Below are 115,343 nucleotides of genomic sequence, written 5' to 3' on the forward strand. Positions count from 1 at the left end.
CAACATTGTGTGCAGGCGCTGGTGTAAAAGCAATTTCTGTGGGCTGTTCTGATAAACTTTCCGGTACTGATTGAACAGAAGGCGTAAACAGCGGCTCTGCCGGCTCTTTTGCAACTAAATCTTCAACCGGTGAGAAATCATTTAAGATCGATAAACTTTCCAGAGTAGAGAATTCTTTTTCCAGCTGCTGGTAACCCTGCTCTTGATAACGCTCACGTTGCCATGACGCAACCGCCTGTTTAACAACCTCGGTCTGAAGCGGTTCTTCCACTGGAAGCTGATTTTCCGGTTCTAGTTGATTCTGTACTATCTGAGGCTGAGTTAGAGCCTGTTCTTCGATATCCGCAGTGACACGGTAACGCTCACGCTGCTGTTCAAGAAACTGCTGACGCAACAACTCTTCCTGCTGTTTATCAGACTCAGTATCATTACAGCCATCTATCTGTTGTCTGGCCTCTTCTTCACGCTGTTGCTGTTCTGCAAGACGCTGTGAAGGAACTTTGATGCCATACAGTTCACGACGGGTTGGCAGACGGACTGGGTTAGGACGAGGCAGTTCTGGCCCGATCCCCCGTTTAATCTGAGAATTGCCTGTTATAGCCGTTGCAGAAGCTACTGTCGCAATATCTTTTGGCTCTGTTTCAGGCGTGAAAGTGGAGGTGTCACTGCTGTTCTGCCCATTGCCAGCCAGCTCAAATGTCGGAGCCGCTTCAACCGCAATCTCGGATTCAGGTTTAAAATTATATTCAGAAGGAATTTCAAACAGGTAACGAACAGGTTCGTCACTGTTTTTTTCATGTTCTTCTGCTAATGGCTGAGACCATATAGCATCATCAGATATACTGATCTGAATTTCAGGTTCAGCATAAATATCAGCCATACCAATGGTTGGGATATCAGATTGCTGTTTTTCTTCAACTTCTACTTTCACTGATTCTGGTTCATCCAGTTCAGCTTTTGCCAATTCCGCAGCCGAAGGTGCTGTAAACAACACATCATCATGATCAATATCAACCGCTGTAAATTCGGGTTCTGTTTTACCATTGGTGGAATTCTCCTGCGCAATAACCGTTTCACCAGATGGAGTATATTCTTGTTCATGACGGCTGCGATTGGTAATAAATCCTATCGCGCCAAGAATTATTGCCCCGGTTTTTTCAGCAATCGTCAACCATGACCAGCCAGTAAATAGCGTAAACCCAATTGCCCAAACACACAGTAAGGCCAGCGTCGCGCCCAATTCATTAAACCAGGGCAACATCGCACTGCTAAACAAACTGCCAATAATACCGCCAGAAGCAAAGTAATGGAGATCGTCAACATTCAGCGCAGCTAATCCACATGAAGTCAAGATGATGGCCAATGCACCAATAACGCGCAAAGCAAGCACGAAAAAATCGACATATTCTCTGTCATCATGTTGTCTGAAAGCAGTCCAGCAACCCAATATCATTAGTGGCGGGATGGCATAAGCCAGTATACCAAATGCAGAAAACAGCGTATCGGCCAACCATGCACCAACACCACCACCCAAATTATAGACCGGCTCATGCCACGCAGTCTGAGACCAACTGGGATCAGAAGGGTTAAAACTGATAAATGCGACCATCAGATAAGCCGCTAAGATAACAATGACAAGCAACACAGCTTCCAACAGCCTGCGCCCACTACTAAGTCTCTTCAACCTAATATTTTTATCTTCTGTATATTCCTGGCTCAAGAAAGGCTCTCCAGGTTTCCTGTTGATTTAACGGAACAACGCCGAGATAGCTCAGCGTTGAAACTGTATGCATAAACAGGAGTGTACCTAAGTTCTTCCAGTTTTGCACCTGTACATTTTTTTTGGCAGGATTTCAGCGAGTCTTAATGACCAAACGGTTACTCTGCTTCACTTCTTCCATCACAACATATGTGCGGGTGTCATTAACACCTGGCAGACGCAGCAAAGTTTCGCCCAGTAACTTACGATACGCTGACATATCTGGTACGCGGGTTTTCAATAAGTAATCGAAATCACCGGAAACCAAATGACATTCCTGAATCTCTTCCAATTTCTGCACAGCAGCATTGAATTGTTCAAAAACATCGGGTGCACCACGATTTAAGGTAATTTCAACAAACACCAGCAACGACGCATCCAGATAATGAGGATTCAACAATGCGGTGTAGCCAATAATAAACCCTTGACGCTCCAGGCGACGCACACGCTCCAAGCAAGGAGTCGGCGACAATCCTACCCGTTTAGACAGTTCTACGTTAGAAATTCGACCATCTTTCTGCAACTCATTGAGGATATTACGATCTATACGATCAAGATCTTTTCCCGGACGTTTTTTATTATCTATCATCTTTTGATCTCTCTTTATTTTCCTACACCCATAACATTTTCCCCTATCTCTCTTGAGTCTGAGCTGGAAAAGATGTCTTTTAAAGTTAAAGCCTCGCTCTATCAGAGTAAAGCAGCTCACAGGCCATTTTCTTCGTGCTGCACAGAGAGGATTATCCGCATATCGATTTGTCGATTTTTATGGAAACGAATTTAGCGAGGTGGATAATTATCTCTTACAGTGATGTTTTCGCAAATGCACAGCCGATTGTCAAAGTAAATGAACAAAAATCAGAACAACCTGTGGAACAAATTTTCAGTTAATCGTTTCGATAGCTTACCATTGATTAAAAATGAGCAAATAAAAGCCAAACAGTACTAAAAGAACACTTTTCTCAGGTTAAAGTCATTGCCAGTTAATATCTATCGGTAAAATCGTTAGTAACATGAGTCTTTTAGCTTTTTTTACCCTCCTATTTCTCCTACAATCGCTCGATATACGATATGCGATAAATGGAAATGAGGTATTCATGAGCACCGCCAAACACCATAAACTCATTATTCTTGGCTCCGGTCCGGCAGGCTATACGGCCGCGGTTTATGCTGCCCGGGCAAATTTAAATCCGGTTCTTATTACCGGGGTTGAAAAAGGCGGTCAGTTGACTACAACCACTGAAGTCGAAAACTGGCCCGGTGATCCTGAAGGTCTGACTGGCCCAGGGCTAATGGAACGTATGCACCAACATGCTGAAAAATTCCAGACCGAAATCATTTTTGACCATATTCAAAAAGTTGATCTGCAAAACCGTCCTTTCCGTCTTTATGGTGATGAACAAGAATATACCTGTGACGCACTGATTATCGCAACAGGCGCTTCTGCACGTTATTTGGGTCTGCCTTCCGAAGAGGCGTTCAAAGGCCGTGGTATTTCGGCCTGTGCAACCTGTGATGGCTTCTTTTATCGTAACCAGAAAGTTGCCGTTGTCGGCGGCGGTAATACCGCAGTAGAAGAGGCTTTATATCTGGCAAATATTGCAGCAGAAGTTCACCTGATTCATCGCCGTGATACATTCCGTTCAGAGAAAATCCTGATTGGCCGTCTGATGGATAAAGTTAAAAACGGCAATATCATTCTGCACACTAATCGTACTCTGGATGAAGTGCTCGGTGATGAGATGGGCGTTACGGGTGTCCGTCTGCGCGATACCAACAGCGGCACAACCGAAGAATTAGCTGTTACCGGCACATTCATTGCTATCGGCCATACTCCTAACACCGCTATCTTTGCAGGACAATTGGAGCTGGAAAATGGTTACATTAAAGTTCAGTCCGGTTTACAGGGTAACGCAACTCAAACCTCCATTCCCGGTGTATTCGCTGCCGGTGATGTAATGGACCACACCTACCGCCAGGCAATTACGTCCGCGGGTACAGGTTGCATGGCAGCCCTTGATGCAGAACGTTTTCTGGATGGACTGGCAGCGAAATAAACTCTTTTTCTTTCAAGGCGCTATTTCGGTAGCGCCTTTTCGCATGTAACATATCGGCAGGATGCTGACACGAGTCCAGCCTTTTTGATAATCAGAATTTTTCCTATGGACAAAACAAGACAGTATGAATTGGTTCGTTGGTTGAAGCAGCAAAGTGCTCCGGCCCGGCGCTGGCTCCGCCTGTCCATGCTATTTGGCTTAATCAGTGGTTTGCTGATTATCACTCAAGCCTGGTTACTGGCCTCAATCCTGCAAGCTTTAATCATGGATAATATTCCCCGCGGGCACATCATGGATAAATTCTGGATGCTGGCGGCAACCTTTGCTCTGCGGGCAATAATCAGTGCTATCCGGGAACGGATCGGTTTTATTTGTGGCAAAATCGTGCGCCAGAAAATCCGCGCTATGGTATTGGATAAACTTGAACAACTTGGCCCGGTATGGGTTAAAGGCAAACCAGCAGGTAGCTGGGCAACAATGATTCTTGAGCAAATAGACGATATGCAGGATTACTACTCTCGCTATCTGCCACAGATGTATCTCGCAGTGATGATCCCTGTTCTTATCCTGATCACCCTATTTCCTGTTAACTGGGCTGCCGGGCTGATTTTGTTTACAACGGCTCCGCTTATTCCCCTGTTTATGGCACTGGTTGGTTTAGGCGCCGCAGATGCCAACCGGCGAAACTTTGTCGCGTTGGGGCGGTTAAGCGGTAATTTCCTTGATCGTCTGCGCGGGCTGGAAACGTTGCGCCTGTTTTATCGTGGCAAAGCGGAAGTGCAACAAATCAGCGAATCCACTGAGGATTTCCGCCACAAGACAATGGAAGTTCTGAGAATGGCGTTCCTCTCTTCAGCGGTGCTGGAGTTCTTTGCTGCTGTTTCTATTGCCGTCGTTGCCGTCTATTTCGGTTTTTCCTATCTGGGTGAACTTAATTTTGGCAGTTACGGTATGGGCGTAACCCTGTTTGCCGGTTTTCTGGTCTTAATCCTCGCCCCGGAATTTTTCCAGCCACTGCGTGATCTTGGTACTTATTATCACGCCAAAGCACAGGCGATTGGCGCAGCCGAATCATTGGTGACGTTGCTAAACAGTGATGGTGAACATGCGCCTGCGAGTGGCGATAAAACGCTAAGTAGCCAAAGTTCGCTGACGATAATCGCTAATAATCTGGAAATTCTGGCTCACGATGGCAACCCGCTTGCCGGCCCTCTGAATTTTGCTATAGAGAAAAATCAACGAGTGGCATTAGTTGGACAAAGTGGAGCAGGTAAAAGCTCACTCTTGAATTTACTGTTAGGGTTCCTGCCCTACCGTGGCTCAATACAAATCAATGGCACTGAGCTGCGTGAGTTAGATCCACAAAAATGGCGCGATCAACTGAGCTGGGTTGGGCAAAATCCACACCTGCCTGAGCAAACTTTGCTTGATAATCTTCGCCTGAATCAACCGGATGCAAATCAACAACAAATCCATCAGGTGATGGAGCAGGCATACGTCACCGAATTTGTTAATGATTTACCTGATGGGCTGAATACCCTCATTGGTGATAATGCAGCACGGCTATCCGTTGGTCAGGCCCAGCGTATCGCTGTTGCCCGTGCCTTATTGAAACCTTGTCAATTATTATTACTGGATGAGCCTGCCGCCAGCCTGGATGCTCATAGTGAACAACGGGTTATGCAAACACTGAATCAGGCATCTCATCATCAGACGACCCTGTTAGTTACCCACCAATTGGAAGAAACGCTGGAATATGATCAGATCTGGGTTATGGAAAAAGGGTTAATCATTGAACAGGGAGATTACCAGACACTGAGCCAATCTCAGGGAGCATTCGCCCGTCTGTTATCCCATCGGAGTGAGGAGCTTTAGTTATGCGGGTATTGCTTCCTTTTCTGGCGCTCTATCGCCGCCACTGGTTTCTTATCAGTTTAGGTATGGTTCTGGCAATTGTTACGCTACTCGCCAGCATAGGCTTACTGACGCTGTCTGGTTGGTTCCTTGCCGGCACCGCGCTGGCAGGTTTTGCCGGACTTAATACATTCAACTATATGCTACCGGCCGCAGGTGTCCGTGGCGCCGCTATTCTTCGTACTGCCGGGCGCTATGCTGAACGGCTGGTCAGCCATGATGCAACTTTTCGTGTACTGGCGCATTTGCGGGTATTTGCCTTTCAGAAAATTTTGCCACTTTCGCCGGGAGGAATCGCCCGTTTTCGCCAGGGTGAATTACTCAACCGGCTAGTTGCTGATGTTGAAACGTTGGACCACCTCTATTTACGGGTAATTTCACCGATATTCGCAGCCGTTGTCGTTATCATCGTCCTCACTTTCGGCCTCGGTTTTCTGGATCTCACATTGGCCTATACCCTTGGCAGTATTATGCTGACTCTGCTGATCCTGCTGCCATTTGTATTTTATCACGCAGGTAAACCCATTGGCCGCGATCTGACCATGCTGCGTAGTCAATACCGCACCCAACTCACGGCGACATTGCAGGGACAAGCCGAATTGATGGTATTCGGTGCTCTTGGCCGCTTCCGAAAGTCGATGGCGGATGTTGAATCACGTTGGCTAAAGCGTCAGCAACAGCAAGCTAATCTGACCGGTTTGTCACAAGCAATCATGATTTTTGCCACCGGTATGACCGTCACATTAATCCTGTGGATAGCCGCTAATGGTGTGGGAGGGAACAGTCAACCAGGTGCCTTGATTGCACTGTTTGTCTTCTGCTCGCTTGCCGCTTTTGAAACCCTGGGTCCGGTCGCTGTTGCATTCCAACATCTGGGACAAGTCATTACCTCTGCAACCCACGTTTCCCAATTGATGCAACAAGAACCAGAAGTGACTTTCCCGGCGTCAGGGCCGGAAAGTTCAGAGCAAGCCTGTATTAATATCGAGAATCTCAGTTTCACTTACCCTGGTCAGCCATTACCTGTCCTGAAAAATATTTCTCTCTGTTTAAAAGCAGGAGAACATATCGCTCTGTTAGGAAAAACAGGTTGTGGTAAATCTACGTTGCTACAGTTACTAACCCGTGCCTGGAATGCTGATGCAGGCTCTATCTGTCTAAACCAGCATCCCATTACTGCTTATGACGAACCCGCTCTGCGCAGTATGATATCGGTTGTTCCACAACGTGTTCATGTATTCAGCCATACGTTGCGTGAAAATTTATTACTGGCAAAACCAAACGCCATCGATAATGAGCTGGAAACTGTGTTGAAACAGGTAGGTTTAAGCAATCTGCTAGAAACAGATGAGGGGCTGAACGGCTGGATGGGCGAAGGTGGTCGTCAGTTATCAGGCGGTGAACAGCGCCGTCTGGGCATTGCCAGAGCGTTACTGCGCTCTGCGCCACTCATGTTACTGGATGAACCAACGGAAGGGCTTGATGCGGATACTGAACAGCAAATTCTGTCCCTGCTGCGCCAGCATTGCCAGCATAAGACATTGATTATTGTTACCCACCGTCTGTACAGTCTTGACCATATGGACCGTATTTATGTCATGGATGGCGGCGCCATTATTGAACAAGGGCAGCATAATGAGTTACTGGCTCGACAAGGCTTCTATTATCAGTTTTATCAGCGGCAATATCAGATTCGCCTGAATCGGAGCTGTAATACACCATGCCAATAATTCAACTGGATAATGATTCATATGACTTCCCTCACCCAGCAGAGGCATTAATGGAGCCGAACGGCCTGCTGGCAGTGGGCGGAGATTTATCCCCTGAACGGTTGAGCGCAGCTTATCATCACGGAATCTTCCCCTGGTTTTTACCAAGTGAAATACCGCTTTGGTGGTCGCCTGATCCACGTGCGATAATCATGCCGGGTGAATTGCATACTGGCCGGACATTACGCCGGTTTCTGCGCAATCATCCATACCGCATTACGGTGAATCACGCTTTTGAACAAGTGATTCATTACTGCGCTCAACGGCAGGAAGGAACCTGGATAAGCAGGGATATCCAACAAGGTTATCAGGAGTTACACCAGACAGGAAAGGCGCATTCGGTAGAAGTCTGGTATGGTGAACATATTGTCGGCGGCCTGTATGGCGTCAGCGTTGGCACTTTATTTTGCGGTGAATCTATGTTCAGCCGAATGGAGAATGCATCCAAATGCGCTTTCGTTGTTTTCTATCACCATTTTCTGCGATACGGTGGGGAACTGCTTGATTGCCAGGTGCTAAATCATCACACTGCTTCACTGGGAGCAAAGGAAATCTCCAGGGAAGAATTTATTCAGTATCTTTATCAATTCAGAAACCAGTCATTAAAACCTGGCTGCTGGTTGCAACAAGTACTGGAATTATAATCAACATTTTACCAACCAATGTTGATTATGGCGGGAATGCAACCATGAATTATTTGCAAATATAGTGGTTTAAAAGACAACATTCCTTTACATAATGAGGGTTTTTCGGCATTATCTTGCCGGTTAAAAACGATGGTTATTAAACTTAGAGGATTAGATGGCCAAAGAAGACAATATTGAAATGCAAGGTACCGTGCTGGACACGCTGCCAAATACTATGTTCCGCGTTGAATTAGAAAACGGGCACGTAGTCACTGCTCACATCTCCGGTAAAATGCGTAAAAATTACATCCGCATCCTGACAGGCGACAAGGTTACAGTTGAGCTGACCCCATATGACCTGAGCAAAGGCCGTATCGTCTTCCGTAGCCGCTGATTCATTACCGTTTCAGGTATTACACCACAGGTAATAGCAACTTTGTATTCACCTGTGGTGTGACCCTATATCAGTGCACTACGTCTTCCGGTTTCTGCTTATAAGCGTTGCTGAAATCGTAAGTCAGTGCCCGTTTTGCCTTATCCAGATCAATACGAACCGAGCCACCGTGAACTAATGAACCGAACAATAGTTCATTGGCCAACGGTTTCTTCAGACTATCCTGAATAACCCGGGCCATTGGGCGAGCGCCCATCGCTTTATCATAGCCTTTATCACATAACCATTGACGGGCATCCGCACTGACCTCCAGTGAAACGCCTTTTTCATCCAATTGTGCTTGCAATGCGACAATGAACTTATCGACTACCTGTTGAATCACTTCAACAGAAAGCGCATTAAACCAGATGATACCATCAAGGCGGTTACGGAATTCCGGTGTAAATATCTTCTTGATCTCTTCCATCGCATCAGAGCTGTTATCCTGCTGCTTAAATCCAATGGATGTACGCTGAGTTTCACGTACGCCAGCATTCGTGGTCATAACAACAATAACGTTACGGAAATCCGCTTTACGACCGTTGTTATCGGTCAGAGTACCGTTATCCATGACTTGCAATAACAGGTTAAATACATCCGGATGTGCTTTTTCAATCTCATCAAGCAGCAACACTGAATGAGGATGTTTAATCACCGCATCCGTGAGCAATCCTCCCTGATCAAAACCGACATATCCCGGCGGCGCGCCAATCAAGCGACTGACTGTGTGGCGCTCCATATATTCCGACATATCAAAGCGCAATAACTTGATATTCAGTGCCCTGGCAAGCTGTACAGTGACTTCTGTTTTACCCACCCCTGTCGGGCCGGCAAGCAAGAAAGAACCCACCGGTTTATTATCCTGCCCTAATCCCGCACGACTCATCTTGATTGCTTCGGTTAATGCTGCAATCGCTGTATCCTGACCAAATACCAGCATCTTCAGCCGGTCATCCAGCGTCTTCAATACATCCTTATCACTGGCCGAAACTGTTTTTTCAGGAATACGGGCAATACGAGCAACGATAAATTCAATATCCGACACATTGATCGTTTTCTTACGCCGGCTGACCGGCACCAGACGAGTACGCGCTCCCGCTTCGTCAATAACATCAATGGCCTTATCTGGTAAGTGACGATCAGTAATATATTTCACTGATAAATCAACCGCAGCGCGGATAGCTTTCGTGGTATAGCGTACATCATGGTGCGCCTCATATTTTGGCCGCAACCCTTTAATAATCTGTACTGTCTCTTCCGGTGAAGGCTCAACAATATCAATCTTCTGAAAACGACGCGCCAGCGCCCGGTCTTTTTCAAAAATATTACTGAATTCATGATATGTCGTAGAGCCAATCACTCTGATACGCCCACTGGATAACAGAGGTTTGATCAGATTAGCCGCATCGACCTGCCCCCCAGACGCCGCACCCGCACCGATAATGGTATGGATTTCATCGATGAATAGAATACTTTTTCTATCCTGCTCAAGGCTTTTTAACAAAGCCTTGAAGCGTTTCTCAAAATCACCACGATATTTAGTTCCTGCCAGCAATGAACCAATATCCAGTGAATAAATCGTACAATTAGCCATCACTTCCGGTACATCTTTTTGTACAATCCGCCATGCCAATCCTTCTGCAATAGCTGTTTTACCTACCCCCGATTCCCCCACCAATAGTGGGTTATTTTTCCGGCGACGGCACAGTACCTGAATCGTTCTTTCCAGCTCATCCTGGCGGCCAATCAATGGATCAATCTGCCCTCTTTGAGCAAGTTGGTTAAGATTAGTGGTAAAATTCTCCAACCGATCTTCACCAGCAGGCTGTTCTTCCGCAGATTGAGCGCCTATCCCCTGATGATCCGATTCACTGTCTTCTTTCTGCGTTCCATGAGAAATGAAATTAACCACATCCAAACGACTGACATCATGTTTACGCAGCAAATAAGCAGCCTGAGACTCCTGTTCGCTGAAGATAGCCACCAGCACATTAGCACCGGAAACTTCTGAGCGCCCAGAAGACTGAACATGAAATACCGCGCGCTGAAGAACACGTTGGAAGCTCAAGGTTGGCTGAGTCTCCCGCTCATCATTCTCAGGCAGCAACGGTGTTGTTTGTGAAATAAAATTCTCCAGCTCTTTACGCAATTGAGCCAGATCAACCTTACACGCTTCCAATGCTTCACGCGCTGATGAATTGCTTAACAACGCCAGCAATAGGTGCTCCACGGTCATAAACTCGTGTCTGTTATCCCGCGCTTTAGCAAAGGCAATATTAAGACTAAGTTCAAGCTCTTGATTGAGCATAGGCACCTCCCCCTAAAATCAGTATACCTGGTCAGATTTTTTCCAGCGTACAAAGTAATGGATGCCCGTGCTCCCTGGCATACATATTTACCTGAGCCGCTTTAGTTTCTGCCACCTCTGCGGTATAAACCCCACAAATAGCTTTACCCTGATAATGGACATCCAACATTAATTGCGTTGCCCGTTCAACATCATAAGAAAAGAACTTTCGTAATACGTCAACTACAAACTCCATCGGAGTGTAATCATCATTGTTAAGAATGACCTGATACATTGATGGCGGTTGCAATTTTTGCTGTTGCTCATCCTTAACCAATTCCTTACTTTTCAAACTGTTATGATAATCGCTCATTGTTTTTCCAACAGGATTAATCGCTAATACCAGCCACTGCCAGCAAATAAATTACGTTCCCATTTATCTTATCATTATCTGGGCAACTCCGTTTACCACAGGTTATTCCCCTATAAAAACCCGGTATAAAAGTGAATGAACGAAACTCATATCGTTATCTATATCAAACTTTAGTCATTCAAAACAACCAGACATTTGTTCTGTGCTTGACGAGAATTTGATTTTTACTACAGTATGTTTTGTGAACAAACATAGATAATGTAACTGGTTACATGTGATTGTTTACGAATGTTATATTAACGATTCATCTCAACCGAAATGATTAAACGAGGGATGTAAAAGTATGGAGACAGGTACTGTTAAGTGGTTCAATAATGCTAAGGGCTTTGGGTTTATTTGTCCGGCAAGCGGCGGAGAAGATATATTCGCTCATTACTCAACCATTCAGATGGACGGTTACCGGACACTGAAAGCAGGCCAGAAGGTGCATTTCAGTATTCACCAAGGCCCAAAGGGAAATCATGCCAGCATTATTGTTCCCCTTGAAAACGAATCCAAAGGCCAGATAACCTGACCTATGGGTAATATGACCAGGTGTTACTTTTACACCCCGCCGGCAATTTTGCCTGCGGGGTGACATAACTTCCACTTATTCTCTTGCCAGAGCGTCTATCGGATCAAGGCGGGCAGCATTACGGGCCGGCAAAAACCCAAATATCACTCCAATTGCGGTAGAACAGGCGAAAGCACTCAGTAAAGCCACTGGCTGGAAAACAAAACTCCAGCCTGGCAGTGCCAGTTGCGCAATAAATGCAATCGTATAAGACAGTGCTATTCCCAAAATACCGCCAACCAAACAAACCAAAATAGCTTCTATCAGAAACTGCTGCATAACATCACTGGTTCTGGCCCCTACGGCCATACGGATGCCAATCTCTCTCGTGCGTTCGGTGACCGAAACCAACATAATATTCATGACCCCGATACCACCAACGATCAGTGAGATTACTGCTACCATTGTCAAAAACAGCTGTAGAGTACGGGTCGTTTTTTCCACCGTTTTTATCAGCATATCCGTGTTATAGGTGAAAATATCCTTTTTCCCATGGAGTAAAGTCAGCAATCGAACAATCTTCTGTTCTGCTTCCTTAGAGTTATGACCATCTTTGATTCTGACAGTAATTGAATCCAGATAATTCCGGTTTAGCAGGCGACTGGTCATCGTGCTATAAGGTAACCAGACATGCAATGAACTATCACTGCCTAATGCCGATTTTCTTTCAGCTATCACCCCGACAATAGTGGCAGGCATATTACCCATCAGAATCACTTCCCCAATCACATTTTTTTGGTGAGGAAATAATTTACGCTGGGTATTTTTATCAATGACCACAACTTGCCCCTGACGGCGTACCATATCCGATGTAAAACCCATTCCCTGAGCAAAACGCAGAGCATAAACCTGAAAATATTCATCACCAATACCGGAGACTCTCGCAGCAACATCAATGTTCCCTTTACGAAGGCGCGCCCCTCCCTCAATATCTGGTGAAACTGCCAGAATATAAGGTTGTGCTCTGATAGCGTTTACATCCGCGATTTTCAGCGCTTGCTTACTGGCCGGATCGTCGCTGCCAAAATCTTCTCCCGGATAAACACTAATGGTATTGGTTGCAATCTCTTTAATATCGGATAACACCAATGCCTTGGCGGCATCGCCAATAACCAAAATAGTCACTACAGACGCGATACCAATAATAATCCCTAACATCGTCAACAAGGTCCGCATCTTATTGACGACCATTGCCCGCCATGCCATCAATAAAGCTTCATTAAACCGGCCAAAAATCTGACGTATTGATGATATTTTTGCTGTTATCGGTGGGGCTTCCGTCACGGTTTTACTCAGTTGCGAGCCAGAATCATTCATAATGTGACCGTCTTTGATCTCAATAATCCGCTGTGCCTGCACCGCGATTTTCGGATCATGCGTGACAATAATAACGGTATGCCCCTGTTCACACAGCTGTTTGAGGATAGCCATCACCTCTTCACCAGAATGGCTATCCAGCGCCCCCGTTGGCTCATCAGCCAAAATAACCTGACCACCATTCATCAACGCCCTGGCGATACTGACCCTCTGCTGTTGTCCACCAGAGAGCTGCCCCGGCCGATAGTTGACTCTCTTGTCAAGCCCCAGACGACCAAGCAACTCTATTGCTCTCTGTCTGCGTACAGTTTTAGCCGCCCCGGCGTAAATAGCAGGAATTTCTACATTCTGTTCAGCAGTCAAATGGGTCAGCAAATGATAACGCTGAAAAATAAACCCAAAATGCTCCCGTCTCAGTGCCGCCAGTTCATCATTATTCAGTTCAGCAACATTCTGCCCCGCGACCCGGTATTCACCACGACTGGGTTTATCAAGACAGCCAAGGATATTCATCAGTGTCGATTTGCCAGACCCGGAAGCACCGATAATCGCAACCATCTCACCGGAGTGAATAGACAAGGTGACATCATCAAGTACTTTTATCTGTTGCTCGCCAGCGGAATAGCTGCGTTCTATGCCTCTCAGCTCAAGTAATGCATTCATTACTCATCCCCTGTTTCACCACGACCGGTAATCACCTGCTCATGTTCTTTCAGACCGGACAAAATCTGTACATTCACATCATTGCGTACACCAATAGCCACTTCCTGTTTCTCTTCTTTCCCCCCCTTCAGAATATCCACCTCATAGCGGGTTGGGGTAATCTGTTTACCCAGAGCAGAAAGCGGGATCATTAACACGCCACGATGGGAATCGAGCTGGACTTTTACTTGAGCCGTCATTTGTAAACGCAAAAGTTGCTTAGGGTTAGGCACCTCAAAACGGGCATAAAAGAAAATTGCATCATTAATCTTTTCTGGCGTTGGCAAGATATCTTTCAACACACCAGTGAAATTTTTATCAGGTGCGCCTAATACGGTAAAAGAGGCTTTCTGACCGGGTTTCAGGCCAATAACATCCGCCTCTGAAACTTCTGCTTTTACCAGCATCGTGCCAAGATCAGCCAATGTCAGAATAGTCGGTGCTTCCTGTGCGGCGATGACCGTTTGCCCCTGAAGTGTTTTAATATTGACAACAATGCCATCCATTGGCGCGGTAATACGAGTGTATTGCAAATTAGCCCGGGCTGTATCAAGGCTGGCCTGATTTTTACTGATTTGCGCCAGTAAAATTTCTACCCTCGCTTTTTTCACTTCAACATCCGTTTTAACCTGATCCAATTCCTGGTGAGAAACTGCCTGCACTTTTGCCAGATTATTCTGACGTTGTAATGTAAGCTGCGCCAGTTTCAATTGTGCCCTAGCCTCCATCAGATTAGCGCTCAATTCTTTAATCGTCGCTTCAACTTCTTTTACCTGATTTTGAGCAGGCTTAGGATCGATCAATGCCAATAATTGGCCTTTTGTCACCTTATCACCCACTTCAACATACAAGTTCTGCAACTGACCACTGACCTGAGCTCCTACATCTACTTTTCTGACAGCATCCAGCTTCCCTGTAGCCAAGACATTTTTATCCAAATCGCCTTTAATAACGGGTACAGTCTGATATTTAACCTTTTCTGGCCCATGCAGAAAATACCCCAGAAGCAATGCGATAACTGCCACAATGGCTAACAACACCACCCATCGACGTTTCGAACGAATAAAATTCATTTAAATATCACCATCTTAAGAATTAGATAAAAGGAATGGTAAAAAAACAATGTTTCCTGTAATGCCACAAATAGCCAGAAATTTCCACTCAATTCAGAGAGATGCAGTCCTCATTTGATTTTTACACCTATTGAAAGTTCACCCACCTTAAGAATAAAAAATTCTTTGAGCAACAACCTATATAACCCTATCCTGGCTATTCTCTTAATGTAAAAAAATTGTTATCTTTATTTTTATGGTTTTATAACCAATTTTCATGCTGAACTGAGATAAAAAAACGTTAACTGTTTTAAAGGATATTAATTATGTACTCTGGACTGCTGATCATTCTTTTGCCGTTAACGCTAGGCTATCTTATCCATTTGAATAATAAAACAGTGCTAAACGCTGTTCATCGCCTCCTTAATGCAATGGTCTATGTCATTCTGTTTTTAATGGGAATAAGTTTAGCTTTACTGGAAGATTTAAGCAGTAACCTCTTCTCTATTTTCCAGTATGCCACTGTATTTTTCTTATGTATTTTCGCCGCCAATATGCTGGCATTATTCCTGCTGGAAAAACACGATCCCTGGATGAGCAACTCTCATAAACAGGAAAAACCCCCTTCCCGTTTACATATGATTTTTGAATCACTGAAATTATGTGGTGTTCTGATTTTAGGTTTTCTACTTGGGTTAACCGACTGGTCATGGCTGCATTTCGCCAATCGTGCCAGTGAAATTGCGCTGGTCGTTTTACTGTTGCTGGTAGGTATTCAATTACGTAACAGTGGCATAAACCTCAAACAGATATTGCTAAACCGCCGAGGTACAGTTATTGCGATTGTCGTTGCTGTCAGCGCACTTGCTGGTGGTGCGATTGCCGCGCTTATTCTTGGACTGCCGATCAAAACAGGTTTAGCGTTTGCTTCCGGTTATGGCTGGTATTCTCTTTCTGGCATCTTACTTTCTGACGCTTACGGACCCGTCATCGGCAGTGCCGCATTCTTTAATGACCTGGTGCGTGAACTTGCAGCAATTATGCTCATTCCCGTTCTGGTCAATCGGTATCGTTCAAGCGCAATCGGGTTAAGCGGTGCGACTTCTATGGATTTCACTCTGCCGATATTACAAAGGTGTGGTGGAGTCAGTATTGTTCCAGCAGCTATTGTTCACGGTTTCTTGTTGAGCTTACTGGCACCTTTACTGATCGCATTCTTTACTTAATCAGAATCTCAGCCACAATGGTATTTGATATTGTCGATGATAATCTGAGCACTTGATTGCTAAGAAGTCAGCAATAATTATTCATTATACAGTTGTGTTTTATTCATCTTCCGCCCTATGGAAACAGAATAAGTAAGCTTTTGTTAACGAATTGTACAAAGCGCGGATAGAATAGGTTAATCAGACATGTAATTGAAATATCAATTAATAATATTCTATGCGTAAGATATTGCATAATTATGCCAACGGGTTTAGCATCGGGATAAATCACTGACTATTCAGAATTAAAGCATGAGTATTCAATTAAAAAGCATTGATTGCTATTACGGTGCACATCAGGCACTGTTTGATATTAATCTTAAGTGTTCTTCAGGGGAAACGATGGTTTTGCTGGGGCCAAGCGGCGCAGGTAAAAGCACGTTGTTGCGGGTATTAAACCTGCTGGAAATACCGCGATCCGGCCAGTTGACTGTTGCTAATCATCAATTCGATTTTACACAAACACCAGGAATAAAGGAGATTCGTTCTCTGCGCCAGAATGTCGGTATGGTTTTTCAGCAATATAACTTATGGCCACACCTCACTGTTATGGATAACCTGATCGAGGCACCTTGTCGTGTACTCGGTTTATCCAAACCGCAAGCTCAGGAAAAGGCGGATAAGCTACTTTCCCGTTTGCGGCTGGAGGATTTTGCCGGTCGCTTTCCACAACATTTATCCGGTGGACAACAGCAGCGGGTCGCTATTGCACGGGCATTGATGATGGAACCACAAGTTTTATTATTTGATGAACCAACGGCAGCACTGGACCCGGAAATCACCGCCCAAGTGGTGAATATTATTCATGAATTGTCCGCAACAGGCATTACACAGATTATCGTTACCCATGAAGTAGAAATCGCCCGTAAAGCCGCGAGTCGTGTCGTCTATATGGAAAACGGCCGCATTATAGAACAAGGTGATATCAGCCATTTTAATCAACCACAAACCAAAGCCTTTGCTAATTATCTGTCACACTAACTATCATAGGATATAGCGATGAAAAAATTATTCCTTGCCGCCCTCCTGGGTACCGTTACTTTATCTGCAACCGCCACGGGAAAAGAGACCCTTCGTTTTGCCACCGAAGCCACTTATCCTCCGTTTGAATTCATTGATGCAAATAATAAAATTCAGGGTTTTGATATCGATCTGGCTAATGCTATCTGTGAGCAAATTAATGCGACATGTACTTTCACTAACCAATCATTTGACAGCCTGATCCCAAGTCTGAAATTCCGTCGCTTCGACGCTTTAGCAGCAGGTATTGATATCACCCCTGAACGCCAGGAACAGGTTGATTTTACTAACACTTATTACGATAACTCAGCGACATTTATCGCAGTTAAAGGCAAGGTTTCCAGCATCGCTGAACTAAAAGGTAAACAAGTGGGCATCCAGAATGGTACAACGCACCAAAAGTACCTGATGGAACAACGAAAAGAGATTAAAACCGTTCCTTATGACAGCTATCAAAATGCCATTCTGGATCTGAAAAATGGCCGTCTGGACGCCGTTTTCGGTGATACTGCCGTTGTCAACGAATGGCTGAAAAAAAATGAAAACTTAAGTACCGTAGGTAACAAAGTCACTGACAAGAATTACTTTGGTATCGGTTTAGGGATTGCGGTGCGTAAAGGCAACAAAGAGCTACAGGATAAACTGAACAAAGCACTGGCTAATATCAAACGAGATGGCACTTATGACATCATCTATAAAAAATGGTTTGATTAATAACTGAATCTCAATGAATGAATTTCAATCTCTAGCAAGCGCCGCCAACATCACCGTCGGCCTTGCCGTTTCTGCGTTAGTGCTTGGTCTGATTTTAGCAATGCTATTTGCTGCCTGGGAATCAGCGCGCTGGAAACCTTTCGCCATGCTTGGCACCTGCTGGGTTACCCTGTTCCGGGGATTGCCGGAAATTTTAGTCGTACTTTTCGTCTACTTCGGCGCATCACAACTGCTGATGACACTGGCGGATGGCTTTGATGTTTATCTTATTTTCTGGCATCCCAGAATTCAGATAGATATTCAGGATTTTTATGTCAGCCCATTCCTTTGTGGTGTCATTGCGCTTTCCCTGCTCTACTCTGCCTATGCATCCCAAACACTTCGTGGCGCGATAAAAGCCATTCCTGCCGGCCAATGGGAAGCTGGTCAGGCATTAGGTCTCGGCCGCACTGAAATATTTTTCCGCCTGATCATGCCTCAGATGTGGCGACATGCTCTGCCAGGGCTCGGTAACCAATGGCTGGTTTTACTGAAAGACACCGCATTGGTATCGCTTATCAGTGTTAATGATCTGATGCTGCAAACCAAAAGTATTGCGACACGGACTCAGGAACCCTTTACCTGGTATATGATTGTGGCGCTTATCTATCTAGCTATCACCCTGATCAGTCAGTTTATTCTGAAGAAAATTGAGATGCATACCACACGCTTTGATCGGAGTGCTTCCTGATGCTTGAGTATATTCAACAAATTCTATCAGGGCTGCAAACCAGTCTGAGTCTGACCGTTGCGGCTCTTTTTACCGCTTTCATGATGTCCGTGCTGTTCACTATGGTTCTGACCGTCAAATTGCCGGTACTGACACAGCTGGTAAAAACCTACATTACTCTGTTCACCGGTACCCCTTTGCTGGTGCAGTTCTTTCTGGTTTATTACGGGCCTGGGCAGTTTCCATCTTTAAAAGAGTATCCGTGGCTTTGGCATTTACTGTCTCAACCCTGGCTGTGTGCAATGGTAACATTGGCGCTTAACAGCGCGGCATATTCTACCCTGCTGTTCCATGGCGCAGTAAAGGCCATTCCCGTGGGTCAATGGCAATCCTGCCAGGCGTTGGGAATGTCTAAAGCACAATCCATGCGGATCCTGCTGCCATATGCCTTCAAACGGGCGTTATCTTCCTATTCCAACGAAGTTGTATTGATTTTCAAGAGTACTTCTCTTGCAAGTACGATAACTTTGCTGGAAGTAATGGGATACAGTCAGCTTCTGTTTGGCCGTAATTATGATGTGATGGTTTTTGTTGCCGCAGGTGTGATTTATCTGTGTGTTAACGGCATCCTGACTTTGCTGATGCGGATGATTGAACGCCGTGCGCTGGCTTTTGAGCATCGTAATTAAACGGGCGTAATGAAAAGGGATAGGGCGTTCCTGCCGGAACCCCATCCCAGTCACACCTATCATTCAGTTTTGATTTAACACCAATAACGTCAAAACTTCGTAATGCTCAGTATGAGGGAACATATCGAACAACTGTGTTTTTTCCACACGGTAATTGACCAACGCAGTGATATCCTTCGCCATCGTCTGAGCATTGCAGCTTGAATAAAGAATATAATCCGGTGCCATTCTACCAAGATAATCACACAACTCTTTACCAATTCCCCGACGAGGTGGATTGACCAGAACCAATTGAGGAATGTGATCCTTTGCTACGGCAAAGTGCGTTGAATCCAAAGCCTTGAACTCGATGTTTTCCAAACCCAATGTTTTGGCCGAATCAGCAGCACAATCAATCGCTTCAGGGCTGATTTCAATTCCAGTTAAACGGGTATTTTTATCCGCACAATGAAGGCCAAAACCACCAACGCCACAGAACAGATCCCACATACTGCTGATTTTCAGTTCACGAACCCAGCGCCCTGCCGTCGCATACAACTCAGAAGCAATTTCCGGGTTAGTCTGGAAAAAACTGCGTGGCCGAATATAAAGAGGAACGCCATTAAATTCTTCTTTTAGTGCTTTTTGCTCAGTAAACAGGATCTCCTTTTCGCCTTCCAAGATCGCCATATGGATTGGCTGAATATTGGCAGAGATAACCGTAAGCTGTGGCAATTGCTCCCGCAACCGGGGCAAAGCACGTTCCAGTTGAGTAATTTTCATTTCAGAGCGCAGTACAAAACGTAGCATCATTTCACCGCTATGACGACTTTCTGTCAGTAACAGGTATTTCAGCTCACCCCGTTTACGGGCAACGTTATATGGCGTCAAGCCAGCACAAGCAATGAAAGATTTAACGACATCAAATACAGGCTGAAAATGCGCCGGATAGAGAGGACAATTACACAGATCAACGGCAACCCCATCGCGATGCAACATGCCCAACAATGGACGCTCTACACTGCCACTGACGACCATTTTAGCTTTATTACGAAAGGCGTTTTGTTGACTGGCAATCGGAAGCAACCATTGATTCACGATGGTTTGGCACAATAACTGCTTTAAATTCTGCTGCTTATCTTCTAACTGCTGAAAATAGGGTTTTTCGAGCCACTGACAGGAGTGACAATGCCCCGCGGAATACTGCGTACATTGCATTGTTGAATGACCGTGTTGGAAATATTAGTGCAAAGTAAAAGTCGGTGCTTTAACGGAAGCCTGTGACTCTTCTTCCTCTTCAATATCACCTTCGATTTCGATATCACGGTTAATATACAACAAGTTATTACTGTGAATTTCAAAAACCACGCTCGCAATCTGCTCTTCGCTCTGCTGCAAAAAATGAGAAAATTGGGAAAAAGTCAGCCCGGCTGAAACAAGGAAAGATTGACATACCACTAACTTCGGTAAGTTTTCATCCTGAATATCAAGAAAAGCCTTAATCGTCAGCGAACTGGAGTTAATCTGGCTTAAATTAGCCATCAGAGGAATAATTGCTGTTGGCTTCACCTCAGCCAAAGCAGAGAACAAAATTACATTGTCCAACAGATCAATTTTAGCATCGAATAAACCATCAATATTCTGCATATGAGGTAGATGCAATGCCTGGCACGAATCGCACTCAAAGTAGGAAATTTTGAGCTGATCCAACCACTCACGCAATACTGATAAGTCAGGAATGACAAGTGAACCCATCTAACAACCCCATACAACGGAAAATGAAAAAGCGCTATAGCTTACGAAATAATTCTTTATCGCGCTATCACCAATAGCTGATAAATTATTTTTCTTTACCGTTATCGCTCGCTTTTGCCTTATTTTTACTCTCTTTTTTATCATCGATTCCCAGAAAAGAGAGGCCGTATACTGCACGCCAGACAATGTTGACCGCGGCAGGAACCAAACAACCAATACCAGCGAAAATCATAACAATATGCGCTTCCGACGTCATTAGTAGATCCGTTAAGATGACAATATCATTAATAGTCAAATATGCCAGTATCAACCACCCGATGCCGATAATTTCCAGCAGGATAACCTGCTTCGGCATATCTGCCAATGAACTCATACCGTCTTTATGACCCTGCATTTGCACCCTCGCTGATAATATGGTTTGCATTATACTACCGAAAGCCCGCTGCCAAAATCGGTATGATTAATTAAAACAAAAGGCAATTCCTGCTTTTTTTTGCCGATCTATACAGGCATAGTAGCGGCAAATGAACATGAGCAATACAGCAAATCGTACTATTTTAAGATAACCAAGAGGAGTTTATATGTTTACTGTGATTTTCGGCCGTCCTGGCTGCCCGTACTGTGTCCGCGCGAAAGAGTTGGCTGAACGACTGAAAGAACAGCGTGATGACTTTGACTTCCGTTATGTTGATATTCACGCAGAAGGCATCACTAAAGCTGATCTGGAAAAAACAGTTGGCAAGCCCGTAGAAACTGTTCCACAGATTTTCGTTGATGAAAAACATATCGGTGGCTGCACAGATTTCGAAGCGTATGTAAAAGAACACCAACTGTTGCAATAAACAAACCGCACGCTCTACTTTGTTACTGTAAAAATAGCGGGTGGTTATTTATAATTGTTGACTAGGTTGATTTGTGCAAAAAATGTTATTTTCATCAAATCGAAAAAAAATCTGCATTTTTTTCTTAATCACGAAGAACTTTCTTGCTAAATCGTAGTCTGACTTAATGCCACTGCTTTTCTTTGATATCCCAATATTGAGGAACCCGATAGTTCATCCATTTTGGTTCAAGACTATCGGGTTTTTTTATTGCCTGAAGAGTATGACGTTCATCAACACATCACCGATTCTACTGACGCTCAAGCTATCAGATATGAGTACTACCACAGGGCTAAACCAGAGAATACTATTATATACATCAATGAGTTGTTCATTTTTCACCCTCATTACCCCCAGATATTTTCTTGATGGAAATATAAACCAAAAATAAATAACATACATAATCAAAACAATTATTCTTTACTCACAAGCCAAGCAATTTTACCCTCTTACGTCCAGCTGTCGTGATGTACAAAATAAATGACCATTAATGTGAGGTCTGATTTGTTAGAGCAAATAAACCACAATCTGTTTACTTTTTTCAATGCTACGCCTGAATCGTCACCTGTCATGATTGCGATGGCTATTTTCATTGCGAAATACCTGGTTCTTATTTTCCCTCTGATATTGGCTGGTTTCTGGTTTTGGGGTTCAGAACGCGCTCTTCCCCGTCATCGGATTATCGTCAGTAAAACCGCCATGGCTTTCTGTTTTGCTATACTAGCCTCATTCTGTATCGGTTTACTCTGCCCTCACGACCGCCCTTTCGTCGAAGGTTTTGGTTACAATTTTCTTCCCCACGCGCCAACAACCTCATTCCCAAGTAATCATGGAACCACTGTCTTCACTTTCGCTTTATCCTTCCTGTTCTGGCACAGAATCTTACCCGGTTTGTGTTTGATGGCAACCGCACTGGTTATCGCATGGACCAGAGTCTATTTAGGCGTTCATTGGCCGATGGATATGGTCGGGGCATTTCTCGTCAGCCTAATGGGCTGTGCTTTTACACAAATGGTATGGACTCTGTTCGGCGAAAATTTGCAAAAAAGATTACACAACCTGTATCAGCGCTGCTGCTCTTTTCCTATCCGGAAAGGTTGGATAAAAAGCTAGCAACATACTGCCAATAATCCGGACTCACAAAAGTGCGGGTATTTATGCCAGCACGCTGTTTTTAACAGACAATATACATGCAACTTAATCATCTCAGATAAGCAAACTCCGTCTTAATCAAGATCTTTTTATTAGAAATTGCTGGGTAATTTCACACGCAAAAGATGAACATTAGTTAAACAACAGGATAATATCCCACATCCTATTTAACATTTATTTGCCTTTCAATTCAGCTCAACTCTTTTCATAAATCAAGAAAACCTGTACAAATCACTATGCAAATAAATATATAACGAAAGAGATTATTAAAACCTAATCAAAGAATAAATAGTACATATTTCATGCATATTATTGATGCTATCAATTTGATATTCTTATTTTATATATATTTTTCACAAAGATACAAACATCGCACAAAGATATACATATTTTCATATCTGGTAACAAATTGATATTTATCAATTTATTAACTCTTACTTCTATTTATCGCTTGCATTCATTAATATGTAAACACAAGATAGGAAATAGCAAAAACATAAGAGAATAATGAGAGTTGAGTAATAGATAAATTGAGGTTATAATTTAACCTTATTAAAATTGACAATATTCAGGTAACAATTACACTAAATTTCGTAACATGATGACTTTTCGGGATATATTACGCATTTGAGACGATGATCACGGTACTATTCACTAAAAATCGCTATCTTGCCGAAATCAAAATTTTAGCTTTAAAATTCCCAAGCTTTCTTTCAAAAGAGAAAGTAAAGCGAAAATTTTGGCTGACTAATTTAAAGTCTAATTTTCGACCAAGATGTTAATGTGGTAATAAAAACCAGAGATATTTAAAGAATTTATACTTATAAAGAAAGAGTTAGACCACACGCATTTACATGCATGCGGCATTGTAGTTTTGTTTTTTAATTTACCGCGTTATTCTCGGAGATAACTATGGATATGACTCAAACAGGTACGATCGCTTCCCCGGCTACCAGCCCAAGCGATTATAAAACCTGGCGTAAATCAGATACAGTATGGATGCTTGGCTTATATGGTACCGCGATTGGTGCTGGTGTGCTGTTTCTACCCATCAACGCAGGTATTGGTGGTCTGCTGCCCCTGCTGGTGATGGCACTGCTGGCTTTCCCAATGACATTCTTTGCTCACCGCGGAATGTGCCGTTTCGTTCTGTCCGGCAAGAATCCAGGTGAAGATATTACCGAAGTGGTAGAAGAGCACTTTGGCAACCTGGCAGGTAAACTGATCACCCTGCTCTACTTCTTCGCTATCTATCCGATTCTGCTGGTTTACAGCGTTGCTATTACCAACACCGTAGACAGCTTTATTGTTCATCAATTACACCTGCCCTCTCCACCTCGTGCCCTGCTGGCTCTGATCTTGATTGTCGGTATAATGAGCATCGTTCGTTTCGGTGAACAAGCTATCGTTAAGGCGATGAGCGTACTGGTATTCCCATTTGTTGCAGTTTTGATGTTACTGGCGTTTTACTTAATTCCTAACTGGAACACCGCTATCTTCGAAAACATCACCGTTTCTGCTGCGGGTGCAAGCCATGGACTACTGATTACTCTGTGGCTGGCGATTCCAGTCATGGTGTTCTCCTTTAACCACTCACCAATCATCTCTGCGTTCGCGGTAGCAAAACGTGAAGAGTATGGTGAGAACGCTGAGAAAAAATGTTCCCGCATTCTGGCATACGCTCACATCATGATGGTTATAACCGTCATGTTCTTCGTATTCAGTTGCGTATTGAGTCTGTCTTCAGAGAACCTGGCAGAAGCCAAAGCACAAAATATTTCTATTCTGTCTTATCTGGCTAACCACTTTAATACACCAGTGATTGCCTACATTGCCCCGTTTATTGCATTTATCGCAATTACTAAATCTTTCCTTGGCCATTATTTGGGGGCTCGTGAAGGTTTTAACGGTATGGTTGTTAAGACACTTCGCGACCAGGGCAAAACCATTGAGCCTAAAAAGCTGAATCGTATCACATCCATTTTCATGTTAGTGACCACATGGATAGTCGCTACCCTGAACCCAAGTATCCTGGAAATGATCGAAAGATTGGGTGGTCCGATTATCGCAATGCTGCTGTTCATTATGCCAATGTATGCAATCCGTAAAGTACCTGCTATGCGCAAATATAGCGGCAAACTGAGTAACGTATTTGTCGTCTTCCTGGGGCTGGTTGCTATCTCCGCCGTCCTTTACTCGCTATTTGCATAACCAACGCCAGGTTGCTGCCCTCTTCTACGGGCAGCAACCTGCTGATTCTCAGTATCAAAACACCTGAGTCAGTAAGCAGAAAAATTTAAACTACACTGCCCACTTCACCCAATCCCCTTGCTGCTCGTCATATTGCCACAGGTCGTCTTCGTCGAAATGTCCGCGCTCCTCTATCGGTACCCCTTGCTGTTCCTCCTCTTCCCATTGTTGCCGCAACTTATCTGTTAAGATATAAGGCGTTCTAGTGACAATTTCTCCAGTAAAAGGAAATCTATTTCCGGTTTCCTCCAAACGGATAAACTTGGCGCCAGTGGGAATATTCGAGATGACCACGGCCTCAGTCGCTGAAGGGAAGAGAATATAACCATTAATCAAAGGGAAATATCGCGGTAAACCAGGTTTATGCGGTGGTGGAATGATATCAACCGCATTCCATGAAAGAAGATAATCCAACCCCTCATCTTTATTGGGCCCCATTGGATAACCTTGGTAAAAATAACGATTTTGAACTGAATAACTCCCCGTCAATACATATGCTATATAAAAATAGTAACTAACCAGATCTATTTCTTCTGTTCTGAACGTACCAAATATTGAATGCAAAGGAAACGTTCCCATGCCACCAAGGAGACCAATAATCTCATACTGTTCATCGTGACCATACTGATCAATATATTTTCCCGTCTTGATTTTCGACACCTGCATATCCGTCAAAATATTGTCGTGTCCATTACTTGAATTGAATCTATATCGACCGTAAAGAAAGTGCAGACTATCCTCATAAATGTAAGTAAATTGCTCTTGATTAAGAGTACGAAGAGGATCGGGTTTGTCTGTCCATCGCTTATCAGCGCCTAAATTATTACGATTTCCGAAGCGGATAGAAAGCTCCATCGGATCAAGATATGACATATAACCACCTTTTCATCACAAAATAGTGGGCACATACACCCATTAAAAAAACGATAATTATTTTACTAACAAAGGGTTAACTATATTATCATTTCAATTTACAACCTCCTGCTCTGTATTGAAATAGTTAACCATATCTCTATTTTCTGCGTTAATTAGTTTTTTAAAGAATAGATGAACAATTCACAAAGAAAAAGATTTTTTGTGAGAAACATATACAGCATCTCATTCGCATTAATATTTATATAAATTTCAAACAAATAAAGCAACCCTATTTATTATCATTAGAAATATAATCTATATTTTTAATTGTCAAACTAATAATTCAAAAACAAATACATTGCCAATAATATTTTAATTTCATCTAATTATACACAATATATAAAATTATAATTATCTTATATTTCTCACATTGACAATTTATTTTCTATTTTTTAATAAAATAATTCCATATATCAGGTGATTACATTATTTTTTAAAATTTATTTGACAACATCTAAATGGCACCTATAGTTATATGTGTTAGACAAAATGTTATATGCCAATTAAAACCATTAACTGTCCTATATTTTTAGTGCTAAAAAAATTTCTTATGTAGATTGCTTTTATAGTAGAAGTACCAACCACCTTATATTTCTCAAGAGAATATTTTTCTATTCTTTACCTTGGGACAATATAAGTTAATTTATCAATTAGATTATATTTTGGAGTTTATATTATGATTAACGACATGCATCCTTCTTTAATTAAAGAGAAAGATATGGTAGACGATATGCTCTTACGTAGCTGTAAAATCATTTGCATGAGAGTTATGCCAGACAAAGCTATGCAAGTTATGGTAACAGTATTACTCCATGATGGCGTATCTGAAGAAATGCTGTTGAAATGGAATCTTATGGATAATAGAGGCATGGCTATTTATAAAGTTCTTATGGAAGCTCTTTGCGCTAAGAAAGATGTGAAGATAGGAACTGTAGGAAAAATCGGACCTCTCGGCTGCGATTATATTAATTGCGTAGAAATCTCTATGTAAAATAATCACTTGTTGTTAAATGTTTGGGCTAAATAATAATTCCTAATAGAAAATCGATCTGATTAAAGCGATTTAATGAATTGCAAAATACAATACTGTTGCAATAGGATATTTGGCACAACATTTTTCAGGTAGAATAATGCCGATTTTACAAAGGCGCATTCTATCAAACTTAAGGCAGAACGTAATATCAACGTTCTGCCTGCCATTATTACATTTATACCCTTCATCTTTCAAGTTGCTGCTTTGTTGGCTGCGTTCACTTACCCCAGTCACATAGTTTTCTATGCTCCTGGGGATGCGTTCACTTGCCGCCGCGCTGCAACTTGAAATCTATTGGGTATAGTGCCATTTAATAGAGAAATAGAAATTTATAAAAACAACTTATCAAAAAATTAAGATTAATTCACCTGACTATATATTTACCGAATAGAATATTAGAAATAACAATCACTCAAACTTTAATTTCCCAACAAGACAATATCCGTTAAAAATCACCTATAAAATAATACATATCATCAACTCAAGCTTCGAAAACAACATAGAATAATATTTTCATTTTTATGCACGTTAATATTTCATTGCAAAATATAACTATAAAACAATATTTTTATATTGTGATTATTAACAAAAACAATATGTATTAATACTATTAAAACAAAAACATATCCCCATGAATTAATTTCAAATTTTACAATTATATATTCATCAGATTATTTCCCACACACATAATTTATTAACAATAATATCCTATACCAATAGCATCATATCTAAATGAATTGTTAATTTTATCCTTTCGAAGAGAAAGAAAGAAATAAATAAATATCAATATTATTTTTTGATTATCGTTATGCCTTTGATTATTATAACTCTAACCCTTTAGAGGAAATATATTAATGGTGACATTTTAACAGCATCAATAATTATATAACACGGATAAACTTTTAATATAGATTACAATTACCAATTACCTTATATTTCTTCGGCGGCCAAATTATTGGTCTGTACATTTGAGTAATAAGAATTTATTTTTCAACTACATTAAATATAGGATTAATACAATGAACTTTGCACATCCTTCTGCAACTGGTGAAATGGCAACAGAAAATAAAGCTGAACAAGCTCCTAATTACTATTTCGCTGTTGGTACCGTAACTTCAGTTCAAGCAGCACCAGATCAAAACCAATTGCAGATTACTGTAACTATGCAATTCCCTAACGGTAAATTTAACTACATCTTATGGTGGAATGCTCAAGACTACAAAGGCGCAGCACTGTACCATCTTCTTCTGAACGCTTGCAGCAATAACAAACGTGTAAATATAACCTCTTCATCAGTTGTTTCTCCTGGTGGCTACAATTATATCTACAATGCAACATTACTGGCTTAATATCTTAATATAAAGTTATAAACTGCCAGGTGGCTGCGCCAAATACTACATTGTTACAACAAGATTTGGCGCAGTATTTCTTTGGTAGAATAAGATTTATATTTATTCAAAGCCAAAATAAGCTTGTTACCAGATACTCCTTTCTCCAGGCAGAACCTGAATTTCAAGGTTCCGCCTGTTTTATTTCTTAAAATTAATCGCAATAAATAATTATTTATTTTCAACAATACTAATTTTAATTCTTAGCTCAACATTCATTTAATCTAAATATTATATAAGATAAAAACGATAACAGATCAAAAACTAATTCCAATATATTTATTCACCATATATTTAATAACGTTAACAACAGTACATTAAAGTAATTTTATTAGCTATATTTTACAACTCAGATGTTTTAATTTATTAATAATTAATTTCACATCTAACACTATCTATAAAATAATAAAAAAATAATTTAAAGCTGTTCTCTTGACAAACATCAATAACGCTTACTACTATTTTTAGTGCATGAATATCTATTTTCCTTTTATTTATTACCCTTTATAATAATAGGTGATTACATGTCAAAAGAAAATCAACGCATCAAAAAACCATCTTCAGGTTATGCAACAGATCATTTCTATGATGGAGTATGGCACAGAGCCGTCAAATTCGTTGAGGGCAGTGTTGAATTTTTTGATGTTTACGACGTCATTTTTGAAGGAATTACTCACCAATCCCCACCGATATTAGTTTCTGAGAATATTATTATTGTTCCCTTAGAAAAAGATGAAGTCGCATGGAACAGTAAAATAGAAATATATGGTGCTATTGGCACCGGAGAAAGTGAGAAAATTTTTTCTGATGGTGACGCCGTTCGACCTTTTGCTGGTGAACTTGATACTTCAAATCCTCATGAACCACTGGTCATTTTCGAAGGAGGCAATGTTAGTCGTTTTTCCAATTACACAGCCAGTGTCAATGGAGTTGAATATGGCGGCTTGATTATAGATCCACAGAGAAATTCAATATCACTATTGCGCCCTCTTGAAGCTGGGAAACTGCGTGTATTTGGTAAAACTGAAACTGGCAAAAATGTCACGGTCTTTGAAAAAGATACTGAAGGTGAAAATAAACCGCTTAATGGATGGGTAGAGCTCCATGATGTAGCGACATGTATTCTATTTAGAAGTGGCGATTTGACTGAATTTGCTGATAGTTATGAACTCAGATATGAAGGAACATCAACCCACGATTATCGCGGTTTATCACCGACGCATATTCGATATCAGAATATTGGTCATCATGTTAAAACTGAAGTCGAATTATGGGCTTACTGGAAAGATAAACCTAGCGGCGTTTTATTATTCAAAGGCCGGTATAACGGTTCTGCCGTAAAAAGCAGCGGGTATTGTTCTCTGGAAAAAGACAAATAAATGTAAAACGTGCGCGGCAAAAATGCCGCGCCCTGAGCCAGGAAGAATATATCTGCTGCATGTTGACAATCGAACTCATCTTCCCGTACAAATCACATATTTAAGTTAAATCAACCAAAAATAGCATTAAACCAACCGCTAACTTTCATGACAATCAAATCCCAAATACGGCTGAAAAACCCCCCTTTATTAACAGCGTCTTTAACAACTAAAGGTCGCTGCTCAATGACTTTATCGCCTAATTGGAAATTAATAACACCGACAACCTGGTTTTTTGTCAAAGGTGCTTCCAATGGTGTTTGGTTCAACGTATAACTGGCTTTCAGATTTTTCAACTGACCGCGGGGAATCGTGATTGCTGCGTCTTTTTCCACACCAAGAGCAACATCTGAGCGATCACCATACCAAACCTTTTCTGAAACAAACGGTTCACTGGCTTTAATTGGTGTCACCGTTTCATAAAAACGAAATCCCCATAAGAGTAATTTTTCGCTTTCAGCGAAACGAACCCGATCACTTGGTGCGCCCAGCACAACGGAAATAAGCCGCATTGGCCCCTCTGTCGCTGAAGCAACCAAATTATGACCGGCACCGCCGGTATAGCCTGTTTTCACACCATCCACATTCATATTTTTATTCCACAACAATCGGTTACGATTAGGCTGTCGAATGTTATTAAAGGTGAACTCTTTCTCTTTATGAAGGGCGTATTCATCAGGAACATCATGGATCATGGCTTGACTCAATATCGCCATATCACGAGCGGTACTGAATTGACCTTCAGCATCCAATCCATGAACAGTACGAAAATGGGTATTAGTCAATCCAAGTGCTTTTGCATAATTATTCATCAGACTAACAAATGCGTCCTGACTACCTGCCACATGATCAGCTAAAGCAATGCTGGCATCATTACCAGACTGAATAACAACACCGCGATTCAGGTCGATCACTTTTACCCTATCACCGGGTTTAAGAAACATCAGAGAAGAACCTTTCAGTATCGGGTTACCCGTTGCCCAGGCATCCTTTCCGACCGTAACCAAATCTTCCTGTGTGATTTTTCCGGCTTTTATCGCCTGACCGACCACATAGCTGGTCATAATTTTTGTCAAACTGGCTGGATCAAGCCGCTCATCAGGATTACCAGAAGCCAGAATTTTACCGCTAGCATAATCCATCAACACATAAGCTTTAGCCTCCACCGGAGGAACGACAGGTTCATCCGACGCATAAGCACTGGTATTTACGACTAATATAGCTGACAGCACCGCAGTAACACACTTCATCGTCATAGCCAAACTGTTCTTCATCACCCTTCTCCCTTTTACTTACAAGAAAAATGTCAGATTTCTATTAATATAAGATTAATATAAGATGTTGTATGACAAGAAACCAATGTAATAGTGCAAAGATTGTTCTTACCATTGGTTTTAATTTAAGTGACTATCTAATCACCCTGATACAAGGAGAAAGCCATGCTGACCGTTTGGGGCCGTAAAAACTCTTCCAATGTAAAAAAAGTGCTCTGGTGCCTGAAAGAGCTGAATGTGCCATACAACCAGATCGATGTTGGCGGTAAATTTGGCAAACTGGATGACCCGCAATATCTGAAAATGAACCCAAATGGACAAATTCCCTGTTTACAAGAAGGTGATTTTATCCTGTGGGAATCTAACGCAATTGTCCGTTATCTTGCGGCGAAATTTGGTGAACATCTGCTTTATCCGCAAGATCTACAAGAAAGAGCGAATGCAGATAAATGGATGGATTGGGCCGGTTCACATTTATTTCCCTGTATTAAACAGCTAGTGTTAGGTGTTATTCGCACACCTGAAGCCGAACGAGACCAAAAACAGATAGAACAAACACTGGCTGAAATCGCAAAACTGATGAAAGTGATAGATAACACCTTGGCAGAACAGGAATTTCTTTCCGGAGACAAATTTGGCATAGCTGATATTGCATTCGGACCCATGATTTATCCTTGGCTTAACATTCCCATCCAACGTCCATCTTTGCCAAATATTGAACGCTGGTACCAGCAGATGGCAGCAAGACCCGCGTTCAAAGAAATTGTCATGATTGAATTAAATTGATAAAAATCAGCTCATTGGCATCCATTTAGGATCTGGGTATTGATACTTAAACCCTAACTGTTTACAAATACGGCTGCCATCAACAATCCTGCTCCCCACCTGAGTTCCTTCTCTGACAAACTCAGGTGGAATTAAATCAAGCTGATTGCTGGCTTTAGGGTAAAACTCAGCTTTAGTTGGATGAACAGGCGCACATAAATTAAAAATATGACCACCCTCAGCCCGCTGAACTAACAGACTAATGGCTGAAATAACATCATCCTGATGAACCAGATTTACCGGCTGGCCCCCTCCTTTGACTTCCTTTTTCCCCGCCAGAAAACGCCCGGCATGACGACCACTCCCCACCAACCCAGCCAAACGTAAAATATCAACGGAAATATTTGGCAGTTTGTGCAACCAATTCTCTAATTCAACCAATGCCTGAGCTGAAGGTGTTTCAGGGCAAAAAGGAGCATCTTCATTCAGGTTACCGGCAATAAAACCATAAACGGAAGTAGAACTGGTGAAAATAATCCTTGGTACAGAATATGATAGAGCAGTATCGACAATTAACTGAACCGCCTTAACATAGTTATGACTACCACCCGCCGTGTGGCTTGCCGGTAAAGTGATAATCAGCACATCAGCGACCATCAACTGTTCCAAATCATCAAGCGCACAATTAATTTGGGGTTCCAGTTGTAACAAATAACATTCGATACCAGACATACGCGCTGCTTCTACACCATCTGACGTCGTTTTACTGCCAACAACCTGCATACCGCTACGGCTCAATGCTTTGGCTAATGGCATCCCCAACCAACCCAGACCGATAATGGAAATTTTTTTCATCATCACCCCTTCTTATGCCTGATATTGCTTTGATTATGCTGACAATCTGAACATTAAGCCACTGTTATTATTAATCCTGTACTTTTCTTATAGAGAACAATATCTCAAGTAAAAACAAGATATTATTACAATAAAAATTTATCGCTAAAAAAATTGATTGCTTTTAGCCTGCCAAATCGTATAGGTTGAATAGCAAGCAAAAAATTTAATCACTGTGGGTTCGCCAATCAAAGCAACCGGCAGCAAATGGTAAATAACAGAAATAGTCAATATAGAAGAGAAGCCATTATGATCCGCATTCAATTCAACCATCATCATCACCATCATCCTGATTAGTCTTTCAGGCTGTTGTGTGCTGGAAGACGTTTAGCGGGTCTTCCGGTGGCATGAATGCAATACAAAACCCTCGGAAGAATTCTTCCGGGGGTTTTTTTATGTTTCCAATTTTAAATAGGGATAAAAATGTTAGATAAATCACGTTTACGTATAGCGATGCAAAAATCAGGCCGATTAAGCGAAGATTCACGAGAGTTACTGGCCCGCTGTGGGATTAAAATCAATCTGCAACAACAACGCCTGATTGCATTCGCGGAGAATATGCCAATTGATATCCTGCGGGTACGTGATGACGATATCCCGGGGCTGGTTATGGATGGCGTCGTTGATCTGGGTATTATTGGTGAAAATGTGCTGGAAGAAGAGCTGCTAAATCGCCGTGCTCAGGGAGAAGATCCACGTTATTTCACTTTACGCCGTCTTGATTTCGGCACTTGTCGTCTTTCACTGGCAGCACCTCTGGATTACAACTATACCGGCGTCGAATGTCTGCAAAATGCCCGTATCGCTACCTCTTACCCTCACCTGCTAAAACGTTATCTTGATCAGAAAAAAATCCACTTTAAATCCTGTCTGCTAAATGGCTCAGTAGAAGTTGCGCCCCGGGCCGGTTTGGCAGATGCCATCTGTGATCTGGTTTCAACCGGTGCAACTCTGGAAGCAAATGGCCTGCGGGAAGTGGAAGTTATCTACCGTTCAAAAGCTTGTCTGATCCAACGTGATGGCGAAATGCCCGCCGAAAAACAGCAATTAATAGATAAGTTAATGACCCGCATTCAAGGCGTGATTCAGGCCCGTGAATCCAAGTACATCATGTTGCATGCACCAAGCGAAAAACTCGAAGAAGTGATTTCTCTGCTACCGGGGGCAGAACGTCCAACTATCCTACCGCTAGTGGGTGATCAGAACCGCGTTGCTATGCATATGGTGAGCAGTGAAACCCTGTTTTGGGAAACGATGGAAAAACTTAAATCCCTTGGCGCCAGTTCCATTTTAGTTTTGCCGATTGAAAAAATGATGGAGTAAACAAGATGACTACCCGTTTCGAAACCTTGATTCGTTGGCAGGAATGTCATGCTGAACAGCAAAGCGCTTTGCTGACACGCCCTGCTGTTGCGGCTTCAGAAGAAATTTCCCGCACAGTGGAACAAATTCTGAATGCAGTCAAAGCGGATGGTGATAACACTCTGCGGGAACTCAGCCAACGTTTCGACAAAACCACTATTAAAAATATCCGTATCTCGCCGGAAGAGATAGAAGCCGCAGAGAACCGCCTGAATAATGAAATTAAACAGGCGATGCAGCAAGCAATGAATAATATCCGCGTCTTCCACGAAGCTCAGAAACCTGTAGAGATTAAAGTGGAAACTCAGCCTGGAGTCCATTGCCGACAAATAACACGACCTATTGATTCTGTCGGGTTGTATATCCCCGGAGGTTCCGCGCCATTACCTTCTACCGTTTTGATGCTCGGAACGCCTGCCAAAATAGCGGGTTGCCGTAAAGTGGTGCTTTGTTCCCCACCACCTATTGCCGATGAAATTCTCTATGCAGCCAAACTGTGCGGAATTACGGAAATATTCCAGATTGGCGGAGCGCAGGCCATTGCCGCTATGGCATTCGGAACAGAATCCATACCCAAAATAGATAAAGTTTTTGGTCCTGGTAACACTTATGTCACTGAAGCTAAAAGACAAATTAGCCAGCGAATGGATGGTGCCGCTATTGATATGCCTGCCGGACCATCGGAAGTGCTTATTATTGCTGATGAGAGTGCAAACCCTGTATTTGCTGCCGCCGATTTACTCTCACAAGCAGAACATGGCCCGGATTCACAAGTCATATTGGTCACTCCTAATGAGAATCTAGCCAAAAAAGTTATAGCGGAAATCGAAAAACAGCTTACCCTGCTCTCCCGCCAACAGATTGCCGCCAAGGCACTGGAACACAGCCGCATTATTGTGACAAAAAACCTGCAACAGTGTGTGGAAATCAGTAACCGCTATGGCCCTGAACACCTGCTTATTCAAACTTGTCAACCAGAACAACTGGTTGAAGCAATCACCAGCGCCGGCTCGGTTTTCCTTGGTAACTGGTCGCCGGAATCGGCGGGAGATTACGCCTCAGGAACCAATCACGTCTTACCAACCTATGGCTACACCTCAACTTATTCCAGCCTTGGTCTGGCTGATTTCCTGAAGCGTATGACGATTCAGCAACTCACTCCGCAAGGGCTGCTGGACTTATCTCAGACCATTGAAACACTGGCGCAGGCAGAACAATTGACTGCTCACAAAAACGCCGTCACTTTACGCGTGGCTGCACTGAATATTGCAGATAAGGAGTAAACATGAATAACGTTTTTGATGCCAATCTGTTGGCACGCGAAAATGTCCGCAAATTAATACCTTATATGTCCGCTCGTCGCCTCGGTGGCAATGGCGATGTTTGGTTGAATGCCAATGAATACCCACTGGCCCCTGATTTCCAACTCACCGGGCAGACACTGAACCGTTATCCTGACTGCCAGCCTGCATCAGTAATCTGCCGTTATGCAACCTATGCCGGTTTACAACCTGAGCAGGTGCTGGCCTGTCGGGGTGCAGATGAATCCATTGAGCTGCTGATCCGTGTATTTTGTGAACCTGGACAAGATGCAGTGCTGTTCTGCCCTCCGACTTATGGTATGTACAGTGTCAGCGCAGAAGCTTTCGGTGTCGAACAAAAGAAAATTGCTGCACTGAAAAATTGGCAACTGGATATCGAAGCAATCGAAAATAACCTCGACCGGGTAAAGCTTATCTATATCTGTAGCCCTAACAATCCAACAGGGAACTCGATTACCCCTGATTCACTGCGTAAAGTTCTGGAACTGGCAGCCAATCGCGCAATTGTCACTATTGATGAAGCCTATATTGAGTTCTGCCCGGAAAATAGTATCGCAAGCTGGCTAAAAAACTATCCGAATTTAGTCGTTTTGCGAACCCTCTCGAAAGCTTTTGCTTTGGCGGGTTTGCGCTGTGGATTTACTCTCGCCTCTGTGGATATCATCACTCTATTGTTAAAAGTCATTGCGCCTTACCCGCTTTCCACGCCTGTTGCGAATATTGCAGCACAGGCATTGACAGCAGAAGGTATCGCCGTTATGCAAAAACGGGTCGTAGAAATCAGGGAGAACCGCGACTACTTGCAGCAAGCCCTGAATAAATTGACCATCGTTGAAAAAGTATTCCCCAGTGAAACCAACTACACACTGGTGAAGTTCTATGATGCCGAAACCGTTTTCAGGACATTATGGCATCAGGGCATTATCCTACGCGACCAGCGCAAACAGCCCGGGTTGGATGGCTGCCTGCGGATCACCATAGGCACCTGTAAAGAGTGTGAGCAGGTGGTTGCAGCCATCAGCACCCTTTCCACTAAAAATGAACAACAAAAGGAAACAGCACGCTGATGAACCAGAAACTCCTTTTTATTGACCGGGATGGCACACTGATCACTGAGCCATTAACCGATTTTCAGGTTGATCGCCTGGAAAAACTGGCACTGGAAACTGATGTTATTCCTGCTTTGCTTGCCCTGCAAAAATCAGGTTTCAGGCTGATTATGATCACTAATCAGGATGGCCTTGGTACAAATAGCTTTCCATTGGAACAGTTTGAACCACCACACAACCTGATGATGCAGATTTTTAGTTCTCAAGGGATCCGCTTTGATGAAGTTTTAATTTGCCCACACAAGCCAGAAGATAACTGCAATTGCCGTAAGCCAAAAATAAAATTGGTGGAAAAATATCTGGCGGAAGGCTTGATGGATACGACTAACAGCTATGTTATTGGTGACCGGGAAACAGATCTGCAACTGGCTGAAAATATGGGAATTCAGGGGTTACGTTACCATCCGGAAAACCTTGGCTGGCGAACCATAAGTGAACAACTAACCCGTAAAGATCGCCATGCTCACGTTCAGAGAGTGACAAAAGAGACCTCCATCAAGATTGACGTTTGGCTCGATCGTGAAGGTGGCAACAAAATCAATACCGGTGTCGGATTCTTCGACCATATGCTGGATCAGATTGCTACCCACGGTGGTTTCCGTATGCATGTCCAGGTTAAAGGCGACCTCTGTATTGATGATCACCACACTGTTGAGGATACCGGTCTGGCTCTCGGCGAAGCGTTAAAGCTGGCTCTGGGAGACAAACGGGGCATCTGCCGCTTCGGTTTTGTGTTGCCAATGGATGAATGCCTTGCCCACTGTGCTCTGGACATCTCTGGTCGCCCCCACCTTGAATATAAAGCTGAATTCAAATACCAGCGAGTGGGTGATCTGAGTACCGAAATGGTTGAGCATTTCTTCCGCTCACTCTCTTATGCAATGGCCTGCACACTGCACCTGGAAACGAAAGGCAGCAATGATCATCACAGAGCGGAAAGCCTGTTCAAAGTCTTTGGCCGGACACTGCGTCAGGCGATTCGAATAGAAGGCGATACATTGCCAAGTTCCAAAGGGGTCCTATGATGAAAGTCGTCATTCTTGATACTGGCTGCGCTAACCTGTCATCAGTCGCTTATGCTATCCAAAAATTAAGTTATAAGCCTGAAATCAGTCTGGACCCAGCAACGATCCTGGCCGCAGATAAATTACTTCTGCCTGGCGTCGGCACGGCCAGTGCAGCAATGGATCAACTGAAACAACGGGAACTTATCCCGTTAATTAAAGTACTGAGCCAACCGGTGTTAGGTATTTGCCTTGGTATGCAGTTATTCGCTGCCACCAGCGAAGAAGGCGATCATGTCACAGGTGATACAGGTAATAATGTCACCCTGCTTGAGCTTATTGACTCACCGGTCAAAAAAATGGCTACCAATGGGCTTCCGTTGCCTCATATGGGCTGGAATCAGGTTCTGCCAAAAGCCGGGCACCCTCTGTTTCGCGGCATTAAAGACAATAGCTATTTTTATTTTGTCCATAGTTACGCGATCCCGGTGAATACATACACAATCACTCAAACTGAATATGGCAATACTTTCAGCAGTGCAATCGCCAAAGATAACTTCTTTGGTGTGCAGTTTCACCCTGAACGTTCCGGTGCCGCCGGAGCCAGGCTATTAAAGAATTTTCTGGAGATGTAAGCGCAATGATTATACCGGCACTAGATTTGATTGATGGTCAGGTCGTAAGGTTACATCAGGGAAATTATGATCAACAGCGGGATTATCAATATGATCCTCTGTCCCATTTTCAGCAATATGCTCAACAGGGAGCAAAACTACTCCATCTGGTCGATCTGACTGGAGCTAAAGATCCATCAGCCCGCCAGACTCCTTTACTGCGCAAGTTACTTTCGGCTGTTTCCGTGCCTGTTCAGATTGGTGGCGGCATCCGTACAGAAGAAGATATAAAAACATTGCTTGATGCCGGTGCCAACCGAGTTGTCATTGGCTCCACCGCCATAAAGCAACCGGCATTAGTTATGCAATGGTTTGAACGTTATGGTGCAGAAAACATTGTGCTGGCACTGGATATACGCATCAATGACGCAGGGATGAAACAGGTTGCTATCAATGGCTGGCAGGAGAATTCAGCTGTCACGCTGGAACAGGTTATTGAACAATATCTGCCCTTGGGACTGAAATATGTCCTATGTACCGACATCTCCCGCGATGGTACGCTGAATGGCTCGAACATCGAACTATATCGGGAAATTTGCCAATGCTATCCGCAAATTGCGTTTCAGGCTTCAGGTGGTATTGGCACGTTAAATGATATCGCCTCTCTGCCTGCCAGCGGTGTAACCGGAGTTATTATTGGTCGTGCATTACTCGACGGGAAATTTACACTAACGGAGGCAATTCAATGCTGGCAAAACGCATAATTCCTTGTCTTGATGTTCGTGATGGACAAGTGGTTAAAGGTGTTCAGTTTCGTAACCACGAAATCATCGGCGATATTGTTCCACTGGCTCAACGCTATGCAAAAGAAGGTGCCGACGAACTGGTTTTCTACGATATTACCGCCTCATGTGATGGCCGAGTAGTAGATAAAAGTTGGGTAGCCAGAGTAGCAGAGGTGATTGATATCCCTTTCTGCGTCGCTGGTGGCATTAAAACCGTCGAAGATGCGGGGAAAATCCTCTCATTTGGGGCAGATAAAATCTCCATCAACTCTCCTGCACTTGCTGATCCAACCTTAATTACACGTTTAGCGGATCGCTATGGCGTTCAATGCATCGTCGCAGGAATTGATAGCTGGTTTGATGAGAGTACTGGCTGCTATCAGGTTTATCAATTTACCGGGGATGAAAAACGGACAACAGCGACTCAATGGCAAACCCTGGATTGGGTAAAAGAAGTACAACACCGTGGCGCGGGTGAAATCGTACTGAATATGATGAACCAGGATGGTGTCCGCAATGGCTACGATCTGACGCAACTAAAACAGGTACGCGACGTCTGTCATGTCCCTCTCATTGCCTCCGGTGGCGCCGGGACACCAGAGCACTTCCTTGACGCCTTTAAACAGGCAAACATCGATGGCGCACTAGCCGCATCAGTATTCCATAAACATATTATTAATATTGGTGAATTGAAACAGTACCTTGCACAACAAAACGTGGAGATAAGAACTTGCTGACCGAACAACAAATCGAAAAACTGGATTGGGAAAAAGTCGCTTATATGATGCCGGTTATCGTGCAACATGCGGTATCCGGTGATGTCCTCATGATGGGCTATATGAACAAAGAAGCACTTAATACCACTATCAATTCGGGTAAAGTCACTTTCTTTTCCCGTAGCAAACAGCGTCTGTGGACCAAAGGTGAAAGCTCCGGCCATTTTCTTAATGTGGTCAATATCTATCCTGATTGTGACAATGATGCCCTGTTAGCCCTCGTTGACCCGAACGGCCCCACCTGCCATTTTGGTACAAACAGCTGCTTTGCTCCGGCACAAACTGAGTGGGGGTTTCTCTACCAGCTTGAAAAATTGTTGGCTGGTCGTAAAACAGCAGACCCTGACCACTCATACACCGCAAAATTATATGCCAGCGGTACCAAACGAATCGCTCAGAAAGTCGGTGAAGAAGGTGTAGAAACCGCTTTAGCGGCTACGGTTAATAACAGAGAAGAGCTAACGAATGAAGCGGCAGACCTGATGTATCACCTGATGGTTCTTCTCCAAGACCAAAATCTGGATCTCAGTTGTGTTATTCGCCAACTACGGGAAAGATGAAGTATTACCCAATTAAACATTAGCTGGATACAAAAAAACCACAACTGACCGATTTTACCTTTACCAATGGCGATGGGCTGACCGTTTCCCTTCTGGGTATCTCAATTACCTTATTTTTTAAACAAAGCCATAGAGATACCCAGGAGAAAAAACAGGACATTCCAGCCTGTTATCTATGGATCAACCGGATCACATGGCAGCTTTGAAGATTGCAACAATTTCTTCATGGCTGGCCTGAGCTGGATTAGTCGAACAACAGATATCTTTCAGGGCATTCGTTGCCATCATTGGCAAATCTTCTGGTTTGACATTCAGTTCAGCCAAACCCGCCGGAATGCCAATATCTTTTGACAACTTACGAATTTCAGCAATACACGCCGCCCCCCCTTGCTGATCATTCATGGCTCTTACATCTACCCCCATTGCCGCCGCAACGTCTTTCAAACGATCAGCAGATACTTTGGCGTTGAATTCCTGCACGTGCGGCAATAAAACAGCGTTACATACGCCGTGTGGTAAATCATAGGAACCACCCAATTGGTGAGACATTGCATGAACATATCCAAGCAGTGCACTATTAAATGCCATACCTGCCAAAAATTGCGCATAAGCCATGTTCTCACGGGCTTTTATGTTACTCCCATCTTCTACTGCGTGGCGCAGAGATTGACTAATCAGCGTGATTGCTTTCAACGCACAGGCATCTGTTATTGGATTGGCACCTACAGAAACATAAGATTCAATCGCATGAGTCATAGCATCCATTCCCGTCGCTGCGGTTAAACTTTTCGGCATTCCCACCATCAATTCCGGATCGTTCACGGACAAAACAGGTGTGATATTTTTATCCGTAATAACCATCTTCACGTGGTGCTCCACATCCGTAATGACACAAAAACGCGTCATTTCAGATGCGGTACCCGCAGTAGTATTGATAGAAATTAATGGCAAATGTGGCTTAGATGAACGATCAGTACCTACGTAATCCCGGATATCTCCACCGTTAGCTGCCACTAACATGATGGCCTTTGCGCAATCATGTGGTGAACCACCACCTAAAGAAATAATACAATCGCTGTTATGCTGACGCAGAATATCCAGACCTTCAGAAACGTTAACCGTCGTCGGATTCGGATGTGTACCATCGTAAACCACACTCTCAATACCCACATCTGCCAGCAAAGATTGAACTTTTGCTACTATTCCAATTTCATTTAAAACATGGTCAGTTACAATAAATGCTTGCTTATAACCATAATCTTTCATCGAATTTACCGCTTCAACCAGACAGCCCACACCTATCATATTGACCAATGGCATAAAAAAATTTGTTGTCATCATTAGCAAGTCCTTAATGTTAAAATAGTTTTAATATGAAAATATAAACAATCCTCTTACAACAAATATACCCAATAGATTTCAAGTTGCAGCGCGGCGGCAAGTGAACGCATCCCCAGGAGCATAGATAACGATGTGACTGGGGTAAGTGAACGCAGCCAACAAAGCAGCAACTTGAAAGATGAAGGGTATATAAATAATAGCTCTATTTAAGTCGTATAACTTAAAAAATATAAATATATACCTCGATAGAATCAGATGATATCCATTCAAATGCCAGCTTTATAATCTTTCTGGTTGGTAATATGTCTTAATATAAATATAATAAATTCAATAATTGAAAAAGATCATATATCAATTCATTACATTATTGCTTAGGAGTTTATTTTGTCCTCTAATGAAATATTTAACCGTCTGACTGTGTTACTGGATGATAATCATGCCCGTTATCGGGTGATAAAACATCCAACCGCAGGGCGCTCTGAAGAAGTTGCAAAAATCCGTGGTACACAACTTGGACAAGGAGCTAAAGGATTAGTTTGTCACGTGAAAGGGGAAGGATTCCGTCAATATGTACTTGCTATACTTCCTGCGGATCAACAAGCTGATCTCTTCGCACTGGCAAAACAGCTCGGTGGCACTCGTGCATCCTTGGCAAGTCCTAAAGAAGTTTCTGAACTGACTCAATGTGTGTTCGGTGCTATTCCACCTTTCAGTTTCCATCCGGATCTAAAACTGGTTGCAGACCCTTTATTGTTTGAGCGCTTTGATGAACTTGCCTTTAATGCCGGCAGTCTTGAATGCTCTGTCATTCTCAACACCAAAGATTATCACCGAATTGCACAACCTGAACTGGTGAATTTTCGGCGGACCGAATAAATACAATGACGGAAAATTAAAGTGATAATAGACCGATTGAAGTTGAATAGATGTCATGAATAAATTTCATTGCTAACTTAAGGTAAGCAAATAATTCTCAATTCAATGACGAAAAATTAATTAAATAGTCTATAGGAATAGGCTATTTAAGATAATACTTTAAGCTTTTTCATTTAAAGCAGTAACTATTCCCCCCCGCAAATTCATATCATTAGATAATGATTATCATTATCTTCACATTATATAAACATTAAACAGACAGATATAATTATCAAATACCATGAATATCTAATTATTCACTGTTTAGTCATATACAAAAAGTTATCAATTACATTAGGGGATAATTCCCCACCCAAATAAAGGTATTTCTTGATAGGAATTTCCAATTATTTTAATTTCAGAACCTTTATTTCAATATTTAGCCACAAAATGACATGTCAATTATATTAACGTTATATTGGCAACAATTTAATATATCTGTTCATTATATTTTATTAAATACAAAAACCCCACACTCATTGTATTCTAAATTTGCTTTCAGAAAGAAAGATTACATTTTTCCAAAATAAGTTTTTTAAGGAGTAAAGAAATATGACTGATAAATTAGTTACAGGTGCAACTTTTTTCGATAGAAAATACTATCTAGGAGAAGCGCATCATTATCCAGAAAACGATAGCATTATTCCACTGCCTTACGATCTCAACGATAGATTTCGTTCAGTAAAAATTGGAACGCTATCAAAAGTCTATGCGTGGCGTCATTATAGTAATTGGGAACCAGGCCAACGTTATCGTGAATGGGAATATGATCATCCAGATATTGATAGGGAAATTAAAGGATTATCTAAATTTAAAGTCGCACCAAAGGATACATGCCTGGTTGCATTAAGAATCATTGATGACACCAATTCAGGTATAAGATTCTCCATGTTCACAAATACACATTGCGTAGGCCCAGTTGAAACGACGACTGATGATGATTATGCGCTCGTTGGCATACTCCCATATAATATAGAGTTAGTCACTGCTATTGCGATAAGGAATACCAAAACTGGAGTATATATTAATAACGGATCATTCTATTTTCATCGTGATTCAAATGGTGTTGTTACTATTGATGAGAAGGCTAATTTCCCTAAAAATCTGAGAATAGTCAACGCAGGTAATAACCGTTTTGATATTCATATCATCAGTACCGACTTTTCGTTCTAATCCGGGCATGATGCAATAATAATTAATCCTTGTTTTCAGACAGGCTACGTTCTGAAAATTTAAGTAACACCGTTGCGGCATATCATCATCAACCGCAACGGTGTATTCCAATTGTTTAAGCAGACATTAGACTCAGCCATATCAGCAATAATTAAGCGTTCTATTTCCATTCAGAAAAAATATTTATCTAACGATTACATTATTAATTATCAACAAATCCAGCCATTCTATTATCATATATCTATTTATAGGTATTTTCGTAATATTATTAATGTAAAATAATTCGATAATATTTACTCAAAACACCAAACATGAAAAATATTCATATTAAATGTGAATACTAAAATCATGGTAAAAATCTCACTATAAATGTCAAACTTTCATATTTCAGACAATATGTTTCACTTATTAGTCGAATCCGCCAGTCGAGGTTAACACGATAACTGGTGATAATTATGCTGTCATTGATGAACTATTTATGCAGAAAGAGATAGTCACTTCAATATCCGTAAGAAATACCAACACTGGAGAATATATTGGCAATGGATCATTCTATTTCTCTTATGATGCACATGGCGCTGTAATCATTGATGAAGGTCTCAATTTCCCTGAGAATCTGAGACTGGTTGCAGGAAATAGCCGTTTTAATTTTCACATTATTAGTACTGCCGCCATTTCGTCATTCGGGATTAATGTGACAATCATCACTCTCAAATAAATCATTTTCTGAAAATTAATTTAAGCCACACCGTTGCAGCACACGATCAAAAAACCGCAACGGCGTACCCAGAATTATCGAGGAAGCTAAAACTACATCATACCCAATACAAACGCTTCACTCTTCCAGTCAATCGGTGATAACAGGATCTACTCCATCCATTCAGTGTGAAAAACACCCTCTTTATCAGTACGCTTATAAGTATGGGCACCGAAGTAGTCACGTTGCGCCTGAATCAGATTTGCTGGCAATACGGCTGAACGGTAGCTGTCATAGTAAGAAATAGCGGCGGAAAAAGTGGGAGTTGGAATGCCATTCTGCACACCATAAGAGACGACATCACGCAACGCCTGCTGATATTCATCAGCAATTTTCTTGAAGTAAGGTGCCAGTAACAAGTTAGCAATATCTGCATTTTCGTTATATGCATCAGTAATTTTTTGCAGGAATTGAGCGCGAATGATGCAACCGGCGCGGAAAATTCCAGCAATCTCACCGTAATTCAGGTTCCATTGGTACTCATCAGATGCCGCTTTTAATTGCTGAAAGCCCTGAGCATATGAAACGATTTTACCCAGATAGAGGGCACGGCGCACTTTCTCAATAAATTCAGCTTTACCACCTTTGAATGGCTGTATTTGCGGCCCACTCAACACTTTAGCGGCGGCAACTCGCTGATCTTTCAGAGAAGAAATATAACGAGCAAATACAGATTCAGTGATCAGCGTCAATGGAATACCCAAATCCAAAGAGCTCTGGCTGGTCCACTTACCAGTCCCTTTATTTGCTGCTTCGTCCAAAATCACATCAACCAGATATTGGCCTGCTTCATCTTTCTTACGGAAAATATCAGCCGTGATTTCAATCAAATAGCTGCTCAGTTCACCATTATTCCAATCAGTGAAAATTTCATACAACTCTTCATTGCTCAGATTCAGCGCGTTTTTCAGTAAGGAATAGGATTCAGCTATGAGCTGCATATCACCGTATTCAATCCCATTGTGAACCATTTTCACATAATGACCGGCACCATCCGGGCCAATATATGCCACACAAGGTTCATCTTCAGCTTTAGCCGCGATCTCTTGCAGAATTGGCGCAACCAACTCATACGCCTCTTTCTGACCACCCGGCATGATCGATGGCCCCTTCAATGCACCCTCTTCACCACCGGAAACGCCTGTACCGATAAAATTAAAGCCCTGAGCAGAAAGCTCCCGGTTACGGCGAATAGTATCCTGAAAATAGGTATTACCACCATCAATCAAAATGTCACCTTTATCCAGATGCGGAGTCAGTGAAGCGATAGTTTTATCGGTTGCTTCGCCAGCCTTAACCATAAGCAGAATACGGCGCGGTTTTTCCAGTGAATCGACAAATTCTTCGATAGTGTAACTTGGGACTAATTTTTTCCCTGGATTTTCGGCAATCACTTCGTCAGTTTTATCACTTGAACGATTAAATATAGATACGGAATAACCACGGCTTTCAATATTCAGCGCCAGGTTACGCCCCATCACCGCCATACCGACAACACCAATCTGCTGCTTGGACATGAATAACTCCTGTCTGATGATAATACTTGCACACAAATTATCATTAGTATGCAATTTGTTAATGTGATCACATGTTAACTCAGGATTAGGCTCAGTGGATAGTTATTGGTGCTATCAATACCGCCATAACTTATTTTTTGAAAAAAACTTCCTCAGATGAAAAATCAACTATTGAAATTTGATGAGTCAATGCCCATTATTCATTATTCGGCATAAGCCGTCATATTAAGAAGGTAAAACAAACGGTATGGAATGGATCGCAGATCCGACGATATGGGCTGGACTGGTTACTCTTATCGTTCTAGAAATTGTCCTCGGAATCGACAACTTGGTCTTTATTGCCATTCTGGCAGATAAACTTCCTGAAAAACTAAGAGACAAAGCGCGTATCACAGGGTTGACCTGTGCGCTACTGATGCGTGTCGTGTTGCTTTTTAGTCTCTCCTGGCTGATAACGCTAACTAATCCATTAATTACGCTTTGGGAACATCCATTCAGTGCCCGTGACCTGATTATGCTGGTGGGTGGCCTTTTCTTGCTATTCAAAGCGACTATGGAGCTAAACGAACGACTGGAAGGCAAAGATGCACACTCAGGGCAACAACGCAAAACGTCTAAATTTTGGACGGTTGTCGCGCAGATCATTGTCCTTGATGCCGTATTCTCTCTGGACTCAGTAATTACAGCTGTCGGTATGGTTGATAATATCGGTATCATGATCGCAGCGGTAACCATCGCGATGTTCCTGATGATACTAGCAAGTAAGCCGTTAACAACCTTTGTCAATGCTCATCCAACCATCGTTATTCTCTGTCTGAGCTTCTTGCTGATGATCGGTTTCAGTCTGGTTGCTGAAGGTTTTGGTTATCACATACCAAAAGGTTACTTGTACGCCGCTATCGGCTTCTCAATTATGATTGAGTCCCTGAACCAGTTCGCTCAATTTAACCGCCGCAGATTTCTTACTGCTTCCCGCTCACTGCGTGAAAGAACAGCGGAGGCGGTTTTGCGTATCCTCAGTGGTAAACATGAAAAGGCAGAATTGGATAACCATACATCTAATCTGATTTCTGATAATCAGGAAGTGTTTGATCCACAGGAACGCCAGATGATTGCCAGGGTTCTGGGCATGGCGCAGCGTAACGTCAACAGTATCATGACCTCACGCCACGACGTGGAGTACCTTGACATCAATGCACCAGCAGAAAATCTGACACAAATACTGAGTAAAAACCCTCACACACGTATTGTCGTGACAGATGAAAATGTCAGTGACGAACCATTAGGTGTTGTCCATGTCATTGATTTACTGAATCAACAACTCAACCAGCAACCTTTTGATTTGCATTCGTTGATAAAACAACCGCTGATTTTCCCTGAGCAACTTTCCCTGCTTCAGGCATTAGAGCAGTTCCGCCAGGCACAGACTCACTTTGCGTTTGTCGTCGATGAATTTGGTTCTGTGGAAGGTGTCGTTACTCTGACCGATGTCATGGAAACTATCGCGGGTAATCTGCCGGTAGATGGCGAAGAAACTGATGCCCGTCATGATATTCAAACGACTGAAAATGGCTGCTGGATTGCCAATGGTTATATGCCGCTGGATGATTTGATCCTTTATGTTCCTTTGCAACTCGATGAGAAGCGTGAATATCAAACCTTAGCAGGCTTATTGATGGAGCATTCACAACATATTCCACAACAAGGTGAGCAATTGCAGATTGATAATTATCTGTTTGAACCATTGGAAGTCACTAGTCACCGAATTAATAAGGTAAAAATTACGCCATTGGTTTCAGAGGAAGAAGATAAAGAATAACCCGGTGCTATTTCACCAGCATCACCAAATTCTTATTTTCCTCCGGGAATAAAATCATAACCACCCGCATAGCGGGTGGTTTGCTCTAGCCCTATAAGGGCATATTACCGACTGCGCCTAAATGACGCCCTTTCTCTTCGTTCAAGCTAAGTGTCTTTGCTTCTTTGGCTTACCCCTTGAAGGGGTCTTCATGCTCTCGTGTACTTAACTTATCCTGCATTAAATCTGACTTTTCTTGCTCTCTGATGTATTTTCGGATTGTGGCTTCATTTAGCCCTACCGTACTCACGTAGTATCCTTCTGACCAAAACTTCCTATTGCCAAACTTGTATTTTAAATTGGCGTGCTTATCAAATATCATCAATGCGCTTTTACCTTTTAGATATCCCATAAAACTTGAAACACTTATTTTAGGTGGGATACTCACCAGTATATGGACGTGATCTGGCATGAGATGCCCTTCGATGATTTCTACTCCTTTATACTTACAAAGGTCTCGTAAAATCTCACCTATACTCGAACGGATACGGGTAAAAATGACTTTTCGTCTGTATTTCGGCGAAAAGACGATGGGGTATTTGCACAGCCACTTTGTATGTGCTGAGCTTTGTGCTTTAATTCCCATAAACACCTTTCCTTATTTGAGTTACGTATATTAGCTTGAACATCTATATCGTAACGGAAAGGTGTTTTTCTTGGTATAACCCTTGATTTCCACCCGCATAGCGGGGGGTTTTATGTTTAAGAAGCTGACGCTACTTAAACTGGCTAAAGCCATAATAAAAGCCCAGTCAGTTCTGATGAACTGTACCGGGGCGTTGAGTCCCCTGACGGCATTCATTATAACTTCGCAGTTTAACCCAGCAAACTTCAATGGTTCAACAAAGCGCTCCGGATGCACCAGAGCGTTTCTATTGTTCTTTATTGCTATTACGTTCAACCCAATCATTGATAGCCTGCTTTGCTTTGTTCTCCAGCTGATTACGCAGCAATTGCTCAATATCAAGGTTGTATTTCAGATTGCTCCAATTACCATAAACCCGCAGTGGTACTTTCAGTTTGCGCAAACGGCGCACCCATTCATCATCTGCATCCCACCCTTGTGTTACCTGCACTTTTAAGGCGACATCAACATCTTGTTTAAGCAGGTTGGCCTCACCCTGGCCGTCAATATTTAGCAACTCAGATACGGCATGAAGCTGACTGATTTTTACATCACCCCGATTAAGTACTGCTTTAATATCAAGCCTTTCGGCACGGGTAAAGTTATCCATATCATTAGGGATATTCACTTTATTCGTTGCACGGGCAACGGACTGCTGGATCAATTGGGAGATATTCAATCCATGCATTTTGGCATTAACTAAACTGAAATTAAGATCACCATGCCAAATATGCGAAATAGCATAACCATCATATCCTTTACCAAAAAGATCGCCATTCAGATTGAATTTACCACTAAATGCCTGTGGTAAAGAAAATGCTTTGAGTACTGGTTCCAGTTCTATATCTTGCAGTAAAGGTTTGGTATGTAATTTAAGTTGATTGCCTGTTGCATCCAGAATGGTTGGAAGGGAGAAATGACCATCGAATAATTTCCCACTCAGAACAGAAATTTCGGTAATACCCTCATTATTCGCGGCTTTAAATATCAGGTCATCGATTTCCATTCCCCGATAAATAAATTTGTTCGCATTAACAGTAACACCGGCATTAAAATCATTCAAAAATGCAGCGCTATAATCAGGCTGCGCTGGGCTCGAAACCGCGATCACCGGTTTAGCTGAACTATTCTCTATCCGGTAATGACGTTTAGCTTCTGAACTATCTTCAAGAAGCAAATCCCATCCCACCAGATTATCCAAATTCAATTTTTGGGAAGATAAATTTATCTGATAATCAGGGTGAGCACCCAATATTGCCTTTATACTGCCATGCAGCTCACTCTCATTAGCCGTGAAATCCAATGCCTGTAGAGAGATTGTTTGTGGTTCATCTGCCGTTTTTTCCTGATAAACAGCATTCACTTTTCCCGAACCACTAATCCCCCCCGTGGGTATACCTACCCCCTGAAGCTGATAATCGAAAGAATCAATATTACCGGCAACACGATATGGATAACCAGCAATGTCTACATTTGCATTAAGATTAAAAGCCAGCTCTTGCTGATTCTTACTGACCTTACTGCTCAATTCCACACTGATATGGTTTTGATCACCCCGTTTCATTAGCAGATTAATATCGCGGACATTCAACTGAACGTGATCATCGCTTTGCCAGATAAGTAAACTGTCAGCGACTTTAATTCTGGCAATATCAAGTTTCCAGCGTTCCCCTTTAGCGACAGGATTTGCTGTATTTCCTTTCGGTGCAACAGGGGCATTCTCTTTTTCCTGAACTTTGCTTTCCGGGGTTAATCGCAACACCGCCCCTTTTAACATCACCTCTTTAACTGCAAGCTGGTGGGAAAGCAGTGGCCACAACTCCACATCCAAGCGCATATTTTCTGCCGTCACTGCCGGCTGCGCCGCTCCCGGTGCAGTCAATGACATGCGCCCGGTAATAATGCTGAGTTTTGGCCAGACATGCCAGCGCATACCGTCTTGCAGAACAAGCTGATAGCCACTCTTCTTTTGCACCTGCTTAACCATATAAGCACGAAAGTCATTCGGGTTCACTAACATGACTAATGCCGCTAAACCGGTAATAATCACGACCAGCAAAATAACCAGTGTCGTCAGTAATCTTTTCATGACTTCCTCAGCTTTATTAAAACGGTAAATGCGACTCAGTAACCGATAAAAACATTAATCTTCATCAATACGGCTACCCACCGCACCTTGCTGATTTTTATATTTTGCATCCTGACGACGATTATATGGACGATCAGCCGGGCCAGATAACGGTTCAAAACTCAACGCACCGATCACCATACCCGGACGCAGCGCCAGAGGCAATTTACCCGAATTATAGAATTCGAGAACAACCTGACCATGCCAGCCCGGATCGATGCGGTGCGCCGTCACATGCACCATCAATCCAAGACGGGCAAGAGAAGAACGTCCATCAAGCCAGCCCACCAAATCATCAGGCAATGTGACGGATTCCAGAGTGACAGCCAGTGCCAACTCTCCGGGGTGGAGGAAAAAAACCTCATCGTCAGGCAGGATAATTTCATCGCTCATCACGCGATCAAGGGCAGCGCTCACTTCATCTTTTGGGCCACTCAAATCAATATACGCGGCAGTATGACCACGGAAAACACGAAACTGATTTCCAAGGCGCACATCAGCCGTTGCCCCGTTAATTCGTTCAATCGGCGGACGCGGAGAAATGACCAATTTACCTTCATCAAGCCATTTAATAATGTCACGGTCACAGAGTCGCATTCTTTTCCCTCTCAAATACGATGATGCTTATCAATGCCTGACAAGCAAAGTTTTATTATTCGCAGAACTGACCAATTTTGGCTTTCAGCACATCAATCGCTACGCGGTTTTTACCCCCGCGCGGCACAATAATATCTGCATATTGTTTTGATGGCTCAATAAATTGCAGAAACATTGGACGTACAGTTTTATGATATTGCTCAATCACAGAATCCAGAGAACGTCCCCGTTCATTAACATCCCGTTTAATACGACGCATAAGGCAAATATCCAACGGGGTATCAATGAAAATAGAGAAGTCCATCTCCTGGCGCAAGCGCTTATCCGTCAATAGTAGAATACCTTCCAGAATAATAACTCTTTTCGGTGCAAAATGAATCGCTTCTGACTTGCGGGTGTGAACGACATAATCATACTGTGGTAATTCAATTGATTTACCGGCTTTCAGATCTTGCAGGTGAGAAAAGAGCAGACTGTGATCCATGGAACTTGGATGGTCATAATTGGTCTTATAACGCTCTTCCATTGACAGATCGCTTTGGTCTTTATAGTAACAATCTTCCGGGATAATACCGATGTTGTGATCACCAACCTGAGCGCGTAATTCACGGTAAAGTGTATTCGCAATGAGACTTTTACCTGAGGCAGATGCACCAGAAATTCCTACAATTGTGCACTGATGTGCTTCGTCAGCCATAATAGAGATTAACCTGATTCTAGAAAAAATGGGGAACAAAGCACCTAAGAGTGCTAAGTCGGGCGAGATTATAGGGAGTTAATGATATCTGTTCCAGTGTAAACAAGATTAAGTCTCATTTTTTTCGAAGCGTTTCGCATAAAAACCATGCAACAGAGATGAATCTGAAAAGAATTCTTTCTTCGATACGCAAAAAACGGGTAATGAAAATATCATGACCCGTTACGACTAATCGAATATGGCAAATATGGGTATTAAACAGCGCGAAATGAGATCTCGGTCGGTATCTTCTCACCCTGCCAGTACATCTGTGCAGAAATATTTGCCGCAATTTCCCGGTAAATATCCGTGAATTCACTATCAGGATTGCTGATAACAGTAGGCTCTCCACGGTCAAGATCTTCACGTAGCGAAATATGCAGAGGAACTTGTCCCAACAGTTTGCAATGATATTTAGCGGCCAGTTTTTCTGCCCCGCTGGTACCAAAAATAGGCTCCAGATGACCACAGTTGCCGCAAATATGCGCACTCATGTTTTCAACGATTCCCAGTACAGGAACTTTCACTTTTTGGAACATGACAATGCCTTTCATCGCATCAATTAAGGCGATATCCTGAGGCGTTGTCACCACCAGCGCCCCCGTGACCGGGATGTTTTGCGACAACGTAAGCTGAATATCACCGGTCCCCGGTGGCATATCAATAACCAGATAATCAAGATCCGGCCATAATGTATCCTGTAGCATCTGCATCAATGCCTTGCTGGCCATCGGGCCACGCCATACCATGGCATTGTCATCCGTCACCAGATAACCAATAGAGTTAGTGGCAAGGCCATGAGTCATAATAGGCGCCATATGCTGCCCATCCGGGGAAGTTGGGCGTTCTTTGGTGGTTCCCAACATGCTCGGAACCGAAGGACCGTAGATATCCGCATCCAGAATACCGACTTTGGCCCCTTCCTGAGCCAACGCCAATGCCAGGTTTACCGCAGTGCTGGATTTACCCACGCCACCTTTACCTGAGCTGACAGCCAAAATATTACGGACACCATTAATTCCCGGCAAATCGTTAGCGCGGCGTAATGTGCTGATATCATGGTTCAATTTCCACGCAACAGATTTTGCCCCGGTCACTGACTGCAATTTTTGCGTTGTCGCCTCTTTCAGCGCTTCAAAACCACGCTGCCAGACAAATGGCATTATCAATTCAATGTGCAGAACCTCATCAAGCATCGTACAGTGATGCAGCGCTTTCAGAGCTGTCAGATCGCGTTCCAGTGTCAGGTGTGTAAAGGTAGCAAGTATTTTTGCTACCTGAGATTTCAGCAGGTCAGGGTTGGTCTGCTCGGGGGATTTTGCGCTCATCCCGGCTCCTTTGATTGTCATGATTAACTATAAAGCCATCCTTTCATCATAACAGAACCCAATGAGTTCGGATAAGGTCAGCAACAAAAACCCACTTCTCACTCACTGATTCAATTTTTATCCAATAAAACCCGCGAAGATCAAGAGTTACCCTAGCGACAATTTTTTTGATCAGGTAACATCAAACTCCCTTTTCATTTATTGGAAGTCAGATCCTTACTATGTCTCAAGTCGCAAAAAAATTATTGGTGACGTGTGCGTTGCCATATGCTAACGGTCCAATCCATCTTGGTCACATGCTGGAACATATCCAGGCAGATATTTGGGTCCGTTTTCAGCGAATGCGCGGCAAAGAGGTTCACTTTATCTGCGCCGATGACGCTCACGGAACACCAATCATGCTGAAAGCACAGCAAATGGGTATTGCTCCCGAAGAGATGATCGCCGCCGTGAATCAGGAGCATCATCAGGATTTTACTGGCTTTTCAATCAGCTATGATAACTATCACTCTACACACAGCAGAGAGAACCAGGAATTATCAACTGAAATCTATCTGGCGCTGAAAAAGAACGGCCACATTAAGAACCGCACTATTTCTCAGTTATACGATCCTGAGAAAGGGATGTTTCTGCCTGATCGCTTTGTAAAAGGCGCCTGCCCGAAATGCAAGGCAGAAGATCAATATGGCGATAACTGTGAAGTTTGTGGTTCAACTTACAGCCCAACAGAACTGATTAACCCACGTTCTGCTGTCTCCGGCGCAACGCCAGAAATGCGTGAGTCAGAGCACTTTTTCTTCGATCTACCTGCATTCAGTGACATGTTACAAGCATGGACCCGTTCCGGCGCATTACAGGAACAGGTTGCTAACAAGATGCAGGAATGGTTTGAATCCGGCTTACAGCAGTGGGATATCACCCGTGATGCACCTTATTTTGGTTTCGAAATTCCTGATGCACCGGGCAAATATTTCTATGTCTGGCTGGATGCGCCTATTGGCTATATGGGTTCTTTCCAAAACCTGTGTGACAAACGCGGCAATCTGAGCTTTGATGAGTTCTGGGCAAAAGATTCCACCGCCGATCTTTATCACTTTATTGGTAAAGACATTGTCTATTTCCACAGCTTGTTCTGGCCTGCCATGCTGGAAGGCAGCGGTTACCGCAAACCAACAAATCTGTTTGTTCACGGCTACGTCACCGTCAACGGCACGAAAATGTCCAAATCCCGCGGTACGTTTATCAAAGCCGGCACTTATCTGGATTATCTGGATGCAGACTGCCTACGTTATTACTATGCGGCCAAACTCTCTTCCCGTATTGATGATATCGACCTGAACCTGGAAGATTTTGTTCAGCGTGTTAACAGCGATATCGTTAATAAAGTTGTTAACCTGGCTTCCCGTAACGCGGGTTTCATCAATAAACGCTTTAGTGGCAAGCTGGCGGATAAACTGGCTGATCCGGCGCTTTACCAGAAGTTTATTGATGGCGCGAAAGTGATTGAAGAAGAGTTCAACAATCGCGAATTCAGTAAAGCAATCCGTGAAATCATGGCATTGGCTGATTTGGCAAACCGTTATGTGGATGAGCAAGCTCCGTGGGTTGTGGCAAAAGAAGAAGGCCGTGATGCGGATCTTCAAGCTATCTGTTCAATGGGCATTAACCTGTTCCGCGTTCTGATGACTTTCCTGAAACCGGTTTTGCCAAGTCTGGCAGAACGCGCAGAAGCTTTCCTGAATACAGAACTGACCTGGAATGGCATTGAACAACCTCTGCTGGATCATCAGGTTTCCACCTTTAAGGCCCTGTTTAACCGCATTGATATGGATAAAGTCGATGCGATGGTTACTGCGTCTAAAGAAAGCATCAGTGCACCACAAAAAGTCAGCGGTCCACTGGCAGAAGATCCGATTCAGGATACAATCACTTTTGATGATTTCGCCAAAGTTGATATGCGCGTCGCCCTTATCAAACAGGCTGATTTTGTAGAAGGCTCAGATAAGCTGCTGAAGCTGACGCTGGATCTTGGTGGTGAAACCCGCCAAGTGTTTTCCGGTATCCGCTCCAGCTACCCTGATCCAAAAGCACTGGATGGCCGTTTAACTATAATGGTTGCTAACCTGGCTCCGCGTAAAATGCGCTTCGGTATTTCTGAAGGAATGGTGATGGCTGCTGGGCCTGGCGGAAAAGATATCTTCCTGCTCAGTCCTGACAGTGGCGCACAACCGGGTATGCAGGTTAAATAACAGTCAATTTATTGCCAATATACCCAATAGATTTCAAGTTGCAGCGCGGCGGCAAGTGAACGCATCCCCAGGAGCATAGATAACGATGTGACTGGGGTAAGTGAACGCAGCCAACAAAGCAGCAACTTGAAAGATGAAGGGTATATATCTTACAAGCGGGGATCAACAATGGTCCCCGCTTTTTTTGAATGTGATCTATGGCACATTCCCAGGGTTAATTGTATGATGAATTCCTCACTGGAATTAGGAATTTTGTTATGTCGTTTCGTGAAGTACTGATTATAGGTTGGCAGTACCTGCGAGCATTTGTACTGATTTATCTATGTTTGTTGGCAGGCAATGCCATCTCTGCTCTGTTACCCATCGCAGTCCCCGGCAGCATTATCGGTATGTTGATATTGTTTGTCTTATTGGCTTTCCAATTGATCCCTGCCCACTGGGCAAAACCAGGTTGCAGTCTGTTACTGAGAAATATGACCCTGCTGTTTCTGCCTATTGGTGTAGGCGTTATGAATTATTACGATCAACTCAGCCAACAGATATTACCGATTGTCCTCTCATGCCTGATCAGCACCGCAATGGTTATGATTATTGTTGCTTACAGTTCCCATTATGTTCACCGCGAACGTTCAATTATTGGCTCTGTATCAGAAGTTAAGACTAAACAAGAAAAACAAGAGAAATAAGTATGTTAAGTCACATTTGGTGGTCACTGCCATTAACATTGATTGTATTCTACGCCGCCAGAAAACTTTCACTAAGATTCAGAATTCCTATTCTGAATCCCTTATTGGTTTCTATCGCTGTACTGATTCCAATATTGTTAATAACCAATACCCCTTATGAGCACTATTTCGCCGGCAGCCGAATTCTTAATGATCTGCTCCAGCCCGCCGTGGTTGCGCTGGCATTTCCTTTATATGAACAGTTGCACCAGATCCGCTCCCAATGGAAGTCCATTATCAGTGTCTGTTTTATCGGCAGTATTGTCGCTATGGTTACAGGTACAGCTATTGCATTGTGGATGGGCGCAACACCTGAAATGGCCGCCTCGATACTGCCTAAATCAGTCACTACGCCGATCGCAATGGCAGTAGCAGATGCAATCGGTGGTATTCCGGCAATCAGTGCCGCTTGCGTCATTTTTGTCGGTATTCTTGGGGCAATATTTGGTCATAGCCTGTTCGATCTCTTGCAAGTGAAAACCAAAGCATCGCGTGGTTTGGCAATGGGAACGGCATCACATGCTTTAGGCACCGCCCGTTGTACAGAAGTCAATTTTGTTGAAGGCGCATACAGTTCATTAGCATTGATGACCTGCGGTATCATTACTTCACTGACTGCCCCTTTTATATTCCCAGTGCTGCTATATCTATTTAGTTAATTACCCGTTGAAAAATTTGATACAAATCTCTCAATTACCAACTTTAATTACATAATTTTCATTATTTTTGTGATGCTTGTCACATTAAAAATCTAATCAGAGCATCTAGAATGATCTTAAGTTAATTTGGAGATCATTCTATGCAAGCTCGCTTTCGCTCTATCTGGGCACAATTGCCATCTAAACTACAGGGCGCACTTTTGCCTTATGCAGGAAACGACAACTTTCCTGCCATGTTGACGGCTGAACAAGCTGAATCGGTCAAGAAAACCTGTGGCTTTGACGATAACACATTGGCTATCGCCCTGCTGCCACTTGCAGCGGCATGTTCCCTGGCTCCGATATCACATTTTAATGTCGGCGCAATTGCCCGTGGCGAAAGCGGAAATCTCTACTTCGGCACAAATATGGAATTTACCAATGTGCCATTACAGCAAACTATTCATGCGGAACAATGTGCTATTACTCACGCCTGGTTACGCGGCGAGAAAAAACTGGTATCTATCACGGTTAATTACTCTCCATGCGGTCACTGCCGCCAGTTTATGAATGAACTTAATAGTGACACACAATTAGAGATCCACTTGCCAAAACAGGCACCTTCAACATTAGGTCACTATTTACCAGACGCTTTCGGTCCAAACGATTTGGGTATCACTACTCTGTTGATGGACCCGGTTAATCATGGTTATAAACTAGAAACCACTGATAAACTTGTACTAACCGCACTAGATGCGGCAAACCGAAGCCACGCTCCATACAGCAATTCATACAGTGGTATAGCACTGCTGGGAAAAGATGGAAAAATCTATCCTGGGCGTTATGCAGAAAATGCCGCATTTAACCCAAGTTTACCCCCGTTGCAAGCTGCCCTGATCCTGATGAATATTTCTGGTGGTGATTGTCTGTCTATCGAAAGAGCGGTATTAGTTGAGAGAAAAAACAGCGACTTGTCCCAACAAAGTGCAACTCAATCCACACTTGCTGCACTAGGCTGTAGTAAATTTGAGTATCATACGTTCTGAATTCAGAGAAAAATGCGCTTTTCCCTCCATTCAGATCATAGGTATCTCAATATCGTTGAACCGACCTCAAAACATCTGAAGCTAATCAGGTCAATTCCCCAACTGGATATTCTGGCAACAATTGAAGGGTATTCAGCAGGATTGATAAGCCTGTAACGTATGGTTATAGATCATGTTTATTTTCGGAGCTTTATGCTCCAAAATGGTTTCATAATGTTCCATTTTGGTGTAGTGTGATGCTTATCAAAGGATACAGTCACAGGTGTGCCAATGATTGGAAGTTTTAAGGATGGAGAAAATGGCTCACTATGTCGATTTTACCTCTATAACAAAAGAAGTAGGGAATTCCCGACCAGTATTGAGGGGCAATTACGACGCAAACTCAGTATGTTGGAGGCAGCCAGCACAGAAAGGTCTTTATTCCAACCTCGCAGTAATAATTACGAGCGATTGGCCAGTAACTTGGAAGGTTGGTCAAGTATACGGGTAAATATCCAGTGGCGGCTCATTTTTCGCTGGCGTGATGGTGCCGCATATGATGTTTATCTCGATCCGCACAAATATTAATGGGGGACACTATGGATACTATTACGGCAGAACCGACTACCGTTGGTGAGATGCTTAACGAAGAATTTTTAAAGCCGATGAATATTACTCAGCAGCAATTGGCTGACGCTATGAGCGTATCACGTAAAGTTATCGGCCAAATTGTCAATAATTCTCGTCGCTTAAGTGTCGAAGAAGCGAGCATGTTAGCAGCACTTTTTGAAGTTGACGATGATTTCTGGATCAACCTACAGGCAGCACATGATCGCTGGAAAGCGCGAAATCTGATCGCTACCCATCATTACAAACCTATTAATTTCATCCTTGCAGCGGGAAAGCCTGCTGGTTAGCATCCTCAACCGTGCGTATACGAAATTGGTATCGACGGCTTTGCCGGGCATCACGCCCGGCGATAGGAAGTCAAATGCACACGAAATATTAACGCCCCTTTTTATGAAAATTATGTAGATATCTATAACCTGGATGGAGGATTTTCTCCTAAAAAAATAATTAACGTAACATTTTATTAGCTAAATCTGGATGTTATCTCTCATTTTTACTCATAATACCTCTAATTAAGTAACATTTGCTGTACATATTTTTCCTATCTCTTAGGATCTATAGCTGACCTTGTTATCCATTTAGTTCAAAGAGTAAGATTCATGGAACTGGAACACGAAAGTAAACGTCCATTATATATTCCCTATTCGGGCCCCATCCTGTTGGAATTTCCCCTGCTAAATAAAGGCAGTGCCTTTACTGAAGCAGAACGCGGCAACTTTAACCTCCATGGCTTATTGCCGGAAACGGTTGAAACCATCGAAGAACAAGCTGAACGCGCCTATCGGCAGTATCTTGATTTCAAAAATGATGCAGATAAACACATTTATCTGCGAAATATTCAAGACACTAACGAAACTCTGTTCTACCGCCTGCTGGATGCACATTTGAGCGAAATGATGCCAATCATTTATACCCCAACGGTTGGTGAAGCTTGTGAACATTTTTCTGATATTTACCGCCGCGCCCGTGGCTTGTTCATCTCATATCCAAATAAAACGCATATTGATGACATGCTGCAAAATGCGACTAAACAAAATGTAAAAGTTATCGTTGTCACCGATGGTGAACGTATTCTTGGTCTGGGTGACCAAGGTATCGGCGGTATGGGTATTCCTATTGGTAAACTTTCCCTGTATACCGCCTGTGGAGGTATCAGCCCGGCTTATACACTGCCGGTAGTCCTGGATGTGGGAACGAACAACCCCCAGCGCCTGAATGACCCGTTATATATGGGCTGGCGCCATCCGCGTATTACCGGTGCAGAATATGATGAATTTGTTGATGAATTTATTCAGGCTGTTAAGCGCCGCTGGCCAAATGTACTGCTACAGTTTGAAGATTTCGCGCAAAAAAATGCCATGCCCCTGCTTGACCGCTATCGCCATGAGATTTGTTGCTTTAATGATGACATTCAGGGAACCGCCGCTGTTACACTCGGTAGCCTGATTGCAGCCAGCCGCGCTGCCGGTCGTCAATTAAAAGATCAAACTGTCACTTTCCTGGGGGCAGGTTCCGCTGGTTGCGGGATCGCAGAGCAGATTGTCGCCCAAATGAAATCTGAAGGTTTAAGTGAAGAACAAGCTCGCGCCCGTATTTTCATGGTTGATCGTTTCGGTTTACTGACAGATAAACTGCCAAATTTATTGGATTTCCAGAATAAACTGGTGCAAAAAAGCGACTCCTTGGCTGAATGGGATGTGAACAGCGATTCTATCTCTCTACTTGACGTTGTTCGTAATGCTAAACCTACGGTATTAATTGGCGTTTCAGGTCAAGCAGGTCTGTTTACAGAAGAGATCATCCGTGAGATGCATAAACACTGTGAACGTCCAATCGTTATGCCATTATCCAACCCAACTTCCCGTGTTGAAGCCCGTCCTGAAGATATTATTAACTGGACTAATGGCGCTGCTCTGGTTGCAACAGGTAGCCCATTCAATCCGGTAAAATACAAAGATCAAGAGTACCCAATCGCTCAATGTAACAACTCCTATATTTTCCCTGGAATTGGCTTAGGTGTTATTGCCTCCGGGGCCAAACTCGTCACTGACGGCATGTTGATGACGGCAAGCCGGACATTAGCTGATTGTTCACCACTAGCTAAACAGGGTACAGGCCCGTTACTGCCACTTATTGATGATATTCAGGAAGTTTCTCGCAAAATTGCGAAACAAGTTGCAAAAGAAGCGCAAAGACAAGGTGTTGCAACTGTCACGTCAGACGGTGCGTTGGATGAAGCGATTGAACGTAACTTCTGGAAACCGGAATATCGCGTATATAAACGTACTTCATTGTGATGGTTATCCGCCAGGATCGGGCAAAACGTTTCCCACATTATCGGCTGTTACTCGTCCCTGGCGAGTCTGGCATAAACCCAGAAGACAGAAACGACGAGCACCACAGCCTTTAAACCCACTATAACCTCTATGCCGCATATTCATTGCGGCATTTCACTATCTGAAAATCCTGCAAGATTTTTTCCTCATATTTCCGCCCACATTAGCCGAAGGTCTATGGCAATTTTTACTAAATTATACTTAACTGATATAGTATTATTGAATTGCACATTCACAGCAAAAAAAATATATATGCTTTACGAATTTAACATGACACTTCTATTTTCTTCATTTCTCTTATATATTTATGGGATTGGGATATGATACTCCCAATCCCTAAAAGAAAAAACATTCCCAACATGCTAATTACATCAATAATATCATTAATTCCATAGCATTAGATGTTTATTTGGTGATAAGCCGATGAAACTTTGCAATGATATTCTGCTTCCCTCAGAAAAGCTACGAATTGCATGGGGTTTCCTGGTGTTTATTATTATTAAATCTCCCAATTCTGGCTTAATACAAATAGATGGAGGAAGAGAACCCCGCCAATCATGTTCTGAACTATCTTCAATCAACTCGGTAATAGGAATAGCGGGAACATCCCACAACTCTAATTCCCCTCCACTTACAGGTACTTTTATATATATGTTTACAGAAAATTGCCCGAGCAAATTGACAGATTGTTGTTGAAGGCCATCAAAATGAGGTTGTATTTCAGACATGATAGAGAGTTCTGGTCTTCTCATGACCCTGGCAATCCCCGCATGCATCTTTTTACCTTCAAAATTTGCAATACTGGCACCCGCAGACCATACTTCATCCAGTTCTAAACGAAATTTATCGAAAGGCGCCAGCATTGGAGCACAGAAATTTCTGACGTTTCTTATTGCGGGTAATGCATTCTCAAAATATCTTTTATAGCTATCACTATCTTTAGGTTTTCCAAAAGTCGAATTATAAGGCACACCAACTCTATCAACACCATAATCGACTAAAACAATTTTATCTCCTTTTTTTAAATCATGAAGATAATGTTCCAGATTTTCATGAGAGAGGAAAAAATCAGAAAGTTTATTTGAAATATGACTATCTACATATTTTTTCACATGAACTGCTAACACTTCATCATTAAATAACTTATCGAGATCACTTTCTTGCAAAGAATTAGATAAAATCACTTCATTTTTCATAAAAGTCACCTTGTTATACTTAACATGATTTTGGAAAATTCTCCTACATAAAAATACACCAGAAAATGTTAATTCCAATATTCTATCCAGTAAAAGCACTTTTAATCAACACGATATTAATCACCAAAATAGATATAGATATATATTTAAGTTATTTTACTAATTCCACATTTAATAATAGTGAAAGCTTATGATTGCAATGATTTTATTTTATGAGATTTACTATAACCTTAAAAACAATCAATTTAATATTCAATGATAATTATAATGATAAATAAACAACATAATCCCTCATAAATTCCTGGCAGATCAGAATGGGCATATCTACCGCAGAAACAGATTCGGCAATATATTATTATTTAACATCAATATTGAGCATAAAGTAAACCGTGTGAAAATCAAAAATAACATACCAGAATTCATAAAAATAATATACATATTCTTAACCTGAATATTGTTATCGAATTTTATTTTAATGTCTTAATCTTCCAGTATTTTTTCAATCTCAACATTTGACTGCACCCTTACATTAAGAATCGGGCTTTACGGTATATCCGCAGCGTCTACAACGCCTTAAAAACAGGAAATGAGAAGTGAAGCCACCATATGATACCCCAGATACGATGCCTGCCGACTGCGGCGGGACAAAATATCAAGAAGCAGACAACAAAAAACCACTGTCAGGCTTTTTTCTTATAGAGAAAACTTGCTTCGGAATTTCAGGTAAAGTAGCCTTTAGTCAATATTAGTCATTGATACATATTAAAGGCAAAAGCATGTGGAAGCTCCTGATAATTGGTCTGTTATTCATCGCAGGGATGCTGACGCTCACAGCTATTGCACTTGATCGCTGGATTAGCTGGAAAACGGCCCCTTATATTTTTAATGACCTCAAAAAACTTCCTGAACGTGAAGTGGGTATGGTGCTTGGTACGTCTAAATACTACCATTCTGGCGCACCCAATCAGTATTATATGTACCGCATTCAGGGTGCAGTTAATGCTTATAACAGCGATAAAATCAAATATCTATTACTGAGTGGCGACAATGCCCAGCAAAGTTATAACGAACCTGTCACCATGCGCAGGGATTTAGTAAAAGCAGGTATTCCTGCCACAAACATCGTGCTGGATTTTGCTGGTTTCAGAACGCTTGATTCGATAGTCAGAACCCGTAAAGTTTTTGACACCAATGATTTTACGATTATCACTCAACGATTCCATTGCGAACGGGCGCTGTTTATCGCTATACATATGGGAATTGACGCTCAGTGCTATGCAGTTTCCACACCTAAAAATATGATTACCGTCCGGTTACGTGAAATAATTGCCCGCCTTGGCGCCTTGACTGATCTCTATATTTTGAAACGCGAACCGCGTTTCCTGGGTCCTTTGATCCCAATTCCTGCTCCGCATAAAATACCAGAAGGTATAACCGATTATCCGGCGGTAACCCCGGAAGAATTGCAGGAAATGGACAAAACCCAGCCTAAGAGGAGCGTGCCAATGCCGCCGTAACATTTCGCCACAGCCATTCTAATGGCCCTTGCTGGTGACAGCGTAACCACCAGCATGAAAAAAGAATATTTACGGTCCAAATAAATGGAATAAATGCCAGTAACTCCAGACGGCTGAATTGACCAAATAATCCAAAGTGATAAAACAACACAGTACAGATTAAAGTTTGCAGTAAATAATTACTCATCGCCATTCGTCCAACCTGCCTGAGCCAGCGATTAATTCGCCAACATACAATTACCGGCCAGAAACCATAAATCAAAGCCATATAACCCAGCGCCTGAAATGGAATTACCAATTCAGAAAGGATATAGCCAACAATACCTGACCAAAAGTAATCCCAGTCATGCGCATATTGGAGCGCCACAGAGAATATCTGGACAGCAACACTGAGAGGTATCAGTAATAGCGCCACATTTCGATAATGGCTCACCGGAAATTCACCTTTCAGCCAGCCATTACGCACCAATCCGGCACCACATAACATAATGCCGATCAGTTGCCAGCCATACTGAACAAACAGCATGACCATCATCAACATAACCTGATTAAAACGTTCTTCTATTGCCAGCCATCCACCACCCGTTTTCCAGAATATTTCGTATAACATGTGGAATTCGGTCGGTCGCCAGGCATCGTTAGATTCACCTCTGGAAAAAAAACCAAGAATAAATAACAGCACTAATCCAATCAGATAAAAAATAGCGCCTTGCATAAATAACCGGCTACTGGTGCTATTTTGACTAATCAGATGAAAACTAAAAAAACCGGCCAAACTGTAAGAGAGTAAAATATCACCATCCCAGAACAAGATGCCATGTATCCCGCCAATCAGGGCAAGTATGATTAATCGTGGGTAGTTCCAGACTTTGCCCCTTGGCAGTAGTAACTCCAGTGTTGCACCAAATAAGAAGGCAAAAATACACAGGAATTTTCCCTGAGCAAAGATACTGAGCACAGACCAGATAATCAAATCAGTTGCAGAAGCAGAACCATTATATGCCGGGTTCAAATAAGCCGCGGATGGCAAAGCAAAACCGGAGATATTGAGCAGCAATATCCCCAGAATCGCCAGACCACGAATACTGTCCAGTGAACCAATTCTCTGGCGGGTCATTCTTATTATCCCGATGCAAAAATTACAAATGGCGTGTTGTGCGTAAAAACTCCTGACGGGTATTTTGACTGGATTTAAACAATCCCCCCAAGGATGTCGTTGTCGTGGTACTGGTTGCATCACGGATGCCCCGGGCTTTCACACAATAATGGACCGCATCAATAGATACGGCAACATTATTGGTGCCAAGAAGTGTCTGTAATGCAATCAAGATCTGTTGGGTCAGACGCTCCTGTACCTGTGGGCGCTGCGAAAAAAACTGCACAATGCGGTTAATTTTAGATAACCCAATCACTTTATCTTTCGGGATATAGGAAACAGTCGCCTTACCATCAATAGTCACAAAATGATGTTCACAGGTACTGGTTAACGTGATATCACGCACCGTCACCATTTCATCCACTTTCATTTTATTTTCTATCAATGTGATTTTCGGGAAATTACTGTAGTCCAGCCCTGAAAAAATTTCATCAACATACATTTTTGCAATACGGCTGGGGGTTTCCGCCAAACTGTCATCACTTAGATCAAGATTCAACAGTTTCATAATTTCCGTCATATGCTCCTCAATCCGCACTTTGCGCACTTCCGGCATCAACGCCTGACCACGAAGAGGAGTTTCAAGACCACGAGCTTCCAGCGCCGAATGCACAAGCTCAGCTTCTTTACTTAGGGATGACATTGTTTTCTCCAAAGGTATTACTTTCCATTATCTGGCGGGTAGTGAAATTGATGTTCGAGTCATTAGTACTATAACTAAGGCAATCTGATATTTCGCGCCACGTTAACATCGCGGCCATGATTGGTATAGCACAACCAAGCGTCTGAGCCAACAATTCAGTTCGCTTGGATGTGGGATAAACTGATATTTGCATGTGCGTTTTATGGCATCACATACGAGCTTCACCAACTGGTTTACTCCTGTTACAAACCAGCAACCCAGCAATCACCAAAGTGATCAATGCCACATACAACGCAGGTTCCAGTTTCCCGGTTATCGCAGTGGAAACCGCTGACAGCACCGGCCCAACAAGCTGCCCAATAGCATAGCCTGTAGTCAGCAACCCGGCCATATAACGGCTATGTTCTGGTGCCAGTTCACGCCCATACTGAAACGCCATTTGCACCGCGCACATAAAACCACCACCAATCAGCAAAGCGCTTAAGGCCAAGCCACTTATTCCCGGCACAATCTCAGCGATAAGAATCCCCACGGCCTGGATCCATAAAGTGATTGCCAGCCGGATTTGGGTTGTCAGCATATGACGGGTCAGAATAGCGAAACCGATGCCGATGACTGCGGCGCCACCAAATATCGGCCAGACAAACTGAGCAAACAAGCTGCCAGGAAAACGATCACTTGCCATTTGCGAAAGAAAAGTGGCAGGCAAAATATAACCAAACCCCGCCAAACTGTAGCTCCATACCAACCGCTTAATTGCGGGTGTCCAAATCAGCTTCTTCACCTCAGTCTGTGAACGGTGCAGTTTACCGCTACGGGGCAAATGCTGACTAATATAGAGACTAAAAATCAGCGCCACAATGCCATACAACATCCATGCTTCGGCAGCACTCAGTTGCCATGCCTGAATCCCGACAGCAAGAATACCAGTAAAGAATATCCCGACTCCAGGTCCCGCAAATATGGCAACACCCAACGCAGGGCGGTTCAAGCTGGCTAACTGCTCATTTACCCATGCCGCCACCAGCACTAATGTCAAGCCACTTGCCCAACCAATAAAAAAACGGGCGACACTGTGTAATATCGGCCCATCCAGCAGTGCAGAGAGCAACGTGATAATGACCACTCCCCATAATCCTGCCCAGAGCCGATATTCAATAAAACGGCGCGCCCGCATCGCATCATAGGAACCCGCCAGATATCCCAGATAATTAAAAGCTGCGACGATACCTGCGCCAGTCAGACTAATCTGGGATTCTGCGATCATTAAGGGAACTTGAGGAGTGAAGGTAAAACGTCCAATTCCCATAGCAACAACCAGTGCCAAAAAACCACTCATTGCGATATGAAAAGCCTGATAGCTGTAATTCGGCTGGGGAGAAGTTGAATTGTTCATCGTCATGAAAACATCATTTTTTAATTTGTTTTTCACAAGCTATAACAAAAATCAAATGCAATACACTCTTCTTATTAATAAAATTTACATAAAGACGTAAAGTATTTCTTCCCCTTAATAAAGTATTCAGTAAGCCTTAAGTTACGGTATCTGGGACGACAAAGTATTTGAAATCTCATGCTCCGTTCTATTCGTTCACCTTTGACCAAGGTTAAATCAGACTGTTACAGCGCAACATAAACTGATCCTGCACTCAATAGTGCAATAATGATACTGTCAAGCCGCTGCCAGAAATGTATGCTTTGTCATGTTGTGTGTACCAATATTATTAATAAGGAGCTTTTTATGTATAAAGAATTCCAAGGCAAAACAGCAATTGTTACCGGAGGTGGAACCGGTATAGGACGGGCAATCAGTATCATGCTAGCGAAACAAGGTGCTGCCGTGGCAGTTATCTATTCACAAAGTGAACTTGAAGCTCAGGAAACAACAGAATCTATTATCCGGGACGGAGGGCAAGCCATAGCAATAAAAGCCGATATTGCCGATGAATCCGCTGTGCAGGCAATGATCAACACTGTTGCCGAAAAATTTAACGGTATCGACTACCTGATTAATAATGCAGGGACAACAAAGCAACTTCAATTTGATGATCTCGAATCTATATCCGACAGTATTTGGGATACCATTCTTGACGTTAACGTGAAAGGCACATTTCATTGTTGCCGGTATGCAGCACCTTATCTTAGGAAAAGAGCGGGTAGTGCTATCGTGAATGTCGGTAGTATCTCTGGTGAAACCGGTCATGGTTCTTCCATTCCCTATGCGGTTTCCAAATCAGCCATTCACGGGCTCACAAGATCATTGGCACGTGCGTTGGCGCCATCAATAAGAGTTAACTGCGTGGCACCAGGCGCGGTCGAAACCAGGTGGTGGAAAGGACTGGAGGAGAAAATGCGAACCCTCTGTACACATTTGCCTTTAGAACGCATCTCAACACCAGAAGATGTTGCAGAAATAACCTTGATGTTACTAAAAGCAGAAGCAATGACAGGGCAGATCATCAAGATTGACAGCGGTCAAACTTTATAAAATTTACCTGATAACATCGTAAATATTGCTAGCTGGTTGACTTCAGATTCGATCTGACTTACTACAGCGACCAGCTATTTACTCTAAGTGAACGTCAGATAATTCACATGCTCATCTTTGCCAAAATGAGCTAATTCTCAAAGGATATTACATGTGTATAACCCTTACTGATGTGGATAAAGACAACTACGAAGCTGTCTGTGATCTAAGTGTAGCCAAGCACCAGTATGAATATGTTGCAGACAATACGTGGTCACTCGTTGAATCAAAATTCAATCCCTCATACCAAACACGCACTATTTGCTTAGACGGCAAACCTGTCGGATTTTTTATGTGGGTGCCTGAGACGGAGCGGAGAATATCGATTTGGCGATTTATGGTGGATCAGCACTATCAAAACAAGGGTATTGGGCGCAAAGCAATGCTGTTGGCCCTTGATGAAATTAGGCGAACAGATAAATTGGAAGAGATCGAAATCTGTTACAACCCGAATAATTCTGTCGCGCAAAACTTTTATGCCAGCTTTGGTTTCGTTGAAGTCGGCACGGATGAAGACAGTGAAGACATGTTGGCAATTATTAAAGTTTAATATCACTAACGCATATGATGATCTCTGCCATAATGGTGCTATTATAAAATGCTATCTGGGAGCACCATTATGGATCACTGTCACACCTCTGGATTGATCTCTTTAGAACAAGCACTGGAAAAACTCCTGACGCAAGTTGCACCACTGACTGACACAGAAACCGTCAATCTCATCCCATCATCAGGGCGGATTACCGCGGCAGATATTCTTTCTCCTATCAATGTCCCGCCTTTTGCTAACTCAGCAATGGATGGTTATGCCGTTCGCTATGCCGATTTGAATGGAAACATCCCTCTTCCTCTGGCAGGAAAAGCACTGGCTGGCGCGCCTTTTCAGGGAGAATGGCCTGCGACAACCTGCATCCGGATTATGACCGGCGCTCCTGTTCCCGCAGGTGCTGATACTGTCATTATGCAAGAGCACACAGAAGTTACTGATGATGGCGTTGTTTTCTCTCAACCAGCCAAACGGGGCCAGAATATCCGTCTGGCGGGCGAAGATATCGCCAAAGGGACGGTAGTATTGCCGGCAGGCAGTAAATTATCCACCGCTCAATTACCACTGATTGCCTCTCTGGGAATCGCTGAAATCGAAGTGGTTCGCAAATTAAAAGTTGCCATTTTCTCCACCGGTGATGAACTGCAAGCCATCGGCCAGCCACTTAAAGAAGGCCAGATTTATGATACCAACCGCTTTGCTGTTCGCCTGATGTTGGAAAAACTGGACTGCGACGTTATTGATTTAGGCGTTATTGCCGATAATCCCAAAGCCTTGCGCAAGGCTTTCGAAGAAGCGGATCAAAAAGCGGATTTAGTTATCAGCAGTGGCGGCGTCTCTGTGGGTGAAGCAGACTACACCAAGCAGATGTTGGATGAACTGGGAGAAATCCGTTTCTGGAAACTGGCAATTAAACCGGGTAAACCTTTTGCTTTTGGCAAATTGAAAAACGCCTGGTTCTGTGGTTTGCCTGGTAATCCAGTTTCAGCTGTCCTGACCTTCTATCAACTGGTGCAACCTCTAATCGCCCGTCTGTCCGGTTTTACAGCATGGCAACCACCCATGCGCCTCCATGCCAAGGTGACTACGCCATTGAAAAAAACACCGGGAAGAACAGATTTTCAACGCGGTATTGTCTCTGTAAATAAACAAGGTGAGCTGGAAGTCCGCACGACAGGACATCAAGGTTCTCATATATTCAGTTCATTCAGCCTGGGTAACTGCTTTATCGTTCTGGAGCGCGAACGTGGCCGGGTAGAAGCTGGCGAAATTGTTAAGATCGAATTGTTCAATCATCTATTGAAAAACGAATAATGACCATTGAACTGACAGACGCAGAAACCCTGCGCTATAACCGTCAGATTGTCCTGCGTGGGTTTGATTTTGACGGCCAGGAAAAACTGAAATCCTCAAAGATCCTGATAGTGGGTACGGGTGGCTTAGGTTGTGCTGCATCCCAGTATCTGACAGCAGCAGGCGTGGGAACGATAACACTGTTGGATTTTGATACCGTTTCTCTCTCGAATCTGCAACGGCAGATCCTGCATCGAGATGAACGCATCGGGATGGCTAAGGTACACTCGGCCAAAATAACGCTTCAAGCAATAAACCCGCATGCCACCATCAACACCGTCGATGCATTGCTGGAAGATCAGGCGCTGGATGAACTTATTAGCGAAAATGATGCTGTACTGGATTGCACTGATAATGTGACGATCCGCGAACAGTTGAATCGCCTATGCCTGGTCAGGAAAACTCCACTGGTTTCCGGCGCAGCTATTCGTATGGAAGGACAATTAACCGTATTTACTTATCAGCCGGATTCCTCCTGCTACCACTGCTTGAGCAGACTGTTTGGTGAAAATAACCTGACTTGTGTAGAAGCGGGCGTGATGGCACCACTGGTCGGTACCATCGGGACATTGCAAGCCATGGAAACCATCAAATTACTCACTGGATATGGCAAGGTAAGCAGCGGAAAGGTTTTGCTGTTTGATGCCATGACGATGCAATTCCGTGATATTAAATTACTGAAAGATCCCAATTGCGAAGTGTGCAGCAGCTAACCATCCACTGATGAACATAAGTTGCCCCAGTTATCTAAACCGGAGCAACTTATTCTGCAAAGCGCTTACTCAGTAATCCCCTGACTTCTCAGGTATTCATCATAAGTCCCTTTAAAATCAACGACTGTATTAGATTTAATTTCCAGAACACGGCTTGCCAATGAGCTGACAAATTGCCGATCATGAGAAACAAATATCAAAGTCCCTTTATACAACTCAAGAGCCAGGTTCAAGGATTCAATGGATTCCATATCCAGGTGGTTTGTTGGCTCATCCATTATCAGAATATTTGGCTGTTGCATCATCAACTTGCCAAACAGCATCCGGCCTTTTTCACCACCAGATAACACCTTAACTTTCTTCTTAATATCATCCTGACCGAACAATAAACGCCCTAGCACGCTGCGAACAGCTTGCTCGTCGTCCCCTTCTCTCTTCCACTGACTCATCCAATCGAAAACCGTCAGATCGCAGTCAAAATCGCCGGCATGATCCTGAGCATAGTAACCAATGCTGCTATTTTCAGACCATTTAACCGTGCCACTGTTTGGCTCTGCTTCACCAACCAGTGTTTTCAGGAAAGTCGTTTTACCGATACCGTTAGCACCGATAACCGCCATTTTCTCGCCAACTTCCAGCAACATATTGAGATTTTTAAACAGCGGGCCATTGTCATAGCCTTTCGTCAAACCTTCCAGTTCCAGAGCATTACGGAATAATTTCTTATCCTGCTCAAAGCGGATATAGGGATTCTGACGGCTGGATGCTTTCACTTCATCCAACTGAATTTTATCAATCTGACGGGCACGGGAAGTCGCCTGTTTTGATTTGGAGGCATTGGCACTGAAACGGCTGACAAAAGATTGCAACTCCGCAATCTGTGCTTTCTTCTTCGCATTATCAGCCAGCAGACGTTCACGTGCCTGAGTTGCAGCAACCATATATTCATCATAATTGCCGGAGAACAGACGTAACTCACCATAATCCAGATCTGCCATGTGAGTACAGACTGTATTCAGGAAATGACGATCATGGGAAATAATGATCATGGTGCTGTCCCGATCATTTAACACCTGCTCCAACCAGCGAATGGTATCAATATCCAGGTTGTTGGTTGGCTCATCCAATAACAGAACATCAGGATTAGAAAACAGAGCCTGAGCCAGCAAAACGCGCAATTTCCAGCCGGGAGCCACTTCACTCATCGGGCCATAATGTTGTTCTACCGGAATACCCACCCCCAGCAACAACTCGCCGGCACGCGCTTCGGCACTATAACCATCCATCTCGCCGTAGGACACTTCCAGATCCGCAACACGATAGCCATCTTCTTCGCTCATTTCTGCCATCGCATAAATACGGTCACGCTCCTGTTTTACTTGCCACAGTTCCGTGTGTCCCATAATCACTGTATCCAGTACAGTGAACTCTTCAAAGGCAAACTGATCCTGACGCAGTTTACCAATACGCTCATTTGGATCGGTGCTGACGTTACCGGCAGTTGGCGTCAGATCGCCACCAAGGATTTTCATAAACGTGGATTTGCCAGAACCATTAGCGCCAATCAGACCATAACGGTTGCCGTTGCCAAACTTGACAGAAATGTTTTCAAACAGGGGCTTACTGCCAAATTGCATGGTGATGTTGTTTGTACTTAACACTGCATTCGCTCTTAAATTTAGAAACAAAAGGGAAATCGGAAAAAATCGATAGCGGCGCATTATGCCACAATAGAACAACAGTATCGCCTATAGTTACATTTGTTTCTCCGGTAAGAAGGAGGAAATGAATGATAACATGAATAAACAGGTAGAAATAACCTATAAGAAACCTAATAATTTATTAGAAAATTTTATAATAATGATTCAATTAACTTGAACATTTTTTCTTTCGTAATATGCATAGCACAAGTACCGGTGGCATTTTCAGTTAACCAAGATTTTCTATTTTTCTTCCAAAAATTAAGAAAAGTAATTCTATCATTACTATTAAAGAAACGAATACAAAACACACAATCTGAAACTATAGCTTCACCAACAGCAACAATATTAGTTTTCCCCAACACTCTAGTACCAACTCTAGATATTATAATATCTCCCTCTATAGTTTTCCTTACATTACCATAAATCTTAATTTTTGGGAGATATATATAACATAGGTCATCACTCATAGTAGTAGTATGTATATAGGCTTCTGATATTTTTTTGCACTCTTTACCAGAAATATTACCTCTTATAATTAAGAATTTATTAGAATATAATTTTTTTCCAAATTCTATGTTGTTATATAAACTGTTTATAACTGAAGTATTACTTTCCGCAATTCCAAAATCAGAACCAACTTTAATTGCATTAAAACAATAATTACTATTAGCCTTTTCCTTTTTTATCACTAGAATATATGTTTTTGCTTCTGTTTTCTTAAAAGACTTATGTTTAAACTCAATTAAATATTGAAGAGTATTGTTAGTAAAAACAGCTTCCCGAAAATCACGAAATTTCACACCTTCTATTAATAATTCTGGTACTATAATTGCCAAAATACCATTTCTTTTCAAAAAGAATAAATTTATCGCCAAAAAAAACATTTCGGCTCTAATTTTTTTCAATTTTCCAAACTTATCACCTAATATAGTGCCTAAGAAAAATCTAATATTTTCATTAGTGTTAATATACTCAAAAGGGGGATTACAAACAGCCAAATCAAAAAATTTATTCCCTAACAAGGTCTTACAATTTTCTTCTGTAGCATCAACACAAAAATGTGTTGAATATGGAAAATTATCTTTAAGAACCTTATGATTAACAGGATCAATTTCGATCGTTGTGAAATGTAAGTTTATCCAACGCTTTCTTAAAGCGTGTAACAAAGCACCCTCACCAGCACTAAGCTCTAAACAAGTTTTAGGATTGTCAAACGTAATAAATGAAGTGAGCAAATCACTAACATCTTTACTCGTATAATATTGATTAAAATCGATCACTTTGTTATCATTACGTGCATGAAATCGTAGTATTCTACTTCATTTTGCTATCAACGTAAAGGAGTTCAAATGAAAGAAGACTTAAATCTTAGCCTTTTTGATGAGGCTGAATTCGAAGAACGGGCTGATTATATTGATAAACAAAACCTACTAAAATGGACAGCAACAAGCAAGCATCATAATAATATACAGAAAAAACTCATACAAGTTGGTGCCAAACTTATTGTAGGGCCAAGAGGTACTGGTAAAACTCATCAGATGAGATTAGCTTACTTTGACTGCAAAAATGATATACAAAAACCATTACCTCTTTATGTCACATTCAACCATTATTTACGCTTAGAAACATATTTACACGAGAGCTCCAATGCCATAGATATATTTCACGCATGGGTTCTTGCAAAAATAGTCTTTGCTTGCGAAGAAGATTATGGTGTTTTTCTTGAGAACGTTGATTTCACTTCAAAAGATTTAAAGAATTTCATAATCAACATTGAGAAACAAAAATATAGCCAAGAACATACACGTATTATTTCTGGTCTCAGCCTCAATGATGTAAAAAATTTAATAGAGAAAGCTATACTCAAAAATGACAGAAAAAGAGCCATATTATTTTTAGACGACGCCGCTCTTACATTTACTAATGATTATATGATTGAATTTTTCGATATTTTTAGAAGTTTAAAAACAATAAAAATATCTCCAAAAGCATCTGTATACCCAGGAACAACTCAATACGGCCCAAGATTTCATGTAGGACAAGATGCTGAAAAAGTGCCAATTTGGATGAGTGTAGAAGACTCTGACTACTTACAATTTATGGATACCATCGTATCTACTAGATTTGGGAATAGTTTAGATATAGACCAAGATATGCGAGAGCTTCTTATGTATGCAGCTTTTGGAATACCACGGACATATATTATGTTCCTACGTTCTTATATAGATTCAGATCGCAACAAACCACAATCTAAATTCAACGCTATAATAACTGAAAAGTGTAGTAATATTATCAATGAATATCGTTCTATTGCTCAAAAAATGCCACAATACAATATTATTATTAATATTGGTGATGAGCTGATATCAATAATAGTAAATACTATAAAGGCTTTTAACCATAAAAAAATAGATGAATCAGGACATAATTATAAAAAAAATATTGTTATTGGGATCGAAAGCATTGATAACAAAGCCGAAAGAATGATTAAGTTCCTTATTGAAGCAGGAATATTATATGCAGAAGACGATATATCTCATGGATCTGACAGAAAAATAAGGAGATTTATTCCCCATCTTGCTTTATTGATAAAAGAAAGAGCACTAATTAAAAGTAGGGGATTTAATGTTTCAGATTTTTTAAGAATACTAAAAGGCTCCTCAGAAAAACATCCTGTTAGAAAGAAATTTGCACGTTTATTATCACAAGATAAAATCAACTCTATAGCATTAGATCTTCCACCTTGTAGCAATTGTCAAACTCCTCGTATTGTTGACGGTCAAAGATTTTGTCATATTTGTGGTACCATTTTACTAGATAGCTCAATATTCAAGAATTGTATGTCCACAAAGCTATTAGACCTTCCATTGACAGAGTTTCAGAAAAAAGTTATCTCAAAAACAAAATACCTAACCATTGAAGATGTCCTAACGTCAGACAATACAGCAGCTGAACTGAAAAAAGTAAAAGGAGTGGGAGTTAAATATTCGGAAAGAATTATCAAGAAAATAAATGAATGGACAAACGAGTTTTTGTACTAATGGCTAAAGATAGAAAAAAAATATTCTCTTATCAGGTATCGGGAGCTAGAACCACTTCTAGTATAAAATCATTGAATTTTTTCGATGGGTCATATATTGAACCTAAAAAACCACCAATAGATATTTTTCAAGAAAAGAAGATAAGTAACTTAAAATTATTAGGTGCATTCTTAATATCACCAGAAACAGAACAATATCATCAATTAGCCACTATCGGTGGCCATGAATGGCAACAATTAGCTAACTTAATTGTACTAGGGCTAGTATCTTCAGTTGAAAGCTACTTCAGAGCTATTGTAAGAAAACTATTAATCATTGATGATCATTCTAAAAGACATAGCTATACCTCAAATTTGACATATGGAGCAGCATTACACCATAAAAAAGAACTTCTCCCTGAGGCCTTACTAGAGAGTTCCTCATTTACTTCATCAAATAATATTGTAAGGACATTACAAACTTATCTAGATATAAATTTAGGAGGATTCTCAAAGATTCCATCTTTGCATTCAGCATTTACCGATTATGAAATCGTTTGCCATCTGAGGCATTGTATTATACATAGAGCTGGTCTACTTGGCTCTAATAATGCTCTTGCATTGGGTTTAGACGAATATTGTACTTATCTTGAAAAACCTATATCAATAAACCTGCCAACAGTTCAAGAAATTGCCTTAGTATGTGACATTTTGGTCAAAGAAATAAATGATAAAATTTTTCATGAAGTATTATCTAGAACAGTCAAAGAATTAAACTGGAGCGGTGATTTAAGACAAGATAAAAATATATTTAAGCCATATTTTGATCTATTTTCCCCTTCCATAGATAATTCACCGAAAAATTTAAATAAATGTTATAGTGAATTTATACAGGCTCATAATATAAAAGCATAACCCTATTAGAATAAAAAAAGCTCATTTTCCATATATAAAAATGAGCTTTTATAATATAACCCGCTTATATTAAACACTATAAAATAAAAATTTCACACACCTATATATTCACATATACTTAAAAAAATATTTTTATATTTCATGATTTCAGAATCACTAAAATTATAATTACATTGACAACATCCAACCTTATTATAGAAAATACATTAATAAGATCACCCACCCCGGAAATATAATTTCATAAATTTCAAAACAAATTATCTGAAATATTTATATCACATAGATTACCCTATAATGGCATATGCTCAGATATTTTAAAAATTCTTAAAATACAAACTAATTTTCTTTTTTAATTTCATGGCTATAATATCTAAGAAAGTTATAACTATTTCATACAAGACTAATAAAGAGCTTTAAAATCACTAACCAACTAATTTAATAATCTAATCTCTATTCACTCTCTTCATTCATCCCTATTTAATTAATTTCCTAAAAAAAACCATTCTTTCTGTCTCAACAAACCCAAGAGAAAAATGAAGAGCCTGAGATTCTTCATTATTTATAGCAGCATCTGACGCTATTTCAGTACATCCATGATCATTAGCCCAGCTTTTAATCTGATTGATAAGTCGAGTTGCTAAACCTTTTCTTCTTAATTCCGGGGAAATATAAATTCCTTCAAGATAAGCAACAGGTGAAGAACTGCACCCATTGACATATTCAAAGCGAAGTGAAGCCTCTGCAAAACCATAAAAATCATCTGTGTCAGATTGGATTAGAAAAGCAACTTTGCTATCAGAGTTTAAAATTGAATTCATTTCATCACTGTGCTTTTCTTCTGATGTCGCAGGCCATAATGCACTCCGTAAATACAACCAATCGTTAAAATTAGGGTTACTGCTTACTACAATCCGATAAAAATCATTTTCAGATTGAATATATGATGATTGCTGATATTTGTTATCCATTTTTCAGGTATTTCTTTCCTATAACGATGTTGCGGGGAGAAGCCCTGGGTTCCCAGGGCATTCTTCCAGCTCTAAAGGCTTGCTTGCAAGATCTGACGACTAATATCTAACGTAACATCTCTGTTTTCACCCAGTTGGGTCATTCCGTGAGCTTCCAATTGTGCTATCACACGCTCAATGTCATCAACACCGAGGTTGTAATCAGACAAACGGGTCTGAAACCCCAAATTCTCGAAGAAGCTGCGGGTATGTGCAATAGCTTGATCAATACGTTGTTCTTCATTTCCGCTAGTGATACCCCAAACACGTTCACCGTACTGCAACAATTTGCCACGTTTGCTTTCCCTGCGAATTTGCAGGTTCGCCGGCAAGGTAATCACAAGTGTGCGCGCATGATCAATACCGTAAAGCGCGGTTAATTCATGTCCGATCATATGTGTGGACCAATCCTGCGGCACGCCTGCGCCAACCAATCCGTTGAGAGCAGAGGTCGCAACCCACATCAAATTTGCACGAACATCGTAGTCGTCTGGAGAGTTTATCGCCTGAGCGCCAATTTCAATCAGTGTCTGCAATAATCCTTCAGCAAGCCGATCCTGCACCATACCACTGGCGGGGTAAGTCAGGTACTGCTCTATAATATGTATAAAAGCATCAACCACCCCGTTAGCCACCTGACGTAACGGCAAAGTATACGTTTTCGTTGGATCCAGAATGGAGAACCGAGGGAAAACAAATGAGCTTATAAGGTCCAGTTTAGCTTGTTTTGCCTTATTGGTGATAACAGCAACCTCATTCATCTCTGAACCCGTTGCCGGTAAAGTCAAAACTGTACCAAATGGAAGAGCACCCCGAATATTACGGCCATGTTCTTCCAAAATATGCCAGGGTTCCCCTTCAAAATTCACTGCGGCAACCACAAATTTAGTACCATCAATCACAGAACCACCACCAACAGCAAGCAGGAAATCCACCTCACTATTGCGTACCAATTCAACTGCTTTCATCATAGTTTCATAAGTCGGGTTAGCTTCAATACCCCCAAACTCCCGGATAGACCGATCAGCCAACGCACGCCTGACCTCATCCAATGTCCCGCTTTTTTCAGCGCTGCTACCACCGTAGAGAATCAATACCCGCGCGTCCCGTGGCACCAAGTCGTCAAGACGCCTAATCGTATCTTTACCGAAAATGATTTTAGTTGGATTGTAATACTCAAAATTTCGCATAATTACCTCGCTGGATCAGTTGGATATAATCCTTTAACGTTCTTCGCAGAATTTAATTATCGGGGCCGACACGAACAACTAACTTACCGAAATTACGGCCTTGCAATAGTCCAATGAATGCCTCTGGAGCATTTTCCAAACCTGACACCACCTCTTCGCGGTATTTGATCCTCCCTTCGGCAAACCAAGTGGATATATCACGCCAGAACTCACCGAAACGTGGAGCGTAGTCATCAAAAATAATGAATCCTTCCATCCGAATTCGTTTTCGCAGCAATTTATCCATCAACAAAAACAAGCGATCCTGCCCTTCCGGTAAGCTCGTAGAGTTGTAGTAAGACGCCATGCCGCAAACCGGAACGCGGGCAGAGGTATTCAGCAACGGCAAAACTGCGTCGAATACCTTGCCGCCGACATTCTCAAAATAAATATCAATTCCCTGCGGACAAGCCTTGGATAACTGGTCGGCAAAATCTGGATCATGATGGTCAAGACAGGCATCAAATCCCAACACATCGACAGCATGGCGACATTTTTCCGCACTACCCGCTACGCCAACGACATAACAGCCTTTGAGCTTACCGATTTGACCAACCGTTGCACCAACCGGACCCGTTGCCGCAGCGACAACCAAGGTTTCACCGGCTTTGGGCTGGCCGATATCCAGCAACCCCATATAAGCAGTAAAACCAGGCATACCCAGCACACCTAATCTATAGGATGGATAAACAGGAGATTGTCCCAAGTTGATAAGGCCGCTACCATCGGAAACGGCATAATCCTGCCAACCGCTATACGCCAGTACCCAATCACCAGCCTGATATCTCCGATGATTTGAAGACACCACGCGACTCACCGTTGAACCCACCATAACGTTATTCAGTTCCATCGGCGGAGCATAAGATGGCTCATCACTCATTCGCCCACGCATATAAGGATCCAACGAAAGAAAAACCGTGCGTAACAGCAGTTCTCTTTCCTTAATCTCAGGAATAGGTTGCTGTTCCAGACGAAAATCAGTAGATATCGGGAAACCATGCGGACGTGAGGCCAGTACGATACGGCGATTTATTTGTTGCGTTTGAAACATTTATATTCTCCTTCAACATTAAAGTCAGTATCATCGGGATACCCAAAGAGTAGACCAGTCGTCTACTCATTAAGTATAAAAAAACACTGGTGAATCGTGATTTCCAACAGTGTTTTTATTCGTTATGCATTCAACAATCGCTTCGTGGTAACCATAGCGCTCTGTAGCGGTGCACTACTTTGTGTAATCTTCGCCATCAGGCTGGCCCCTAACCAAGTCTGATACAACATTTCAGCCAGCGGAAAGGTTTCTTCAGCAGTACACTCCAACCCACCTTCACCGGCAACTCTTTCTACTACAGCAGCAAGGCGCATGATGATATTTCTTGTACCATTTTCCAGCACCAAACGCATCGCCACGGAAAGATCACTGACTTCAGCGCCAAGCTTGACTGCCAGACACCTTTGTCCACAGACAGTACCGTCTCCCAAAGGCTCCAACCAGCCCTGCCAGTATTGCACCAAGTTCTCTTTAGCACTCCATTCTTTACGCGCCATGATGTTATCCATTCTTTCGAGATAGTGCGTAAAGTAATCTTCAAGCATAGCCGCGCCAAACACCTCTTTCGACGCAAAATAATGATAAAACGAGCCTTTCGGCACTTCTGCCGCTTTGAGAATTTCATTGAGTCCGACAGCCGAAAAACCTTTACATCCAATAACTTGCTGGGCAACTTCCAGGATGTGCTGACGGATATCTTGGGGGGTTCTATTTGTTTGCATAGATATAACCTATACTTAATTAGACCAGTCGTCTACAATTTAAATGAAATTTTTCTGTCAGCAAAGAGATTAGAAAATTCTCCTATAATTACTACCATTTTCTTACTGATTTATTACTCGATTCTTAAGCACATGTTGCGACAAAATATCATCAATAGAATAATGTATTATTAAGAATGTGCTATTAATTGCTTTGATGACTCACGCTTAATAAGATAGAGAGAAGGTTCTTATTCTATTGACCACGTTGAATCATAAAACGATATCGTTATATGGTTTTATTTAATGTTGAATGCACTCTCAAATTAGACAAAATAAGGAAATAAGAGAAGCCAATAGTGGCATATTACACTGCAAATAAATATATTAAGTATTAATGACATTGAGTTTGCAATAATTTTTTCTTTATTATGATATTTCCATCAACAATGTGATAATACCTATAGTGAATATAATCTTGACTCATTATCAAAATATCTGTTAATCAATAGGTGAATAAACCAATAAACTTACCCATACAATATTACAATGCATTAACATTTCATCAATTCAGCGATGAATTAACACTCAATAAGTAATGAAATCATTATTAGTTAATAATAAACCTGACAATCTATTTTTGTTTGTCATTACAATTATTTTACATATTAACCATTAAAAACATAGATATATTTTATCATCTATATCTATGTTTTTAAGTATAAAGATATAATTAATCTCTTACTATTTTATAACAAAACTTAGAGGGTAAAAAAATTGACATTTATCCGAGAGAAAAGGTATCTTTGAAAAACACCGAAATTACAGAAAATTTATTTTAGCAAATGATTGGTTGTTAATTTTAACTTGTTAAAGAAATAAGAATCGACACTAACCATTTGTAATATTGGGTGAAAAACCAAAATATAAATAAATTAACTTTTAGGAAGCGTTATGAAATGGAATTTTAATGAAAGGTAAAAACTAATCATAAAATATGATTAAAAAGTTCGGTTCACGCCAAAGTGTTTTATATAACCATAATAGGTTAAATTAAGATCTTGGTACTTAATAAGTATTTTTTTAATTTTTTATAAGAGGTGATATTATGTCAGAGATTGAAGCGATTTCATTAAAAGCACCAATCAGTGTTACTGCAAAAGTAACTAACAAATCAGTATATAAACTTAAACTTATTCAGGATTCTATTCGTTTGGATCAGGGTGGGTGGACAACTCTTCCTCCGCAAGTAATTAATAAAAGCAGTGATAACACCGCAGGAAAAGGCATTTGGAGAAGTGATTCAAACAGCCTGCTAGGTGGTGTCGCAGGGCGCTGTACTTATGTATTTGTAGACAGTAAAGGTGAAATTTACAATATCTATATTACATGGAATAACCCGCTGATCGGAAGCAGCAGCTATTCAATATCAACAGACTATGAAGGTGATGATTTACATTTATCCTACTCAGCAGAGAACGGTAATAATCCAATCGTAGAATATACTATTGTAAGTTAATGCTTAATCATTAATATTAACAACCATTCCTGTAGGAAATATTTGAATTAATATCTTCCCAACAGGAATGGTTTATTTATTTTGAGAAATATTTTAAGTAAAGATTAATCCTCATCATTCTCTCATTTGTTTATAATTTAATACGTTTTTACAGATGGTGCTCGATAAGCGTTAAAACGATCAAGCAAGACAACAGGATCTTGTTCGACTATTGCCATATGGCGATATTTTTCATGCAAGAATTGTTCATCAGCCATTTTATTAATCATGGCAATCAGTGGATCATAAAAGTTATTGATATTCAGGATACCGCAAGGCTTAGTATGCAGCCCAATCTGACTCCAGGTAAATACTTCACTGAACTCTTCCAACGTGCCAAAGCCTCCAGGCAAAGCAACGAAACCATCAGCTAACTCAATCATCTTATTTTTACGCTGATGCATAGTTTCAACAACGTATAATTCGGTCAGATTTTTATGTGATATTTCGCGCTCTTCCAATAATGTGGGAATAACACCGACAACTTTACCACCGTTTTCCAGAACAGTATCAGCAACAGTTCCCATAATACCCACACTGGCCCCACCATAAATCAGCGTAATATCACGCTTAACTAACTCCTTTGCGAAGATAATGACATTTTCTTTATAGATTTCAGATATCCCCAGACTTGAACCACAATAAACGGCAATACTTTTCATTATCTAAGCTCCTGTTACTTCATCTTTACGGTGAAAGAGATTGATTATACGTTAGTATCACTATCATACAACTCACTTATGCACAAAGATAATTTAAATTAAAAAACCAAGAAAAACAAAATAACCTAATAAATGAAAAAGACAGATAGGAATTACTTTATAATAATATACGATATGAGTTTAGTAGTAATCGTAATTTATGCTTAACGATTAGAGCATAAAACAAAGCCTAATTCAGATTACCATGGAATTTTCATCACCTGCAATCCCTAAATTTTCAATATGTTAAAATGCAATATAAATTTTTTCAGGATTATACACCAATAATAAAAAATAATTTCACTGTCCCGATGCCGTATAATCTTAATAAATGAAAAATATTTCTCTAAAATTATATTCTCTAAACCTATTGAGTTATCTGCATTTCACTGCGAAGATTACCGGCCAGATCACTTGATTTTAATTGAGGTTTTGCCCGGATGTCTTCTTCCAAGCTCCAAAAGAGTGCCTTTCCGTTAATACCTGTAATATTGTTACTACTTGCCATGACATCAATTCAAGGTGGTGCTTCCCTTGCCAAAACGCTGTTTCCAGTTATCGGCGCACCTGGCGTTACCGCTTTGCGGCTAGGTCTTGGAACTATCATTCTGTTCATTATTTTTAAACCCTGGCGCCTGAGTTTTCGCCGAAATTCAATTATGCCACTGCTTACCTATGGTATTGCTCTTGGAGCAATGAACTATACATTCTATATGGCACTGACAACAATTCCTTTAGGTATCGCCGTCGCTCTTGAGTTTACCGGCCCATTAGCTGTAGCCATGTTTTCATCACGCAGGCCAATAGATTTTCTCTGGGTCGCGCTGGTTATCGCTGGTCTGGCTTTCCTGTTACCCATTGGCAATAATATTGATAGCTTGGATCCCATAGGTATTATTTATGCACTCAGTGCGGGTGTTTGTTGGGCACTGTATATTATTTTTGGCCAACGCGCTGGAGCGGGTTATGGCGCAGCAACGGTTTCTATCGGTTCATTTATCGCGGCCCTGATATTTTTCCCTGTAGGGCTGATACAAACAGGGCCAGAGCTGTTATTTGATATGTCAATTATCCCCCTGGCACTGGCAATAGCTATTCTGTCCACGGCATTCCCATATACACTGGAAATGATTGCCCTAACCCGTTTACCTGCACAAACATTTGGTACTCTGATGAGTCTTGAGCCAGCACTTGGCGCGCTATCTGGTATTGTGTTCCTCAATGAACACCTGACCATTATTCAATGGCTGGCACTGTTTTGTATTATTTTTGCCTCTATTGGTTCGACATCAACGATTAAAAGAAAACCTAAAATCACCAAGGTCGATTAATCGCTTTATCTAATCGGAATAGAACGAAAACCGGAGTAATTAATAAAATAATTCTCCGGTTATTAATCAATAAATAAGTCATACATACCTAAGAAGCCATTAGATATTAAGCATAATCCGTAAACCGCAAAAAATAATTATCGAAGAAAACCATATCCCTATTAATATATAACAAAATAAATATATTAAACATAATTATTTTATCCAAAACTTTATAATAATGAACTATTGATTTAATAGGAATAAGCTATATGATTTAAAACTAATATTGAGTTACATTCATCTCAATAAATGGGAAGCTCATTATTAATACTAGGGGAAAATTATTATGGGTACTGCTAAATTAGTCAAAACAGCACCATCCACACTGCTTTATACTCGTAATGATGTCGATGATAGCGTTAAGCAAGAAACAATTGAAATTTTAAACCATATGGTGATTCAATTTATTGATCTTTCCCTGCTGACCAAGCAGGCACATTGGAACATGCGCGGTAAAAATTTCATTTCCATCCATGAAATGCTGGATAACTTTCGCACCACTATTATTGAACATCTGGATATTTTTGCAGAAAGAGTTGTACAACTTGGTGGAATAGCTCTCGGAACGGTACAAGAAGTTAATAAAAGCACTTTACTGAGAAGCTACCCAACGAATATTCATGACGTGCAAGATCATCTAAAAGCACTGGCTGACCGTTATGCCATTGTCGCTAATGATATCCGCGAAGCAATTGGTGAAGTTGAAGATGAAAATACCGCGGACATGTTCACCGCGGCCTCCCGTGACCTCGACAAACTCTTATGGTTTATTGAAGCAAGCGTTGAGCAATAAAATATAAAGAGCCGTTACATTAAGAGCTCTGCATTACTCACAACCCCCGTTAACAACAGCGGGGGTTGTTTCTTTCTCCCCTTTATCATCCAACTCCGGCACAGAAAAATATCATAAAATACCCTCCACACAGACAAACATCACCATATCCTTTAAAAACCAGCATTAATTGTCTATAATCCGGATTTATTTTCATAAATAACTTGAGGAAATAATAAAATGGATGCCGAAGTAAAAGACAGCAATGGTACTGTGCTCAATGATGGCGATTCTGTACAGGTCATCAAGGATCTGAAAGTAAAAGGCACATCAGCGACGTTAAAACGCGGTACTATCATCAAAAATATTCGTCTGAACCATCGCGAAGATGAAATCGAATGTAACGCAGATAAACTCAAAGGCTTGGTATTGAAAACCTGTTTTCTAAAAAAAGTAGGATAAATAGCCTTTTATATCGATTTTATTTGTAAAGGATAAATAAATTACAGTTTTTAGTGGTAAGTTATTTATCCTTTTTCATTTGTCCGATCTCCGCTTCTGAAGGAATTTCCGGCTGTTCAATAGGGAAAACCGGCAATGCCTTCAACAACCTCGCGCCATATCTTTTGCTCAGTAAACGCCGGTCATAAATAACCACATCACCATAACACTCATGACTACGGATAAGCCTTCCTACTTGCTGAATAAGGCTGAAAGAAGCACTTGGCAAACTCTGTACTTCAAAAGGGTAGCGTTTGAGTGATTTCAACCACTCGCTTTCAGTGATAATCACCGGATTATTAACCGGAGGGAATGAGATTTTATGAATATGAACCTGGGACAGGTAATCCCCCTTTAAATCCAGCCCTTCAGCAAAAGATTGCAATCCAATCAATACACTACATTGCCCCTCATTGATACGCTGACAGTGTGTTTCAACTAACCGATAACGTGGCTGATCACCCTGTACAAGCAACATCAGGCGTAAATCCGTCACATAAGAGAGGAAGATATCCATTGCCCTTTGGCTACTGAACAAAATCAACATGCCTTTATGTTGCTGACTCAGCAATTGCGTCCTGAAATAACGCGCCATTTCCGCCAAATGAGCAGTTTCATTATCAAGTGTCGGCTCCAATGACATTTTGGGAATAACCAATCTCCCCTGACTTACATGATCAAAAGGTGATGACAGCGTCACAAAACGGTCAGCCATTGTTTCAGTTAACCCGGTTAATTCCTGGATACGGGAAAAACTATTCAAGGAACGAAGCGTTGCCGATGTCACAACCACATGAGGAACATTACGCCAAAGCAATTGATTGAGCTGTTCACTGACTCTGATACCTGCACAATGGAAGTAGAGGTGTGACTGATTTCTTTCATAACGGCGTCTCAGCCATTTTGACACCGGCGCATTGGATGACTCTTCCAGCACCGCCAGGCGCCACAGTTTAGTCATATTTTCGAAATATCCCAATGTGCGGCTGGTATGCAAAATAGACCGATGCAACCGGACAATATCCTGTTTAGCCGTTTGCTCAGTCAGAGCATTCAGTATCGCTTCTGCTAATCCCCGTAAACCATCGGTCAGTTTAAACAGTTGCTGGCAGCAAAGCCGCAAGTTATCCGGCAACTTACCCATCTCAAACAGATATTCATCTACTTCATTATTTTCAGGTAAAAGTGCCTGCGCGATAGTGGCAAGCTCTTTAAAGCATTCCCGTAGTTTTTCACTGTGTTCATTGAGACGACTGGCATTAGCCAGACGTGGTGGCTTTGCCGGACGAAATTGCACCAGATATTGTTCAACATGACGGATAAAAGTATCTAGCTGACCATTAAGCTGAAACAGGGTGATTTCCCCTTCAACTTCCAGAGAATCCCTGGCGACATCCGGTATATGATGCCCTTCATCAAGTACCAATAACAAATTTTTAGCATCAGGGAGTACCGATTCACTCTCTAATGCCGCTATCACTAACGCATGGTTAGCGACCACCACATCTGCATTTTCGATCTCACGGCGGGCAATAAAAAACGGACAACGATGATAATACTGACAGTTACGGCCCAGGCAATTCGCCTTATCCGTACTGACTTTCGCCCACAAAGTATCGGACAAAGCCAATTTATGGTGATCACGCAATCCATCCCAGGCAAACGTTGTGTAGTCACTGCGCAACCGGCGACAAAGTTCTCTCTCTTCGCTACTGGCAAGTTCTGTTTTGTCCTCAACCAAAAGCATTAAATCTATCTGTTCACCATCAGCTGCACAGATGGCTTCAAGATTACGCGGACAAACATAACGACCACGCCCAAAAGCACCGGTAAATTTCAGATCAGGAATAATTTTGCGCAACAGAGGGAGATCTTTACTGTAAATCTGATCCTGTAAAGCAACATTAGCGGTACTGACAACTAATGGCTTACTTTCCGCCCTGCTGATCGCAATGCCAGGGAGCAGATAAGAAAGGGTTTTACCGATTCCGGTCGGCGCTTCAATGACCAAATGGCGCCCTTCCTGATCAGCAAGCGTTTTTGCAACTTCAGCAATCATCTGCCTCTGTGGAGTGCGGGGAATAAAACCATTGATATGCTGAGGTAATGCCTTATACCACTGGCTTATCTGATTTTTTATTGAACTGGAAAGTGCCATTGAACTCTGCTGCCATAAAACCGGAACGCCATTGTCCCACAGAGCAAGAACGAAATCAGCAGTATATCGAGAAACAAAACCAGATTGATAATTTAATCCCAATTTCTGTAAATTATGATGCCAATAAAAACTTAGCGAAAAACTTTATCAGCAATAACAGTAAGCTAATTTCATTTACTTAATCAGTTCAAAGAATTATTCATTATCCGTAAAGTAAATTGGTTATTACCTTGTCAGCTATTCAGAACCCGATATACTGCCTGTTTTCTATGGCAGTTGAGAACAAAAATGAAAAAACTATTTATCACTTTCATCGCACTCTTTGCATTCGGTTCAATCGGTGGCGTATTCCTGGCGGGTCTTAATATATATACCCGCTCAACCACACCGATAGAATCACCAGCCAGTCAACAGCAAGAGACAACCATAGCGCCGATACAGCAGCAATAACGGGGCGCGACACTATCTATACTTTTGTATTAAGTGAGGGATCCCATGAATAATGCATACTTTGTCAGTCCACAATGGCTAAAAGATCATCTTGATGATGAAAACCTCGTCATCCTTGATGCGACTGCACCGCCACCACCTCCGCAAATTGATTGTCATCAGCTTTGGCTGAATACACATATTCCCGGCGCCCAATTTTTTGATTTGGATAAAATTGCCAATCATCAAAGTGGGCTACCCCATATGCTGCCAGATCCGCAAACTTTCAGTCAGGCTGTTGGTGAAATGGGGATCAGCGAGAATCATTTGGTCGTGATTTATGACCAGGGAAATATGTTCTCCGCTCCCCGCGCATGGTGGACATTCAAGGTATTCGGCAGCCGTAATATCCGTATTCTTGCTGGCGGTTTACAAGGCTGGCAACAGGCCGGATTTCCAACAGAATCAGGTGAAGTAAAACGTCATTCTCAGGTTTTTAACACCAATTTCAATGCCGGCAAAGTGAAATCACTGAAACAAATTCTGGATTCGTTAAATGATCCACAAGCTGAGATTGTTGATGCCAGAGCAATGGACCGTTTTCAGGCTAGAGCACCAGAACCACGCCCTGGGTTAAGAATGGGCCATATTCCCGGCAGTAAAAACGTTCCATGGACTATGTTAGTAGAGAATGGTCACTTTAAATCAGAAACTGAAATTGCAGATATCTTCCTTAAACAAGGTATTGATTTAAACAAACCGGTTATTGCCAGTTGTGGCTCTGGTATGACAGCCGCTGTTTTAATATTGGGTTTAGATATCATCGGCAAGAAAAATACTTATTTATATGATGGCTCATGGGCTGAATGGGGCGCAGATGATACCCTGCCACTTGAGAAGTAATTAAATACCCAAGGGCATATTTACCCTATGCCCTTTAATAAACAAATTAATATATTTTTTGGAAATTGCACAAATCTAAAAGATAATTTCTATATCGTTATATTTCACGATTCTGCTTATCCCATTTGCTTTCAACTTATTAATCAACACTCTTTTTTATCAGACAAAGTGATATAAAATAATATAACGCATATATTTGACAAATTTAAATATTATTATTAATTTAAAATTCAACTCTGAATTTATCTAAACAGAAAATTAAAAGGGTTGAGTATTGATACTTTAATCAGAGCATCATATCAGAATCTATATAATAAAAATGGAGAGTAAAAATGACTATTTCTCTTAGAGATCAAAAGATAAATCTCGCACTCAGCTTTATCAGTGGTGCAGGCAGTATAATAACAGAAAAATCCGAACCGGCTATCGTTTCGGAAAATATTAAAGAATCATTGGAAAAAAGTAAAGTTACCGCCAACAGATTCTCTATCATCTGGGGACCGGCTGTTTTCCGGGTTAATAATGGGGAAAACTCTAAAGATAACAAAGATGATCACGTTTTATTTATTGTGCGAAATCGCAGATTCCCATATGACTATCGAATTGTTATCCGGGGATCATGGTCTGATGTTAACTGGCAGGTTGAAAACTTTGCAGTGCATGAAACGGTAAATTGGTCACTCTGGGATCCGAATATCCCTGAAGAATTCAAAGACGCTAAGATTTCTTATGGAACACATTTAGCATTAGATTATATTGTTAACCAAGCGAAAAGTAACAATACGCCAGGCTATGGAGAATCACTCATTGATGCAATTGATAAAATTGCCCTGGAAAAAGGAATACATAATATTACCATCACCGGGCACAGTTTGGGAGGTGCATTGGCTTCTACTCTTGGAATATATTTAAAACAATTATATATTAATAAGGGAAAAAGGAATATTCGTATTAATGTTTGTGCCTTTGCCAGCCCAATTATTAGTAATGGTACTTTTGCATCTTATATTGAATCTGTTTTTAACCGCATATCAACAACGAATTATAAGAGTCACTTTTTAAGGATCTATAACCGTAAGGATATTATTTCCTTAATTTGGCACCTGGATGGATTAGAAAAGATCCCAACTATCTATGAACCATTAATTAAAATAGATGAAAAATTAATTAATAAGTTTAACAAGATTGTCCTGATTGTGAAAGATAAAGGTTACACAAAACTCACACCAGATTTACCTTTTACAGCACCAATTTTAGAATCATCACCAGATTTAAATAATCAGGTCATCTTTCAACATATTAAAGCATATGCATATAAATACGGCATGAATTTAATTGAAGTGAATGACGGCACTCAACCACCTATTGATGATATTGTCGTTATTAACAGTAATCTATCTCAAGATATTGTCGCCTATTTCTTGCTTATACCGCTTCCTTAACTTAAAATAACACTAATATTGTATAATTTGGTTATATTAGATCTGTATTTTACTTAACAACAATGGAGCCTTTATTAAAGGCTCCATTGATTTAAATAATCGTCACTTAACTATACCCAATAGATTTCAAGTTGCAGCGCGGCGGCAAGAGAACGCATCCCTAGGAGCATAGATAACTATGTGACTGGGGTAAGTGAACGCAGCCAACAAAGCAGCAACTTGAAAGATGAAGGGTATATATAAATAAAATTGTTCTTATTTATATATCATTAAAATATTATTAATTCATTATCATTTACTTCTTTAATAATCCATAATAATATTTACGTATAATTATTCAATATATAAATTTTATAGTTTGTTTTTAATTTCACAATAAATAATTCACACTTTGACCAAATAAAATAATATAAGAAAATTCCATGTACCTATTTGACAGATTTAAAAGTTATTATTAACTTTAAGTTAAATCCTGTTTTTTATCTGAATGGAAGACTAAAAGAATTAAATCTTAAATTTTAAACTGATAGCTCGAATTAACACTTATCATATGAAAAAATAGGGAGTGAAAATGTCTATTTCTCGTGAAGATCAGAAGTTAAATCTCGCACTGAGCTTTATTATTAATTCTGGAGGCATGAAAACACCAAAACCAGAGCCGGGCATCGTTTCGGCAAATATTCAAAAATCATTGGAAAGCAGTCAAGCAACAGCAAATAAATTTTCTATTGTTTGGGGACCAGCAGTGTTTCGTGTTGGTAGTGCTGATAAAGAAAAAAGTACTATAGATAAAAAGGATGATCACGTTTTATTCATTGTAAAAAGTCTCCATAATCCAAATGACTATCGCGTTGTCATTCGGGGGTCATGGTCTGATATTAACTGGATTAATGAAGACCTGATTGTCTGTAACACTAAAGACTGGTCAAAATGGGATCCAAAAGCGCCTGAAAATGCTAAGATTGCTTACGGAACAAATTTGGCATTAGGTTATATTATCAACCAAATAAAAAGCAACAATCCTCCGGGTTATGGAGAATCGCTAACTGACGCCATCGATAAAATTGCTCTGACAGAAGGGATACAAAATATTACCATCACAGGACACAGTTTAGGAGGCATACTGGCTTCTACCCTTGGTTTATATCTAAAGAGGCAGTATCTTGATAAAGGAAACGATAATATTCGCATTAATGTTTGTGCCTTTGCCGGCCCAACTGCCGGTAATGATATTTTCGCCTCCTATTCTGAATTTGTTTTTAATGAAGCATTATCCGCTGGTTATGAAAGTGATTTTATAAGGATTCATAATAGTATAGATGTCGTCCCTCTGGCCTGGCATATCAATGGGTTGGAGAAAGTTAAAGCTATCTATCCGATATTAACAGCAGCAGTTAATGCTCTTATCCTTCTTGTCCAGGATAAAAAATACACTCAAATTTTCCCAGATTTACCTTTTCATTCAGAAATTCCGACGATACCGATAAAGTCCCTCGAAGACTTATTCATTAACATAGGAAATCAACATATTCACGCATATCACAAAGAGTATGGGCTGAGTTTCATAGCCACTAATGACAGTTCGAACCCACCTACTGATTACGATATTGTTGTGATTAACGATACCCTATTGCAAAGTATTATCGATATTTTCTCGTTTTTAATCAAAGGTAAAATCAATATTACATAATTTTGTTCTATACCCAATAGATTTCAAGTTGCAGCACGGCGGCAAGTGAACGCATCCCCAGGAGCATAGATAACGATGTGACTGGGGTAAGTGAACGCAGCCAACAAAGCAGCAACTTGAAAGATGAAGGGTATATCATATCTATTTTTTAATTAGCAATAATGGGGCCTTTATTAAAGGTTCCATTAGTTTCAATAAACTATTCTTAAATTGAATAAGGAAATTATTTTCTCCACATATCACCAAAATAACGCCAATCCATTATCACTCAACTTTGTAAATACCCATATAAATTATTTTCCATCGGAAATATTAAAAAAGCATAGTATAACTTTTATCACTTATTTTAAAGTTCATTATAGATAATTTATTTTGTTAAATAAATTAACATTAAAAAATCATATACTCCCATCCGACAGATTTAAAGATTACTATTAACCTTAACTCTGTCTTTATTTAAATGAAATACCAGAAGCATTGGTTATTGATGTTTAAGTTAAAACATCAGATCAATATTTATCATCTTAAAAATTTGGAAGTAAAAATGACTATTTCTTTTGAAGATCAAAAAATAAACCTTGCGTTAGGCTTTATTGTTAGCTCAGGAAGTTTAATAACCGCCGAACCAGAACCCACTCTCGTTTCAGAAAATATTCAAAAATCATTAGCAAGTAGTAAAGCAACAGCAAATAGATTCTCTCTCGTTTGGGGACCTGCTGTTTTTCGTGTAGGCAGTGTTGACAAGAAAACAAGTGTTGTCGATAAGAAAGATGATCACGTTTTATTCATGGTGAAAGATCTCAAAACCCCAAATGACTATCGAATTGTTATTCGCGGATCATGGTCTGATGTCAACTGGTATGATGAAAATTTTAATGTGGGTAAAACTGAAAATTGGTCAATTTGGGACTCAAAAGCCCCTAAAAATGCAAAAATTTCAAAGGGAATACACATAACATTAGACTATATTATCAACCAAATAAAAAGTAATAACACGCCTGGTTATGGGGAATCACTCATCGATGCAATTGATAAAATTGCTCTGGAAAAAGGGATACAAAATATTACTCTTACAGGACACAGTTTAGGCGGTGTAATGGCTTCTACTCTTGGATTGTATTTAAAGAGGCGCTACCTTGATAAAGGAAACAATAATATTCGTATTAATGTTTGCTCCTTTGCTGCCCCAACTGCCGGTAACGATATTTTTGCATCCTATACCGAATCTGTTTTTAACGGAACATCTCTACCGAGCTATGAAAGTAAATTTCTCCGGATCCATAATCGTACAGATATTGTTACCCTAGCCTGGTATACAAAAGGATTAGAACAAATTAAAGCTCTCTACCCTGTATTATATCTGCCCGTTAGCGGTTTTCTCTTACTGGTGAAGGATAAAAATTACACCCAACTTTTTCCAGATCTGCCTTTCACTACACCTATGTTAGAACCTTCTCCAGGTTTTATTGAACAACTCGTATTTCAACATATCGAGGCATATGCAAAAGAGTATGGTATGAGTTTCATTAAAGTTAATGATAGCTCTAATCTGCCGACTAATTATGATATTGTTGTGATTAATGATGGCCTCTCCCGCAATATTAATCATTTTTTCTCATCTATGATTCAAGACGGAGCAGTCGATACCAGATAATCTTGTCTTCATTGAATCTTTTTTAATTTAATAAAAATGGAACCTTATTTAAAGGTTCCATTTATTACAATAAGAGCAATATTCAACAAAAACACAACCGTCAACCACGGCCAACTTATCGACCTACTTTATCACCGGTAGGTAATACATTTCTGCCAGAATCATTTATAGTCATTATTATTAAATTAAATAAACTTTCTCTTGACACGAATATAATGCAGCAAGCACCCCATGGCCCTATCCAGATGATGGCGCCCTGGAATTTATAAATCAGATCGCGCTGCCATCAATGACGGAAGGAAATGCATGGTTCTGGACTATAAGAAAGAAGGATGATCCATCAATAATAATAGGAATGATATCGCTAGATGATCAAGAAAATAATAATAGGGGTTTCTGGCTAGATCCACAATGGCATGGGAATGGATTTATGACCGAAGCAGTTCAAGTAGTCACTGATTTTTGGTTTAATACCCTGAATCGTAAAGTACTCAGAACACCTAAATCCAGTGACAATATTGCCTCAAAGAAAATATCAATTAAAAATGGTATGCGATTAATAAGACTAGAGAACAAAGACTATGTTAGTGGAAGAATGCTCTCAGAAATATGGGAAATAACTCGCGACGAGTGGAATAAAATTAATCATCAAAAAGACTAACCGACTTATATGATTATAGGCACGCTTTTGTCTGAGCATTATCCAAGTTCACTCTTTATGACAAAGAAGAGCAAAATAAAATATACCCAATAGATTTCAAGTTGCAGCGCGGCGGCAAGTGAACGCCTCCCCAGGAGCATAGATAACGATGTGACTGGGGTAAGTGAACGCAGCCAACAAAGCAGCAACTTGAAAGATGAAGGGTATAATAGCCCTAATGGGATAAATTCTATAGTTGCTCTTTTCATTGTCAGTCACACCAAAGAGATCGTATGCGCTATATCAGCAGACGTTTTTAATTTCCTTATCTCTTCAAAGAGTGTTGTCGCTTCTTGGTACTCTTTCCGCAAATAACCGAGCCACTGTTTAATGCGGGCAACATGATATTGTCCGGTATCACCTTGCTTTTCCAACCGGACATATTTTTGCAGTAATTGAACCACGTCCTGCCAGGGCATTTTTGACTCGTTATATTTCACAACCCGACTCAAATTGGGAACATTAAGCGCGCCCCGGCCAATCATGACAGCATCACAGCCTGTCACATTTATACAATCCTGCGCACTTTGCCAATCCCAAATCTCACCATTGGCAATCACCGGAATAGCAAGGCGTTGACGAATTTCACCAATCGCTTGCCAGTTAATGCGTTCCGCTTTATAACCATCCTCTTTGGTTCGCCCATGAATAGTTATTTCCGTAGCGCCCGCCTGTTGTACTGCATCAGCAATTTCGAATTGCCGATCACCACTATCCCAACCCAGGCGAACCTTAACCGTCACAGGTAAATGAGAAGGCACCGCTTCACGCATCGCTTTTGCCCCCTGATAAATCAGTTCAGGATCTTTCAGCAACGTTGCTCCGCCGCCACTGCCATTGACCGTTTTTGATGGACAACCGCAATTTAAATCAACCCCACAGGAGCCTAATTCAACCGCCCGCGCCGCGTTTTCCGCCAACCATTGCGGATACTGGCCCAGGAGCTGAACCCGCACCAAAGTGCCGGACGGTGTCCGGCTTTGATTACGTAATTCAGGACAAAGCTTATAAAACGATTTTACCGGCAACAGGCTATCGACAACCCGCAAGAACTCCGTAATGCACAGATCATACTCATTGACTTCACTCAGAAGTTCCCTGACCAAAGAATCCAGCACCCCTTCCATCGGAGCCAGCAAAACCCGCATTGACTAACCTCTGGCACCAGACGCTTTATTTGATGTATCCGCATGATTACGGCTACGCTGACGCGAAGGTGCTCCAGAACGGCGATGGCTATTTTTCTGCCGATTATCGCCACGCCCCTGGCGACCATTCTGAATAGGTTCAGCCTTGATGGTTGGGTCCGGCTCATACCCGGGGATCGCCATACGGGGAATCTCCCGTTTCAGCAGGCGTTCAATATCTTTCAGCAATTTGTGCTCATCAACACATACCAGAGAAAGCGCCTGCCCTGTCGCATCTGCCCGACCAGTACGACCAATACGGTGGACATAATCCTCAGAAACATTAGGCAATTCAAAATTCACGACATGAGGCAATTGATCAATGTCCAGACCACGGGCAGCAATATCTGTCGCTACCAGCACCCTGATGCTACCATCTTTAAAATCAGCCAGCGCACGGGTTCGGGCCCCCTGGCTTTTGTTGCCATGAATGGCTGAAGCGGTTACACCATCCTTATTTAACTGCTCTGCCAGACGATTTGCGCCATGTTTGGTACGGGTAAAGACCAAAACCTGTTGCCAGTTACGGCTGCCGATCAGGAAAGAAAGCAGCTCACCTTTACGCTTTTTATCGACAAAATGGACAAGTTGTTCAATCTGTTCAGAAGCGGAATTACGGCGTGCAACCTCGACGCTAACAGGATCATGCAATAATTTATTGGCTAAACTTTTGATATCGTCAGAGAAGGTGGCAGAAAACAGTAAATTTTGCCGTTTCGGTGGCAACTTATTCAGTACCCGACGGATATCATGGATAAAACCCATGTCCAGCATACGGTCGGCTTCATCCAATACCAGAATTTCCACCCGCGATAAATCAACCGCATTCTGGTGTTCAAGATCCAGTAAGCGGCCCGGTGTCGCGACCAAAATATCAACCCCACCACGCAATTTCATCATCTGAGGGTTAATACTGACACCACCAAAAACCACCAGAGAACGAAGTCTGAGGTGTTTGCTGTAGTCACGTACATTTTCACCAACCTGAGCAGCCAATTCACGGGTTGGCGTCAGGACTAACGCTCTGACCGGCCTGCGCCCTTTCATCTGAACAGGGGAGTCATTGAGCCGTTGCAGCATGGGTAAAGTAAAACCCGCAGTTTTACCTGTGCCAGTCTGAGCGCTCGCTAATAAATCTTTACCTGCTAATACAACAGGGATTGCCTGCTGTTGGATTGGCGTTGGCGCTGAATAACCTTGTTCTTCAATGGCACGCAAAATATCAGCACTTAAGCCAAGTGATTCAAAACTCATAAATAAGAAATGCTCCAGACTTCACCATTCCTGAACTACATTCAGGGGCAGTTTTATGGGAAGAAAATCAGACGCGGTAAATACCACAAAAGGAAAAAACACAAACTGCAATGCTCCATATCATAGCTATTATACCAGATATACTTTCTGATAATGCAACTAAAACTACAGGTATTTGCCCCGTAGTTTTCATGATCCATGACATTTTTATGCAATTTACATTGATTTACTATAAGTATAGAGTTTGCCATTTGATTGATATTTTGTTTAAGTCTTTTGATTATTTCCAATAGGATTCATGTCCATGTCAGTCAACAACGTCCAAACCCCCAGAGGCGAGCAAGCCAAACAACAGCTACTCGAAGCCGCTCTTGAAATTTTCGGTAAATCAGGATTAACCGGCGCGACAACCAGAGAAATCGCATTACGCGCTCAACAGAATATTGCTGCCATAGCTTACTATTTTGGCTCTAAAGAGGGGCTCTATCAGGCAGTTGCTCAGTATATTACTGACACAATCAAGACTGAGTTCACTCATCTTTTTAAAGAGATTGATGATTTTTTTTCATCATCAGCACCTTATTCACCAGACAATATATTGCGGATGATTCACGAAGGATTTCTTGGCGTTAACCGCCTGATGATTGAAAAAGAGAGCATTAATATCAGCCGGATCATGGCCAGAGAGCAACTCGCGCCCACTGATGCTTATACCCTCATCCATGAGCAAGCTCTGGTGCCTCTCCACAACAGATTAAATAAACTGATCGCCTGCTATATCGGTGCTAGTGAACATCAACTTTCCACCATGCTCCATACTCACGCTCTGATGGGTGAAATTCTCTCTTTCCGAATGGCGCGGGAAACCTTATTACGTCAGACAGGCTGGAATAATATCGGGCCAGAAGAATATAAATTAATTGATCAGATCCTCATCCAGCATATTGATTTATTACTGAATGGACTGAAAAAACATAACTCAAAGAAATAAAAGAACAAGGAATATCATGTACAACAAAAAACTCTCCCTCGCAATACTGGTCGTTGCTGTTATTCTTGGCGCAATTTTAGGACGTTACTATTATCAAGATAAAAATGATAAAACGCTGACACTCTACGGCAACGTAGATATACGCACTGTCAATCTTAGCTTCCGGGTTAGTGGTAAACTTGCCAACCTGCAAGTTGATGAAGGTGATGTTATCAATGCTAATCAGGTGATCGGTCAGCTGGACAATGCACCATTTATTAACGCGCTCAATAAAGCGCAAGCCACACGCGATAGTGCTAAAGCACGCCTGGCGATGATGGAAGAGGGTTATCGCACGGAAGAAGTTGCGCAAGTGCGTTCAGAAGTGACACAACGCGAGGCCGCTTGGCATTTTGCCGACAGTTTCTTCAAACGCCAACAAGGTTTATGGCAAAGTAAAATGATTTCAGCCAACGAGCTGGACAATGCCAAAACTAACCGCAATCAGGCGCTGGCTGCTTTACAAGCGGCAAAAGATAAACTGAATCAGTTCGAAACCGGCTACCGTAAAGAAGAAATTGCAGAAGCCAAAGGCCAGCTTGCTCAAGCCGAAGCGGCTGTTGCTCAGTCTGAATTGGACTTACAAGATACTCACCTGACTTCCCCCTCATCCGGCACTATCCTGACCCGCGCCATTGAACCGGGCACCATGCTAGCGGCGGGCAATACCGTGTTTACGCTTTCTCTGACCCATCCCGTTTGGGTAAGAGCCTATATCAGTGAAAGCCATCTTGGACAAGCAACACCAGGACGTGAAATTTTACTCTACACTGACAGCCGTAAAGATCAGCCCTATCACGGTAAAATTGGCTTTATTTCACCAACAGCCGAATTTACACCAAAGAATGTAGAGACACCTGATCTGCGCACTGATTTGGTCTATCGGTTACGTATTATCGTTACTGACCCGGATGATTCTCTGCGTCAAGGTATGCCGGTTACCCTGCATTTTTCTGATTCAGACGCATAAGGGGCTGTGATGAACAGCTCTGTATACACGATAAGGTTAGAAAAAGTAGAGAAAACTTTTCCTGGCCTGAATAATCCTGCGGTATCCAGCTTGACCGCAGAGATCTACGGCGGCTCTGTTACTGGGCTTGTGGGGCCGGATGGGGCAGGAAAAACCACGCTGATACGCATGTTGGCTGGCTTACTGAAACCAGATAGTGGTTCTATTGAAATAATGGGGCTTGATCCGATTAAACATGGTGTACAGGTACGCTTTGAACTGGGTTATATGCCTCAGAAATTTGGCCTGTATGAAGATCTGACGGTTTTAGAAAACCTGAATCTGTATGCGGATCTGCGCGGTGTACTGGGTGATGAACGTAAAAAAACCTATGAACAATTACTCACTTTTACTGACCTGACCCATTTTACCGGACGACTGGCGGGCAAACTTTCAGGCGGCATGAAGCAAAAACTGGGGCTGGCCTGTACTCTGCTCGGCAAGCCCAAAGTTCTGCTACTGGACGAACCCGGAGTAGGTGTTGACCCGATAGCCCGCCGCGAACTCTGGCGGATGGTTCACGAGCTGGCAGATGATGGCATGCTGATCCTCTGGAGTACTTCCTATCTGGATGAAGCTGAACGGTGCCGCGATGTTCTGTTACTCAACCAAGGAAAATCGCTCTATAGCGGGCAACCACAGAAACTGACCCAAACGATGTCCGGACGTTCTTTCCTGCTTGGCGCCAAACAGAATTCCCGCAGAAAAACGCTGCAACGTGCTCTTACTTTGCCACAGGTAACCGATGGCGTGATTCAGGGAAAATATGTCCGTCTTATTCTTAAACCTGATGCCTCACCGCAAGAACTGCTTAATCAGCTTGCACTACCTGATGCTGAAATCATTAAAGCGGCTCCGCGCTTTGAAGATGCTTTTATTGATTTACTCGGCGGTGATCCTGCCCGCCGTTCAGAACTGGCGGAAATCATGCCGCAGATTGAAGCTAATCCCACCGAAACGGTGATTGAAGCACAGGATTTAACCAAGAAATTTGGTGATTTTGCTGCCACTGATCATGTTGATTTTCAGGTGAAACGCGGAGAAATTTTTGGCCTGCTGGGTCCAAATGGTGCCGGTAAATCCACGACGTTCAAAATGATGTGCGGGCTCATAGTGCCGACTGGCGGTAAAGCGCTGGTATTGGGGATGGATTTGAAGACCAGTTCCGGGAAAGCCCGTCAGCATCTGGGTTATATGGCGCAAAAATTTTCACTGTACGGTAACTTGACGGTTGAACAGAACCTGAAATTCTTTTCAGGCATTTATGGCCTGCAAGGGCGCAAACAAAAAGAGAAAATTGACGGGATGGTCGAAGCCTTCAATCTCAAACCTGTTTTACATCAGACAACCGACGAATTGCCATTGGGATATAAACAACGGCTTGCCCTTTCCTGCTCACTGATGCATGAACCAGATATTCTGTTTTTGGACGAACCGACTTCGGGTGTCGATCCACAAATACGACGTGAATTTTGGTTACATATCAATGGCATGGTAGATAAAGGCGTCACTGTTATGGTGACCACTCACTTTATGGATGAAGCCGAATATTGTGACCGGATAGGGCTGGTATTTCGCGGTAAACTGATTGCCGCCGGCACACCGGACGATTTGAAACAGTTGGTCGCTACCGATGAAAACCCTGATCCATCAATGGAACAGGCATTTATTGATTTGGTCGTTAATTACGATGAGGAGCCGCAATGAGCAATCCAAAGCAACATGCTCCACAGAAGGCTGTCCGCTTCTCCTGGTGGCGATTGAAAGCACTTTGTATCAAAGAGACAAAACAGATCTTACGTGATCCCACCAGCGGGTTAATTTCTATTGTCATTCCACTGATTCTGCTGTTTATCTTCGGATACGGCATTAATCTCGACTCCAGCACCGTCCGTATTGGTATTCTGGTGGAACAACAAAGTGAAGATGCCCGCGAGTTAATACAGGCTTTTGCCGGTTCGCCCTATATTGAGCCTAAAATCAGCGATAACCGTCAGCAATTAATTAATATGATGCAATCAGGAGAAATACGTGGGCTGATTGTCATTCCTGTGAATTTCGATGCTCAACTTGCCCGTTCTGATGGTAAAGCACAAATTCAAGTCATTACTGACGGCAGTGAACCGAATACCGCAAGCTTTGTGCAAAATTACGCCAAAGGCGTATGGCAGATTTGGTTGCAACAAAGGGGGCAGGATCAGGGAAACCCGGCTAATCCATTGATTGATATGCAAGTCCGTTATTGGTTCAATCCAGCAACCATCAGCCAGCATTTTATCATTCCCGGCGCAATCACCATTATCATCACCGTCGTTGGCGCCATTCTGACATCATTGGTTGTTGCCCGTGAATGGGAGCGCGGTACGATGGAAGCCCTGCTTTCCACCCAAATTACCCGTATCGAATTACTGCTTTCTAAGCTTTTGCCTTATCAAGTGCTTGGATCGCTCGCCATGACGCTCTGTATGCTGGTCGCTGTATTTGTGCTGGATGTCCCCTATCGAGGCTCGCTATGGATATTGTCTGCGATCACCAGTCTCTACCTGGCCACTGCCCTTGGTATCGGGCTTTTAATCTCCACCATTACACGCAACCAATTTAATGCGGCAATGATAGCGTTGAATGTCGCCTTTCTGCCTGCAATTATGCTTTCCGGCTTTATTTTTGAAATAAACAGCATGCCTGCGTTTATTCAGGCCGTGACCTATTTCATCCCTGCCCGTTATTTTGTCAGTAGCCTGCACACGCTCTTTCTGGCTGGAAATATCAGTACGATATTGATGATAAACCTGTTACTGCTGATTGCTTCCGCAATTTTGTTTATTGGCCTGACTGCATGGAAAACCCCGCGGCGCCTGGATTAAGAAGGAATTACCATGTTTTATCGTCTTTACACACTGATTATTAAAGAATTGCAGTCTCTGCTCAGAGATCCGCAGACACGGGCCATATTGGTTATGCCGGTTATCTTTCAGATGATCCTATTTCCACTGTCGGCAACGCTTGACGTCACTAACGCTACCATTGCTATTTTTGATGAGGACAAAGGCAAAGCTTCTATCGAGCTGACCCAACGACTGGCAAAATCAAAAGCATTTCCTGACGTGATATTGTTGACCCATTCACAAGAGATACAGCCCATAATCGATCACCAAAAAGCCTTACTGCTGGTTCGTTTCCCACAAGATTTCAGTGCTAAAATTGCCAGCCATGATCCCGTTTCTCTTCAAGTACTGCTGGATGGTCGTAATTCTAACAGTGCTCAAATTGCTGCCGGCTATATCCAGGAAATTGTCCTGCACTATCAACAGGAGCTAATGGGTAATATGCCGAAAGCCAATAACAGTGAATTGGTGATCCGCAACTGGTACAACCCCAATCTGGATTATAAATGGTTTGTCGTACCTTCTCTGGTTGCACTGATTACCACAGTCGGGATATTAACGGTCACGGCATTGTCAATTGCCCGGGAAAGAGAGCAAGGAACGCTGGACCAGTTACTGGTTTCACCTATGACCACCTGGCAGATTTTCATTGGTAAAGCGGTTCCTGCTGTAGTCGTAGCGACTTTTCAGGCAACTTTAGTGCTGGCTATTGGTATCTTTTGCTATCAAATCCCATTTTCCGGCTCACTACCGCTGTTCTATTTATCCATGTTGATATACAGCTTATCGCTGGTGGGATTTGGCTTGTTAATCTCTTCTCTTTGTTACACTCAGCAACAGGCGTTTATTGGCGTATTTGTTTTTATCATGCCTGCCATCTTGATCTCCGGTTATATTTCTCCGGTTGAAAATATGCCTGGATGGTTACAAGATCTCACCTGGGTTAATCCTATCTGGCATTTTAATGACATAACCAAGCAGATTTATCTCAAAGATGCCAATTTCGCTGTTATCTGGAGAAGCCTGTGGCCCCTTCTGGCAATCACTGTCACAACCGGGAATCTTGCCTATTGGTTGTTCCGACGGAAAATTGCTTGATGTGATAATACACATGTACAAACTTACTATAAAGAGTAGTTATATAATCAACAATACAGCTTTTGGCTAAGGTAAGATTATGAACAAATCACCCTCGCAAGTTACCATACAAATTAGGGACAAAGAAAATACAACCAAACATATTTCTGAGGCTAATTTGGAAAAACGGATTAACCGCTCTTTACGTGCATCTTTTGCCCTCGCAGGTAATAAAGTCAGTGATGAATCATGGAAAAAAATGAGCAAAGCTGCCCAATTTCTGACAAAAATTAACTAATCTCACTAACCGTCTTATTAAATAAGGCGGTTAAATTTTCATTTTCTCCATCAATAGCTCTTCTTATCTACATAATAATAGACACGTTTATTTCTTACAAAACCATCCAGTGTTTCTGAGTTAAAACTCAGTGTAGCTAAAGTTATTTTAACTACACTGAAAATATCAATTAACGGCGATCGCCAAAAATACGCAGTAGCATCAAGAACATATTAATGAAGTCCAGATACAGGGTCAGCGCGCCGACAATAGAGAATTTACGCAGATTCTCTTTATCATTCACATCCAGATTTTCACCCATTTCTTTCAGTTTCTGAGTGTCATAAGCAGTCAAGCCCGCAAAAATAACCACACCAATGTAGGTTATCGCCCACATCAACGTTTCACTCTTCAACCAATAGTTAACCAGAGAAGCCAGAATGATGCCGATAAGCCCCATAAACAGGAAGCTGCCAAGGCCACTCAGACTACGTTTGGTGGTATAGCCGTAAAAACTCAGCGCACCAAACATGCCGGCAGTCACGACAAAAGTGGTGGCAATGGAACTACCAGTATATGCGATGAAAATACTGGAAAGCGTCAGCCCGGTCAGAGCTGAATACAACATAAACAACCCTGTTGCTAATGAACCGTTCATACGGTTAATCAAACCGGAAAGGACGAAAACCAGTCCCAATTGAGCAATAATCAGCCCATAGAAAACAATTGAGTTTGAGAAAATAAATGCAACAACAACCTGACTTTGTGACGCATACCAAGCCACAAACGCTGTTAACAACAGGCCACAAGTCATCCAACCATAAACTTGGGCCATATAAGTTTGCAGGCCGGTTCCAGCCTGCTGGATTATAGAACCATTTGAGCGTGGATAACGATCCATGGCGCTTACCTTCTATGACAGTGTTTAGAAATTCAGGCTGTTTTAATATCAACAACCCACTCAAGTTTTATACATTATCACAGAATATAATCAAAACAATTAACCATTCAATAATTACTTGTATAGCAGTTGATCTATCTGATCAGTTTTCGAAGCGTTTCGCAAAAATAGAAAATGCCTTCATAACCAGCGTCTCGCTGCTTCTTGATCGCTCTCGCGGGATTCAACCCAACGTTCACCATCAGACAAGGACTCTTTTTTCCAGAAAGGCGCCTTTGTTTTCAAATAATCCATAATAAATTCAGCAGCTTCAAAAGCCATATGACGATGAGCGCTTGTCACTCCAACAAACACAATTTCATCACCAGGGTAAAGCGCACCTATCCGATGAATAACGCTGATGCGCTGCAATGACCAGCGATCCCGCGCTTCGGCGACAATATTTTGTAACACTTTTTCCGTCATTCCGGGATAGTGTTCCAGTCTCAGTACACTTACTCGGTCACCCAGATTATGATGACGAACTTTTCCCGTGAAAGTGACAATAGCCCCATCTTCATCACATTGAGAAAGCCATTGGTACTCATCCCCGACACTGAAATTTTCCGGGCCAACAAAAATACGCGTATTTTCCATTAATCACCCCCCAGTCACCGGCGGGAAAAAAGCCACTTCATCACCATCCTGTAATGGATGCCCACCATGAACAAAAGTTTGGTTTACCGCTGACAGAAGTTTTCCATCTTCCAGCGCCATAGCCCAACGCTCACCTTGTGATATTAATGCCTTTCTCAAGCCCTCAACGGTTGGGTAATGATTATCCAGCTCCAGTGAATCAGTCCCTACCAGCTCACGTACTTGAGCAAAAAAGAGTACTTTAATCATTCTTCCACCTTAAAATGCCCTAATCGCCCACCCCGTTTCTCCAGCAAACGAACCGGCCCGATGACCATATCTTTCTGTACGGCTTTACACATATCATAAATAGTCAGCGCCGCGACGGATGCCGCTGTCAGCGCCTCCATTTCAATGCCGGTTTTTCCTGTCAGACGGCAACAGGATTCAATTCTCACCCGGTTATATTCTGCCTGCGCTTCCAACTGAACTTCGACTTTCGTTAGCAGTAATGGATGACAAAGCGGAATTAATTCCCATGTACGTTTCGCCGCCTGAATACCCGCAATCCGGGCCGTTGCAAACACATCCCCTTTGTGATGACTACCGTCAATAATCATTGCCAGTGTTTCCGGCGTCATTTCAATAAAAGCCTCTGCCCGCGCCTCACGTTCTGTTTCGGCTTTAGCAGAGACATCAACCATATGAGCTTCACCAGTAGAATTAATGTGGGTTAATTGAGACATTCTTTGCTCCTGAAAAAATAACAATACCAGGCAGTAAATTAACCGCCGATGACAGAAAGATTTGGGGTGATACCGCTGTCACCCTGATGAAGGAAATGGGTTTCCCGTTTATGGTGCAGCCCCCCCTGAATGCGCAATTTCAAATCATTGAGTTGCTCTTCACTTGATAACAAATCACGCAGTGATATCCCCTGTTCACCAAACAGGCATAAGTGAAGATTACCTATTGCAGAAACACGCAAGCGATTACAACTTCGGCAGAAATCTCTCTCATAAGGCATAATCAGACCAATTTCCCCCTGATAATCAGGATGGCTAAAAACCTGTGCCGGACCATCACTGCGTGAGCGTTGCAGCTGATGCCAACCATCGTGCAGCAAGCATTCCCGGATAGTTTCGCCAGAAATGTGGTATTTACGAAACATTTCACCGCCATCACCGGTTTCCATTAATTCAATAAATCTCAATTGGATAGGGCGATCTTTTATCCAGTGCAGGAAAGCCGGCAGGCTGATGTCATTGACGTTTTTCATCAGCACCACGTTGACTTTCACTTTACTGAAACCCGCTGCAAATGCCGCATCAATACCACGTATCACCTGAAAGAATTTGTCTTGTCCGGTAATCGCATGAAACTGACGGGGATCAAGCGAGTCCATACTGACATTCACCGCGGTTAAACCTGCCTCTTTCCACTCGGCAATATTCCGTTCCATCCGATAACCATTGGTGGTTACAGCAAGGGTTCTGATTAACTTATTTTCACGGATAACAGAAATGATATCCGTGAAATCACGGCGCATGGTCGGTTCGCCACCCGTCAAACGGATTTTCTCTGTACCAAGATCGGCAAATGCCCGGCTAACAAGACGGATTTCAGATAATGTCAAAAAGGAGTGATGCCCGCGGGGCTTATAGCCATCCGGCAGGCAATAAGTACACCGGAAATTACAAACATCGGTAATCGACAACCTCAAATAATAAAATTTGCGGGCAAAAGCATCTACGAGTTGTTCCACAATAACACCTTTCCAAATATGGGAGACGCGGGCATTTCTGCCCTACATCCTGGTGACTCAGCGGCCACGGCCAAAACATCATATCGCTGTGTAAAACGGTGACTTAGACGCAGAGGCTAGGAGTTAATTTCAATATCTATGATTTAATGTAAAACGACGTTCTCAATATCAATTCTAGCGCTTAAGAAGGAAAAAGGCGAACATCCACTTTCATTATATAATTTAATATACAACGACTTAGCCAATGCCAGAACAAATAGCAGACGGTTCTATGGGTGTTGATTGATTAAAATATTGCGCCAAATCACGGCACTTTTTCGGTTAATCGTGTTTTATAATAAATTACGCTAAAATTACTCGGTAAATATAAGTTCAGTCAGCAACAGGAATTCTATGCGAAACCGCACATTAGCCGATTTAGATCGGGTAGTTGCCCTCGGTGGAGGTCATGGCCTTGGGCGTGTTATGTCCTCTCTTTCATCATTAGGCTCCCGCCTGACAGGTATCGTCACCACAACAGATAATGGCGGCTCAACCGGCAGGATCCGGCGCTCCGAAGGCGGTATTGCCTGGGGAGATACCCGCAATTGTTTAAATCAGCTCATTACCGAACCCAGCGTTGCATCAGCAATGTTTGAATACCGTTTTGGTGGTAACGGAGAACTGTCAGGTCATAACTTGGGTAATCTGATGCTTAAGGCGTTGGATCATTTGAGTGTCAGACCACTTGAAGCAATTAATTTAGTCCGCAGCCTACTGAAAGTGAATGCTCATCTTATTCCCATGTCTGAACAACCCGTTGACCTGATGGCGATAGATGATCAAGGCAACACCATCTATGGTGAAGTCAATATTGATCAATTGAATTGTATGCCACAGGAGTTGATGCTTTACCCCCCAGCGATGGCGACAAAAGAGGCGCTGGATGCTATCACTCAAGCGGACCTGATTATTATCGGGCCTGGAAGCTTCTTTACCAGTCTGATGCCATTACTTTTACTTGAAGATTTAACTCAGGCACTGCGCCGCAGCAACGCCAATATGATTTATATCGGTAATCTTGGGAAAGAATTAAGTACCGCCGCCGCTGGGTTAACACTGAAAGATAAACTGGAAATAATGGAAAATAAAATTGGCTGCCGGATGATCAACGCGGTCATTGTTGGCCCCTGCACAGATACCAGCGAACTTAGCGACCGGTTTATTACTCAACAAATACTGGAAGCACAGGATATTCCCTACCGCCACGACCGTGAATTACTGCATCAGGCGTTAGAAAATACCCTGCAAAACCTTGGTTAATTAAGAATTGGCAATAAATTGCTCACGCAATGCCTGAACCTGATCCCGAACACTCGCTGCCTGCTCGAATTCAAGATCCTGCGCATGTTGGTACATTTTCGCTTCCAGCCCGCGGATTTTGTTTTCCAGCTCTTTGGCAGACAGCTTGCTGAATTCTTCCGGCACAACCAGCTTACTTCTGCCTTTCCCTTTGCTACCCGCAGGCTGACCAATTTGCAGAATATCACTGATCTTTTTATTCAGACCGGTTGGAACAATGCCGTGCTCTTGATTAAATACTTGTTGTTTAGCACGACGACGTTCCGTCTCACCAATCGCTTTCGCCATTGAATCAGTGATCTTATCGCCATAAAGAATCGCCTTACCATGCAAGTTACGGGCTGCACGCCCAATAGTTTGAATTAATGAACGCTCAGAACGCAGGAAACCTTCTTTATCAGCATCAAGAATCGCCACCAGAGAAACCTCTGGCATGTCTAGCCCTTCCCTCAACAAGTTAATGCCCACTAATACATCAAACTCACCTAAACGAAGATCCCGAATAATTTCCACACGTTCGACAGTATCAATATCTGAGTGCAAATAGCGAACCCGCTCACCATGTTCTTCCAAATATTCAGTCAAATCCTCCGCCATTCGCTTGGTCAGCGTAGTGACCAGCACCCGCTCATTTTTCACCGCCCGAATACGGATTTCAGACAGTAAGTCATCAACCTGAGTGGTGACTGGGCGAACTTCTATTTCAGGATCAAGCAAACCGGTAGGACGCACCACCTGTTCCACGACATCCCCAGCGGATTTTTCCAATTCATATTTACCCGGCGTGGCCGAAACATAAATTGTCTGTGGAGCCAGTGCTTCAAATTCTTCAAATCTCAGCGGGCGGTTATCCAATGCGGAAGGCATACGGAAACCATATTCCACTAACGTTTCTTTACGGGAACGATCCCCTCGGTACATCCCACCGATTTGCGGGATTGTCACGTGTGATTCATCCACCACTAACAGGCCATCAGCAGAAAGATAATCAAACAGGGTCGGAGGCGGCTCTCCTTCCGCACGCCCGGAGAGGTAACGAGAGTAGTTTTCAATGCCGGAGCAGTAACCCAATTCATTCATCATTTCCAAATCAAACTGGGTACGCTGAGTAACACGCTGTTCTTCCAACAACTTACCGTTTGCCAGCAGTACCTTGCGCCGCTCCTCAAGCTCAACTTTAATCTCTTCCATTGCCTGAATAATACGCTCACGAGGCGTCACATAGTGAGTTTTCGGATAAACAGTATATCGCGGAACATGATATTCAATCTGTCCCGTCAGCGGATCAAACAGTGATAACCGTTCCACCTCATCATCAAATAATTCAACACGCAAAGCGTGATCATCAGATTCAGCCGGGAAGATATCAATCACTTCACCACGTACCCTGAATGTCCCCCGCTGAAATGCCTGATCATTACGGGTATATTGCAATTCAGCTAAACGCCGCAGAATGGAACGTTGATCGATAATCATGCCATTGGTCAGGTGGAGCATCATTTTTAGGTAGCTGTCCGGATCACCCAAGCCATAAATAGCCGATACAGATGCAACCACGATGACATCCCGCCGCTCCAGCAAAGCCTTCGTGGCGGACAAACGCATTTGTTCAATGTGCTCGTTTACTGAAGCATCTTTTTCGATAAAAGTATCAGAACTGGGAACATAAGCTTCAGGTTGGTAATAATCGTAGTAAGAAACAAAGTACTCCACCGCATTCTCTGGAAAAAATTCCTTCATTTCGCTGTAAAGTTGAGCCGCTAGTGTCTTGTTTGGCGCAAGTACCATTGTTGGCCGGTTTAAATTCGCTATCACATTAGCAATAGTGAATGTTTTACCAGACCCCGTTACGCCCAACAGAGTCTGGTGGGCAAGCCCGTCCTCCAGCCCTTCCTGCAATCGGTGAATAGCCTCTGGTTGATCACCACCAGGTTGGAAGTCAGAACGTAATTTGAACACCTTACTCATAGATATCTCACTTTCCTAACATTAAGCCGTCTATAATACTGGATAAAAAACCAGCTTCAAGTCAGTTTTGTAAAAACCGGCTCAATTTGGACCATTTTCCTATTAATTAAAAATTGGTTGACATCAAAATAAATACCACGTTATCCCCAAAATCACCTTGATTTTTTCATTTTTTATATGATCGACTGAAAGGTGACAACACAGGGCATCATCACCGATCAAACAAGGCTTGATTTTAATTATCTTATTGATATTTAATAAAATTAAAACAAAGACGAGAATAACATCAACCTTAATGAAAGCCGCGTATTTTCTTGCGTTACGCAACTTTTCTAAGCCTAATACACAAGGTTATCCACAGGAATAGTGGATAACTCTACAAACCCTATTAGCTGTACGAGGTTGCAGCATCATTCCACAAAAGAGGTATCCTCTACCAGTAAAAATTTTTACTGTTTTTTTAAACATAAACAAACCATACCGACTTCGCAGCAGAATTTTCATTCAATAGGAAATAACCGGTAAACAGTTTTCCAGTATCAAATCTGTTTACACCAGAAGAAAGGGTGATAGTTTTTCACCTGAGAAGAAATAAAATGAATATTTTCATTTCGATAATAAGGTTTATCACTGTTTTTTCTGTTTTCAGCAACAGTAGATTCAATATCACCAATAACATTTTTGGCTATACTAATAAGCATTCGCCAGAAAAATAAAACCACCTTATTGATATGAGTAAAACTCATTTTTTAACCAGAATATACAGGATATCCTTGATAAGTAGATTAATTCACATCAGTATACCCAATAGATTTCAAGTTGCAGCGCGGCGGCAAGTGAACGCATCCCCAGGAGCATAGATAACTATGTGACTGGGGTAAGTGAACGCAGCCAACAAAGCAGCAACTTGAAAGATGAAGGGTATATTCCCCTATTTTACAAGATGAACGCCATAGAGAGCTTTAAAAAAACGATAGATACAAAAATATCAGATCTACACTGCCCTGACAAAATATCCAATATTCTGCTGGCTATTTTCGATCGAAAGACCTACTTTGTACCTATCATCCACAATTTTAATCTTATTGCTGTTCCCAAGCATTTTTATATTGCCATTTCCCGGTGATTTAACTGTGTTACCATTTAATCAATTTACTAACTTAAGTCCTAATGTTTATTTCACTTCCTTATTTTACAGTGGTTCCCTAGTGCTAAAAGAAATAACCAGTGTTTAAACTCGAAGGTTGAAGTAGCTCTTCCCCGAGGGATTTATAATAGGAATAATATTTTGGTTGATGCTATCTAACTGCCAAAAAACACATCAACACAACTTAACATTATTGTAATAGAGTCCATAAAGTCAACATAAAAAGAAACATAAAGTTCATTTTTGTGTAAACTTTATAATGCATCCAACTTAATACTATGATTTAACTTTTATTTTTAAAATATAAATGTAACTCCATGCGCATTTTCTGACACAAGATGTGCTAATATAAATAGCTATAAAGACAATATATTAAAGTAAAATCAATAAATTATTACAATGAGTGGTTTTCTCATACTGGACAATATCATTGAGTAATATATAGTTATGCAGTAATTTTTACATAAAGGATTTTTATGAAAACGTCTAATGCACAGCGAAAAACAAATATCATTAAGAACATAGAGTATTTGATACGTACCCGTGGCGAAACCAAGAGCTCCTTTTCCAATCGAACAGGATTAACGCGTACTACCATTTATAAAATCCTGGAAGGACAAGTTAATAACGTTCAACAATCTACCATCCTCCGGATCTCCGATTTTTTCGGTGTTTCCTGTGAAGAAATAGAAAATTATGACCTTGAACAATTAGAACGCCTCAATGAAACGCTTTCAACTGAAGGTAATAAAAATCCGTCAGCCATCCCCATCATTCCACAATCTGAATTTTTATCTGTTTCCGGAAAAAAAATAGGTCAGCTTGTTACCGAGTACCCGCTGACCTATTTCTTTGGCGATGAGTCAAATATGTTGGCGATTAAAATCGAATCGGAAATAGAAGATACCTTTATACCCGGCGAGGTGATCATCATAAAACGCCCTCCCGCGTTAGTCACTAACACCCCATTACTGTACTACTCTAAAGACATCGGGTTCTTTATCCGGCAAGAGAAAGATGATGACAGTATAGACAGAAGATACCCTAAATACGCTCAATTTTTAGGTTATATCGTAGGAGAAAGGCTATAAATGACCGCAAACCAGAAATTTAAGTTATTGGGATTTACAAGGTACGGTAAATTATCAGCAAATATCATGGTACTTGCGACGGGCAAGACCATTACTATGGGGCTGAAAGAGCTGGTCGATAGTGATATTTCAGAAGATTTGAGCAGGCATGAACTCAGTACGCTATATCGTAAATTATACAGCCATAGTAACATTGTCACAGCTTATGAACTCGGGGATCGTCATGAGCGTTCATGGCAAGCGTATTTACTCATCAGCGTCGCACTCAGTGTTATTTATATTTTCTCCACGATATGTGGCGTGAAGCCCATTCATGTCCCTATTATTAATATCGTCACTCCGCCCGGCGTGTTTATTTACCCAATCACTTTCCTTCTGGTCGATATTCTAAACGAATTCTATGGGTTACGCCTGGCGAGAAGAACGATTATTATCTCCTTTGCCGCGAATTTACTGTTTGTTCTGGGGCTTTGGGCAACCGCACTGATGCCAGGTGTTCCTGGATGGGAGTTTGGTGTAACTTATAGTGGCATAATTAATAGTATTGTCTCGGTATTACTGGCATCATCTCTTGCTTATTTTATCTCTGAGAATATAAATTCGTATCTTCTTTGCAAAATAAAATCTCTCACAAATTCAAAGTATCTTTTCCTCAGAGTGATAACCAGTACTGTCATCGCCTCGGCATTTGATAGCATAATATTCTGCTCAATTGCTTTTTATGGTGTTCTCAGTATCGATATCATAAAAGAAATGATTATTGCCCAATTTATAATTAAAGTCGTTTATTCTATTCTGGGTGTAGGCCCTATATACCTGGTAAGAAAGATATTCAGAAGTTATATAAACCAACCCGCAGATGCCACGGTTAATAAAAAACTCGCCGAAGTATGATATAGAAGGTATTCCTTAACACATAGATGAAATGTTTACCTACATTGAGAATAACCCCAATTTAGTCGGTCAGCTTTAGTTGCGATACCAGCGAAGATCTGGATTTTGCTGGTGACCGTGACTTTTGTTCAGCAGACATGAGCAGGATTAAGGAGAGCGTGGAAAGTTACCTGGGGGCGCGTTATGGGATTGAAGTCAAGACACGACAAACTATGTTCGAAAGGTAACGGTAATTGCCCTGTTTGAGCAGGGACGTTATCGTTAATTTAAGCAGTTACCCATCGGATTTTGCGAAGACTGATTATTGATGGCATGAACGGCCTAACGACCTGATGAAAAACCTAAGCATAAAAATGGCTCATTGAAGCCGGACACTTTTTTAGGTTCATCAGGTACAGAACTCAATAATTCAATTAACCAGTAATTTAAAATCTATATATTCACCTGAATAATTAAGATATTCTTGCGTTAAATGAGGAATAGTACCCAATAAAGGCGCAGGTAGCATACGTTCTAATGTCGCCAGATATTCCTTCTGACGCTTGCTTGCGGGTTCAACTTCATTCGCTATCCAACCCGCGAAATATAATCCTGAACCTCTGATAGCCTCTGAGGTGAGTATTGCATGATTAATACAGCCAAGTTTCACACCTACGGTTAGAATAACCGGTAATTGCTCTTTAATCACCCAGTCAGCAAAAGTCGCCGATTCCGATAAAGGAGTATACCAACCACCAGCACCTTCGACTAAAACCCAGTCGGCTTTATTTTCCAGATGATGCAGACCCGCAGACATAACAGAAAAATCAATAGGTTGATTTAAATCAGCGCTAACAATATGCGGTGATGTCGCTTCAACAAATACCAACGGATTCACTTCCTCATATTGTAAAGGCAAAGAACTGTTTGCCAATAATGCCAGTGCATCCGCATTACGGACACCTTCCGGTGTTATTTCACTGCCGGAAGCGACGGGTTTATAACCTGCTGTTTTATATCCTGCTTTAGTCGCAGCCTGTAGCAAAGCACAACTTACAACGGTTTTACCTACTTCGGTATCTGTACCCGTTAAAAACCAGCTCTTAGTCACGATAAATCACTCCAAAAACAACCTGATAACTGAGAGGTAAATGTTTATCTTCCCGTGGGTAAGCCTGCTCCAAAGCAGTCAACCGGCCACGGGTCATCAGTCCCTGCTGTCGCCCACAATGAAGATGAGTCGCTCCAATCCCTTTCAGGGAACCTAATAGTGGCAATATATGCGGATATTGTTGGCGATAAACCTGACTGATAAGACGGTGCCGAAAATCCTGACAGGCATCTTTAATCATCTGCTGGGGCAGAAAATGATTAATATGCTGATAGTTATCAACCGCACTCCAGGCTTGCTGCAATTCATGTAATGAGCCTTGGGCCAATGTGGAAAACAGAATCAATCCACCAGGGCGAGTTACCCGATAAAGCTCGGTTAAAACACCAGATAAATCATCGCACCATTGAACAACCAAATTACTGAAACAGATATCAACACTGCTGTCAGCAAGCCCTAAATGTTCAATATCACCTTGCAGGTAATAATCTGCTGCCTGCTTTTCACGGGCATGAGCTAACATACCTGATGCCAAATCCAGCGCGATAACCTGTCTCCCCTGTTGCCGCCAGCAATGACTAAAAAAACCGGTACCGCAACCGGCATCTAATACTACTCTGCCAGGATGCCCACTGATTTGTTGCATGAGGAATTCACCGGTTTGCTGCTGTAATTTTGCTACCACATCATAATTAGCGGCAGCACGCCCAAATGCGCAGGCAACAGCCCGTTTATCGACACATTCAGCTACAGAACTCATATAGCGCCTCCGTCAATATATCAATATCTTGCTGCGTATGGCTGGCAGTCAGAGTAATACGTAATCTGGCACTGCCTGGCGGTACTGTCGGAGGACGAATCGCTTTAACCCAAATTCCTTTTTGTTGCAGATATTGAGATAAAGACACACTCAGCTCATTATCACTCACAATCAATGGCTGAATCGCCGTAGTTGAATCTGTCAGGTTGAATGGCAGTTTCTGTACCTGCCGGCGGAAGTCATCAATATTTTGCTGTAATCGTTGGCGCAGCTCATCACCAGATTGGATCTGCCGGATCGCTTCAGAAATCGCCTGCGCCTGCGCCGGAGGCATAGAAGTGCTGTAAATAAGATGACGGGCGTACTGAATCAGATATTCTGCCGTCTGCTCATCACAAAGTACCGCGGCACCACTCAATCCAAATGCTTTGCCAAAAGTGACAATCAAAATTTCCGGTTTTACTTTCTGTTGCCAACAGCTTCCCCGGCCCTGTTCACCACAGACACCAATACCATGTGCATCATCCACCATTAGCCAACTACCCGAAACGCGGGTTTGCTGATAAATATCGGCCAGCGGAGCGCAGTCGCCATCCATACTGAACACCCCTTCGGTCACCACCAGTGTTTTTCCAACACAGGGTTTTGCCAGTAAATCCGCAAGTGATGCAGGTTGATTATGGCGAAAACGACGTAATTGAGCAGATGAATGCATGGCAGCTTCCATTAATGAAGCATGACTCAAGCGATCGGCAATAATCCGATCCGCTTTCGTCATTAA

At 41.9% G+C, this 115,343-nt stretch carries 107 protein-coding genes, 1 pseudogene, 1 riboswitch and 1 other annotated feature (1 of these 110 running past the window's edge); of the genes and pseudogenes, 64 read left to right on the forward strand and 44 right to left on the reverse strand.

From position 1 onward, the window contains the following. Both LGZ99_RS03300 and lrp read right to left on the reverse strand, forming a co-directional pair. On the reverse strand, positions 1-1,720 hold a 1,720-nt coding region (locus LGZ99_RS03300), incomplete at its 3' end, for a DNA translocase FtsK 4TM domain-containing protein (RefSeq protein ID WP_262978845.1). A 133-nt stretch (positions 1,721-1,853) separates the two neighbouring features. Continuing rightward, positions 1,854-2,348, reverse strand: coding sequence for a leucine-responsive transcriptional regulator Lrp (gene lrp, locus LGZ99_RS03305; RefSeq protein WP_023044766.1), 495 nt, complete (start codon positions 2,346-2,348; stop codon positions 1,854-1,856). Between the two features lie 508 nt (positions 2,349-2,856). Between lrp and trxB the strand changes: the two genes are divergently transcribed. From trxB to infA, 5 genes are all read left to right on the forward strand, one after another. Continuing rightward, on the forward strand, positions 2,857-3,816 hold the full coding sequence (trxB, locus tag LGZ99_RS03310; protein ID WP_021325215.1) for a thioredoxin-disulfide reductase: 960 nt from the start codon (positions 2,857-2,859) through the stop codon (positions 3,814-3,816). A 105-nt stretch (positions 3,817-3,921) separates the two neighbouring features. Continuing rightward, positions 3,922-5,691 (forward strand): heme ABC transporter permease/ATP-binding protein CydD, encoded by a 1,770-nt coding sequence (gene cydD, locus LGZ99_RS03315; RefSeq protein ID WP_262978846.1) that lies wholly within the window; start codon positions 3,922-3,924, stop codon positions 5,689-5,691. A 2-nt stretch (positions 5,692-5,693) separates the two neighbouring features. Next, on the forward strand, positions 5,694-7,460 hold the full coding sequence (cydC, locus tag LGZ99_RS03320) for a heme ABC transporter ATP-binding protein/permease CydC (RefSeq protein WP_023044770.1): 1,767 nt from the start codon (positions 5,694-5,696) through the stop codon (positions 7,458-7,460). Then, entirely contained in the window at positions 7,451-8,143 is a 693-nt protein-coding gene (aat, locus tag LGZ99_RS03325) for a leucyl/phenylalanyl-tRNA--protein transferase (RefSeq protein ID WP_021325218.1), read from the forward strand. Before cydC ends, aat begins: the two co-directional genes overlap by 10 nt. 157 nt (positions 8,144-8,300) lie before the next feature. Beyond that, the gene (gene infA / locus LGZ99_RS03330; protein WP_002211347.1) at positions 8,301-8,519 is read left to right on the forward strand and encodes a translation initiation factor IF-1; all 219 of its coding nucleotides are present in this window, start codon (positions 8,301-8,303) and stop codon (positions 8,517-8,519) included. Between the two features lie 70 nt (positions 8,520-8,589). Here the strand turns inward: infA and clpA are convergent, their stop codons facing one another. Both clpA and clpS read right to left on the reverse strand, forming a co-directional pair. Beyond that, positions 8,590-10,866: an ATP-dependent Clp protease ATP-binding subunit ClpA gene (clpA, locus tag LGZ99_RS03335; RefSeq protein ID WP_021325219.1), complete on the reverse strand. Its 2,277-nt coding sequence runs from the start codon at positions 10,864-10,866 to the stop codon at positions 8,590-8,592. Positions 10,867-10,897: 31 nt separating this feature from the next. Then, on the reverse strand, positions 10,898-11,218 hold the full coding sequence (clpS, locus tag LGZ99_RS03340) for an ATP-dependent Clp protease adapter ClpS (protein WP_021325220.1): 321 nt from the start codon (positions 11,216-11,218) through the stop codon (positions 10,898-10,900). Between the two features lie 343 nt (positions 11,219-11,561). Between clpS and cspD the strand changes: the two genes are divergently transcribed. Continuing rightward, positions 11,562-11,792, forward strand: a complete 231-nt coding sequence (cspD, locus tag LGZ99_RS03345; protein WP_021325221.1) for a cold shock-like protein CspD — start codon at positions 11,562-11,564, stop codon at positions 11,790-11,792. A gap of 75 nt (positions 11,793-11,867) precedes the next feature. Here the strand turns inward: cspD and macB are convergent, their stop codons facing one another. Both macB and macA read right to left on the reverse strand, forming a co-directional pair. Further along, positions 11,868-13,811: a macrolide ABC transporter ATP-binding protein/permease MacB gene (macB, locus tag LGZ99_RS03350; protein ID WP_036838124.1), complete on the reverse strand. Its 1,944-nt coding sequence runs from the start codon at positions 13,809-13,811 to the stop codon at positions 11,868-11,870. After that, complete coding sequence (gene macA / locus LGZ99_RS03355) at positions 13,811-14,923, reverse strand: macrolide transporter subunit MacA (RefSeq protein ID WP_021325223.1); 1,113 nt, start codon at positions 14,921-14,923, stop codon at positions 13,811-13,813. Before macA ends, macB begins: the two co-directional genes overlap by 1 nt. A 305-nt stretch (positions 14,924-15,228) precedes the next feature. Here macA and LGZ99_RS03360 point away from each other — a divergent pair, with 305 nt between their 5' ends. The 5 genes from LGZ99_RS03360 (at position 15,229) to artM (ending at position 19,299) form a co-directional block, all read left to right on the forward strand. Next, positions 15,229-16,128 (forward strand): LysO family transporter, encoded by a 900-nt coding sequence (locus tag LGZ99_RS03360; protein ID WP_021325224.1) that lies wholly within the window; start codon positions 15,229-15,231, stop codon positions 16,126-16,128. 291 nt (positions 16,129-16,419) lie between these two features. After that, the gene (gene artP, locus LGZ99_RS03365) at positions 16,420-17,148 is read left to right on the forward strand and encodes an arginine ABC transporter ATP-binding protein ArtP (RefSeq protein ID WP_021325225.1); all 729 of its coding nucleotides are present in this window, start codon (positions 16,420-16,422) and stop codon (positions 17,146-17,148) included. An 18-nt stretch (positions 17,149-17,166) separates the two neighbouring features. Further along, positions 17,167-17,901 carry an arginine ABC transporter substrate-binding protein gene (gene artJ / locus LGZ99_RS03370; protein ID WP_021325226.1) on the forward strand — a complete coding sequence of 245 codons (735 nt, stop codon included), beginning with the start codon at positions 17,167-17,169 and terminating at the stop codon, positions 17,899-17,901. A gap of 13 nt (positions 17,902-17,914) precedes the next feature. Next, on the forward strand, positions 17,915-18,631 hold the full coding sequence (artQ, locus tag LGZ99_RS03375) for an arginine ABC transporter permease ArtQ (RefSeq protein WP_021325227.1): 717 nt from the start codon (positions 17,915-17,917) through the stop codon (positions 18,629-18,631). Beyond that, positions 18,631-19,299 (forward strand): arginine ABC transporter permease ArtM, encoded by a 669-nt coding sequence (gene artM / locus LGZ99_RS03380; RefSeq protein WP_023044775.1) that lies wholly within the window; start codon positions 18,631-18,633, stop codon positions 19,297-19,299. The genes artQ and artM overlap by 1 nt, the downstream gene beginning before the upstream one ends. Before the next feature lie 63 nt (positions 19,300-19,362). Here the strand turns inward: artM and rlmC are convergent, their stop codons facing one another. From rlmC to LGZ99_RS03395, 3 genes are all read right to left on the reverse strand, one after another. Then, positions 19,363-20,496: a 23S rRNA (uracil(747)-C(5))-methyltransferase RlmC gene (rlmC, locus tag LGZ99_RS03385; RefSeq protein ID WP_021325229.1), complete on the reverse strand. Its 1,134-nt coding sequence runs from the start codon at positions 20,494-20,496 to the stop codon at positions 19,363-19,365. A 24-nt stretch (positions 20,497-20,520) separates the two neighbouring features. After that, positions 20,521-21,033, reverse strand: a complete 513-nt coding sequence (locus LGZ99_RS03390) for a type III secretion system chaperone family protein (RefSeq protein WP_021325230.1) — start codon at positions 21,031-21,033, stop codon at positions 20,521-20,523. A gap of 85 nt (positions 21,034-21,118) precedes the next feature. After that, positions 21,119-21,457: a YbjC family protein gene (locus LGZ99_RS03395; RefSeq protein ID WP_231398196.1), complete on the reverse strand. Its 339-nt coding sequence runs from the start codon at positions 21,455-21,457 to the stop codon at positions 21,119-21,121. 157 nt (positions 21,458-21,614) lie between these two features. Here LGZ99_RS03395 and LGZ99_RS03400 point away from each other — a divergent pair, with 157 nt between their 5' ends. The 3 genes from LGZ99_RS03400 (at position 21,615) to LGZ99_RS03410 (ending at position 25,277) form a co-directional block, all read left to right on the forward strand. Beyond that, the gene (locus LGZ99_RS03400; RefSeq protein WP_011145878.1) at positions 21,615-21,875 is read left to right on the forward strand and encodes a GrxA family glutaredoxin; all 261 of its coding nucleotides are present in this window, start codon (positions 21,615-21,617) and stop codon (positions 21,873-21,875) included. Between the two features lie 519 nt (positions 21,876-22,394). After that, positions 22,395-23,027: an undecaprenyl-diphosphate phosphatase gene (ybjG, locus tag LGZ99_RS03405; protein WP_021325233.1), complete on the forward strand. Its 633-nt coding sequence runs from the start codon at positions 22,395-22,397 to the stop codon at positions 23,025-23,027. A 951-nt stretch (positions 23,028-23,978) separates the two neighbouring features. After that, a complete protein-coding gene (locus LGZ99_RS03410) occupies positions 23,979-25,277 on the forward strand; it encodes an HAAAP family serine/threonine permease (protein WP_023045554.1) in 1,299 nt (432 codons plus the stop codon). A 90-nt stretch (positions 25,278-25,367) separates the two neighbouring features. Here the strand turns inward: LGZ99_RS03410 and LGZ99_RS03415 are convergent, their stop codons facing one another. Further along, positions 25,368-26,189, reverse strand: a complete 822-nt coding sequence (locus LGZ99_RS03415) for a hypothetical protein (RefSeq protein WP_021325234.1) — start codon at positions 26,187-26,189, stop codon at positions 25,368-25,370. 718 nt (positions 26,190-26,907) lie between these two features. On the opposite strand from LGZ99_RS03415, the gene LGZ99_RS03420 reads away from it, so the two are divergent. The 3 genes from LGZ99_RS03420 to LGZ99_RS03430 all read left to right on the forward strand — a co-directional run bounded on the left by LGZ99_RS03420 (position 26,908) and on the right by LGZ99_RS03430 (position 30,031). Further along, positions 26,908-27,222, forward strand: coding sequence for a hypothetical protein (locus tag LGZ99_RS03420; RefSeq protein ID WP_021325235.1), 315 nt, complete (start codon positions 26,908-26,910; stop codon positions 27,220-27,222). A gap of 1,061 nt (positions 27,223-28,283) precedes the next feature. After that, positions 28,284-28,613 (forward strand): hypothetical protein, encoded by a 330-nt coding sequence (locus LGZ99_RS03425; RefSeq protein WP_021325236.1) that lies wholly within the window; start codon positions 28,284-28,286, stop codon positions 28,611-28,613. A gap of 563 nt (positions 28,614-29,176) precedes the next feature. Further along, complete coding sequence (locus LGZ99_RS03430) at positions 29,177-30,031, forward strand: hypothetical protein (protein ID WP_021325237.1); 855 nt, start codon at positions 29,177-29,179, stop codon at positions 30,029-30,031. Positions 30,032-30,141: 110 nt separating this feature from the next. Here LGZ99_RS03430 and LGZ99_RS03435 read toward each other — a convergent pair whose 3' ends face one another. Next, on the reverse strand, positions 30,142-31,344 hold the full coding sequence (locus LGZ99_RS03435; RefSeq protein ID WP_051769204.1) for a serine hydrolase: 1,203 nt from the start codon (positions 31,342-31,344) through the stop codon (positions 30,142-30,144). Positions 31,345-31,509: 165 nt separating this feature from the next. On the opposite strand from LGZ99_RS03435, the gene LGZ99_RS03440 reads away from it, so the two are divergent. After that, on the forward strand, positions 31,510-32,130 hold the full coding sequence (locus LGZ99_RS03440; RefSeq protein WP_036837451.1) for a glutathione S-transferase family protein: 621 nt from the start codon (positions 31,510-31,512) through the stop codon (positions 32,128-32,130). A gap of 6 nt (positions 32,131-32,136) precedes the next feature. Here LGZ99_RS03440 and LGZ99_RS03445 read toward each other — a convergent pair whose 3' ends face one another. Further along, the gene (locus LGZ99_RS03445; RefSeq protein ID WP_036837450.1) at positions 32,137-32,964 is read right to left on the reverse strand and encodes an SDR family oxidoreductase; all 828 of its coding nucleotides are present in this window, start codon (positions 32,962-32,964) and stop codon (positions 32,137-32,139) included. 311 nt (positions 32,965-33,275) lie between these two features. Next, positions 33,276-33,400: a sequence feature (His leader region), on the forward strand. A gap of 26 nt (positions 33,401-33,426) precedes the next feature. Here LGZ99_RS03445 and hisG point away from each other — a divergent pair. From hisG to hisIE, 8 genes are read left to right on the forward strand one after another with little or no spacing between them, the layout of a single operon-like run. Continuing rightward, positions 33,427-34,326 (forward strand): ATP phosphoribosyltransferase, encoded by a 900-nt coding sequence (gene hisG, locus LGZ99_RS03450; RefSeq protein ID WP_036837449.1) that lies wholly within the window; start codon positions 33,427-33,429, stop codon positions 34,324-34,326. A 5-nt stretch (positions 34,327-34,331) separates the two neighbouring features. After that, positions 34,332-35,648, forward strand: a complete 1,317-nt coding sequence (gene hisD, locus LGZ99_RS03455) for a histidinol dehydrogenase (protein WP_023045901.1) — start codon at positions 34,332-34,334, stop codon at positions 35,646-35,648. 2 nt (positions 35,649-35,650) lie between these two features. Next, positions 35,651-36,754: a histidinol-phosphate transaminase gene (gene hisC, locus LGZ99_RS03460; RefSeq protein ID WP_036837448.1), complete on the forward strand. Its 1,104-nt coding sequence runs from the start codon at positions 35,651-35,653 to the stop codon at positions 36,752-36,754. Continuing rightward, complete coding sequence (gene hisB / locus LGZ99_RS03465) at positions 36,754-37,821, forward strand: bifunctional histidinol-phosphatase/imidazoleglycerol-phosphate dehydratase HisB (protein ID WP_036837447.1); 1,068 nt, start codon at positions 36,754-36,756, stop codon at positions 37,819-37,821. The genes hisC and hisB overlap by 1 nt, the downstream gene beginning before the upstream one ends. Further along, on the forward strand, positions 37,821-38,435 hold the full coding sequence (hisH, locus tag LGZ99_RS03470; protein WP_021326357.1) for an imidazole glycerol phosphate synthase subunit HisH: 615 nt from the start codon (positions 37,821-37,823) through the stop codon (positions 38,433-38,435). The genes hisB and hisH overlap by 1 nt, the downstream gene beginning before the upstream one ends. Before the next feature lie 5 nt (positions 38,436-38,440). Then, complete coding sequence (gene hisA, locus LGZ99_RS03475) at positions 38,441-39,178, forward strand: 1-(5-phosphoribosyl)-5-[(5-phosphoribosylamino)methylideneamino]imidazole-4-carboxamide isomerase (RefSeq protein WP_021326356.1); 738 nt, start codon at positions 38,441-38,443, stop codon at positions 39,176-39,178. Beyond that, positions 39,160-39,936 (forward strand): imidazole glycerol phosphate synthase subunit HisF, encoded by a 777-nt coding sequence (gene hisF / locus LGZ99_RS03480; protein WP_021326355.1) that lies wholly within the window; start codon positions 39,160-39,162, stop codon positions 39,934-39,936. Before hisA ends, hisF begins: the two co-directional genes overlap by 19 nt. Continuing rightward, positions 39,930-40,535, forward strand: a complete 606-nt coding sequence (gene hisIE / locus LGZ99_RS03485) for a bifunctional phosphoribosyl-AMP cyclohydrolase/phosphoribosyl-ATP diphosphatase HisIE (RefSeq protein ID WP_036837446.1) — start codon at positions 39,930-39,932, stop codon at positions 40,533-40,535. The genes hisF and hisIE overlap by 7 nt, the downstream gene beginning before the upstream one ends. Positions 40,536-40,724: 189 nt before the next feature. Here the strand turns inward: hisIE and yiaY are convergent, their stop codons facing one another. Beyond that, positions 40,725-41,876 (reverse strand): L-threonine dehydrogenase, encoded by a 1,152-nt coding sequence (gene yiaY / locus LGZ99_RS03490; protein WP_036837445.1) that lies wholly within the window; start codon positions 41,874-41,876, stop codon positions 40,725-40,727. A gap of 384 nt (positions 41,877-42,260) precedes the next feature. Between yiaY and LGZ99_RS03495 the strand changes: the two genes are divergently transcribed. From LGZ99_RS03495 to LGZ99_RS03505, 3 genes are all read left to right on the forward strand, one after another. Then, complete coding sequence (locus LGZ99_RS03495; protein ID WP_021326352.1) at positions 42,261-42,752, forward strand: YbaK/prolyl-tRNA synthetase associated domain-containing protein; 492 nt, start codon at positions 42,261-42,263, stop codon at positions 42,750-42,752. 591 nt (positions 42,753-43,343) lie between these two features. Continuing rightward, positions 43,344-43,964, forward strand: a complete 621-nt coding sequence (locus LGZ99_RS03500) for a beta/gamma crystallin domain-containing protein (protein WP_023044201.1) — start codon at positions 43,344-43,346, stop codon at positions 43,962-43,964. A gap of 439 nt (positions 43,965-44,403) precedes the next feature. Next, the gene (locus LGZ99_RS03505) at positions 44,404-44,682 is read left to right on the forward strand and encodes a hypothetical protein (RefSeq protein ID WP_262978859.1); all 279 of its coding nucleotides are present in this window, start codon (positions 44,404-44,406) and stop codon (positions 44,680-44,682) included. Positions 44,683-44,831: 149 nt separating this feature from the next. Here LGZ99_RS03505 and gndA read toward each other — a convergent pair whose 3' ends face one another. Continuing rightward, on the reverse strand, positions 44,832-46,238 hold the full coding sequence (gndA, locus tag LGZ99_RS03510) for an NADP-dependent phosphogluconate dehydrogenase (protein WP_036841483.1): 1,407 nt from the start codon (positions 46,236-46,238) through the stop codon (positions 44,832-44,834). Positions 46,239-46,485: 247 nt separating this feature from the next. On the opposite strand from gndA, the gene LGZ99_RS03515 reads away from it, so the two are divergent. Further along, the gene (locus LGZ99_RS03515; protein ID WP_036841480.1) at positions 46,486-48,057 is read left to right on the forward strand and encodes a TerC family protein; all 1,572 of its coding nucleotides are present in this window, start codon (positions 46,486-46,488) and stop codon (positions 48,055-48,057) included. A gap of 169 nt (positions 48,058-48,226) precedes the next feature. Here LGZ99_RS03515 and tnpA read toward each other — a convergent pair whose 3' ends face one another. The 5 genes from tnpA to apbC all read right to left on the reverse strand — a co-directional run bounded on the left by tnpA (position 48,227) and on the right by apbC (position 53,510). Next, complete coding sequence (gene tnpA, locus LGZ99_RS03520) at positions 48,227-48,682, reverse strand: IS200/IS605-like element ISPlu5 family transposase (RefSeq protein ID WP_036841479.1); 456 nt, start codon at positions 48,680-48,682, stop codon at positions 48,227-48,229. Between the two features lie 286 nt (positions 48,683-48,968). Further along, positions 48,969-50,810: an outer membrane assembly protein AsmA gene (gene asmA / locus LGZ99_RS03525; RefSeq protein ID WP_262978847.1), complete on the reverse strand. Its 1,842-nt coding sequence runs from the start codon at positions 50,808-50,810 to the stop codon at positions 48,969-48,971. A gap of 54 nt (positions 50,811-50,864) precedes the next feature. Further along, positions 50,865-51,446, reverse strand: a complete 582-nt coding sequence (gene dcd, locus LGZ99_RS03530; protein ID WP_023044205.1) for a dCTP deaminase — start codon at positions 51,444-51,446, stop codon at positions 50,865-50,867. Between the two features lie 55 nt (positions 51,447-51,501). Then, on the reverse strand, positions 51,502-52,143 hold the full coding sequence (gene udk, locus LGZ99_RS03535) for a uridine kinase (RefSeq protein ID WP_021326448.1): 642 nt from the start codon (positions 52,141-52,143) through the stop codon (positions 51,502-51,504). A 254-nt stretch (positions 52,144-52,397) separates the two neighbouring features. Next, entirely contained in the window at positions 52,398-53,510 is a 1,113-nt protein-coding gene (apbC, locus tag LGZ99_RS03540; protein ID WP_036841475.1) for an iron-sulfur cluster carrier protein ApbC, read from the reverse strand. Positions 53,511-53,731: 221 nt separating this feature from the next. On the opposite strand from apbC, the gene metG reads away from it, so the two are divergent. The 7 genes from metG to LGZ99_RS03575 all read left to right on the forward strand — a co-directional run bounded on the left by metG (position 53,732) and on the right by LGZ99_RS03575 (position 61,074). Continuing rightward, the gene (gene metG, locus LGZ99_RS03545; protein WP_036841474.1) at positions 53,732-55,759 is read left to right on the forward strand and encodes a methionine--tRNA ligase; all 2,028 of its coding nucleotides are present in this window, start codon (positions 53,732-53,734) and stop codon (positions 55,757-55,759) included. A gap of 257 nt (positions 55,760-56,016) precedes the next feature. Next, entirely contained in the window at positions 56,017-56,445 is a 429-nt protein-coding gene (locus LGZ99_RS03550) for a CidA/LrgA family protein (RefSeq protein ID WP_036837443.1), read from the forward strand. 2 nt (positions 56,446-56,447) lie between these two features. Then, positions 56,448-57,143, forward strand: a complete 696-nt coding sequence (locus tag LGZ99_RS03555; protein ID WP_021325769.1) for a CidB/LrgB family autolysis modulator — start codon at positions 56,448-56,450, stop codon at positions 57,141-57,143. 140 nt (positions 57,144-57,283) lie between these two features. Next, positions 57,284-58,168 (forward strand): cytidine deaminase, encoded by an 885-nt coding sequence (cdd, locus tag LGZ99_RS03560; protein ID WP_036837441.1) that lies wholly within the window; start codon positions 57,284-57,286, stop codon positions 58,166-58,168. A 270-nt stretch (positions 58,169-58,438) separates the two neighbouring features. Continuing rightward, positions 58,439-58,735: a type II toxin-antitoxin system RelE/ParE family toxin gene (locus LGZ99_RS03565; RefSeq protein WP_036837440.1), complete on the forward strand. Its 297-nt coding sequence runs from the start codon at positions 58,439-58,441 to the stop codon at positions 58,733-58,735. Between the two features lie 11 nt (positions 58,736-58,746). Next, positions 58,747-59,064, forward strand: a complete 318-nt coding sequence (locus tag LGZ99_RS03570; protein WP_036837438.1) for a HigA family addiction module antitoxin — start codon at positions 58,747-58,749, stop codon at positions 59,062-59,064. Positions 59,065-59,376: 312 nt separating this feature from the next. Beyond that, on the forward strand, positions 59,377-61,074 hold the full coding sequence (locus tag LGZ99_RS03575; RefSeq protein ID WP_036837436.1) for an NAD-dependent malic enzyme: 1,698 nt from the start codon (positions 59,377-59,379) through the stop codon (positions 61,072-61,074). Positions 61,075-61,077: 3 nt separating this feature from the next. Here the strand turns inward: LGZ99_RS03575 and LGZ99_RS03580 are convergent, their stop codons facing one another. Together LGZ99_RS03580 and LGZ99_RS03585 are read right to left on the reverse strand one after the other, a co-directional pair. Continuing rightward, the gene (locus LGZ99_RS03580) at positions 61,078-61,218 is read right to left on the reverse strand and encodes a hypothetical protein (protein ID WP_155806686.1); all 141 of its coding nucleotides are present in this window, start codon (positions 61,216-61,218) and stop codon (positions 61,078-61,080) included. Between the two features lie 278 nt (positions 61,219-61,496). After that, a complete protein-coding gene (locus LGZ99_RS03585; RefSeq protein ID WP_023046120.1) occupies positions 61,497-62,309 on the reverse strand; it encodes a 2OG-Fe(II) oxygenase family protein in 813 nt (270 codons plus the stop codon). Positions 62,310-62,902: 593 nt separating this feature from the next. On the opposite strand from LGZ99_RS03585, the gene LGZ99_RS03590 reads away from it, so the two are divergent. Next, a complete protein-coding gene (locus tag LGZ99_RS03590; protein WP_023046118.1) occupies positions 62,903-63,058 on the forward strand; it encodes a hypothetical protein in 156 nt (51 codons plus the stop codon). A 27-nt stretch (positions 63,059-63,085) separates the two neighbouring features. Continuing rightward, the gene (gene sanA / locus LGZ99_RS03595; RefSeq protein ID WP_262978848.1) at positions 63,086-63,826 is read left to right on the forward strand and encodes an outer membrane permeability protein SanA; all 741 of its coding nucleotides are present in this window, start codon (positions 63,086-63,088) and stop codon (positions 63,824-63,826) included. On the opposite strand, the gene yeiB is transcribed toward sanA, so the two are convergent. From yeiB to LGZ99_RS03610, 3 genes are all read right to left on the reverse strand, one after another. Next, the gene (gene yeiB, locus LGZ99_RS03600) at positions 63,798-64,943 is read right to left on the reverse strand and encodes a DUF418 domain-containing protein YeiB (RefSeq protein ID WP_262978849.1); all 1,146 of its coding nucleotides are present in this window, start codon (positions 64,941-64,943) and stop codon (positions 63,798-63,800) included. The genes sanA and yeiB overlap by 29 nt on opposite strands. A gap of 22 nt (positions 64,944-64,965) precedes the next feature. Continuing rightward, positions 64,966-65,625, reverse strand: a complete 660-nt coding sequence (gene folE / locus LGZ99_RS03605; RefSeq protein ID WP_262978850.1) for a GTP cyclohydrolase I FolE — start codon at positions 65,623-65,625, stop codon at positions 64,966-64,968. 208 nt (positions 65,626-65,833) lie between these two features. Further along, complete coding sequence (locus tag LGZ99_RS03610; protein ID WP_390894001.1) at positions 65,834-67,027, reverse strand: YbfB/YjiJ family MFS transporter; 1,194 nt, start codon at positions 67,025-67,027, stop codon at positions 65,834-65,836. A gap of 339 nt (positions 67,028-67,366) precedes the next feature. Between LGZ99_RS03610 and LGZ99_RS03615 the strand changes: the two genes are divergently transcribed. From LGZ99_RS03615 to moeB, 4 genes are all read left to right on the forward strand, one after another. Beyond that, positions 67,367-68,113, forward strand: coding sequence for an SDR family NAD(P)-dependent oxidoreductase (locus LGZ99_RS03615; RefSeq protein ID WP_023045688.1), 747 nt, complete (start codon positions 67,367-67,369; stop codon positions 68,111-68,113). Positions 68,114-68,264: 151 nt separating this feature from the next. After that, complete coding sequence (locus LGZ99_RS03620; protein ID WP_036837430.1) at positions 68,265-68,702, forward strand: GNAT family N-acetyltransferase; 438 nt, start codon at positions 68,265-68,267, stop codon at positions 68,700-68,702. A gap of 69 nt (positions 68,703-68,771) precedes the next feature. After that, positions 68,772-70,013 carry a molybdopterin molybdotransferase MoeA gene (gene moeA / locus LGZ99_RS03625; RefSeq protein ID WP_036837427.1) on the forward strand — a complete coding sequence of 414 codons (1,242 nt, stop codon included), beginning with the start codon at positions 68,772-68,774 and terminating at the stop codon, positions 70,011-70,013. Further along, on the forward strand, positions 70,013-70,765 hold the full coding sequence (gene moeB, locus LGZ99_RS03630) for a molybdopterin-synthase adenylyltransferase MoeB (protein WP_021325762.1): 753 nt from the start codon (positions 70,013-70,015) through the stop codon (positions 70,763-70,765). The genes moeA and moeB overlap by 1 nt, the downstream gene beginning before the upstream one ends. A 65-nt stretch (positions 70,766-70,830) precedes the next feature. On the opposite strand, the gene LGZ99_RS03635 is transcribed toward moeB, so the two are convergent. Both LGZ99_RS03635 and LGZ99_RS03640 read right to left on the reverse strand, forming a co-directional pair. Then, positions 70,831-72,426, reverse strand: a complete 1,596-nt coding sequence (locus LGZ99_RS03635; RefSeq protein WP_021325761.1) for an ABC-F family ATPase — start codon at positions 72,424-72,426, stop codon at positions 70,831-70,833. Between the two features lie 191 nt (positions 72,427-72,617). Then, a complete protein-coding gene (locus LGZ99_RS03640) occupies positions 72,618-73,748 on the reverse strand; it encodes an N-6 DNA methylase (RefSeq protein ID WP_036837425.1) in 1,131 nt (376 codons plus the stop codon). 69 nt (positions 73,749-73,817) lie between these two features. On the opposite strand from LGZ99_RS03640, the gene LGZ99_RS03645 reads away from it, so the two are divergent. Further along, positions 73,818-75,509, forward strand: coding sequence for a hypothetical protein (locus LGZ99_RS03645; protein ID WP_036837424.1), 1,692 nt, complete (start codon positions 73,818-73,820; stop codon positions 75,507-75,509). Beyond that, on the forward strand, positions 75,485-76,402 hold the full coding sequence (locus tag LGZ99_RS03650) for a hypothetical protein (protein WP_036837422.1): 918 nt from the start codon (positions 75,485-75,487) through the stop codon (positions 76,400-76,402). Before LGZ99_RS03645 ends, LGZ99_RS03650 begins: the two co-directional genes overlap by 25 nt. 473 nt (positions 76,403-76,875) lie before the next feature. Here the strand turns inward: LGZ99_RS03650 and aac(6') are convergent, their stop codons facing one another. The 4 genes from aac(6') to LGZ99_RS03670 all read right to left on the reverse strand — a co-directional run bounded on the left by aac(6') (position 76,876) and on the right by LGZ99_RS03670 (position 80,411). After that, entirely contained in the window at positions 76,876-77,370 is a 495-nt protein-coding gene (aac(6'), locus tag LGZ99_RS03655; protein ID WP_262978851.1) for an aminoglycoside 6'-N-acetyltransferase, read from the reverse strand. Between the two features lie 71 nt (positions 77,371-77,441). Further along, positions 77,442-78,599, reverse strand: coding sequence for an iron-containing alcohol dehydrogenase (locus tag LGZ99_RS03660; protein WP_262978852.1), 1,158 nt, complete (start codon positions 78,597-78,599; stop codon positions 77,442-77,444). A 52-nt stretch (positions 78,600-78,651) separates the two neighbouring features. After that, a complete protein-coding gene (locus LGZ99_RS03665; RefSeq protein ID WP_036837419.1) occupies positions 78,652-79,689 on the reverse strand; it encodes an NADPH-dependent curcumin/dihydrocurcumin reductase in 1,038 nt (345 codons plus the stop codon). Between the two features lie 122 nt (positions 79,690-79,811). Then, positions 79,812-80,411, reverse strand: coding sequence for a TetR/AcrR family transcriptional regulator (locus LGZ99_RS03670; protein WP_023045681.1), 600 nt, complete (start codon positions 80,409-80,411; stop codon positions 79,812-79,814). 1,087 nt (positions 80,412-81,498) lie between these two features. Here LGZ99_RS03670 and LGZ99_RS03675 point away from each other — a divergent pair. Further along, positions 81,499-81,909, forward strand: a complete 411-nt coding sequence (locus LGZ99_RS03675; protein WP_021325758.1) for a hypothetical protein — start codon at positions 81,499-81,501, stop codon at positions 81,907-81,909. A 137-nt stretch (positions 81,910-82,046) separates the two neighbouring features. On the opposite strand, the gene LGZ99_RS03680 is transcribed toward LGZ99_RS03675, so the two are convergent. After that, entirely contained in the window at positions 82,047-82,610 is a 564-nt protein-coding gene (locus LGZ99_RS03680) for an LOG family protein (protein ID WP_036837418.1), read from the reverse strand. Between the two features lie 479 nt (positions 82,611-83,089). Between LGZ99_RS03680 and rhtA the strand changes: the two genes are divergently transcribed. The 3 genes from rhtA to LGZ99_RS03695 all read left to right on the forward strand — a co-directional run bounded on the left by rhtA (position 83,090) and on the right by LGZ99_RS03695 (position 85,256). Next, positions 83,090-83,980, forward strand: a complete 891-nt coding sequence (gene rhtA, locus LGZ99_RS03685; protein ID WP_031281789.1) for a threonine/homoserine exporter RhtA — start codon at positions 83,090-83,092, stop codon at positions 83,978-83,980. 328 nt (positions 83,981-84,308) lie between these two features. After that, positions 84,309-84,815 carry a DNA starvation/stationary phase protection protein Dps gene (gene dps / locus LGZ99_RS03690; protein ID WP_021325755.1) on the forward strand — a complete coding sequence of 169 codons (507 nt, stop codon included), beginning with the start codon at positions 84,309-84,311 and terminating at the stop codon, positions 84,813-84,815. Between the two features lie 219 nt (positions 84,816-85,034). Beyond that, positions 85,035-85,256: an alkylphosphonate utilization protein gene (locus tag LGZ99_RS03695; RefSeq protein WP_021325754.1), complete on the forward strand. Its 222-nt coding sequence runs from the start codon at positions 85,035-85,037 to the stop codon at positions 85,254-85,256. Between the two features lie 61 nt (positions 85,257-85,317). Here the strand turns inward: LGZ99_RS03695 and dinG are convergent, their stop codons facing one another. Further along, a complete protein-coding gene (dinG, locus tag LGZ99_RS03700; protein ID WP_036837417.1) occupies positions 85,318-87,453 on the reverse strand; it encodes an ATP-dependent DNA helicase DinG in 2,136 nt (711 codons plus the stop codon). A 288-nt stretch (positions 87,454-87,741) separates the two neighbouring features. Between dinG and LGZ99_RS03705 the strand changes: the two genes are divergently transcribed. The 6 genes and pseudogenes from LGZ99_RS03705 to LGZ99_RS03730 form a co-directional block, all read left to right on the forward strand. After that, on the forward strand, positions 87,742-87,903 hold the full coding sequence (locus tag LGZ99_RS03705) for a YohO family small membrane protein (RefSeq protein ID WP_021325752.1): 162 nt from the start codon (positions 87,742-87,744) through the stop codon (positions 87,901-87,903). A gap of 45 nt (positions 87,904-87,948) precedes the next feature. Continuing rightward, positions 87,949-88,785, forward strand: a complete 837-nt coding sequence (gene sseA / locus LGZ99_RS03710) for a 3-mercaptopyruvate sulfurtransferase (protein WP_023045482.1) — start codon at positions 87,949-87,951, stop codon at positions 88,783-88,785. Between the two features lie 332 nt (positions 88,786-89,117). After that, a complete protein-coding gene (locus tag LGZ99_RS03715; protein ID WP_021325750.1) occupies positions 89,118-90,227 on the forward strand; it encodes a lipase family protein in 1,110 nt (369 codons plus the stop codon). A 571-nt stretch (positions 90,228-90,798) separates the two neighbouring features. After that, positions 90,799-91,917 (forward strand): lipase family protein, encoded by a 1,119-nt coding sequence (locus LGZ99_RS03720; RefSeq protein ID WP_021325749.1) that lies wholly within the window; start codon positions 90,799-90,801, stop codon positions 91,915-91,917. 544 nt (positions 91,918-92,461) lie between these two features. Then, positions 92,462-93,571 carry a lipase family protein gene (locus tag LGZ99_RS03725; protein ID WP_036837506.1) on the forward strand — a complete coding sequence of 370 codons (1,110 nt, stop codon included), beginning with the start codon at positions 92,462-92,464 and terminating at the stop codon, positions 93,569-93,571. Between the two features lie 238 nt (positions 93,572-93,809). Continuing rightward, positions 93,810-94,232: pseudogene (locus tag LGZ99_RS03730) on the forward strand (GNAT family N-acetyltransferase); the annotation flags it as partial. Between the two features lie 254 nt (positions 94,233-94,486). On the opposite strand, the gene dusC reads toward LGZ99_RS03730, so the two are convergent. Next, positions 94,487-95,419 (reverse strand): tRNA dihydrouridine(16) synthase DusC, encoded by a 933-nt coding sequence (dusC, locus tag LGZ99_RS03735; RefSeq protein ID WP_021325714.1) that lies wholly within the window; start codon positions 95,417-95,419, stop codon positions 94,487-94,489. A 3-nt stretch (positions 95,420-95,422) separates the two neighbouring features. Then, positions 95,423-96,712 (reverse strand): ATP-dependent RNA helicase RhlE, encoded by a 1,290-nt coding sequence (gene rhlE / locus LGZ99_RS03740; protein ID WP_021325713.1) that lies wholly within the window; start codon positions 96,710-96,712, stop codon positions 95,423-95,425. A gap of 304 nt (positions 96,713-97,016) precedes the next feature. On the opposite strand from rhlE, the gene cecR reads away from it, so the two are divergent. The 6 genes from cecR to LGZ99_RS03770 all read left to right on the forward strand — a co-directional run bounded on the left by cecR (position 97,017) and on the right by LGZ99_RS03770 (position 103,011). Continuing rightward, a complete protein-coding gene (gene cecR / locus LGZ99_RS03745; protein WP_023045422.1) occupies positions 97,017-97,703 on the forward strand; it encodes a transcriptional regulator in 687 nt (228 codons plus the stop codon). A 16-nt stretch (positions 97,704-97,719) separates the two neighbouring features. After that, positions 97,720-98,712, forward strand: a complete 993-nt coding sequence (gene hlyD / locus LGZ99_RS03750) for a secretion protein HlyD (RefSeq protein WP_036838127.1) — start codon at positions 97,720-97,722, stop codon at positions 98,710-98,712. 9 nt (positions 98,713-98,721) lie between these two features. Continuing rightward, on the forward strand, positions 98,722-100,458 hold the full coding sequence (locus LGZ99_RS03755; RefSeq protein WP_262978853.1) for an ATP-binding cassette domain-containing protein: 1,737 nt from the start codon (positions 98,722-98,724) through the stop codon (positions 100,456-100,458). Then, positions 100,455-101,615 (forward strand): ABC transporter permease, encoded by a 1,161-nt coding sequence (locus LGZ99_RS03760; RefSeq protein ID WP_023045419.1) that lies wholly within the window; start codon positions 100,455-100,457, stop codon positions 101,613-101,615. Before LGZ99_RS03755 ends, LGZ99_RS03760 begins: the two co-directional genes overlap by 4 nt. A 12-nt stretch (positions 101,616-101,627) precedes the next feature. Next, the gene (locus LGZ99_RS03765) at positions 101,628-102,734 is read left to right on the forward strand and encodes an ABC transporter permease (RefSeq protein WP_021325708.1); all 1,107 of its coding nucleotides are present in this window, start codon (positions 101,628-101,630) and stop codon (positions 102,732-102,734) included. Positions 102,735-102,813: 79 nt separating this feature from the next. After that, positions 102,814-103,011, forward strand: a complete 198-nt coding sequence (locus tag LGZ99_RS03770) for a hypothetical protein (protein WP_036838139.1) — start codon at positions 102,814-102,816, stop codon at positions 103,009-103,011. Between the two features lie 169 nt (positions 103,012-103,180). Here LGZ99_RS03770 and LGZ99_RS03775 read toward each other — a convergent pair whose 3' ends face one another. The 5 genes from LGZ99_RS03775 to moaA all read right to left on the reverse strand — a co-directional run bounded on the left by LGZ99_RS03775 (position 103,181) and on the right by moaA (position 106,274). Further along, positions 103,181-103,891, reverse strand: coding sequence for a Bax inhibitor-1/YccA family protein (locus LGZ99_RS03775; protein ID WP_021325705.1), 711 nt, complete (start codon positions 103,889-103,891; stop codon positions 103,181-103,183). A 180-nt stretch (positions 103,892-104,071) separates the two neighbouring features. After that, positions 104,072-104,527, reverse strand: a complete 456-nt coding sequence (gene moaE, locus LGZ99_RS03780) for a molybdopterin synthase catalytic subunit MoaE (RefSeq protein ID WP_262978854.1) — start codon at positions 104,525-104,527, stop codon at positions 104,072-104,074. Positions 104,528-104,530: 3 nt separating this feature from the next. After that, positions 104,531-104,776, reverse strand: coding sequence for a molybdopterin synthase sulfur carrier subunit (gene moaD, locus LGZ99_RS03785; RefSeq protein WP_036838146.1), 246 nt, complete (start codon positions 104,774-104,776; stop codon positions 104,531-104,533). Continuing rightward, positions 104,773-105,252: a cyclic pyranopterin monophosphate synthase MoaC gene (moaC, locus tag LGZ99_RS03790; RefSeq protein WP_021325702.1), complete on the reverse strand. Its 480-nt coding sequence runs from the start codon at positions 105,250-105,252 to the stop codon at positions 104,773-104,775. Before moaC ends, moaD begins: the two co-directional genes overlap by 4 nt. A gap of 38 nt (positions 105,253-105,290) precedes the next feature. Beyond that, positions 105,291-106,274 carry a GTP 3',8-cyclase MoaA gene (moaA, locus tag LGZ99_RS03795; RefSeq protein WP_262978860.1) on the reverse strand — a complete coding sequence of 328 codons (984 nt, stop codon included), beginning with the start codon at positions 106,272-106,274 and terminating at the stop codon, positions 105,291-105,293. Next, positions 106,261-106,406: riboswitch (molybdenum cofactor riboswitch) on the reverse strand. (Overlaps the previous gene by 14 nt.) Positions 106,407-106,664: 258 nt before the next feature. Here moaA and yvcK point away from each other — a divergent pair. Continuing rightward, on the forward strand, positions 106,665-107,573 hold the full coding sequence (gene yvcK / locus LGZ99_RS03800) for a uridine diphosphate-N-acetylglucosamine-binding protein YvcK (RefSeq protein ID WP_021325700.1): 909 nt from the start codon (positions 106,665-106,667) through the stop codon (positions 107,571-107,573). Here the strand turns inward: yvcK and uvrB are convergent, their stop codons facing one another. Beyond that, on the reverse strand, positions 107,574-109,580 hold the full coding sequence (gene uvrB / locus LGZ99_RS03805; RefSeq protein WP_021325699.1) for an excinuclease ABC subunit UvrB: 2,007 nt from the start codon (positions 109,578-109,580) through the stop codon (positions 107,574-107,576). 539 nt (positions 109,581-110,119) lie between these two features. Beyond that, positions 110,120-110,326 (reverse strand): hypothetical protein, encoded by a 207-nt coding sequence (locus LGZ99_RS03810; RefSeq protein ID WP_021325697.1) that lies wholly within the window; start codon positions 110,324-110,326, stop codon positions 110,120-110,122. Between the two features lie 877 nt (positions 110,327-111,203). On the opposite strand from LGZ99_RS03810, the gene LGZ99_RS03815 reads away from it, so the two are divergent. Together LGZ99_RS03815 and LGZ99_RS03820 are read left to right on the forward strand one after the other, a co-directional pair. Beyond that, positions 111,204-111,818, forward strand: a complete 615-nt coding sequence (locus LGZ99_RS03815) for a helix-turn-helix domain-containing protein (RefSeq protein ID WP_021325696.1) — start codon at positions 111,204-111,206, stop codon at positions 111,816-111,818. Continuing rightward, entirely contained in the window at positions 111,819-112,712 is an 894-nt protein-coding gene (locus LGZ99_RS03820; protein ID WP_023046078.1) for a queuosine precursor transporter, read from the forward strand. Positions 112,713-113,121: 409 nt separating this feature from the next. Here LGZ99_RS03820 and bioD read toward each other — a convergent pair whose 3' ends face one another. The 3 genes in view from bioD to bioF are tightly spaced (each overlapping or abutting the next) and all read right to left on the reverse strand, a layout consistent with a single transcriptional unit that may run on beyond the window. Then, complete coding sequence (gene bioD, locus LGZ99_RS03825; protein WP_262978855.1) at positions 113,122-113,802, reverse strand: dethiobiotin synthase; 681 nt, start codon at positions 113,800-113,802, stop codon at positions 113,122-113,124. Further along, positions 113,795-114,562, reverse strand: coding sequence for a malonyl-ACP O-methyltransferase BioC (gene bioC, locus LGZ99_RS03830; protein ID WP_023046076.1), 768 nt, complete (start codon positions 114,560-114,562; stop codon positions 113,795-113,797). Before bioC ends, bioD begins: the two co-directional genes overlap by 8 nt. After that, on the reverse strand, positions 114,546-115,343 hold the 3' portion of the coding sequence (bioF, locus tag LGZ99_RS03835; protein WP_023046075.1) for an 8-amino-7-oxononanoate synthase. 354 nt of this gene lie beyond the right edge of the window; 798 of the gene's 1,152 nt are visible here — the last part of the coding sequence; its start codon lies off the right edge, out of view — the gene reads right to left on this strand; the stop codon is at positions 114,546-114,548. The genes bioC and bioF overlap by 17 nt, the downstream gene beginning before the upstream one ends.

Origin of the sequence: Photorhabdus temperata (assembly GCF_025384845.1) — a bacterium.
GTDB lineage: Bacteria > Pseudomonadota > Gammaproteobacteria > Enterobacterales > Enterobacteriaceae > Photorhabdus > Photorhabdus temperata.

Bases quoted from the DNA above. Each gene is read 5' to 3' on its own strand.
- lrp (WP_023044766.1), bottom strand. From the start codon at position 2,348: ATGATAGATAATAAAAAACGTCCGGGAAAAGATCTTGATCGTATAGAT.
- trxB (WP_021325215.1), top strand. From the start codon at position 2,857: ATGAGCACCGCCAAACACCATAAACTCATTATTCTTGGCTCCGGTCCG.
- cydD (WP_262978846.1), top strand. From the start codon at position 3,922: ATGGACAAAACAAGACAGTATGAATTGGTTCGTTGGTTGAAGCAGCAA.
- cydC (WP_023044770.1), top strand. From the start codon at position 5,694: ATGCGGGTATTGCTTCCTTTTCTGGCGCTCTATCGCCGCCACTGGTTT.
- aat (WP_021325218.1), top strand. From the start codon at position 7,451: ATGCCAATAATTCAACTGGATAATGATTCATATGACTTCCCTCACCCA.
- infA (WP_002211347.1), top strand. From the start codon at position 8,301: ATGGCCAAAGAAGACAATATTGAAATGCAAGGTACCGTGCTGGACACG.
- clpA (WP_021325219.1), bottom strand. From the start codon at position 10,866: ATGCTCAATCAAGAGCTTGAACTTAGTCTTAATATTGCCTTTGCTAAA.
- clpS (WP_021325220.1), bottom strand. From the start codon at position 11,218: ATGAGCGATTATCATAACAGTTTGAAAAGTAAGGAATTGGTTAAGGAT.
- cspD (WP_021325221.1), top strand. From the start codon at position 11,562: ATGGAGACAGGTACTGTTAAGTGGTTCAATAATGCTAAGGGCTTTGGG.
- macB (WP_036838124.1), bottom strand. From the start codon at position 13,811: ATGAATGCATTACTTGAGCTGAGAGGCATAGAACGCAGCTATTCCGCT.
- macA (WP_021325223.1), bottom strand. From the start codon at position 14,923: ATGAATTTTATTCGTTCGAAACGTCGATGGGTGGTGTTGTTAGCCATT.
- LGZ99_RS03360 (WP_021325224.1), top strand. From the start codon at position 15,229: ATGTACTCTGGACTGCTGATCATTCTTTTGCCGTTAACGCTAGGCTAT.
- artP (WP_021325225.1), top strand. From the start codon at position 16,420: ATGAGTATTCAATTAAAAAGCATTGATTGCTATTACGGTGCACATCAG.
- artJ (WP_021325226.1), top strand. From the start codon at position 17,167: ATGAAAAAATTATTCCTTGCCGCCCTCCTGGGTACCGTTACTTTATCT.
- artQ (WP_021325227.1), top strand. From the start codon at position 17,915: ATGAATGAATTTCAATCTCTAGCAAGCGCCGCCAACATCACCGTCGGC.
- artM (WP_023044775.1), top strand. From the start codon at position 18,631: ATGCTTGAGTATATTCAACAAATTCTATCAGGGCTGCAAACCAGTCTG.
- rlmC (WP_021325229.1), bottom strand. From the start codon at position 20,496: ATGCAATGTACGCAGTATTCCGCGGGGCATTGTCACTCCTGTCAGTGG.
- LGZ99_RS03390 (WP_021325230.1), bottom strand. From the start codon at position 21,033: ATGGGTTCACTTGTCATTCCTGACTTATCAGTATTGCGTGAGTGGTTG.
- LGZ99_RS03395 (WP_231398196.1), bottom strand. From the start codon at position 21,457: ATGCAAACCATATTATCAGCGAGGGTGCAAATGCAGGGTCATAAAGAC.
- LGZ99_RS03400 (WP_011145878.1), top strand. From the start codon at position 21,615: ATGTTTACTGTGATTTTCGGCCGTCCTGGCTGCCCGTACTGTGTCCGC.
- ybjG (WP_021325233.1), top strand. From the start codon at position 22,395: ATGACCATTAATGTGAGGTCTGATTTGTTAGAGCAAATAAACCACAAT.
- LGZ99_RS03410 (WP_023045554.1), top strand. From the start codon at position 23,979: ATGGATATGACTCAAACAGGTACGATCGCTTCCCCGGCTACCAGCCCA.
- LGZ99_RS03415 (WP_021325234.1), bottom strand. From the start codon at position 26,189: ATGTCATATCTTGATCCGATGGAGCTTTCTATCCGCTTCGGAAATCGT.
- LGZ99_RS03420 (WP_021325235.1), top strand. From the start codon at position 26,908: ATGATTAACGACATGCATCCTTCTTTAATTAAAGAGAAAGATATGGTA.
- LGZ99_RS03425 (WP_021325236.1), top strand. From the start codon at position 28,284: ATGAACTTTGCACATCCTTCTGCAACTGGTGAAATGGCAACAGAAAAT.
- LGZ99_RS03430 (WP_021325237.1), top strand. From the start codon at position 29,177: ATGTCAAAAGAAAATCAACGCATCAAAAAACCATCTTCAGGTTATGCA.
- LGZ99_RS03435 (WP_051769204.1), bottom strand. From the start codon at position 31,344: ATGAAGAACAGTTTGGCTATGACGATGAAGTGTGTTACTGCGGTGCTG.
- LGZ99_RS03440 (WP_036837451.1), top strand. From the start codon at position 31,510: ATGCTGACCGTTTGGGGCCGTAAAAACTCTTCCAATGTAAAAAAAGTG.
- LGZ99_RS03445 (WP_036837450.1), bottom strand. From the start codon at position 32,964: ATGAAAAAAATTTCCATTATCGGTCTGGGTTGGTTGGGGATGCCATTA.
- hisG (WP_036837449.1), top strand. From the start codon at position 33,427: ATGTTAGATAAATCACGTTTACGTATAGCGATGCAAAAATCAGGCCGA.
- hisD (WP_023045901.1), top strand. From the start codon at position 34,332: ATGACTACCCGTTTCGAAACCTTGATTCGTTGGCAGGAATGTCATGCT.
- hisC (WP_036837448.1), top strand. From the start codon at position 35,651: ATGAATAACGTTTTTGATGCCAATCTGTTGGCACGCGAAAATGTCCGC.
- hisB (WP_036837447.1), top strand. From the start codon at position 36,754: ATGAACCAGAAACTCCTTTTTATTGACCGGGATGGCACACTGATCACT.
- hisH (WP_021326357.1), top strand. From the start codon at position 37,821: ATGAAAGTCGTCATTCTTGATACTGGCTGCGCTAACCTGTCATCAGTC.
- hisA (WP_021326356.1), top strand. From the start codon at position 38,441: ATGATTATACCGGCACTAGATTTGATTGATGGTCAGGTCGTAAGGTTA.
- hisF (WP_021326355.1), top strand. From the start codon at position 39,160: ATGCTGGCAAAACGCATAATTCCTTGTCTTGATGTTCGTGATGGACAA.
- yiaY (WP_036837445.1), bottom strand. From the start codon at position 41,876: ATGATGACAACAAATTTTTTTATGCCATTGGTCAATATGATAGGTGTG.
- LGZ99_RS03500 (WP_023044201.1), top strand. From the start codon at position 43,344: ATGACTGATAAATTAGTTACAGGTGCAACTTTTTTCGATAGAAAATAC.
- gndA (WP_036841483.1), bottom strand. From the start codon at position 46,238: ATGTCCAAGCAGCAGATTGGTGTTGTCGGTATGGCGGTGATGGGGCGT.
- LGZ99_RS03515 (WP_036841480.1), top strand. From the start codon at position 46,486: ATGGAATGGATCGCAGATCCGACGATATGGGCTGGACTGGTTACTCTT.
- tnpA (WP_036841479.1), bottom strand. From the start codon at position 48,682: ATGGGAATTAAAGCACAAAGCTCAGCACATACAAAGTGGCTGTGCAAA.
- asmA (WP_262978847.1), bottom strand. From the start codon at position 50,810: ATGAAAAGATTACTGACGACACTGGTTATTTTGCTGGTCGTGATTATT.
- dcd (WP_023044205.1), bottom strand. From the start codon at position 51,446: ATGCGACTCTGTGACCGTGACATTATTAAATGGCTTGATGAAGGTAAA.
- udk (WP_021326448.1), bottom strand. From the start codon at position 52,143: ATGGCTGACGAAGCACATCAGTGCACAATTGTAGGAATTTCTGGTGCA.
- apbC (WP_036841475.1), bottom strand. From the start codon at position 53,510: ATGAGCGCAAAATCCCCCGAGCAGACCAACCCTGACCTGCTGAAATCT.
- metG (WP_036841474.1), top strand. From the start codon at position 53,732: ATGTCTCAAGTCGCAAAAAAATTATTGGTGACGTGTGCGTTGCCATAT.
- LGZ99_RS03550 (WP_036837443.1), top strand. From the start codon at position 56,017: ATGTCGTTTCGTGAAGTACTGATTATAGGTTGGCAGTACCTGCGAGCA.
- LGZ99_RS03555 (WP_021325769.1), top strand. From the start codon at position 56,448: ATGTTAAGTCACATTTGGTGGTCACTGCCATTAACATTGATTGTATTC.
- cdd (WP_036837441.1), top strand. From the start codon at position 57,284: ATGCAAGCTCGCTTTCGCTCTATCTGGGCACAATTGCCATCTAAACTA.
- LGZ99_RS03565 (WP_036837440.1), top strand. From the start codon at position 58,439: ATGATTGGAAGTTTTAAGGATGGAGAAAATGGCTCACTATGTCGATTT.
- LGZ99_RS03570 (WP_036837438.1), top strand. From the start codon at position 58,747: ATGGATACTATTACGGCAGAACCGACTACCGTTGGTGAGATGCTTAAC.
- LGZ99_RS03575 (WP_036837436.1), top strand. From the start codon at position 59,377: ATGGAACTGGAACACGAAAGTAAACGTCCATTATATATTCCCTATTCG.
- LGZ99_RS03580 (WP_155806686.1), bottom strand. From the start codon at position 61,218: ATGAATATGCGGCATAGAGGTTATAGTGGGTTTAAAGGCTGTGGTGCT.
- LGZ99_RS03585 (WP_023046120.1), bottom strand. From the start codon at position 62,309: ATGAAAAATGAAGTGATTTTATCTAATTCTTTGCAAGAAAGTGATCTC.
- sanA (WP_262978848.1), top strand. From the start codon at position 63,086: ATGTGGAAGCTCCTGATAATTGGTCTGTTATTCATCGCAGGGATGCTG.
- yeiB (WP_262978849.1), bottom strand. From the start codon at position 64,943: ATGACCCGCCAGAGAATTGGTTCACTGGACAGTATTCGTGGTCTGGCG.
- folE (WP_262978850.1), bottom strand. From the start codon at position 65,625: ATGTCATCCCTAAGTAAAGAAGCTGAGCTTGTGCATTCGGCGCTGGAA.
- LGZ99_RS03610 (WP_390894001.1), bottom strand. From the start codon at position 67,027: ATGACGATGAACAATTCAACTTCTCCCCAGCCGAATTACAGCTATCAG.
- LGZ99_RS03615 (WP_023045688.1), top strand. From the start codon at position 67,367: ATGTATAAAGAATTCCAAGGCAAAACAGCAATTGTTACCGGAGGTGGA.
- LGZ99_RS03620 (WP_036837430.1), top strand. From the start codon at position 68,265: ATGTGTATAACCCTTACTGATGTGGATAAAGACAACTACGAAGCTGTC.
- moeA (WP_036837427.1), top strand. From the start codon at position 68,772: ATGGATCACTGTCACACCTCTGGATTGATCTCTTTAGAACAAGCACTG.
- moeB (WP_021325762.1), top strand. From the start codon at position 70,013: ATGACCATTGAACTGACAGACGCAGAAACCCTGCGCTATAACCGTCAG.
- LGZ99_RS03645 (WP_036837424.1), top strand. From the start codon at position 73,818: ATGAAAGAAGACTTAAATCTTAGCCTTTTTGATGAGGCTGAATTCGAA.
- LGZ99_RS03650 (WP_036837422.1), top strand. From the start codon at position 75,485: ATGGACAAACGAGTTTTTGTACTAATGGCTAAAGATAGAAAAAAAATA.
- LGZ99_RS03660 (WP_262978852.1), bottom strand. From the start codon at position 78,599: ATGCGAAATTTTGAGTATTACAATCCAACTAAAATCATTTTCGGTAAA.
- LGZ99_RS03665 (WP_036837419.1), bottom strand. From the start codon at position 79,689: ATGTTTCAAACGCAACAAATAAATCGCCGTATCGTACTGGCCTCACGT.
- LGZ99_RS03670 (WP_023045681.1), bottom strand. From the start codon at position 80,411: ATGCAAACAAATAGAACCCCCCAAGATATCCGTCAGCACATCCTGGAA.
- LGZ99_RS03675 (WP_021325758.1), top strand. From the start codon at position 81,499: ATGTCAGAGATTGAAGCGATTTCATTAAAAGCACCAATCAGTGTTACT.
- LGZ99_RS03680 (WP_036837418.1), bottom strand. From the start codon at position 82,610: ATGAAAAGTATTGCCGTTTATTGTGGTTCAAGTCTGGGGATATCTGAA.
- rhtA (WP_031281789.1), top strand. From the start codon at position 83,090: ATGTCTTCTTCCAAGCTCCAAAAGAGTGCCTTTCCGTTAATACCTGTA.
- dps (WP_021325755.1), top strand. From the start codon at position 84,309: ATGGGTACTGCTAAATTAGTCAAAACAGCACCATCCACACTGCTTTAT.
- LGZ99_RS03695 (WP_021325754.1), top strand. From the start codon at position 85,035: ATGGATGCCGAAGTAAAAGACAGCAATGGTACTGTGCTCAATGATGGC.
- dinG (WP_036837417.1), bottom strand. From the start codon at position 87,453: ATGGCACTTTCCAGTTCAATAAAAAATCAGATAAGCCAGTGGTATAAG.
- LGZ99_RS03705 (WP_021325752.1), top strand. From the start codon at position 87,742: ATGAAAAAACTATTTATCACTTTCATCGCACTCTTTGCATTCGGTTCA.
- sseA (WP_023045482.1), top strand. From the start codon at position 87,949: ATGAATAATGCATACTTTGTCAGTCCACAATGGCTAAAAGATCATCTT.
- LGZ99_RS03715 (WP_021325750.1), top strand. From the start codon at position 89,118: ATGACTATTTCTCTTAGAGATCAAAAGATAAATCTCGCACTCAGCTTT.
- LGZ99_RS03720 (WP_021325749.1), top strand. From the start codon at position 90,799: ATGTCTATTTCTCGTGAAGATCAGAAGTTAAATCTCGCACTGAGCTTT.
- LGZ99_RS03725 (WP_036837506.1), top strand. From the start codon at position 92,462: ATGACTATTTCTTTTGAAGATCAAAAAATAAACCTTGCGTTAGGCTTT.
- dusC (WP_021325714.1), bottom strand. From the start codon at position 95,419: ATGCGGGTTTTGCTGGCTCCGATGGAAGGGGTGCTGGATTCTTTGGTC.
- rhlE (WP_021325713.1), bottom strand. From the start codon at position 96,712: ATGAGTTTTGAATCACTTGGCTTAAGTGCTGATATTTTGCGTGCCATT.
- cecR (WP_023045422.1), top strand. From the start codon at position 97,017: ATGTCAGTCAACAACGTCCAAACCCCCAGAGGCGAGCAAGCCAAACAA.
- hlyD (WP_036838127.1), top strand. From the start codon at position 97,720: ATGTACAACAAAAAACTCTCCCTCGCAATACTGGTCGTTGCTGTTATT.
- LGZ99_RS03755 (WP_262978853.1), top strand. From the start codon at position 98,722: ATGAACAGCTCTGTATACACGATAAGGTTAGAAAAAGTAGAGAAAACT.
- LGZ99_RS03760 (WP_023045419.1), top strand. From the start codon at position 100,455: ATGAGCAATCCAAAGCAACATGCTCCACAGAAGGCTGTCCGCTTCTCC.
- LGZ99_RS03765 (WP_021325708.1), top strand. From the start codon at position 101,628: ATGTTTTATCGTCTTTACACACTGATTATTAAAGAATTGCAGTCTCTG.
- LGZ99_RS03770 (WP_036838139.1), top strand. From the start codon at position 102,814: ATGAACAAATCACCCTCGCAAGTTACCATACAAATTAGGGACAAAGAA.
- LGZ99_RS03775 (WP_021325705.1), bottom strand. From the start codon at position 103,891: ATGGATCGTTATCCACGCTCAAATGGTTCTATAATCCAGCAGGCTGGA.
- moaE (WP_262978854.1), bottom strand. From the start codon at position 104,527: ATGGAAAATACGCGTATTTTTGTTGGCCCGGAAAATTTCAGTGTCGGG.
- moaD (WP_036838146.1), bottom strand. From the start codon at position 104,776: ATGATTAAAGTACTCTTTTTTGCTCAAGTACGTGAGCTGGTAGGGACT.
- moaC (WP_021325702.1), bottom strand. From the start codon at position 105,252: ATGTCTCAATTAACCCACATTAATTCTACTGGTGAAGCTCATATGGTT.
- yvcK (WP_021325700.1), top strand. From the start codon at position 106,665: ATGCGAAACCGCACATTAGCCGATTTAGATCGGGTAGTTGCCCTCGGT.
- uvrB (WP_021325699.1), bottom strand. From the start codon at position 109,580: ATGAGTAAGGTGTTCAAATTACGTTCTGACTTCCAACCTGGTGGTGAT.
- LGZ99_RS03810 (WP_021325697.1), bottom strand. From the start codon at position 110,326: ATGAGTTTTACTCATATCAATAAGGTGGTTTTATTTTTCTGGCGAATG.
- LGZ99_RS03815 (WP_021325696.1), top strand. From the start codon at position 111,204: ATGAAAACGTCTAATGCACAGCGAAAAACAAATATCATTAAGAACATA.
- LGZ99_RS03820 (WP_023046078.1), top strand. From the start codon at position 111,819: ATGACCGCAAACCAGAAATTTAAGTTATTGGGATTTACAAGGTACGGT.
- bioC (WP_023046076.1), bottom strand. From the start codon at position 114,562: ATGAGTTCTGTAGCTGAATGTGTCGATAAACGGGCTGTTGCCTGCGCA.